The organism is Bacillus sp. UMB0893 (genome assembly GCF_002858905.1).
GTDB lineage: Bacteria > Bacillota > Bacilli > Bacillales > Bacillaceae > Bacillus_P.
Genome location: NZ_PKLB01000004.1, coordinates 1 through 115,343 on the forward strand (window position 1 = coordinate 1; position 115,343 = coordinate 115,343).

A 115,343-nucleotide genomic window follows, 5' to 3' on the forward strand; every position below is an offset into this window, starting at 1 on the left:
GTCCGCTCGACTTGCATGTATTAGGCACGCCGCCAGCGTTCGTCCTGAGCCAGGATCAAACTCTCCGAAGAAAATTTGTGACTCAATTTGTTGCTGACTTCAAAAATTTAAAACGTTTGGTACGCTTTTGGTTTTGTTTAGTTTTCAAAGAACTTTTGATGTCGTCTTCTGCTGAAGCGACCTCTTTAATATACCATCTCTACTTGGTTAATGTCAATTGTTTTTTTGAAATAATTTTCATTAACATTTTTTAATGTAGAAGGTTTGTTACTGACTTATAGAAGTATATCAGCATCTTTCTAAATAAGCAATAAGAAAAGAGCAAAAAATGATGTGACCCCCAAAAGTTAAAGTTTTATATTATGCTGCTAATTGGCTGGTGTGGATACGGTATTGAACCGGACTCATGCCTGCCAATTTCTGCTTTATACGTTTGTTATTATAATAAATAATATATTCTTCAATCTTCTTTTTTAAATCTTCAAATGAACATCGGACCTCACCGTGATACATCTCTTGTTTTAACAGGCCAAAAAAGTTCTCCATAGGCGAATTATCAATACAGTTTCCTTTTCTCGACATACTCTGAAATACCTTGTTTTCTCTCAGTGTCTTTACCCATTTTATATGTTGATAGTGCCAACCCTGATCAGAATGTATAGTTGTCCTGTATTTTGAGTCTTTTACGATTTCAAGGGCTTCCTCGAGAGGTTTTAACGCAAGTTCTAAGCTTGGGCGCATACTAATCCCATACGAAAGAATTTCACCATTAAACATATCCATGATTGGATTTAGATACAATTTAACACTATCTAAACACTTAAATTCTGTGATATCTGTTGTTAATTTTTGATGGCTTACATTTGTGTGAAAACGACGATTAATACGATTCTTCGCAATTGCTCCAACCGTTCCTTTATATGAACTATACTTGCGTGATTTTCGCCTGAACTTTTCACCTTTGAGTCCAAGTTTCTTCATAATACGTTGAACCTTTTTATGATTTACCTTTAAACCTCGGTTTCCTAATTCCAAATGGACACGACGATAACCATAATTGCCGTGGTTTTCTTCAAAAATTAATTGAATGCATGCTTCTAGTTCTTCATCAGGATTCTTCTTCTTCATCATTTTTATGTGATAGTGAAAAGTAGATTCTGGAATACCAACTATCTGTAAAACATCTTTTAATTGGAATTTTTCTTTGAGTTCGAATGATAGCGCTGCTTGTGCTTTTCGAGATAGCCTTCCGGATCCATCTGAAAAGCTCGCAACTTTTTTAAGTATTCTACCTCTAAACGAAGAAGTTCATTTTCTCTTTCCAACTTTTGTTCGTAAGTCATTTTCGTTTCTTCTGTTGGTTTGTTCTGTCTTTTCTTATTCTTATCAGACATAGGCGGCCGTCCTTTTGGTCTTTCCAGAAATTCAGCACCACCCTCCAAAAAAGCTTTTTTCCAAGAAGCGATCATAGGAGGATTTGTTAACCCGAATTGAAGAGCTGTTTCCGTTTCTGAAGAACCTGTTCTTTTCATAAAGCTTAATACATCAAGTTTGAATTGAACAGAATAAGTTTCTCTATGCTGCTTTTTTGTTAATCCCTTTGCTCCAAACTTCTCGTATATATCTATCCATCTCTGAACTTGTGAATATGACTTTATACCATGTTTCTTAGCTAAAAGCTTGTGTCCAAGTTTTCCTTCTTGATACTCTCTTACAACCATAAGTTTAAATTCATCACTATACTTAGCCATAAAATAAAAACACCCCAAAAGTCAGATTTCACTCTAACTTTTGGGGTGCAGTACCAAAATTGCTCTTATATAATTTCATCTATAAACAAGTGCCGATGATCTTTTAATGCAACAATTTCACTTGTTTCATCTACCTTAATAAGAGGTCTGGTAGGATATTGATCTTCTACAAAAACAATCTCTGCTTTACGTCCATCTGACAATCTGACATTTGTTCCGGAACTGAATTTTAATAAACCTTTCTTCAGTTCATTAAGTGCAGTCAGATCAAACTTGCCAAATTCATCTTGCATGAGCTGTTCTAAAACTTTGAATGGCGATTGCCTATTGCGATATGGACGTTCAGAAATCATTGCTTGATATGTATCAGCAAGTGCAGCGATTTTTCCAAAAGGATGCAGCTGGTCTGTCTTTACCCCAAGCGGATACCCGCTCCCATCCAAACGTTCATGATGCTGCAAAACACCCACTTTGACCGCTTCTTTAAGAGAAACGATGTTTTTCAGCATCTTATAGCTGTAAACAGGATGCTGCTTTATTTCTTTATACTCCTTATCTGTCAGTGCAATCTTTTTTGAGACAAACCCCTGATCCAGCTTCGTCATTCCACAGTCACAAAGCAGCCCCGTCATTGCAAGCTGAATCGTATCACCATGTGAAAATCCTAATCTCTTCCCTAAATATGCACTTAATAACGCAACAGATACAGAATGATGATAAAGATACTCGTCAGTTTTGGAATAATGATAGGTTTTAAAAATTTCATCTGGCTGATTTAATCCATTTTCAACTGCAGGTATTAAGAGACTTCTGATTTTTGAGATATCAACTAATGCACCGGATTGCCAATCAAGATATAGTTTTTTATAAGCTTGAACTGCTTGTAAATACATTACAGAGAAATCAGTATTTTGCCTGATTTCAGCTGCAGAATCGTTATCAGCGGATCTCGCTCTTGAAACCAGACTTGCACCAGCAGGTTTAAATGCCGTCCCATTATTAAGAAAAGGTTCTACTTCAACTTCATCTATTAGAAAAGCCCGCAATATTTGCAGCAGATCTTGATTTAAGACAGTGCTTTTACGAATTAATGGTCTGTGCGAAATGGAGTAAACCTCTTTTGAGATAATACATCCTTCGCATACCTGATTAATATGGACTCTCACATGAACCCCTCCCCATCCATATTATATACGATTTCATTTAGAAGAAAATGGTTTTTAAAAATAAAAAAGGCATAGCTGATCAGCTATGCCTTAACCTATTTATTCTTCTGTATCTTGTTCATTCAAACCGACTTCATTTACATCTTTTTCAGCAGGAGATTCTCCTTCTGTTCCTTCTTCGTTTTCCAGAAGTTCCATTTCCTCTGGTTCTAGCTCTTCTTTTTCAACAACAGCAACTGTTGCAACATGTTCTTCGTCGCCAAGCTTGATAAGTTTAACACCTTGCGTGTTCCGTCCAGTTGTAGAAATGCTGTCGATTGCCATCCGGATAAGAACTCCGCTTGCTGTAATCAGCATCAGATCCTCTTCTCCTGTTGAAGGCTTAACAGAAATAACAGTCCCATTTTTCTCGGTAACATTACATGTTTTGATTCCTTTACCGCCGCGGCTTTGAATCCGGTACTCGAAAGCAGGGGTTCTTTTCCCAAAACCATTGCGCGTAACTACTAGAACATCGACATCTTCTTCTAATATTTCCATGCCGACAACTTCATCATCCTGATCGAGGGTAATCCCTTTTACTCCAGTTGCAGTACGTCCCATTGAACGTACATCTGTTTCAGGGAATCGAATGAGCATACCGTTTTTAGTTCCAATCATAATGTGCTTCGTTCCATCTGTTAAACGCACAGAAATGAGCTCATCATTTTCACGGAGATTTACGGCAATTAAACCGCCTTTTCGGATATTGGCAAATTGAGAAAGCGGTGATCGTTTTGAAATCCCTTCTTTTGTTGTAAAGAAGAGAGACCAATTATCTGCGAATTCGGAAACAGGAATAATCGCATTCACCCATTCTCCTTTTTCAACTTCCAATAGATTTATGATTGGCAGACCTTTTGCTGTTCTTCCATACTCAGGAATTTCGTACCCTTTCGCACGGTAAACCTTACCTTTATTCGTAAAGAATAAAATCGTGTCATGAGTGGAAGTCGTTAATAGATGTTCAACGAAATCATCATCGTTCGTTCCCATTCCCTGAATGCCTCTTCCTCCGCGTCGTTGGCTGCGGTAGGTTGAAACTGGGAGACGTTTTACATAACCATTGTGCGTTAGAGTGATGACAATGTTTTCAACAGGAATAAGATCTTCGTCTTCAATCATCTCAATTCCGCCAGAAACAATTTCAGTTCGGCGTTTATCATTGAATCGTTCTTTGATCTCTTCTAATTCCTCACGAATAATCTCAAGCACTTTTTCCTCATCTGCTAATATTGCTTTAAGCTCTGCTATTAGCTGAACAAGACCTTGATACTCTTCTTCAATCTTTTCTCTTTCAAGACCCGTTAAACGCTGCAGACGCATATCTAAAATCGCTTGTGCTTGTTTTTCAGATAGGGAGAAGTTTTCCATTAAACCTTGTCTAGCGATATCTGTCGTTTGAGAACTGCGGATTAATGCAATAACCTCGTCCAGATGATCCAATGCAATTCTTAACCCTTCTAAAATATGGGCGCGAGCCTCTGCTTTGCGAAGTTCGAAGGCAGTCCGGCGGCGAATAATAACCTTTTGATGATCTAAATAGTAAACAAGAAATTGTTTGATGTTCAGCACTTGAGGCTGACCATTCACAAGGGCAAGCATATTGATTCCAAAACTTGTTTGAAGGGCAGTCTGCTTGTAAAGATTATTCAAAAGAACATTTGAATTAGCATCTTTTCGAACTTCAATTACGATGCGCATGCCAGTACGGTCTGATTCATCACGCAAATCTGTTATGCCTTCTATCTTCTTATCACGAACGAGTTCTGCAATTTTTTCAATCAATTTCGCCTTATTTACTTGGTAAGGAAGTTCTTTAACAATGATAACTTCTTTACCATTCGCTTTTTCCTCTATCTCTACTTTTGCACGAATAGTAATAGATCCGCGACCTGTTTCATATGCTTTGCGGATGCCGCTTCTGCCGATGATTTGCCCTGATGTAGGGAAATCGGGACCAGGAATGATCTCCATCAATTCAGGAATGGTTACTTCCGGGTCTTTACTGACAGCAAGGACACCATCAATGACTTCACCAAGCTGATGCGGAGGAATATTTGTTGCCATTCCAACCGCAATACCTGCAGCACCGTTTACAAGCAGATTTGGATAACGGGATGGGAGAACAACAGGTTCGCGTTCTGAACCGTCATAGTTATCTTGATAGTCGATCGTATCTTTATTAATGTCGCGAATAAGCTCCATCGCAATTTTCGACATACGCGCTTCTGTATAACGCATCGCCGCTGCTCCGTCACCATCCACAGAACCGAAATTCCCATGTCCATCAACAAGCATGTAACGGAAGTTAAAGTCTTGTGCCATCCGGACCATTGAATCATAAACAGCACTATCACCATGAGGATGATACTTACCGATTACTTCGCCGACGATACGGGCTGATTTCTTAAAAGGTTTGTCAGAAGTCATTCCCAAATCATTCATCGCATATAAAATACGGCGATGAACAGGCTTTAAGCCATCTCGAACGTCAGGTAGCGCACGTGAAACAATTACGCTCATTGCATAGTCCAAAAATGATGAACGCATTTCCTGACTAATATTAATCTCTTTTACTTGAGGAGTTTTATTTTCTTCCATGGTTGAACCTCCCTAATCTATATAGTTCCATTTAAAAAACGGGAGTTAAAGGATCTCCGGAAAACTTTTGATATTACGCATCTTGATGAAGCATAATATATCAAACTGATTATGTATGGCTTAATAGAATATAAATAATAGCCTACTCTCCATTATATCAATAAACCTATGACATTACACGTCAAATTCAGAGAAAATTCAATACATACAAAGAATCCTTGCCTATATGGGCAAGGATTCTCTAGTTTTGCGATTCTTTTAATTCTGTATAAACAACTAATCTTTCTTCATGTGTCCGCTCATCTTGATTAAATGTTCTTGTGCATGTAATTAAATTCAGCTGGTTGTGTCGTCCGCCTCAGCGCTGTTGATACGGGCCTCACCATTTTCTGCTGAATTTCCGCATCCCGCAAGAAAAATAACTGCAAGAATAATTGCCCATCATGTACTTAATCTTCCTATTTTTTCCATTCAAATAAGACAGAAAAAGGAGGGTAACCCTGCCCCCTCTCTTTATCTTGCCTAGTTATTTACTGCTTTTCTGCGAACGATCATTGCAATCGTTACTGATGCTAAGATAAATCCAAACACGCTCCTTAAGATTACACTGCTGTTCGTCTTGCTCATTCCACCCTTACCTGTTTTAGGCATTTCAGATGGCTTTTCACCCGCAAATTTTTCAGGGAATTGATCAACAATAGCACCTGAAATTGCCTGGCCAACTCCAAACGTATGGCTGTATGCAACATGGATGTTTTCATATTCTGCAATCTTTTCCAGTATAGCTGTTATATGCATTCAGCAATTGATTGATATGTTCTTTAAGGCCGGTCTCAAGGTCAGCTGCTTTTAAGCGTCCTTCAGTTGCCGTATCAAGGATTTGGTTTATGGGTATTTACACAATGACTAACGGAGAGAAAAATGATATAGATCACAAAAATTGGATTGATCAAAAAGAAAAAACATCCGTTTGGATGTTTTTGGAAGTTGTTAATAGTATGGATAATACGGATATGGGTAAGGCGGATAATAAGGGTAAGGATATCCATAACCATAGCCATAGCCATAACCAGGAGTTAATAAAGCACCTGCCGCAAGGCCTCCCAAGAAGCCAGTTGCAAACGGAAAGCCAAAACCTGGTCCTCCGAAACCAAAGCCTGGTCCCCCGAATCCAAAAGGACGTCTGAAGCCATGTTGATGATACACTTGAGGATTATTCATTTTTACGCCTCCTGCTTAGATAATTTGCCTACTTACTTTAAAAAGATATGCAGGACAACTTTAAAAGTAGTGGGCTAAATGCTAATTTCTCAGCAGAAAACATAAAGAAAAGGCAAAGCATTCCGCTTTGCCTTCTTACAAGATTATGAAAAACACAGGCAGCAGGTTATTTATTGCAGCTAGTGTTTTTCCGTATTAGATATCCAAATTCTTAACATACTGAGCATTTCCTTCAATGAAATTTCGGCGAGGTTCAACTTTGTCACCCATGAGGATGTCAAACGTTTCATCAGCTTCCATTGCATCTTCGAGTGTGACTTGAAGGAACGTTCTTGTGCTCGGATCCATCGTTGTTTCCCAAAGCTGCTCAGGGTTCATTTCCCCAAGACCTTTGTAACGCTGAATTCCTGGTTTAGGCTGAGCCGGCAATTCTGCCATCAGCTTTTCCATCTCTCTGTCGTTGTAGGCATATTCAATACGTTTGCCTTGCTGTACTTTGAATAGAGGCGGCTGTGCAATGTAGACATAGCCATTTTCAATAATTTGGCGCATATAACGATAAAAGAATGTAAGCAGGAGAGTACGAATATGCGCGCCATCAACGTCAGCATCTGTCATGATAATAATTTTATGATATCGCGCCTTTGAAATGTCGAAATCTTCCGCAATTCCAGTACCTAGAGCAGTAATGATGGTGCGGATTTCATTGTTGGATAGAATTTTATCCAATCTAGCTTTTTCAACATTAATGATTTTTCCTCTAAGCGGCAAAATCGCCTGAAAATGACGATCGCGTCCTTGTTTAGCAGATCCTCCCGCAGAGTCACCCTCAACGACGTATAATTCAGAAATAGAAGGGTCTTTAGAAGAACAGTCTGCTAGTTTACCTGGCAGATTTGAAATTTCAAGAGCACTTTTCCGGCGTGTCAATTCACGAGCTTTTTTTGCAGCAAGACGGGCTCTTGAAGCCATTAATCCTTTTTCGAGGATTTTTTTGGCAGTAGAAGGATTTTCTAATAAAAATTTCTCAAAACCTTCTGCAAAAAGATTATCTGTAACCGTTCGGGTTTCTGAATTTCCTAATTTTGTTTTCGTTTGTCCTTCAAACTGCGGATCAGGATGTTTAACAGAAATAATCGCTGTTATTCCTTCACGAACATCATCGCCCGTCAAATTGGCATCATTCTCTTTAAACGCTCCGTTTTTACGGGCATAATCATTGATTACTCTCGTAAGTGCTGTTTTAAATCCAGCTTCATGCGTTCCGCCTTCATACGTATGAATATTGTTGGCAAAAGAGTAAATATTGCTTGTATAAGAATCATTGTATTGCAGAGCAACCTCTACTGTAATGCCGTCTTTTTCAGCTTCCATGTAGACAGGTTCTTCATGGATCACCTCACGCGTGCGGTTTAAATGTTCGACATAAGATTTAATTCCGCCTTCGTAAAGATATTCATTTTTACGTTTATTTTCACGTTTATCTTCGATTGTCAGTTTAATATTGCGGTTTAAGAAAGCAAGTTCTCTCAACCGATTAGCCAGAGTATCATAATCATATTCAATTGTTTCAGTGAAAATTTCATTATCTGGACAAAAGTGAGTTGTCGTTCCTGTTAATTCCGTTTCTCCAATCACTTCCAAATCACCAGCAGGTACTCCGCGCTCGAATTTTTGGTAATGAATTTTGCCTTCACGGTAAACCGTTACCTCAAGGACGGTGGAAAGTGCGTTAACGACAGATGCACCTACACCATGAAGTCCTCCTGACACCTTGTATCCTCCGCCGCCGAATTTTCCTCCGGCATGGAGTACTGTCATGATGACTTCAACTGCAGGACGACCCATCTTTTCATGAATGCCGACTGGAATTCCGCGTCCATTGTCCTTTACTGTTATGCTGTTGTCCTCTTCAATAATGATGTTGATTTCATCACAGTAACCAGCTAACGCTTCATCAATACTGTTATCAACAATTTCCCATACGAGATGATGAAGACCTTTCGCGGCTGTTGATCCAATATACATCCCTGGACGTTTGCGGACTGCCTCTAAGCCTTCTAATACTTGTATTTGGTTTTCATCATAAGTTTGCTGTTCTATTTGTTTTTGTTCCATCGCCACTATGATCACCTACACTTTTCCTAAGGGCTTATAAAGATTTATTAAGAATGATTTTTTAATGGTTCATCCAAATCCATTTCTATGTCAAATGTAAATTTCGCCCGTTTTTTTAACGTACCAGATGCAAGCGGGGAAAAATAAATTTTATCTGTGGTTACCACAATTGACTTTGTCTCGCCATTTGCAAGCTTAACCGCATGATTTTGCTGCTTTTCTAAAAACTCAGTGACAATCTTGGATGTTTTTGAAGAATGATGATCGATAATCATGACAACTTCTTTTGAGGGAATCACAAAATTATCTCCTAAGTGAATATACAAGAAAATCACCTCTTTTCAGCGTGTCAGCATGCCTTTTGAGACCCGGTATGTTGTTGCTTCTTTTAACGTTTGATGGTCAATGCCTTCAACATTGGTTGTCGTAACAAATGTCTGCACTTTCCCTTGAATGGTATTTAATAAATGCGATTGCCTGAAATCGTCTAATTCTGACAAAACATCATCAAGAAGCAAAATTGGATATTCTCCAATTTCTTCATGAATTAATTCTATTTCTGCTAATTTCAGCGATAAAGCTGTTGTCCGCTGCTGGCCTTGAGAACCGAACGTCTGGACATCCCGATCATTTACAAAAAATAAGAGGTCATCGCGATGAGGTCCTGCAAGCGTGGCTCCCCGCTCAATTTCTCTTTCTTTTATTTTATCAAACTTCTCTTCATACGCTTCTATCATTTTCGACAAACTTGCTTCTTCTGATACATCGACAGATGCTTTATACTCGATCGTCAATGTTTCCAGTCCTCTGCTGATGCCTGCGTGAATCGGCTGAGCCCATTTTTGCAGCTTTTTTATAAACTCAATTCTTTTGATAATGACTTTGGCTGCAGACTCTGCAAGCTGAGATGTTAATACTTCAAGCATCGTTCGATCTGTCTGTCTGCGCATCTGCATTTGCTTTAAATACTGATTGCGCTGAAGCATGATTTTTTGAAATCTATTTAGATCATGAAGATAAACCGGTGAAACTTGCCCGATTTCCATATCAATAAAACGCCGTCTGATTTGAGGGCTTCCCTTTACAAGATTTAAATCCTCAGGTGCAAACATGATGACATTCATGGCGCCAACATATTGGCTCAATTTTTGCTGTTCAATATGATTGAGCTTCGCTTTTTTTCCTTTTTTCGAAACAACGAGCTGCATGGCCACAGAGCCTCTGTTCTTTTCTACTCTACCTTCTATTTTAGCATATTCCTTGTCCCAATAGATAAGATCTTTATCATTTGAAGTACGATGAGACTTTGCCATAGCCAAAACGTAAATTGCTTCCATCACATTTGTTTTGCCTTGAGCATTTTCCCCCAATATGACATTCACTTTATTTTCAAATTCGACTGTCAGCTCTTCATAATTCCGATAATTCCGCAAGGTTAATTCTTTGATAAACAAATCCGTTCACCAACTTTAATTTTGGCTGTTTTCGCATTGATTGTTGTTTTCCGTAATCAGGCTCATTCACTATAAATAACGATTGACACACTAAATACGTTGTAAAAGCAACAATGTTATAGAAAAGAGCCTTAATTTTTCACGATAAAAGAGCCGAAGTCTGGTATATCAACCGTATCATTAGCCACAAGTTTCTTCCCGCGGCGATTTTCAGGTTCTCCATTTACAAATATAGCGTATTCCTGTAAAAACCATTTGGCCATCCCGCCTGTTTGAATGACTTCAGCCAACTTTAAAAATTGACCTAGCGTAATGAATTCCGTTTGAATTTCAACTGGTTTTCTCGACACTTCAGATCGCCTTCTTCCTTAATTCACTAACAGTTAATATTACTAAACTTATTCATACTTTCACAATACATTTTTAAAGCTTTCCCATCTATGAATGTTCTTTATAAAGAAAGAGGTGTCCATTCCAGATGTACACAATGCAAGCTAAAGGTCCCGTTAATTGAAAAGAAAGCCGCCAGCTAGTGCCAGCGGCTCTTTATATTAATACGTTCTTACCGGAAGAATTAATTGCAAAATGGAATCATCTTCTGGAGTACGAATGACGAATGGTCTCATCGCACCAGTAAAGCTGATTTTTATTTCTGTTCCTTCCAATGCTTTCAATGCGTCCATCATATATTTTGCGCTAAATGAAATTTTTAATTCTTCTCCCGTTATATCCTGGGATTGAACTTCTTCAATAACCTTCCCGATTTCAGGAGTGTTCGATGACACTTCAACAATCCCGTCTGTTAACGTTGAAAATTTAACAACGTTATTTCTGCCTTCTTTTGCAAGCAATGATGCCCGGTCTATAGCTTGGAGAAATTCACGTGTTGTAAGCACGATCTCTGTTTTGCTTTCTTCTGGAATTAGTCTTGCTGTATCTGGATAATTTCCATCAAGCAATCTTGAAAAGAAGAGCAGATTTTCAGCTTTGAAAAGCACCTGGCTTTCAGTAATTACAATTTCAATCTCATCACTTGTATCTGCAAGGATTTTACTTAATTCATTTAAGCTTTTACCAGGAATGACGACATTATATGAGTTTTCGGTCTCTGTTTCGATTTTTGCTTTTCTGAGAGCAAGACGGTGGCTATCTGTTGCAATACAGATTAACTCACTGTTTTCAAGCTTCCAATTGACACCTGTCAAAATAGGACGGGTTTCTGAGGTGGATACTGAGAATACGGTTTGGCGAATCATGGCTTTCAAGAGATCTGTCGGGACTCTAAAACTATTATGTTCTTCTACTTGCGGAAGGTGAGGATATTCTTCCGCATCAAGTCCGTTAAGGTTAAATTCTGCTTTACCTGAACGAATCACTGTCATGTGATGCCCGCCAACTTCTATTTCAACAGAATCTTTAGGAAGTTTTTTAACAATTTCTCCAAAAAAACGAGCTTGAAGTACAACACTGCCAGTTTGTTTTATCTCAACAATTTCTTTGCCGTTTTCTTCCGTCGGAATAAAAGATTCGATGGAGATATCTGAATCACTGCCAGTAAGTGTGACACCTTCTTCTGTTGCGACCATTTTTATTCCTGTCAGGATTGGAATCGTTGTCCTGGAAGATACAGCTTTCATAACATCTTGTACACTTTGCACTAAACGATCTTTTTGAATAACAAATTTCATTTAGGAAAATCCTCCTTTTTTTCGTATGGGAGCATATTTTAGCGAATCGCTTAATATATATATTATTTAAAGAAAAAAATAGTAGAAGTACTAGTAGGGCCTGTGGAAATGTGTATAACTCTGTTGACGAAAGGAAACACAGCCTATCCACCTGTGGACAGACTGTGTATGAATCGTGTTTGGTTATTCACATTATCCATATTAATTTTTATAAGTGCAAGTTTTTTTAGGCTCTTTTCTAAGACTTTATTGTTTCGGCCATTCAAAATTTCGCGTCAGTCTAATAGAAAAGAACATGAAATCCAGGAAATTTTTTTAAGAGCCCTTCAGCATATTTTCAATCTCTTTCAGCTGTTTGACAAGCAGATCATCGACCTGCAGCAGCTTTGAAATTTTTTCATGGGCATGAATGACAGTTGTATGATCTCGGCCGCCAAATTCTTCGCCGATTTTAGGCAGTGAGGAATCTGTAAGTTCTCTAGAAAGATACATAGCAATTTGTCTCGGGAAAGCAACAGATTTTGTACGTTTTTTTGCTTTAAAGTCTTCTAGTTTTACACTGAAATGCTGACCGACCATCCTCTGAATATCTGCAATTGTAATCATTCTGGGCTTAGAGCTTGGAATAATGTCCTTTAGCGCCTCTGCAGCAAGATCTGCATTTATATCTTTATTTATTAAGGATGAATAAGCAACAACGCGTATGAGTGCTCCTTCAAGTTCACGAATATTCGAATCAATTTGGTTTGCGATATAAAGCATGACTTCATTAGGTATATCAAGACCCTCAGCCTTTGCCTTTTTTCTCAAAATCGCAATCCTCGTCTCCAAATCAGGTGGTGTAATATCCGTTATTAACCCCCATTCAAAACGGGAACGCAGGCGATCTTCCAAGGTTGGTATCTCTTTTGGCGGACGGTCACTTGAGATAACGATTTGCTTGCTTTCCTCGTGCAGCGTATTGAATGTATGGAAAAATTCTTCCTGTGTTTGTTCTTTTCCTGCAAGAAATTGAATATCATCTATTAGCAAAACGTCGACACTTCGATATTTATTGCGGAAGTCCTTCGCTTTATTGTCACGAATCGAATTAATGAATTCATTTGTAAATTTTTCAGATGATAAATAGACAACTTTTGCATTTGGCTTATGATCGATAACATAGTGGCCAATTGCATGCATTAAATGGGTTTTTCCTAGTCCAACTCCACCATAGATGAAGAGCGGATTATAAGCTTTGGCAGGTGCTTCAGCTACAGCAAGGGATGCTGCGTGGGCAAAGCGGTTCCCTGATCCAATGACGAACGTGTCAAATGTATACTTAGGATTCAGCATATTTTGCGGCAATTCAATTTGTTCTTCCTCTTTTGTCATTGGTTTTATAGGTGATTTTGGCATAAAATCTGCTTCATTCTGGTTTTGAGGAATAATAAATTTAATCAGCAATTCCTCGCCCGTCAGCTCATAAATTGTGTTGGCAATTAAATGCAGATATCTAGATTCAAGCCAGTCTCTTGCAAATTCATTTGGAGCTGTAATAGTTAGCGTATCTCCCTTGAGAGCATGAGCTTTTGTTGATTTCAGCCAAGTTTCAAAACTTGGTTTACTTAACTTTTTTTCTATTTCAGATAAAGCTTTGCTCCAAAGTTCATCAATATTCTCCATATTCGGCATCTCCCTCCTTCTTCAAAAAATGTGATTGTACACGTTTTGTACAATGTGCGAATGTCAATGAATAAAAATACAAAACGAACAAAATGTGCATAAATATATAGTATAGTAGAAAAACGTCTTTTCGACATAATCTCTAAATTGTGGACAAGTTTTTCAACATGATGTTTATAAACTTTCCACATGTTATCCACAGTGTGTGGATAAGTAAGACGTTAGCATTCAGATATTCAGAGTTAAAACACAAATATAATATCAAATTAAACGAAGAGGCGCAATGGTTTTTGAAAACTTATCCACATATCGGGAAGATTGTTGAAAAAAATTGTCCACACGTGTTTGTTCTGTGAAAAAACTGTCGATAACGGGTGTGGATAAAAAAATCTTGTCGAAAAATTACCCACAGATAAAAAATGCAGATCTTTTTAAATGATTTTGATCTTGAAGAACTTTTATGACAGACGGTTGACAATTCACTAGGTCACTCTCTATAATTAGTAAGACTGTCTTTAACAGCAATTCCTCAGGGAGGTGTCTATAATGAAAAGAACTTACCAACCAAATAAACGTAAACATAGTAAAGTTCACGGTTTCCGCGCTCGCATGAGCACTAAAAACGGACGTAAAGTGCTAGCTGCACGTCGTCTTAAAGGAAGAAAAGTATTATCAGCATAGGCCACTGAAAATGTCAGTGGTCTTTTTTACATGGCCCAAATCTCTTTAAGATTGGGCCATGTTTTTCCTAATTGCTGTTTAAATAGATATTGTTAAAGAAATAATGTTGGAAAAGCTCTCAGCAGGCTGAAGAATCTTTGTGCAAGGATCCGGAGTGAGGATATGAAAAAGAAAAACCGCATCAAAAAAAACGAGGACTTCCAAAAAGTATTCAAGCATGGAAAATCGATGGCAAATAGACAATTTGTAATCTACATGCTCGACCAGCCTGAAGAAAAAGAATTCCGTCTAGGATTGTCAGTCAGTAAAAAAATAGGGAATGCCGTCACAAGAAACCGGATAAAGCGTCTTATTCGACAAGTTTTTATGGAAGAAAAGGAAAACTTGAAAACAGGCATCGATTATATCGTCATTGCCAGAAACCCTGCATCGGAAATGAATTATCATGAAGTGCAGAGCAGTTTAATGCACCTTTTCAGAAAAACAAAAGTTTATAAAATGAGGCAAAAACGTGAAAACTCCCTGAAAAATACATATAAAAAGTAAGCTCTTTTCGTAAACTTTATTGTTTCACAAGTCAGTAAAAAATCTGTTTTGGGATTTTTTACAGAATTCATCTTATCAAAATAATCCCGTATCTGCTTATTTATAGAAAAGAGAACGATACGGACTTCTAAACGTGAACAATTTGAATACGTAAAACAACAAACTATGAGAAAACATCAAAAAGGTAAGAATGAATTAAGATTTCTTTTTTAAAAGATGTTAAAATAAATGATGAATATTTACGGTGAATTAAGCAGTTTTAGTTATTTTGTTAGGAGGAATACCGGTTGAAAAGGAGAATATTGTTAGTACTTGGTTTAGTCAGCATGATCATGCTTCTTGCAGGCTGTACGGAAGTGAACCAGCCGATCACTGAAGAAAGCCAGGGATTCTGGAATCAATACATTGTCTATCCTCTATCATGGCTTATCATATATTTTGCAGAATTAATGGGTAACAGCTACGGATTATCGATAATCGTCGTTACGCTGCTCATTCGTTTTGCGATCTTGCCGCTGATGATAAAGCAGATCAAAAATTCAAAAGCTATGCAGCAGCTGCAGCCAGAAATGCAAAAACTGCGTGAAAAATACAGCTCTAAAGATCAAAAAACACAGCAAAAACTTCAGCAGGAAACAATGGCTTTATTCCAAAAGAATAAAGTGAATCCTCTTGCAGGCTGTTTTCCTTTAATAGTTCAAATGCCAATCCTGATTGGTTTTTATCACGCTATTATGAGAACAGAAGCAATTGCAGATCATAATTTCCTATGGTTTGACTTAGGCGCACGTGATCCGTTGTTCCTGCTGCCGGTCATTGCAGGTATTACAACATTCATTCAACAAAAATTGACAATGGCGGGAACAGCAAATCAAAATCCGCAAATGGCTATGCTTTTATATATCATGCCAATTATGATCGTCATCTTTGCTGTTAGCTTCCCAGCTGCACTATCTTTATATTGGGTAGTCGGAAATATTTTCATGATCGTGCAGACAATGATCATCTATGGACCTGATATTAGAGCACAAGCACTTTTAAAATCGGGAGGAACGAAAAAGTGAGAGAAATAACTGCTACCGGACTTAGTGTCGAAGAAGCAGTACAATCCGCTTTAAAACAGCTGAATGCAAAAAGAGAAGAAGCTGAAATTACCATTCTTGAAGAAGGCAAAAAAGGATTTTTAGGATTATTTGGTGCAAAGCCGGCAGTGGTAAAGGCTGTAAAAATCCCTAATCCCGCCGAGGAAGCACGTTTATTCCTGATAGAAGTGATCAGGAATATGAACGTGCAAGCAGAAGTTGAAACGATCCAAGAAGGAAAAAATGTCACGTTTCAAATTGAAGGAGATAAAGTCGCATTGTTAATTGGAAAACGCGGCCAAACTCTTAATTCTCTTCAATATTTGACACAGCTCGTTGCAAATCGTCATTCCAATCAATACTTGCATATTACAGTAGATGCAGAAAACTATCGGACTCGGCGGAGAGAAACACTTGTTCAGCTCGCTCAAAAGCTTGCACATCAAGCGGTTCGCACTTCAAAAGAGGTTCCGCTAGAACCAATGCCATCATATGAAAGAAAAATCATTCATGCTGCATTGGTTAATCAGCATAGAATCTCCACGTATTCAGTAGGAGAAGAACCGAATCGTCATTTAGTTATTGCTCCTAAAAAATAGTGAAAACCGCTGACAAAAAAGTCAGCGGTTTTTTTGTATTCTCTTATCATCAATTTTGACAAATTCTAACACTTTATATAATGGATTCTAAAGAACATCGTTATAGAAACGCTGCATTTGGAAATATTGTTATTAACATGTGGATAAGTTAAAATGAAAATAAGGAAGATGGGCGGAATTTAAGGCTGTGGATAATTCGGGATTTTTTTCTTTCCAATAAGAATTAACTATGATATCTTTTAAATTTGGCTACTTATATTTATGGTGGAATTCTATATAGATGTAATTTGAAAGAAACGAGGTGAACCGTATGGAATTTGATACAATTGCAGCGATCTCGACACCGATGGGAGAGGGTGCGATTGCAATTGTCAGACTCAGCGGGGATGATGCAATCACAATTGCAAACAAACTGTATGCTGGTCCGTCTGGCAAGCAATTAATAAATGTTCCGACACATACGATCCATTACGGAAATATTGCAGATCCTGACACAGGACACATCGTAGAGGAAGTAATGGTTTCTGTTTTAAAAGGCCCTAAAACATTTACGAGGGAAGATATCGTTGAAATCAATTGCCACGGCGGTATTGTTTCTGTTAATCGTGTTCTGCAGCTTGCCTTAAATCATGGGGCGCGTCTTGCTGAGCCAGGAGAGTTTACAAAAAGAGCTTTTTTAAATGGACGGATTGATTTGTCTCAGGCTGAGGCAGTCATGGATTTAATCAGAGCAAAAACAGATCGTGCGATGAATGTTGCACTCGGTCAAATGGAAGGCAGATTGTCGAAGCTCATTCAGCGGCTTCGTCAGGAAATACTTGAGACACTGGCACATGTAGAAGTAAATATAGATTATCCGGAATATGATGACGTTGAAGAAATGACTCATAGTATGCTGGTAGAGAAAGCAACGTTTGTGAGAAATGAGATAGATAAACTGCTGCAAACGTCACAGCAGGGTAAAATCTTAAGGGAGGGCCTGTCAACGGTTATCGTAGGAAGACCTAATGTAGGAAAATCCTCGCTTCTGAATAGTTTAATCCATGAAAATAAAGCAATTGTAACTGATATCCCAGGAACTACACGAGATGTGATTGAAGAATATGTAAATGTTCGAGGCGTGCCTCTTCGTTTAGTAGATACAGCGGGTATACGCGAGACAGAGGATATCGTAGAGAAAATTGGTGTTGAGAAATCAAGACAGGTTTTGAAAAAGGCAGATCTCATTTTGCTTGTTTTAAACTATAGTGAAGAACTTTCAAAAGAAGATGAACTGCTGTTTGAAGCCATAAGAGGCATGGATGTTATTGTCATTGTAAATAAAACAGATCTGCAGCAAAAGATGGATATGTCTCGAGTAAAAGAACTGGCTAACGGTTCTCCTGTAGTGACGACATCACTATTGGAAGAACAGGGAATTGATGAGCTTGAAGAATCAATCAGTTCGCTCTTTTTTGAAGGAAGCGTTGGAGCATCTGATTTAACATATGTTTCGAATACAAGACATATTGCTTTGCTTTCACAGGCAAAACGAACGATTGAAGACGCTTTGGAAGCAATCGATATGGGAGTGCCGATCGATATCGTTCAGATTGATTTAACACGTACGTGGGAATTGCTTGGAGAGATTATTGGAGATGCTGTTCATGAAAGTCTGATTGATCAGTTATTTTCACAATTTTGTTTAGGTAAATAAGAAAAGCTAGAAATTGTGTCAATTCTGATCATATAAAATAAGGAGGGATATACCATGGGTTATCATGCAGGGGATTATGATGTAGTTGTCGTGGGTGCAGGCCATGCAGGTGTTGAGGCCGCCCTCGCTTCTGCAAGAATGGGCGCAAAAACGCTTGCGCTGACAATTAATCTTGATATGGTTGCTTTTATGCCTTGTAATCCATCAGTTGGAGGACCGGCAAAAGGTATTGTTGTCCGCGAAATCGACGCTTTAGGCGGAGAAATGGCGAAAAATATTGATAAAACACATATACAAATGAGAATGCTGAACACTGGCAAAGGGCCAGCTGTCCGTGCTTTACGTGCACAGGCAGATAAATTTACGTATCAGCATGAAATGAAGAAAACAATGGAAAATGAAAGAAATCTCACACTTCTTCAAGGAATGGTTGATCGGCTGATCGTTGAAGATGGGGAATGCCGCGGAGTCGTTACTCAGACAGGTGCGGAGTATCGTGCAAAAACAGTTGTTTTGACGACAGGCACATTCCTGAGAGGGAAAATTATATTAGGGGAATTACAGTATTCCAGCGGTCCTAATAATCAGCAGCCCTCTATTAAATTATCAGAACATCTGCAAGCAATAGGGCTTGATATGGTGCGATTTAAAACGGGAACCCCGCCGCGTGTAAACAGTCATTCAATTGACTACAGCAAAACAGAAATACAGCCTGGCGATGAAGTTCCGCGTGCTTTTTCATTCGAAACGACAAAATTTATTACAGACCAGCTTCCTTGCTGGCTGACGTATACAAGTGAGGAAACACATAAAATCATTGACGATAATCTTCATCGTTCTCCAATGTATTCAGGAATGATTAAAGGAACAGGACCGCGATATTGTCCGTCTATCGAAGATAAAGTGGTGCGTTTCAATGATAAACCGCGTCATCAAATTTTCCTTGAGCCAGAAGGACGAAACACTCAAGAGGTTTATGTGCAAGGCTTATCGACAAGTCTTCCTGAAGATATTCAGCGTAAAATCCTTGCTACGATACCTGGACTTGAAAAGGTAGAAATGATGCGTGCAGGCTACGCAATCGAATACGATGCAATTGTTCCTACACAGCTTTGGCCTACACTTGAAACGAAAAAAGTTCCAGGCCTCTTTACTGCCGGACAAATCAATGGTACCTCTGGCTATGAAGAAGCAGCAGGACAAGGATTAATGGCTGGAATTAACGCTGCAAGCAAAGCACTTGGAAAAGAAGAAGTGATTTTAAGCCGTTCTGATGCCTATATTGGCGTCTTGATTGACGATCTTGTCACAAAAGGAACAAATGAACCGTATCGTTTGTTAACATCAAGAGCAGAATATCGTCTCTTGCTGCGTCACGATAATGCTGACTTGCGTTTGACGGATGTTGGACGTAAGATTGGTCTTATCAAAGAAGAACGATACACTGCATTTTTACTTAAGAAAGAAGCAATTGAAAAAGAGAAAAAACGATTGAATTCTGTTATTATTAAACCTTCTGAAAAAACACAGGAACTCATCCGCATAGCAGGCGGAAGCGAGTTGAAAGACGGAATCCGAGCATCGGATCTGATGAAAAGACCTGAAATGAATTATGAACATATTCATGCTCTTGCACCTTCAGAAGAAATTATTTCCGAAGAAATAGCCGAGCAAGTTGAGATTCAAATTAAATATGAAGGCTATATTGAAAAATCACTTCAGCAAGTTGAAAAGCTCAAAAAAATGGAAAACAAGAAAATTCCAGAAAACATTGATTATGACGCGATTTCAGGAATCGCTTCAGAAGCACGCCAAAAATTAAAACAAGTCAGACCTATTTCAATGGCGCAGGCTTCCCGTATATCAGGGGTTAATCCAGCGGATATTTCGATCTTGCTTGTCTACATGGAGCAAGGCAAAATAGCACGTGTCTCCAACGAATAAAAGCGGGTGCGTCTAAACATAACGAATAATGCAGATCAGAAAGGTTTTGAGTATGGACATTTCTTTATTTAAATCAAAGCTTGAGGAAAAGGGGATCACTCTTTCTGCAGAACAGCTTCAGCAATTTGAAACGTATTATGAATTGTTAGTAGAGTGGAATGAGAAAATGAATTTGACTTCCATTACAGATAAAAAAGAAGTCTATCTGAAACATTTTTATGATTCCATTTCTGCTGCGTTTTATTTTGATTTTACAAAGCCATTATCTATTTGTGATGTAGGTGCAGGTGCTGGTTTTCCAAGCCTTCCCATCAAAATTTGTTTTCCGCATTTAAACATTGCAATTGTAGACTCACTTCAAAAAAGAATTACCTTTTTAGATCATCTTACGAAAACATTAAAACTTTCGAATGTGTCTCTTTACCATGACAGGGCAGAAACGTTTGGAAAGAATAAAGCATTCAGAGAATCTTATGATGTTGTTACTGCTCGAGCGGTTGCAAGGTTATCCGTATTGAGTGAGCTGTGCTTGCCGCTTGTTAAAACAGGCGGACATTTTGTAGCGATGAAGGCAGCTTCAGCTGAAGAAGAAATGGTGAAAGCTGAAAAAGCAATTAGTACTCTTGGAGGCAAGATTGAGGGGAAATCTTCTTTTTCTCTTCCTCTTGAGGAAAGTGAGCGCTCAATCATTATTATTCATAAACAAAAATCAACACCTGCTAAATATCCCCGCAAGCCAGGGACACCGAATAAACTTCCATTGGAGCAATAGAGTTAGAGAAACAGCAAATGGAAAATTGATTTCGCATGCAGGAATTTAGAGACTTGAAAGAGAATTAATATGATGGCAGTTTTTAAAGGTGGTGTAGGCTCATGAAGCATCCATTCTCTCGTTTTTTCGGTTTGGGAGAAAAAGAAGATACAGCAGAAAAAGCAGAAGTGATTGATACAGAAGAAAATGATGATTCAGTATTTGATGAAGTGAAGAAGATATCCGTTGAAGAAATCGTGCCTAATCGTTTTCAGCCGCGGACTGTTTTCATGGACGAAAAAATTGAAGAATTATCACTTACGATACGGACACACGGTATTATCCAGCCGATCGTCGTTCGTCAAGTAGATGGTAGATATGAGATTATTGCCGGAGAAAGACGTTTCAGAGCCGTTAAAAAGCTCGGCTGGGAAACCATACCTGCAATTGTAAAGGATTTTAACGATACTGAAACAGCTTCCGTTGCGTTAATTGAAAACCTTCAGCGTGAAGAGCTCTCTGCGATTGAAGAAGCTGTAGCATATGCAAAATTATTAGAACTTCATGACTTAACCCAGGAGGCGCTTGCACAGCGGCTCGGAAAAGGACAATCTACTATTGCTAATAAGCTTAGATTGTTAAAACTTCCGCAAGAAGTTCAGGATGCATTGCTCCAAAAGAAAATAACAGAGCGGCATGCCAGAGCACTCATTCCTTTAAAAAAACCAGAGCCGCAAGTTACCCTGTTGGCTGAAATCATTGAAAAGCAGCTAAACGTGAAGCAAACAGAAGATCGCGTTGTGAAAATGCTGGAAAAAACCAGCCCTAAAGCAAAACCAAAACGCAAAGCTTTCAGCAGGGATACCAGAATTGCCATGAATACAATTCGTCAATCCTTAACGATGGTTGCTGATACTGGCGTTAAAATAAATGCAGAAGAAGAAGAATTTGAAGAATATATTCAATTCACTATTAAAATACCAAAATAGCTCTCTACTAAATCAGTAGAGAGTTTTTTGTTTTGTATCTGTGATGTTTAATCCTTTACGTACAGGTACAAAAGGAATAATGATAGCGTTTTCATTTATAAATCTGCACAAACTACTTTATAAAAAAGGATCAACCACCTAACTTAGTGAAGGCTCTTTCGACTGAACATATCCCTTTTATTCCCTTTTTTTCTGGGAACTGACCAATTCACTTGTGCTTATTTGATTATGTTCGTCATTTTTACAAATTTCGAAAAAGTTCAAACCATTGGCAATGTTTCATGATAAAATAGAGAACATGATAGAGTTCATGTATATCGAAAGCAGGTGACATTGTGGGGAAAATTATTGCCATCGCTAACCAGAAAGGCGGAGTAGGAAAAACGACAACTTCCGTTAATCTTGGTGCGTGCTTAGCATACATAGGAAAACGAGTTCTTCTCGTCGATGTTGACCCACAAGGAAATGCGACTAGCGGTATTGGAATTGAAAAAGCCGATGTAGAACATTGTGTTTATGATATTTTAGTTGATGATGTAGATGTAACAGAAGTCATTAAACCAACTGCTGTCGAAAATTTGGATGCAATTCCGGCCACCATTCAGTTAGCTGGTGCCGAAATTGAACTTGTGCCAACCATTTCTAGAGAAGTCCGTTTAAAACGTGCATTAGAAAAAGTAAAGCATAATTATGATTATATGATTATTGATTGCCCGCCATCTCTTGGATTGCTGACAATCAATGCTTTAACGGCCTCAGATGCTGTATTGATTCCCGTGCAATGCGAATATTATGCACTTGAGGGTTTGAGTCAGCTATTAAATACTGTACGATTAGTTCAAAAACATTTAAATACCGATTTAATGATAGAAGGCGTGCTCTTAACGATGCTGGATGCGCGTACAAATTTAGGGATTCAAGTCATAGAAGAAGTGAAAAAATATTTCCGAGATAAAGTTTATAAAACGATTATCCCTCGCAATGTTCGTTTAAGCGAAGCACCAAGTCATGGACAGCCGATTATTATTTATGATCCACGCTCAAGAGGCGCTGACGTATATTTAGAATTGGCAAAGGAAGTGGTTGTAAATGGCTAAAGGATTAGGTAAAGGCATCAATGCTTTGTTTACGAATATGGAAGTGAGCAAGGACGAAGCGCTGCAGGAAATAAAAATAAAAGACTTGCGCCCCAATCCGTATCAGCCCCGCAAAACATTTTTGCCAGGAGCGATTGAAGAATTGAAAGAATCGATTCTTCAGCACGGTATTCTTCAGCCGATTATTGTCCGAAAGAGTATTAAAGGCTTTGAGATAGTAGTAGGAGAACGACGCTTTCGTGCGGCAAAGGAAGCTGGATTATCTACAGTTCCTGCGGTCGTCAGAGATTTGACTGAGCAGCAAATGATGGAAATTGCGTTGCTTGAGAACCTTCAGCGCGAGGATCTTTCACCAATTGAAGAGGCTTCGGCATATCAATCATTGCTCGATCAATTAAAAATGACTCAAGAAGAACTTTCAAAACGTCTTGGAAAAAGCAGACCGCATATTGCAAATCATTTGAGGCTCTTATCATTGCCTGATCCTATACAGACCCTTATTTCAGAAGGTAAATTATCGATGGGACACGGCAGAACTCTTCTTGGGCTAAAGAAAAAAGACAAGCTGAATCTTTTGGCTGAAAAAATCATGAAAGAACAGATGAACGTGCGCCAGGTAGAACTTCTTGTCCAGCAAATGAATGAAAATGTTCCACGTGAAACGAATAAGAAAAAAGGCGAGCAGGACATATTTATTAGAGAAAGAGAGTCCTATTTACGAGAATATTTTGGGACATCTGTTTCGATCAAGCAGCAAAAGAAAAAAGGTAAAATTGAAATAGAGTTTTTTTCAAAGGAAGACTTGGAAAGAATTTTAGAATTGCTTGAGGTTGAGCAATCATCCTAAAGGAGCAGAGCAATCATCTTAAGGGCCATCTTGCAGCATAGATGGTTTTCTTTTTTGTTATGAAAGAGAGGTATGGAAGAAATTGGTATTATTAGGAAGTTTGATGAATGCAGCCGGTATTATTATCGGATCTTTATTAGGATTATTATTGCGGAGAATTCCCGAATCAATGAAACAGACTGTTATGATTGGGATTGGGCTTTTTGTTATGGTGCTTGGTTTGGATATGGCACTAGAAAGTGAGCAGTTATTTATTGTTATTATTAGTCTTGTCTTCGGTGCAGTTATTGGAGAAGCCATTGATATTGAAAAGAAATTGCATCAGACAGGAGATTGGCTTGAAAAAAAACTGAGCCGAAACCAGACAGGGGATTTTGCACAAGGCTTTGTATCCGCTACCCTGATTTTTGTCATTGGTGCAATGGCGATTGTCGGTTCACTTGATAGCGGACTGAGACAGGATCATGATATTTTATATACAAAATCAATGATTGATGGTTTTACAAGCATGGTGTTATCAAGCACGCTTGGCATTGGTGTATTGCTTTCGGCTATTCCGGTTTTTTTATATGAAGGAAGCATTTCACTCTTTGCGAATGTCATCCATCAATATGTTCCGGAAGCGCTGCTTGAAGAGCTGATCTCTGAAATTACAGCTGCAGGAGGAATCTTAATCCTGGCTATTGGAATCAACATGCTTGGTATAAAAACAATCCGTGTTGCAAACCTATTACCGAGTCTTGCCGTTGTCATCCTGATCATCGTGGGAATGAAATTCGTTTAGTTGATCGTTCTATTTGCATCTTGGGCATGTGTAATCCAAGTTGTTTTTATTGCAGTTTTCTTTAACTCAGTCTGCTGATCTGCCTTGATGATGCTTTCCGCAATAATTGAAGCCATCGTCATGACCAGATGCAGCCTGGTGTTCTGTAAAACAAAGAATTCCATAAACCCGCTTACATTAACGATGCCATTGATATGAATGTCTCCTACTTCTGGAAGTACTTTGTTTACACCTGCTCCAGGCTTAATGGGACCAGTTCCTACTTGAAAGGTGCCTACACTTTTTAATCTTCCTAAACACGCATCAATGGCAATAATAAATGGATTCAAGAACATTTGTTCTATTTTGGAGATTGTTTCTTCTAAATTAACAGCGTGAACGGGATCTTTTAACGTTCCTAACACTTGAAAATGTTCAAGGTTTGCTTCTTGAAGCTTTGTCCCTACTAAAGGGCCTAAACAGTCACCAGTCGACCGGTCAGTTCCGATACAAAGAATAACAATGGGCTTCCGGACAGGAAGAAGGAGTTTAATTTCCGATGATAAATGCTCGGCAGCATGGTCATCTTCATAATAAATTCGGTCACGCTGCGGTTGGAAAAGGCCTGATTTGAAATTCATCGTTTTCACTCCTTCAATATAGTAGTAACAGTATACGGAAGAATATAGAAATCTATACATATTTAAGAGATAATAAGAGATTTTGCTAAGCACTGTAAATTACATCGAAAAGTTGCTAAAATAAAACCTATCTTTATGAATGAATACAATGATTCTTTCTAAATGGAAGGTTGATATGATATGGATTTTTTGAAGAAGCTCACAGATAAAATAACTGCTTCCTTTTTTAATGAGGATCTATGGCTGAATGTTGGACAAGGATTCTTAAAAATTATCGGCATTTTGATTTTGGCATCCCTGCTTATTCGAATTGGGAATGTTGTCATCGAAAAGATCTTTTTGCTGAGAACGAAATCGCCGCTTCGCATTTCTGAACGCAGAGAAAACACGTTAGTAAAACTGCTGGATAATGTTTTGACGTACATTGTATACTTTGTTGCCCTCTTAATGATTTTAGAAACACTAAGCTTTGACGTAAAAGCTCTGCTGGCTGGTGCGGGAATTGTCGGACTGGCCGTTGGATTTGGTGCACAGAACCTTGTGCGCGATGTTATTACTGGTTTTTTCATTATTTTTGAAGACCAATTCTCAGTTGGAGATATGATTAGAGTTGGCCAATTTGAAGGAACGGTAGAAGAAATCGGCCTTCGCACAACAAAAATCAAAAGCTGGACAGGTGAACTTAATATTTTGCCAAATGGAAATATTACGGAAGTAACGAATTTCTCCGTTAACAACAGTGTTGCTTTTGTTGATATCAGCATTGCATATGAAGGAGATATTCCAAAAGCTGAAAAGGTTATTGAAGATCTGCTGCTTGAACTGCCTGATAAATATGAAGAAATGGTTGCCCCTCCTGAATTGCTTGGGATACAAAACCTAGGCGCATCTGAAGTTATATTGCGTGTTGTGAGTGAAGTGCTTCCAATGAAGCATTTCCATATAGCCCGTATGCTAAGGAAGGAAATTAGGATGAGGCTTGACGAGCATGGCATCGAAATTCCGTTTCCTCGCATGGTGATGTATACGAGACCCGATAACAGCGGTCAGAAAAAAGAAAGGATGAGTGAGTAGTGGACAAGGAGTTTGCGATAAATGACGTTGTCGAAATGAAAAAACCTCATCCATGCGGAACGAACCGCTGGAAAATCATCAGAATGGGCATGGATATTCGAATCAAGTGCGAGGGCTGTGCACACAGTGTAATTATTCCAAGAAGAGAGTTCGCCCGGAAAATGAAAAAAAGATTAGTCAAACATGAAGAATGATATTTTAAGAGATGAAAATGCTTGAATGAGGGAGAAAACCGTGCTTTTATATGGTTTTCTTCCTTTTTTTTACGGTTAAAAAGACTTTTTGTGCTTTATTGTTCCTCTGTCTTAAGCTTGTCATTTCATGGGTTACTATCTATAATTGTTGAAGATTGGTTAGAAAAAGGATTAATCAATATTATTGTTTATATAGAGGAGTGGAAAACCATGGCTTTAACTGCAGGTATTGTTGGACTTCCGAACGTAGGAAAATCAACGCTTTTCAACGCCATTACACAAGCAGGTGCGGAATCTGCAAACTACCCATTCTGTACAATCGATCCAAACGTAGGGATCGTTGAAGTACCGGATCAACGTCTGCAGAAATTGACTGAACTTGTACAACCGAAGAAAACAGTTCCTACAGCTTTTGAATTTACGGATATTGCCGGAATTGTTAAAGGTGCAAGTAAAGGAGAAGGGCTTGGAAACAAGTTTCTTTCACATATTCGTCAAGTTGACGCAATCTGTCACGTTGTTCGCTGCTTTGCAGATGACAATATTACACACGTATCAGGGAAAGTAGATCCTATTGATGATGTCGAGACAATTAATCTTGAGTTAATTTTAGCGGATTTAGAGTCTGTAGACAAACGGATTGATCGTGTTGGAAAACTTGCAAAACAAAAAGATAAAGATGCTGTTTATGAGCACGAGGTTCTGTTAATGCTTAAAGAAGCATTCGAGAATGACAAGCCGGCGCGTTCTGTTGAGTTTACGGATGAGCAGATGAAAATTGTGAAGCATCTCCATTTGCTGACCAGCAAGCCTGTTTTATATGTTGCAAATGTATCTGAAGATGAAGTTGCAGACTCAGCAAATAATGAATATGTAAACGCTGTGCGTGAATTTGCTTCAAATGAAAAAGCAGAGGTTATTGTCATTTGTGCAAAGATCGAATCTGAAATTGCTGAACTTGATGGAGAAGAAAAACAAATGTTCCTTGAAGAACTTGGCATCGAAGAGTCAGGCCTTGATCAGCTTATTAAAGCTTCATACAATCTGCTTGGGCTTGCTACTTACTTTACTGCCGGCGTGCAGGAAGTTCGTGCCTGGACGTTCAGAAAAGGAATGAAAGCTCCTCAGTGTGCTGGTGTTATCCATAGTGATTTTGAACGCGGCTTTATTCGTGCGGAGACTGTTTCGTATGAAGATCTTCTTAGTGCAGGAACAATGGGTGCTGCACGTGAAGCGGGAAAAGTGCGTTTAGAGGGTAAAGAATACATCGTTAAAGATGGCGACGTTATTCATTTCCGTTTTAATGTTTAATCATGTTGCTTAAAGTCAATTTGTTTGCTATAATTTAAACTTGTGAGTAATTGAAATGTTTAATTGCTCCTTGCCCGTTTAGGGCCGTTTAGACCAAAAGGAGGTGTAAGAGATGAATAAATACGAAATCATGTATATCATCCGCCCAAACATTGAAGATGAGGCTAAAAAAGCTTTAGTTGAGCGTTTCACTAACGTTTTAGCTGACAATGGTGCGGAAGTTGAAGAAGTGAAAGAGTGGGGCAAACGCCGCCTGGCTTATGAAATCAATGATTTCCGTGACGGTTATTACATGCTGCTTCAAGTGGGTTCAAAACCTGAAGCTGTTCAAGAATTTGACCGCTTAGCGAAAATCAGCGAAGACATCATTCGTCATATGGTAACTAGAAAAGAAGCGTAATTCATATAGATTAGATATCTTTAAAAAAGGATGATTCTGATGATGAATCGAGTTGTTTTAGTCGGCAGACTAACAAAAGATCCAGAACTGCGATACACACCAAGTGGCTCGGCAGTTGCTACTTTTACATTAGCTGTAAACCGTTCCTTCACAAACCAGCAGGGTGAAAGAGAAGCGGATTTCATAAATTGTGTTGTATGGCGCCGTCCGGCTGAAAATGTTGCAAATTTCCTTAAAAAAGGAAGCTTGGCAGGAGTAGATGGACGTTTGCAATCACGCAGCTATGAAGACCAGACTGGCAAGCGTGTTTATGTAACCGAAGTGGTTGCAGAAAGCGTTCAGTTCCTTGAACCTAAGAGCGGCAGTGGAAACAACAGCGGCGGTGGCGGAAACAACAATTATTATGGCGGCAGTCAAGAGGGACAAGGCGAACAGCAAAATCCATTTGGCCAAAACCAAAAACAATATCAGAACCAAAATCAGAATCAGCGTAATCAAGGCCGTTCAAACTTTGATGACGATCCATTCGCAAATGATGGAAAACCAATTGATATCTCTGATGATGACTTACCATTTTAAAAAAATATAGAACGAACAATCCATAATGTAAGGAGGAAATAACTATGGCAGGCGGACGCAAAGGTGGACGTGCAAAACGTCGTAAAGTGTGCTACTTCACTGCACACGGAATCACTAACATCGACTACAAAGATGTAGATTTGCTTAAAAAATTCGTTTCTGAGCGTGGTAAGATCTTACCTCGTCGTGTAACAGGAACATGCGCTAAATATCAACGTAAATTAACGATTGCTATTAAACGCTCTCGTCAAATGGCTTTACTTCCATACGTAACTGGCGAATAATTTTAATAAAAAAAAGGCAGTGAGGTTTCCTTGCTGCTTTTTTATTTGTATAGGAATTCTTAGAAGTTCATAAAAGCTGTGAATGTACGATTGCCTAGCTTTTGGTCATCACAGTAAATAAATAGTGAACCAGGATAACGAAATGAAGTTAGCTTCGCCAAGGTCCGGTGACTATACATTTGATTGTCATTCATGGTTCATTTAAAATAAGCATGGAAGTATAGAACGAGGTGAAGCTGTGAAACGGGTAAATGTATTGACAGAAGGCGCAATTCTGCTTGCGTTATTTACTGTATTAACATTAATGACACTTTATCTGCCGCTAATCGGGGCTTTTTTAATGGTATTTTTACCTTTGCCGTTTATTCTCTATTCGGTTAGACATGGTATTAAAGCTGCTGTGACTCTTATGGCTGCTTCTATCTTAATTACATTATTAGTTGGTTCTTTGTTTGCTTTGCCATTAACTTTAACCTATGCGATCAGCGGTATTGTCATGGGCTATTTTTATAAAAAAAAGCAAACGTCGGGCGCGCTTATCGGTGGAACAATCGCTTTTCTCATCAGTTTTGTCGTCATGTATGCAGCTTCTGCAGCTTTCTTCCAAATTGACCCTATTAAAGAAGCAACAGGAAGCATGGATGAAACCATTGAAATGGCAAGGTCAATGATGGCTGCGATTGGGCAGGAAGCAAATGAAGCAGCAATTAATCAAATAGAAGAGCAAATGAAGTACATAGGCTATTTAATCCCGAGTGTGCTCGTCAGCGTTTCATTCATTTTTGCTTTACTGTCACATGCCGCAACAATTCCAGTCCTTAAAAGGCTGAAAATACAGGTAGTGCCGCTCAAGCCTTTCAGAGAGTGGAAATTGCCGACAAGCATCGTTTGGTACTATTTAATTGTCAGTTTTCTCTTATTTTTTGATCTTGAGAATGATAGCTTTCTATTTATTGCTGTTCTGAATTTGATGTTTGTTCTGCAGGTCCTTTTAGTTGTACAAGGGTTTTCCTTTATTTTCTTTTACAGCTATGTGAAGAAATATTCAAAAGCTCTACCGGTTGCGGCAATCATACTTTCTTTGATTCTGCCAATCCTGATGTATATTGTGCGAATCTTAGGTATAATTGATTTAGCTTTTAATTTGAGAGGACGCGTGAAAAAATAGCATCAATGCGCATAAAATAGACTTATACAGTGCGCAACTAAACAAAAACGCAATCTTACGGATGTTTCACTGTTGTGAGGAGCTGAAACAAAATGCCTAGTTTTTATGAAAAATCGTTTTTCCGATACCCCTTATATGCATTAATTGGCTTAACCGTGATTGCGATTATGGTTATCTTTTATTATCAATGGATGATAGGTGTTGCTGGAACATTTATTCTGGCTGTTGTATTATTCCTATTAAAACTTTCCGAAAAAAAATTAAAGATTGAGATGGAAAGTTATATTTCAACCCTCTCCTATCGTTTGAAGCGAGTTGGAGAAGAAGCTTTAATGGAAATGCCCATCGGGATTATGCTGTTCAATGAACAATATCATATTGAGTGGACAAATCCGTTCCTGACATCATGCTTCCATGAAGATACATTAGTTGGCCGATCCATGAACGACGTGGCAGAAACGCTTGTACCTCTTGTAAAGCAAGAAGTGGATACAGAAACCATTACGCTGCATGAGCGAAAGTTCAAAGTGATCATTAAGAGGGATGAGCGGCTGCTCTATTTCTTTGATGTCACTGAGCAGACAGAAATTGAGAAGCAGTATGAGGATGAGCGTACGGTGCTTGCCCTTATTTTTCTAGATAATTATGATGAAGTAACACAGGGGCTTGATGATCAGACAAAAAGCACGATTAATAGTCAAGTGACTTCTTTATTAAACAAATGGGCAACAGACTATGGGATTTATTTAAAACGAACATCTTCTGAGCGTTTTATGGCTATTTTAAATGAAAATATATTAATTAAACTCGAAAAAAGCAAGTTTTCCATTCTTGATGAAGTAAGGGAAAGTACGACCGTTCAGAATATTTCACTTACACTAAGCATCGGTATTGGTTCGGGTGTTCCCTCGCTTATAGAACTTGGAGATTTGGCGCAATCAAGTCTTGACCTTGCTTTAGGCAGGGGCGGAGATCAGGCTGCTGTTAAACAGACGAATGGAAAAGTGAAGTTTTATGGCGGCAAAACGAATCCGATGGAGAAAAGAACGAGAGTGCGGGCCAGAGTGATTTCCCATGCTTTGACTGAAATTATTTCTGAAAGCGACAAAGTGATTATTATGGGTCATAAATACCCTGATATGGACTCAATCGGTTCGGCTATTGGAATCTTGAAAGTAGCGCAGGTGAACGAAAAGGAAGGTTTTATCGTCCTTGATCAAAATGAACTGGACACAGGTGTTCAGCGGTTAATCCAAGAAGTAAGACAGCACTCTGATTTGTGGTCACGCTTTATTACAAGGGAAGAAGCCTTAGAAATCTCGACTGATGATACTGTTTTGATCGTTGTTGATACCCATAAGCCATCCCTTGTAATTGAAGAAAAGCTGCTGAATAAAGTGGATAATGTCGTCGTCATTGATCATCACCGCCGCGGGGAAGAATTTATAAAAGATCCATTGCTTGTTTATATGGAGCCGTATGCTTCTTCTACTGCTGAGCTTGTAACAGAGCTATTGGAATATCAAACAAAACGTTTGAAAATGAATATGATTGAAGCCACTTCACTGCTGGCAGGAATCATTGTCGATACGAAAAGCTTTACTCTCAGAACAGGTTCGCGTACATTTGATGCTGCCTCTTATTTGAGATCAAAAGGTGCTGACACTGTTCTCGTGCAAAAGTTCATGAGAGAAAATATTGATCATTATGTAAAACGATCAAAAATCATCCAAAATACTGATATGTACAAAGAAGGCATCGCAATAGCAAAATCAGATGCTGATTCAGAGGATTATTTTGATCAGGTTACTATTGCACAAGCAGCGGACACACTTTTGACGATGAACGGTGTTTCAGCTTCATTTGTTCTTGCAAGAAGAAATGAGCAAACCATTGGCATTAGTGCAAGGTCCCTGGGTGATATTAATGTACAGCTGATCATGGAAGCCTTAAATGGCGGAGGTCATCTTACAAATGCAGCAACACAGCTTGAGAATATTTCTCTGCAGGAAGCAGAAGAAAAATTAAAACTTGCGATTGCAGAATATATAGAAGGAGGAACTAAATCGTGAAAGTCATTTTCTTAAAGGATGTAAAGGGAAAAGGTAAAAAAGGGGAAGTAAAAAATGTAGCGGACGGTTACGCACATAACTTTTTAATCAAGCAAGGTCTGGCAATTGAAGCCAATCAATCAGCTATCAGCCAGCTGCAGGGACAAAAGAAAAAAGAAGAAAAAGAAGCAGCTGCGGAACTTTCTAAATCTCAAGAATTAAAAGAAAAACTAGAAAGCTTAACAGTAGAATTGAAGGCTAAATCAGGAGATGGCGGGCGATTGTTCGGTTCTATCACAAGCAAGCAAATAGCGGATGAGCTATTGAAATCACACGGCCATAAGGTAGATAAACGCAAAATTGAACTGCCTGATGCCATTCGTGCTTTAGGATATACGAATGTGCCGGTAAAATTGCACCCAGAGGTTACAGCGACAGTTAAGGTACACGTAACAGAACAGCAGTAATAAAATGATATGTGATGTGTGACACGCTCAGGAACTTCATTTTACAGCATCACATATCTATCACTTAAATTATCGTAAAAAAGGATGGTGATCATCATGAATGAAATCTTTGATGATCGGATTCCTCCACAAAATATTGAAGCGGAGCAAGCTGTACTTGGAGCTATCTTTCTTGAACCCGCATCTCTTATCACCGCTTCTGAAATATTAATTCCAGAAGATTTTTATCGGGCATCACATCAAAAAATTTATAATGTGATGCTGAAGCTAGCGGATAAAGGAGAACCTGTTGATTTAGTCACAGTTACTTCGGAGCTTGCAGATGCCAATATTTTAGAGGAAATCGGCGGAGTTTCATATTTGAGCGATCTGGCAAATGCTGTTCCTACTGCTGCAAATATTGAGTACTACGGAAGAATTGTTGAAGAAAAATCAATTTTGCGCAGGCTGATCAGAACGGCAACTACGATTGCTCAGGATGGCTACTCCCGCGAAGACGAAGTTGATGTTTTATTAAATGAAGCAGAAAAAAACATCATGGAAGTATCTCAGCGTAAAAATGCTGGAGCTTTCCAAAATATTAAAGATGTTCTTGTACAAACATACGATAACATTGAATTGCTTCATACACGCAAAGGCGACATTACTGGAATTGCAACAGGTTTTACCGAGCTCGACAGGATGACAGCTGGATTTCAGCGAAATGATCTCATCATCGTAGCAGCCCGTCCATCTGTAGGTAAAACAGCATTCGCTCTGAATATTGCACAAAACGTAGCAACAAAAACAGATGAAAATGTCGCGATTTTCAGCCTTGAGATGGGAGCCGACCAGCTTGTCATGAGGATGCTTTGCGCTGAAGGGAATATCAATGCCCAAAATTTGCGTACAGGCAATCTAACTCCTGAAGACTGGGGAAAGCTTACGATGGCAATGGGAAGTCTATCAGATTCAGGAATATTTATTGACGATACACCAGGAATCCGGGTCAGTGAAATACGTGCCAAGTGCCGCCGGCTTAAACAGGAAAGCGGACTAGGCATGATTTTGATTGACTATCTTCAGCTTATTCAGGGAAGCGGACGAAACAAAGATAACCGGCAGCAGGAAGTATCTGAAATCTCAAGAACGCTTAAATCATTGGCAAGGGAACTGAAGGTCCCTGTCATTGCCTTATCGCAGCTTTCGCGCGGAGTGGAGCAGCGTCAGGACAAGCGTCCAATGATGTCTGACATTCGTGAATCAGGAAGTATTGAGCAGGATGCAGATATTGTTGCTTTCCTATACCGTGATGATTATTACGATAAAGAATCCGAAAATAAAAATATCATAGAAATTATTATAGCGAAGCAGCGTAACGGTCCAGTTGGAACCGTGAGCCTTGCTTTCGTAAAGGAATACAATAAATTCGTAAACCTGGAACGGCGATTTGACGATGCAGGTGTTCCGCCAGGTGCTTAGAGCCGTCTTGCTGTTGAGACGGCTTTTTTTGATTTTTCTATTCTTTACCCCTTTAGAATGAAATGCCTAATTAGGGGAACTCTAAGTGAAGATATATTAATATCTCTTCTTTTTGCTTAATATTACGAACGAAATGAAAATGTAATCTCATTAATGTTCGTCTTTTCGTTGACTTTATGACGATACGTTGGTAAAATTAGCTTGTTTGATAGTGCGAAAAAAGAAGAGTTGTAAATAAGCGGAGGTGCACGTAATGTCTTCAGTAGTTGTTGTAGGAACACAATGGGGAGATGAAGGTAAAGGAAAGATTACCGATTTTCTTTCAGAAAATGCAGAGGTTATTGCTCGTTATCAAGGCGGGAATAACGCGGGACACACAATTAAATTTAATGGTGAAACATATAAGCTCCACTTAATTCCATCAGGTATCTTTTATAAGGATAAAACCTGTGTAATCGGCAATGGAATGGTTGTTGACCCAAAAGCTCTTATTCAGGAACTATCTTATTTGCATGATCGCGGGGTAAGTACTGATAATCTTCGCATCAGCAATCGCGCGCATGTCATTCTTCCATATCATTTAAAGCTTGATGAAGTAGAAGAAGAACGCAAAGGCGCTAATAAAATTGGCACAACCAAAAAAGGAATCGGTCCTGCTTACATGGACAAAGCAGCTCGCGTAGGAATCCGCATTGCTGATTTATTAGACCGTGAAGCTTTTGAAGAAAAATTAACAAGAAATTTAGAAGAAAAAAACCGCATGCTTGAAAAGTACTACGAAACAGAAGGATTCACGATTGAAGAAATTCTTGATGAATACTACGAGTACGGTCAGCAATTTAAAAAGTACGTTTGTGACACAGCAGTTGTTTTAAATGATGCTCTTGATGGCGGCAGACGTGTTTTATTTGAAGGTGCCCAAGGCGTTATGCTTGATATCGATCAAGGTACGTATCCATTTGTAACATCTTCAAACCCGGTAGCGGGCGGAGTGACAATCGGATCAGGAGTTGGACCTACTAAAATTAATCACGTTGTCGGAGTTTCTAAGGCTTATACAACCCGTGTTGGCGATGGACCATTCCCAACAGAGCTTGATAACGAAATTGGCCACCAAATTCGTGAAGTCGGACGCGAATATGGTACAACAACTGGCCGCGCTCGCCGCGTTGGATGGTTTGACAGCGTCGTTGTCCGCCATGCCCGCCGTGTAAGTGGTATCACAGACTTATCATTAAACTCAATCGATGTGCTGACAGGCATCGAAACATTGAAAATCTGCACAGCTTATAAATATAAAGGCGAAATCATGGAGTCCTTCCCAGCAAGCCTTAAAGTACTTGCTGAGTGTGAGCCGGTCTATGAAGAGCTTCCAGGCTGGACAGAAGACATCACAGGCGTTCGCGACCTTGGAGAGCTGCCTCAAAACGCCCGCAACTATATTGAGCGTGTATCACAGCTGACAGGCATTCCGCTATCCGTCTTCTCAGTAGGACCTGACAGAACACAAACAAATGTTGTAAGAAGCGTATATAGCTAAACAGCGGAATCGAAAGGGGGCTTGCCTCCTTTCGGTTTTTTAGATTGAAGACTCGTAAGCTGGTACATAGAGTAAAAGGTAAATCTCAACAGAAAGAAATTCAGTTGAAAAACAGAGGATATTACACTTAATACCAACCCGAGAATTGTCTTTTTCTAGCTGCCTTTGGCAATTTGAAAACATGGAAAAGCGATTATTATCAAGTATGGAAGTATCTCTGCCTGCACCGGAGTCTTTTCTATTCACCGAAAAGTGAGTTTAATTGGTGTAAATACAATTCTATCCGTGTAAATCCATGTTTTATCAGTGAAAATTTCAGTTTTATCAATGTAAACCGCGTTTTAAATTGTGTAAACTGCAGGTTTATCAGTCAAAATGACGATTTTATCAGTATTACGAATAAAATCCCTGGTTTGCTATTGTGCTGAAGTTTTATAAACCTATGATAGTACCCACAGATAGAAATAAATAATTTCTTTTATATAAAACTTTTCCTTGTTATTCTTCTACCATTGAAGTACAATAATAAAGGTTCGGTAATAAACAGCGATAAGTACTGTTTTTACATACATACACATACATAGCTCGGTATCAGTCGGTAGAGCACGATCGAATAATCTCCGAAGAATAAGCATCAGCGCACAAATGGAGCTGCAGCTTGGCTAAGCTTTCTGAGATTTGGGCGAAGGTTCCAAAAACAAAAACAACATTGTACTGCATTCTAAAACATGGCTCGGTAGCTCAGTCGGTAGAGCAAAGGACTGAAAATCCTTGTGTCGGCGGTTCGATTCCGTCCCGAGCCACTCAAAAAAGACATGACCCCTTTGGGGGTCATGTCTTTTTGCTTTGTGACTTTTGTGGCAGAGAAATTATGGGCATATTTTTACAGGAAACAGTAAATTATGACACCAATAATACAGAAATGTTACATTTTGCAAAATCACTAGGTAATTTTCTGATAATATGATAATTTAATAAGGTAGTAAAAAAATAGAATTTTGTCGAAATAGAACTATTTGCTTACATAATGATAGATAAAGTACTTAGCAGTGGTTAATTGGGAGGAAATTAAATCGTGTTTAAGCGCATAAATGGATTGATTGGAAACAACGTTCAACATACAAAAAACAAAATAATGAAAAAAGCTTTTTTTAGTTTGGCTTTTGCCGGAACACTGTCTCTTGGCTTCGGATCTGCAGCATCAGCAGAGGAATCACTTGAAACGGTTTATCACGTTTATTTAGATGGTGAAAGAGTTGGCACTGTTGATAGTCAGCAGTTAATTGATAACCTTTCAAAGAAGAAAATTGAAGAGGCTAAAAAGACATACAAAGATTATCAATTAACGGTTGAAGAGATTGAATTGATTCCTGAACAAATGTTTCGTCCTGTTTCAAACAATGAGGAGACATTAAATAAGCTGAATGCGGATCTTCAGGTTGTTGCTGAAGCAGCATCTATTAAAATTGACGACAAGACAATTGCTTCTTTTAAAAACAAAGAAGAGGCAGAAACTGCATTAAATAAATTTAAAGGCAAATATGTTTCTGAAGATGATCTAAAACATTTAGAAACTCTGAAACATACTTCAGTCCCTTTACAGCCTATTAAAGAAAATGAATCTCGTATATTAGACGTTTCCTTTACTGATAAAGTTTCAGTATCTGAAGAAAAAGTTGCGCCAGAAAAACTAATTTCTGTCGAAGATGGTTTAAAGCTTCTAGAAAAAGGTACATTGGAAGAGAAAAAGCACGAAGTCAAAGAAACAGATGTACTTGGCAAAGTAGCTTCTGAATATAAACTTACGCTGGATGATTTGCTTGCACTTAATCCAGGGATAAAAGAAGACGATGTCATTAAACCCGGTGACGAACTAAATGTAAAAGAGTATAAGCCGTTTACAAATGTTCTCGTGAAAGAAGAAGTATCTAAAAAAGAGGCGATCGCCTATGAAACTGAAGTGATTGAAGATGCTTCAATGTTCAAAGGCGACAAGAAAACAAAGCAAGAAGGAAAAGACGGCCAAAAGCTGCTGAATTATATGGTTTATAAAGAAAATGGGAATGAAGTAAAGCGTGATACAACAAAAGATGAAACGCTGACTGAACCTGTGAAAGAGATTATCGTAAAAGGCACCAAGGTTGTACCTTCTCGCGGGAATGGTTCCTTAACATGGCCAGCAGTTGACGGGTATGTTTCTAGTAAGCTTGGAACACGCTGGGGTAAAATGCATAAAGGCATCGATATTGCCCGCCCGAGTGACCGCACAATAAAAGCAGCGGATAATGGAAAAATCGTCTCTGCAGGAAATTCCGGGGCGTACGGAAATAAGATTGAAATTGACCATGGCAATGGCATGAAAACAGTCTATGCACATTTAGATTCAATCTCTGTGTCTGTAGGACAAACGGTCTCTCAAGGTCAAAAAATTGGTGTAATGGGATCAACTGGGCGCTCTACAGGTGTTCATTTGCACTTTGAAGTATACGAAAATGGCAACTTAAAAAATCCGCTTGATTATTTGAAAAAATAACCTCTAGCTTTGCTAGAGGTTTTCTTCTTTTAAGCTCGGCAGCTGCCGGGTTTTTGTCAGTTAAGCGGTCTATGAGGAAGGGAATAAGATAGGAGGAAATCGGGTTCATGCAATAATCTGAAATCTCCAAGTTTAATCTCTATCTGTTTTGCTGGGCATACATTAGGAAATACCTAATGAGAAGATTTCTATAAATTACTCGAAAAGAATGACTTGAAAAGATGATTCTGTTAAGTAGACGTGGTAAATTAAGAATACGGAAGATACACCTTACGTAAAAGGGGCGAATGGTCATGGAAAAGAAAATCCTAGTTGTGGATGATGAAAAGCCGATTGCAGACATTCTGCAATTTAACTTAAAAAAAGAGGGCTATGAAGTATTTTGTGCCTATGATGGAAATGAAGCACTTGAAATGGTTGAAGAAATTCAGCCTGATTTGATTCTTTTAGATATTATGCTCCCAAATAAAGACGGAATGGAAGTTTGCCGTGAAGTGCGGAAGAAATATGAAATACCCATTATCATGCTGACGGCAAAGGATTCTGAAATAGACAAGGTGCTTGGACTTGAGCTTGGTGCAGATGACTATGTCACTAAGCCATTCAGTACAAGAGAGCTGCTTGCACGTGTGAAAGCAAACTTAAGAAGATTGCAGGCAATTCCTGCAACAGATCAGCAATCAGATAAAAATGAAATTGAGATCGGTTCATTGACCATCCATCCTGATGCATATGTTGTGTCCAAACGCGGGGAAACCATTGAATTGACTCATCGTGAATTTGAACTGCTTCACTATTTAGCAAAACATATTGGACAAGTTATGACACGGGAGCATCTTCTTCAAACCGTTTGGGGCTATGATTATTTCGGTGACGTTCGTACAGTAGATGTTACTGTTCGCCGCTTAAGGGAAAAAATTGAGGATAATCCAAGCCATCCGACGTGGATCGTTACGCGAAGAGGTGTCGGGTATTACTTGCGAAACCCTGAACAGGAGTAGGTTTCATGAACAAAGTTGGTTTCTTTAGATCCATCCATTTCAAGTTTGTTATGGTCTATGTGCTCCTTATCATGATTGCGATGCAGATCATTGGAGTGTACTTTGTGAAACAGCTTGAACGATCTCTGCTGGAAAATTTCAATACCTCAATTACTCAAAGGATCAATTTCATAAATTACAGCATCGAACAGGAAATGACCAAAGAGCGCACAGGGGATGATTCGGCAGTTGCTGTTCCTACTTTGGAAGAGGACATTACAGCCATATTAAAAGATTTTGCGAAGGATGAAATTCAGGAAATACGGGTCATTGATAAAAATAGCCGTGTCATTGCAACATCAGATCCAAATAATAGTGATATTATCGGAAAGCGGACAACAGAAGTTCTTGTAAAACGAACGCTTGTCTTTGAAAAACCTGATGAAAAAGTATTAATTGACCGTGATACGAGCCGACGTGTGTGGGTTTCTTCAACACCAATAAAAAATATTGACCAAGATACGATTGGTGCCTTATATCTGGTTGCTTCCATGGAAGAAGTATTTTCTCAAATGCGCGTAATCAACGGGATTTTAGCGACTGGAACAGGGCTATCCTTGGCCATTACCGCCGTACTTGGTGTTTTTCTGGCGCGTACTATTACAAGGCCTATGTCTGATATGAGAAAGCAGGCAATTGAGCTATCGAAAGGAAACTTTTCCAGAAAAGTTAAAGTCTATGGTGAGGATGAAATTGGCCAGCTTGCCATTACCTTTAATAATTTGACAGATAAGCTAGAAGAGGCTCAGGCAACAACTGAAGGAGAACGAAAGAAGCTTGCTTCTGTTATTGCTCATATGACCGATGGCGTAATTGCAACAAATCGTTCAGGGGAAGTCATTTTAATTAATAATCCAGCGATGGAAATGCTTAATGTTTCACGTGAAACGGTCTATGAAGTGCCTATTACAAAGCTTTTAGGCATTGATGATGAATATACGTTTGATAGTTTAATTGAGCAGCAGGATTCCCTCATTTTAGATGCGAGTACGCTTGAAAAACCATACATTCTCCGAGTGAACTTTTCTGTTATTCAAAAAGAACACGATCGAAATAATGGCTTAATCGCTGTGATATATGACATCACTGAACAAGAAAAAATTGATCAGGAACGACGTGAGTTTGTTGCCAACGTGTCACATGAACTTAGAACTCCTTTAACAACGATGCGAAGTTACCTCGAAGCTCTTGCTGAAGGTGCATGGGAAGATAAGGAAATAGCTCCTCAGTTCTTAAATGTGACTCAAAATGAAACGGAACGAATGATTCGTCTTGTCAATGATTTGCTGCAGCTTTCAAAACTCGACAGCAAAGATTACCGTATCAATAAACAGTGGATTAATTTCACAAATTTCTTCAATCAGATTATTGATCGATTTGAGATGACAAAGGAACAGCATGTTACGTTTCTCCGAATGCTTCCAGAGGAAAAACTTTATGTGGATATTGATCCTGATAAGATTACGCAAGTCCTTGATAATATCATTTCAAATGCTCTTAAATATTCACCTGAGGGTGGTCTGATTACATTCAAAATAGAAGTGCTTGATGACGAATTGCAAATAAGTGTGAAAGATGAAGGCATGGGAATTCCTAAAGGGACAGAACATAAGATATTTGAGCGTTTTTATCGGGTGGACAAAGCGCGGACAAGGAAGCTTGGAGGAACAGGGCTTGGTCTTGCTATTGCAAAAGAGATGATCGGTGCGCATGATGGGGAAATATGGGCAAAGAGTGTTGAGGGAAAAGGAACAACAATCCTATTTACCTTGCCGTTTACCCAGGATCAAGAGGATGATTGGGATGAATCGTGAGAATTTAAAAACAATAACCTTAGCGATACTCGTCTGCTGCAGTGTGTTTTTTACGTATAACCTTTGGACATTCAAACCTAACTACGATTTTGTCCAAAGCAGCCAATACTTAGAAAACGAACCAATCAGCAATGAGAAGAAAGAGCCCTATCATGTTATCCGGCCCTATCAAATGTTCGTACAAGATCATTCAAATCATTATGGAACGTTTCAAGCGAAAGAGATCAATTCGCTTTGGGATGAGCTGAAACGATGGGATATCAATGAAGTAAAGAATGTGTCAAACAGATATAGCTCTGCAAAACTGAATGATTGGATAAACGGAAACAGCGAAACGAAGAAAATAGAGCTTGTTTTTAGTGATAAAATACCGTTTGAAATCTTTCAATCTCTTTTCCAATATAAATCTCAAAAAACCATATACTCTTCCTTTGACAGGATCGTTATGCCAATTGGAAAAGAAAATCAGCAGCAAAAAATTATGTTTGTTTCATATGAACAGCGTCTTGTTTATGAAGCAACGATAAGCGATGTAAATGCTAAGAATTTTGTTGCTTCAGTTATTGAAAAAAAGGAAAATTTGGATCCTTATGTCTCAATGAATCTTTTAGAAGATAAGGCGATGCTGCTTCCTGAAGGCAATATTCAAATGGACCAAACGAAATATATTACTGACTCAATTGATGGTGAGGATTTTAAACAGGCATTATTCAACAATCCAAGCTATGTGCGAAGAGAAATGAAGCCTACACAAAACATTTATACAGATGGAACAAGTTTATTAACCATCTATCCAAGTCAGGAAAAATTGCGCTTTGTGAACCCGACAATTGATCCAAGCATGTTTATTGAACGAGGAAAGGCAATGAAGCAAAGCATTGAATTTTTAAATAATCATGGAGGCTGGACGGATGATTATCAGTTCTATAACATGGATTCCGACAGCCAGCTTGTCTCATTTCGGTTAATGGTCAATCTTTTCCCTGTCTTTGAAGATATTACAAATACATTTGGTCCAGCCGAGATATCCATGAGGTGGGGCAATAATGAAATTGCCACGTATCTGCGTCCATTATTTGAATTGGACATACCGATTGGGCAAAATGCAGTAAAAATGGCAAATGGAAAAGAGGTAATCGCTCTACTTAAACAGGAGAAAAACCTGGAGCTGAAAGATGTGAAACGAGTCTTTCCAGCTTATGAAATGTCTGCAACAGCTGAGCCAAGGATTGTAACGCTTAAGCCTTCTTGGTATGTTGAAACAGAAAGCGGTCATTTCTCAAAATTGGAATCAAGAAATGAAACGCTTGGAGGTAACAGCGATGGATTGGAGTAAGACAAAATCCATTTTTATACTTGCTTTTCTCGTATTGAATACTTTTTTGGCCTTTCAATATTTTAACATTATTATCACAAACAGCAGGTATGATGTTATTCAAAAACCTATGATAGAAGAGCAGCTGGCAGCTGAAGGAATCACCTATGGTGAACTCCCAAAAGGAACAGAAAAAGGTGCATATATAGCTGCTGAGAGCAAGGTTTTCTCTAAGGAAGAATTAAAAGCTTTATCAGACCAGGAAATTCTTGAGTTTGACAATAAATCAAAAGGGTTAGTTGCAGAGTTTGAGGAACCAATTAGTCTTCCGGAGACAAACACAAAAAGCAAATTAAATCAGATTATCCGCGAAAACATCCTATATGGGGACGAATATGTACTTTGGAAAACAGATAAAACGAATAATACGATTGTTTATATTCAAACGCACAATGATAAAATGATTTTCCAAGATTTATCTGACCAAAAAATCGGCATGCTTATCCTTTATTTAAATGATAAAAACCAAATTGTCAGCTATGAGCAAACGATGCTTGAAAACATTGAGGATTTAGAAGAAAGACAGGATATCCTCCCGGCACTTAAAGCATTAGAAGCGCTCTACAATAAAAATGATTTAAAGCCAAACAGCAAAGTGACCGAAGTTCAGTTTGGCTATTACTCGCCCTTCCCATTATCGGGAGAGCAGATTTTGGCGCCTACTTGGCATATCGTTGTTAACGAAAAAGAAGATTATTATGTGAATGCATTAGAGGGACAAGTTATTCGTCCTAACGAAAAATTGGAGTGAGAAACGATGAGCTTGCAATTCAGTGTTCTCGCAAGCGGAAGTACGGGGAATGCCATTTATGTTCAATCAGATCAGCATTCATTGCTTATTGATGCGGGACTTAGCGGAAAACAAATGGAAGTTTTATTTCAGCTGATCGGAAAGCAGATCAATCAGTTATCCGGGATATTAGTAACGCATGAACATAGTGATCACATAAAAGGTTTAGGAGTACTTGCGAGAAAACATAAGCTGCCGGTCTATGCAAATGAGAAAACATGGCAGGCTATGGAAGGATTGATTGGGGCAATAAGCCCTGATCAGAAATTTATTTTTCAAACAGGAACTGTTCAGTCATTTGGAGGCATAGATGTTGAATCATTTGGTGTTTCACATGATGCAGCAGAGCCTATGTTTTATGCTTTTCATCATGAGGGAAAAAAACTTGCGCTTATTACAGATACGGGGTATGTAAGCGATCGGATGAAGGGTATCATCAATAATGCGGATGCCTATGTATTTGAAAGCAATCATGATGTAGACATGCTGAGAATGGGTCATTATCCATGGAGTGTAAAACGTCGTATTCTGAGTGATGTCGGACACGTTTCAAATGAAGATGCAGCGCTTGCGATGACAGATGTCATTGGAGACAACACGAAACGAATTTACCTTGCGCATTTAAGCAAAGATAACAATATGAAAGAACTTGCAAGAATGTCTGTTCAGCAAACACTTGCCAGCAAAGGATTTATGTCAGGCGAGCAATTTGAACTGTACGATACAGATCCCAAAAACCCAACTCCGCTCGTTTGTGTCTAAGGTACTAAAGATCGTTTTTTTTGGATATCCTTGAGTATAATATTGCTAAGATATACACACTATTCATACAGTGTTTGTTTGTGTGAAAGGATAGGTGAGACGATCGATGGGGTATTACGATCAAGACTATGAGGAGTACAATCGAAAACAAAAAGGAAATCGGGGCGGACGGTTTTTATCGGGTTTGACTGGTGCCATATTAGGAGGGCTTCTCGTACTATTTTCCATGCCTATTTTGGCGAATATGGACTTCCTGCCTTATGACTTTTCAATGGGGGAAGATGATGAAGACACTGATCAGGATCAGACTTCAAATGCACCTGCTAAAAACATTTCCGTTGACGTAAACACAGCTGTCACAAAGGCTGTAGACAAAGTATCAAAGGCTGTTGTTGGAGTTGTAAATATTCAGGAAGCCGGGTTTTGGAATGAAAAAGGCGAAGCGGGTACAGGATCAGGTGTCATTTACAAAAAAGAAGGCGACAATGCCTTTGTTGTCACTAACTATCACGTGATAGCCGGAGCTTCTCAAGTTGAATTAAGCTTAAGTGATGGAACCAGGATTCCTGCTGAGATTCTCGGAAGTGATGAGCTAATGGATTTAGCCGTTCTCAGAACAGAGAGCAAGCCAGTTGAGCAAGTCGCGGAATTTGCTAATTCAGACAATGTCAAACCAGGAGAACCCGTTATTGCCATTGGGAATCCCTTAGGACTGCAATTTTCAGGATCTGTCACGCAAGGCATCATTTCTGGTACAGAAAGAGCCATCCCGGTCGATTCCAATCAAGATGGCGAAGTTGATTGGAATGCAGAAGTCATGCAGACAGATGCAGCTATTAACCCTGGAAACAGCGGAGGAGCACTTGTTAATATTGACGGGAAATTAATTGGAATTAACTCAATGAAGATTGCTGAATCGGCAGTAGAAGGCATTGGACTTGCGATTCCTATCAATCTTGCCGCTCCAATTATTGATGACTTGGAAAAATACGGCGAAGTCAGACGCCCATTCCTTGGCATCGGCATGCGTTCGCTAAATGAAGTATCGAGCTATCATTGGGAGCAAACATTGAAGCTTCCAAAAGAAGTTTCTTCAGGTGTCGTTGTCATGAGTGTAAATCCTGTTTCTCCAGCAGGTCAGGCAGGGCTAAAAGAACTCGACGTCATAACTGAATTTGATGGTCAAGAAGTGAAAGACATTATTGACCTAAGAAAGCAGTTGTACAAAAAGAAGGTTGGCGAAAGTGTGGGTCTTACTTTTTACCGGGCGGGAGAAAAGAAATCAGTTAAGCTTAAACTGGGAGAAGAACAGGAGGGTTAATACTCCTGTTTTTTTCTTTTATTATATATCCACATGTGGATAAGGAGGAAAAACGATGAAGTGCTGCGAAGAACATATTGAACTTGCCATTGATATGTATGTAGATGAGCATGAAGTTGCACCAGAAATCGAAAAAATCAGAGAAATCAACAAGTTATCCACAACCTGTGAATTGTGTGAAAACCCTGCTGTATATATAGTGGGGAACTAATATTCGCACACTAAATGTGGATAAGATGTGCACAATTGTGGATAAAAAATGTTAGTAAACTGTTCTTAAAAGTGGGGATAGCTGTGAATATAACAATATGTACAATCGGAAAGCTTAAAGAAAAATATCTAAAGCAAGGAATCGATGAATTTTTAAAGCGGTTAACTCCTTATGCAAAGGTAGAAATCATTGAGCTTCCAGACGAAAAAGCACCTGAAAATTTAAGCGAATCTGAAATGGAGCAAGTCAAGCAGCGTGAAGGCGAACGGATATTATCAAAAATTTCGGATGACACTCATGTAATAGCTCTGGCGATTGAAGGGAAAATGAAATCGTCTGAGCAGCTTGCAGCTGATCTGGATCGTCTTGCTACATATGGGAAAAGCAAAGTTGCATTTGTTATTGGGGGATCACTGGGGTTGAGCAATGAGGTAATGAAGCGGGCGAATGATACGCTGTCCTTTTCAAAAATGACGTTTCCTCATCAGCTGATGCGTCTGATTTTGGTGGAGCAGGTTTACAGGGCTTTTCGGATTAATCGGGGTGAACCGTATCATAAGTAAATGAGGTTTTTTTAGAAAAATAAAAAGCCAAAAATGAAAAAGTTATGAGTATAACTTTTTCATTTTTGGTGTTTATAAGGAAGATCAACATCCGTTACATTAATATAGCCTTTCTAATTAAAAAAGCAAAGGAAAAGTAAATGTAACGAAAGCCGCCCAAAGTCCGTAAACTGGCAAATACTTAGTGACCGCATCTTGAATGGGTGAAGGTCCGGTCTTGTTTTGTAGAAAACGCATATATGAGACCATAATCCAAATAAGATTTCCCCAGATAAGTATGTTTACACCTAAAACAGCTAGTCTATTTGGTGTAATCCCATAAGAAGAAAGTCTGAACACGATGGCTGACAAAGCCACACTGTCAATGATAAGCGCAAGAGCAATTAAGGAAAAATTTATATAATCTGAAATGTTCTTTTTCTCGTCTGAGTCGCTTTCGGTAATAGAAAATATGGTAACGGCCAATACACCAAGGAGTATTCCGTTGAAGGCTATCAGGAAATTGCGGTCCAAGAATGGATTTTTTCCGACCCATATAACCGTTATAAGATAGACCAACAATGTAACCAGGACAAGAGGACTAAAAATTTTAGCTATATATGGTGTAATATTCTTAGCAAGTTTAAGATTCATTGATACCAGGTATGCAGCCACAATAGCAAGAGCGGCAGCACCAAATAAAACGATATTACTAAAATAGAATTCTTCTATATCCAAGCCAACAAAGCTAAATAACTGCATGGTCAATGCCGCTAGCACCATTCCGCTAACTGCCATGCTGGCGTAGAGAATACAAAATTCCAAATTAAATTTAATATAGGCTAATCTTGTACTGCCTTTTGAATATTCATTTCCTGTAAATGCAAGCCCTACCAATACCCATAAGAATATGGGAAGGTGTAAATAAGCAAGGATAATACTGTCTTTATAATTTAATGGTAGCATATTAAGATAAAACCCGGAAATTAGGAACAACGCTGCAAGGGAATAAATAACACTTTTTTTCGGAGTATTATTGTAAACAAAATAGGCAGCAATAAAGGGAATTATACCAAAAGCCAGGTTAATTGGAGCAATTGCTTCCTGTTCGACAAAATGGAAAATGATTCTGGTGCTTATCCCGGCCAGAATGGCTAAAATGCCCATGAATAAGAAACCTTTTTGAAGCAAGGAAGATTTTTCTGAATGTGCCGTTTCCTTGAAATGCAATCTTTCATACCAAATGCCAAGAACCTGAGAATCAGGATTTTGTTCCCATGCGTCTGAGAATGACTTTTTAAAGGCTTTGGGGTCATTTCTAAACATTCTCTCCAGCTCATGGGGATTAGAAATATTTTCAATAATTAAATTTTTAATGTCCATGAGTATACCTCCCTAATAATTGTCATATTAAGTCCTACTTTCCTCAACAATGTTTATTAATCAAACTCTCTTACCTTTGACTGTCTTCGTCACTTTTGTATTCTAAAATATCTCCAGGCTGACATTCTAATGATTTAGAAATCGCCTCTAGAGTTGATAATAGAATCGCTTTTGACTTTCCATTTTTAAATATAGAAAGAGTGTTTCAGGTTTCATGAAAAGCACCTCTCATAAGAATTGTTTATTAGATATTAACATTTTATTTATTGATAAACAATAAATTTTTATTAGTTTTTATAATATTTTTGTTGTTAATAATTAATTGAGGCCAAAATAAAAACATTCCTCTTTAAAAAGAAATGCTCTATAGGGTGTATCTCATGAGCCTCAATTGAATTACTGTTAATCACTAAAAAAAGCTAACTTTGTGTATAAAAAAAGTGAGCCGCAAAAGAGCCAAATATAAATTGAAGAACCTCATTTAGATGTGTCACGGTGAACCGTATCATAAGTAAATGAGGTTTTTGTGAAAAAAGTAACAGCACCCTCTAATTTGATGGAGAAGTGCTGTTTTGTTTTGTTATTTGAATGCCTAGATGAACAATTTGTTGCATGAATGGTTGTTTTCTTTTGCAATGAACATAATTTTTTTGTTCAATTAGGATTCTCTTATCCAAATGAATAAAACTATATACAAAAAATGGCTGAATTCCTTACATGTGCTTTTGCTTACTTTAATATTCTCCTTTAATTACAAAAAACGAGCCTCGAATTGTTCCAGCTAGTTTAGACTTCTGCCTAGCAAACTTAAACTTCCCATCTAACTCCTTTGGTACCTCCATCCCCTCAGAAAGCTTAAAACCAACGGCCCGCTTCTTAGGGTCATTAACCGTATACATGACGTTGACCCCAAGACCATCCTCATAAAAGACGTATGCAAATTTGATATTTTCCACTTGAAAACGCGACGTTTCTAAAGGTTTGGCCGCAAACTCAATATCTCGTTCTTCTTTCAAAATTCGGTTCACATAATCAAGGGTCTCCTGGCTTTCGCTAGCTGGTACGACCGTAAATTCATGCTTGTATTTGTTCATAAAGTAACGGGCTTCATTAGCACGTAAACCAGCAAGCGCTTCTACTACAGGAGAAGACTCTAAACCAATCGTAGACACATTTTTAAAATCAACGATATAGGACATTTCCATCCCTCTTTTTATTTCTTTATTTCCTAACAACAGGAATCCACATTTCACCAAATACTAAGCCGTTTCGTTGCCCCATCTCAACCGATGCATTTGGCCCGCCAACATAGGCAAAATTCTTTGCTTCTGGCAAGACTTGACCAAAGGCAATACCAGTAAGCATATTACTCAACTCTTCAGACGTCTGTGCTTCCCCTTTTACAACCAGGTATTCTCCTTTAGGAAATTGAATCACTCTGGATGCTTCTGGTAATGATGCCTCTGTCATGACGCCAGCATAATGCATCATCTTGATATTCACCGCTTCATTCACGACAAAAATGTAATCATTTGTGGCTACGGCTTTTAACATGTCGAGCCTTCCATCTTGTTTGACGGCCGACCAAAAGTCTGCCTTTTCCTTGTTTATGCCAGCATAGTCTGTGTAGTCGCTCTTAAGCTCAGTTCCGATACCTAAAACGGTAAAGCTTTCTTTTTCTTCTAGAGTATAATTTGTCATATTCAAACCATCCTTTTTTTAGAATTTATCAAATGATTTGTCTTTTCACTTGATAAGTTTATAATAATCTTTAATAGTGTCAAAAAATGATACTGTTTAGGAGGTCCAGATGAAAAAAGTTGAACGGATTAATATCATCATGCGGTATATCAACAACCGGTCCCACTTTACAATTTCTGAGATCATGCAAGAATTTAACATCTCTCGTTCGACGGCTATTAGAGATATCAGAGAAATTGAAGCCATGGGGATGCCGCTTGTCGCTGAAGTTGGAAGGGATGGGGGCTATTTTGTCATGAACAATTCTGTCCTGCCCACTGTCCGCTTTACCGATAATGAGATTAAAGCTCTCTTTATTGCCTTTATGGCCACAAGAAATCAACAACTCCCTTATCTTAAGAGTCGTCAGTCTTTAGCTGAAAAATTACTAGGTCTCATCTCAGAAAACCAGCAAGATGACCTTGTTCTTTTAAATCAAATCTTGCTTTTTGAAGGGACCAACCCAAATAATCCCGACCTGCTTGATCTGTCAGACCTCCCCCATCCTATGTTAGAAAAACTTATCCAAATCCTTCTTTTGGATCGTTATTTATTGATCACTCTCGAAGAAGTGAAGATAATAAAGTCTTACCCAATTTATCTCTTACACCTTTATCGTGAAAAAAGCCTTTGGCTGATTGAAGGCTTTGACTTGAAGGAAGAGAAGAGACAAATTTTCTCTGTCGACAATCTCACCAATGTCAAACCATACCCTACGAAAAAAAGATTAAGTAAGAAAAAGATTTTAGAAAAAATAAGTAAGCAGGAAGAAGAAATCAACCTTGTCCTTGAACTTGGTCCAAAGGCGATTGCCCAGTTCAAAAAATACCATCCTTTAAAAGTTTCAATATCCTATACGAATCCTTACCAAACTACAGCCATTCTAAAGACTTTTATCAATGTGAATAATTCAGAAGAATTGACCGAAATAATAAATTGGCTGCTTTTCCTAGGTGGGGATATCAAGGTAAGGGAAATGCCAGTAGAAGTCTTAGAAGGTTTGAAAGAGAGATTATTCCTATACTGTCCATAAGCAGTGCCAGTTAAAACCTCTAATAATTTTGAGTTTGACCAGTTGCCAGTTCCCCTATATTTTGCACACCCAGGATATATACATATATATGAATACTGAAAATACTTTGAGAGGGTAATAGCATATTTATCAGTACTATTCTTTATTGAATTTCTAATAAATTCGTTTTGGTAAACAAAGGTTAAACCTCATTTAGATTGCTTACGGTGAACCGTACCACAAGTAAATGAGATTTTTTCTATAATGTAAAAGAAACAAAGGGAAGCCCATTGTTTCTTATTTTTTCTTTTCATATATTAGGAGAAGTTTATTGTCTCTAGCCTCTTTAGAAATAGGGGCAGCTTGACCAGTTTGTGAAACTTGCGCTTTCCAATCTGTATGGTCAATCCATCCAAACCTTATTTTTTTTATCATAGGTTTTTTACTTGGATTTTCAACGTCAAACTTCTCTAAATTTACAGTTATATAATATCCTGATTTTGATTTACCAGAGTTATTATCACTGTTCTCCTGTCCGTAACTTCTATTTCCATATACATTGTTTGGGTTAGAAGATGTTTTAATTTCAACAGAGTAGTCATTATTAGGTATATAGACAACGTCCTTATCCTCTTTAATGATTTCTTTACGCCAATATTGTTGATAAATCTAATTAGCAATTATTATCATCGGAAAGCCTCCTTAGTATTCTTTAAGTAATAATATAAGAAGCACAGGGACGGTTCTTCTGCTTCCTATAATATAAGGAAGCACAGGAACCGTCCCGTTGCTTCCCAAATCTTGTTACTATTCCTTACAATATAACGTATAATTTACAATAGCAGAGCAGCACAATATACAGCATCAACGAAAGAAGTGATACAAATGAAAGCTCATCTAATCCACATGCGAGATAAGCTAAACAATATAAATAAACGCAATCGTTCTATTCGCTTGTTGAAGATCTATCAAAAATGGAGCTTTGACATGGTAGCGCTAAATAGCACTGAGGATAATGAAGATGCACAATCTATTGTAAGCAAAATAGCTCAACAGAAAACAAAAGGCAAGATTACCTTATTGAATCCGTCTCTAGATGACGAAAAATCTATGGTTTTATCAAAAAAACTAACTGATTTGTATCGTCAAATCAAAGCCATGGAAGATGAAACTGGTGTGCATGACTTCTATTTAGGATATCCCTTTCTCTCAGGTACTCTTCTAGATGGAACCTTTATTCAAGCCCCGCTTTTCTTGTACCCTATTCGATTGGAAAAAGATAATATCGCACGGCAAAGATGGGTCCTGCAAATTGAGGAAGGTGGTCCTCAGTTAAATAGGACACTCTTTTTAGCATTGAAAAAATTAAACAAATTAGGCTTCTCAGAGGAAATTTTTGAAGAGGCGGTATCCATTGCAAGCTCGATGGACTTTGTTAAAATAAAGGGTTTTCTTGAAAAACATCAGTTGAATGTTCAATTTAACGAGACCGGCTTAGGCAGGTTAACCGAATATAAGGCACAAGATATTCCCGAACTAGCCAATCTTACACTGCTGGAAAATGCGGTTATTGGTGATTTTCCACAAGGCGGCTCTTCCATCGTTCGTGATTACGATGAATTAATTACCCTTTCTGAAACTAGTTCACTTTCCTTAGTAGGAGAGATGATTCGTTCAGAAGTTGATCTTTCCATTGAAGCAGGTGTGCTAACTAATGGAATGGAGGAAATTGAAGAAGCTAGTAAAAAAGAGGACGTATTAAACCTATTACAAACAGACGGTTCTCAAGAAGAAATTATGCGAGAAGCTCTTTATCAAAAGGGATTGGTCGTTCACGGACCCCCAGGAACAGGAAAATCTCAGGTTATTGTCAATCTTATCACGGATGCGCTCCATCGGAAGAAAAAGATACTGGTTGTTTGTCAAAAGCGTGCTGCATTAGATGTTGTTTATCAACGGTTGAGCGGTTTGGGGCTTAATGACCATGTTGCTCTGGTACATGATGAAAAAGTCGATCGCAAACTACTTTATCAAAAGATTTCAACTGTATTAGAACAAAACGAAGTACAGTTTGCGGAAACTGTAGAAAAACTGATCGCAGTTACTTCCCGTTTAAATAATCAAGAAATATTACTAAATATAATTGCTAAAGCACTTTATGAAACGCAGCCGCATGGATTTAAATTATATGAACTTTATGGTTTTTCAAATCCAGTAACTGATACGAATAAAATTATTTCCTTAAACAGTGTACTAAATCGTCTAACGAGAGACTCTTTACGGGATATGACAGACGCTGTGTACAAATATGGAGAGTGGTACGAACGATTCGGACAAGAAATGTATCCATTACGTCATCGAAAGAGTTTTGCGGCATTCGATATGAAAGCGAAATTAGAAGCGATTGAAACGTTAGAAGGACTAATTCATAAAGCAAAACAAGCTGCAGATTATATTAAAGAGCTGGATATCGAAAAGATTACACCTGCTTACACATGGGAAGTGCAGCATCGGTTAGATAAAATCTATCCCGATCTAGATGAAAATCAAAAGCGTACACTCCAAGGGCTTCGAATTTTCTGGTGGACAACGATTACAGGAAAATCAATCATCGAAGAAATTATGAGCGGTGAAAAGTTTAAAGGAACGAGTTCCACAGAGTGGATAAAGATAAAACAGTCCTTGAAGATTATGCATGATTTAGGGAATTTAACGAAAGCTATGGCAGACGAAATAAGTTCCTTATCTACATTTATGCAAGAGGAACAGGTGAAAAAATTACAAGACCGTGTTGCAGAAGGAGACGTTCCATTAAAAGAATTGGATCTTTATTTAGAATATATTCATCGTGATTTCGATGATCTGAAATTAATGGATTTATTTTGGAAACTAGCACATGATGATGTGAAGATTGTGATCAATGCCCTGCAGAAAAAAGATTCTAATACAGAGAAGTCTTTGTCTGAATTTTGGGTTGATATTCTTAAGAATTCAGCATATATTCACTGGATTGATCAAATCGAGGCAAAATATCCAGATGTGCAGAAAATTTCTACAAATGAGTTTGGAAGAATACGCGAATCGTTTGCAAATCTATTAGAAGAAAAACGACAAGTAGCTGCAGAATATTTAGTACATGAGCTAACAAATAAAGTAAAGACTGTTCAACATGCTCAAGGCAAGTCGACAAAAGAGTTAAAACACCAGACAGGGAAAAAGAGAATGATCTGGCCTCTCCGCAAACTAGTTAATGACTTCGCGGATAAGGGGCTGGTTGATATTTTGCCGGTTTGGCTGTCCTCTCCAGAAATGGTGTCCTCTATTTTTCCTTTATCCGAGGGATTATTCGACGTCGTTATCTTTGATGAAGCCTCTCAGTTAACAGTGGAAAGCGGGATGCCTTCTGTTTACCGAGGTAAACAGATAGTTGTAGCCGGAGATGAAAAGCAGCTGCCCCCTTCCAATATGTTTCGAGCAGGATACGCAGATGAAGAAGATGAGGAAGAAGCGAAATTTGACACGGATGAATCTGTTAGCTTGTTAAATCTAGCGAAACGACGGTTTCCAGAAAAGATTCTACAATGGCATTACCGCTCTAAATATGAAGAGCTAATTAATTTTTCAAATCATGCTTTCTATAACGGTTATGTTCAAATTGCTCCAAACGTTACGCCATTTAAAGAACCACCTGCAATAGTCTGGAAAAAGGCAGATGGCAGATGGCTCAACCAATCAAACGAGATAGAAGCATTGGAAGTCGTTACGCAGTTAAAACATATGCTCCAAAAACAGTCTGGTAAAACATTAGGAATCATTACCTTTAACGCGAAACAGCAATCCAAAATACTAGATGTGATTGATCAAGTAGCTGCAGAAGATGAAGAATTTAGAACTCTTTATAATGAATTAATGTCTCGTGAACTAGATGAACGGTTATTTGTAAAAAATATTGAAAACGTACAAGGTGATGAACGAGATATTATTATCTTTTCCATAGGCTATGCCAAAAACGAAGAAGGCAAAGTATACAATCGGTTTGGGTCACTCAACCAAAGAGGCGGAGAAAACCGATTAAATGTTGCGGTTACACGTGCTAAAGAAGGGATTATTGTAGTTTCCAGTATTGAGCCAGAAGACTTAAATGTAGCCAACTCCACAGAACGAGGACCAAAGCTTTTAAAATCTTATTTAAAGTATGCAAAAGCCGTTTCTGAAAGAAAGATAGAAGGCATCCAAGCAGTTATTCAAGAAGTCAACGAAGCAGTAAGCACACATGCTGTACAACAAAGCCTTCATTTTGATTCTCCATTTGAAGAGCAAGTATATCAACAGCTTCGTAGTTTAGGATATCAAGTTACTACGCAAGTTGGAATGTCAGGCTATCGAATTGATATGGCCGTCGTTCATCCAAATGATCGTTCCAAATACATTCTTGGGGTTGAATGTGATGGGGCAATGTACCACAGTTCCCCCAGTGCGAGGGAACGTGACGTTTATCGTCAAAGGTATTTGGAGGCAAGAGGCTGGAAAATAGAAAGAATTTGGAGCAGGAACTGGTGGAAGAACCCATCCAATGAAATTGAGCGGATTGATCAGAAAATAAAAGAGCTTGTTCAAAAAGAAGCAAAAAAGAGTACCTTGAAGGTTTAGTAACTGTGTCCTTATTTACGTTGTATTGATTAGGCGGTAGTTTAATAGAAAAACAGGGAGTGGTTTCAAATGAACCCAATGCTGCAAATGGGTGGAAATACAGTGTTAAGTTCCCCAAAAGGATATGTGACGGTGAGCTATGATCGGTCTAATTTGATAGATATTTCTTTAACTGCATTCCTTTTAACTGATTCAGATAAAGTACAAGGGGACAGCGGGATTATTTTTTATAATCAGCCGGAGAGCCCTTCTGGTGTTGCAGCTCTGTTGCCGTCTGAGAATGCGGGGAATACGGTCGTACATAACCTTCGCTTTGATATGAGCAAAGCGCCTGCTGGGATAAGCAAAATAGCCATTACTCTCACAGAGGATAACCACACGGGGTTTTCGAATGTAAGGAATTTAAAAGCCCAGTTAGGCTCGGGTGATACGGTGATCGAGTTAACTCCCTCCAATTTTTCAAAGGAAAATGGGATTGTGGTTTTAGAGTTATATGTGAGGAATGGCCAGACAAAGGCAAAATCCATCTGGCGCGGTTTTGATTCCGGGCTTGAGGGTTTATGTAAGAATTACGGTGTGGAAGTGGAACCGGAAGAAGGAACTAAGCCATCCGAACCGAAACCGGTTCAAAAGCAGCCCTTCAAAGAACCTGAAAAGGCTCCGCCTGTTCCTGAAAATAAGATCATCCTTGAAAAGGTAAAGGGTAAGATCAATCTCGAAAAAGGGCAAAAGCCGGTGATCATTGAAAAAACACCGGAAATTACGGCTACGGTGTCCTGGAAGACTGGAACTGATTATGATATCTATGCGTTAGTCTATACGAAGGATGGCAAGCAGATCGATGTAGCGATGTTTGGGGCAGGCGGAACACCTCCGCTCAGAAGGTTTGCCAACGGAGCAGTGGAACATATGGGAGATGTCGGGAGGGATAACCGGTCAACGAAGACAGAAGTGATTAAATTAAGGTTAACTAACGATATCCTAGCAGTCGTGCCTGTCGTTTACTCTGCCCAGTCTAACGGAACGGGTTCATTCTACAGATACAAGGTGTCGATGAGCATCGATAATCATAATGGAACCTCCGTTACGATCTCCGCCAAACATGCCAATGACAACGACCGGATCTATACCTGTGTGCCGGGAATCCTTCATAACAAGCCGGATGGAGTGATCATTAGTCCGCTGGAGCTGTATAGTTTCCCGAACTCAGAGTATAGGCCTAAACTTAGGATGGGACCATCTAATATGGTAGAAGTAGTAATGGATGCAGGTCCGATAAATGATTACAAATAAAGTAGAAACATCTTAAAAAAGCGGACTTACCCAGTATACAGGTAAGTCCGCTTTTTGCTTATTCTAGATGGGAAGTTAGATAAGCCGTTATTGCCAAGGAATGTTATATTTTCAACAAATACAACGATCCTTTTACACAACCGTCCCAGCTTCAGCCAAAACTTTCTTTTCCCCACCCAACTCCGGATGCCCTTCTTGAAGCACAGAAGCACAGGAACCGTCCAGTTGCTTCCAAAAACCAAATAGGTGCTATCGATAATGAAAATAATACAGTGTTTGGAAGATTTTAAAAGCCTTACAGCTGAACTTTCGGATGAGTTCTTAGATTATTTAAAATCCGAGTTTTACAGCCTTTATGAATACCATAGTAATGGTGAATGTATAAAAGAGTTTCAGTTAGAAAACCATCAAACAATAGTGATAGTTGAAGAACCGAAGGAACTTGAAGCCTTAACTCAGAGTAAACTAGGGTTAGAATATATCGAAGAAATTACAATTGGGTCAGTTTCTTGTCTTAGAATAGGGTTTTTTCAATCAGAAGATGTACAATTATTTTACTTTCTAAAAAAGTAGTCTAAAATTAGTTCCCCCTCCAAACTTCATTAAAAGTGGTTGGTCTGACTATGAATTTAAAAGCTTCTTGAATCGAGAGATAAATGAGAAGAGAGTAATTATTCTGCCGATATGGTACGAGGTAACAATTGAAGAAGTTCGACAGTATAACCCGTATTTAGTTGACAAGTTTGCGTTAGATACGAAGAAATTTCCTATAGACGAAATTGTAGACCATATACACCAAGTTGTTATTGATTCTATGAGTGAAATTTAAATGAAGAAAACAATTTAAAACCTCATTTAGATACATCACGGTGAACCGTATCACAAGTAAATGAGGTTTTTAGCAGCCAAGGCAAAGCGTCTTGCTACTACATTGCAACAGCAGTTTTTGAATTTGATGGTGTTGCAACAATGGTACCACACCATCAGTAGACGACATTTCCAAATTGGCCAGTAGCTATGAAATAAATGCTCTCCAGTAACTATTAGGCTAATCGATCATTGACAGCCAACAGACGGTAAAGGACAAGCTGAAGATATTTTGGGGGAAAACAAGCTGATGAAATCATGGTAATTGCTATGAAAAAGGCCCTTCTGTATAAAATACAGAAGGGCTATTTTTATGGTAATCAAGAAACTAGCAACTTATCTTTACTTATCATCGTTTAATACGTGCAAGCAAAAATCTAGATCAACCTGTAGATGGTTCAGCATAAGTTTCTGTCTTTTTGACCATCCATTTCCTTTATAGCATTGGATATTTCTTCATGTTCATCAATTAGGAAGGGACATTGGAAGGAAATTAGTGATAGAGTAATACAAAGACTTCAAAATTTCGTTATTTTACCCCCATAATCCTTTTCGTATTAATCGTATTTTTATAATACGATCATACATAAAACATAAGGGGAATTATATGGAAAAACTAACCAAGGGAGCCCTTGCTATGGTATTAGCGGGATCTGTTACGTTTTCTGTCACCAACGCGTTGTTAGTCGATGAATCTTCTAAACGATTAACAAAAGATAATGCTTTAATTATATCCGGAGTCCAAAAAAAAGCGGATGTAATTGACCATGAAGAAAAAACGGTGAAAGATCAAACGCCAACATCTATTGTGAAAGACGGTCAAACGAAAATTTCTCATGATATTCCTGCTTCCCAAGATGCTTTTAAAAATAGAGACAAGAGTGATATTGCTATAGCAGACATTCAACAGGATACGGAAAAAATTAGCAAGAGTACTACAACAAATCCTGCTGTAAAAAAGGTAACTGTGACAGGTATAAAAGCACCAACGAGAACAACTGCATCCACGGCGACCGGAACTAAAACAACAAGTGTAACCACAAAGCCTGAGGCAACAACAAAACCTGCGACAAGTCCAAAAGCACCAACGAAGCCTGCGACAAGCCCAAAAGCACCAACGAGAACGACTGCACCCACGCCGACGGGAACTAATTCAACAACTGCAGCCACAACAACAGCCAACCGTGGACAACAAGTTTCTACAGCCGTACAAGAAAAGGCTGCGAGTCTTCGGGATCAAAAAGGAAACAACGGAAAGGAAATGTAATTCTTTCAAAAAGGATCACCAAAAGAAGGTGATCCTTTTTCTGTTCTAAATTATATAAAAAAAGGCCTTCCCCAAGTGGGAAAGACCTGTGCGAAGTTTCCATTAGATAGTTTCCTTAACCTCCACAATAGAGGTTTCCTGAGTTACATTACCTTTTCGTTTTAGTTTATTCCAACCAACGGTTACTCCCTTTATTGCCGAAAAGATGGATTTTATCACCACATAAGTCATAAGCTGTTTGTACAAGATACGTTGCAGAAACAATGAATGTAGTGGTTTAGGACTCTCTTTCTCCAAACCAAACGCATATAGTGAAGTAAAGAAATCCAGCAAGTAAAATAGAATAAACACAATAACTGCAATTTCAGGCTGTGTGTTAAAAAGGGCTATAATGAACAATATATCTGCAAGAGGAGATATTGTTTGATAAATATATTGGAAAAGCCACATGTTTGGAAGGGCGATATATCCTAATGAGTTATGTTTTTTATTGAATAAAGCCTCACGATGTTTCCATAAGCATTGTAACGTACCATAAACCCATCGGTAACGCTGTTTTGCCAAACTTTTAATATCTTCAGGCACTTCTGTAAAGGCATAAGCCTTTTCTTCAAATTCAATCTTTTTCCCATTGCGTAAAAGAGTAAGAGTGATATCGGTATCCTCTGCTAGTGTATCCTCTTTAAAGTATCCAACTTCTTCTACCGCCGTCTTTCTCCATGCACCGATCGCACCTGGTACAACCGTTATGCAATTGAGAGCTGCAAAGGCCCTTCTCTCTAGGTTAAAGCCTGTTACATATTCGATATGCTGCCAGTTTGTGAGGAGGTTCCCCCTATTGCCGACCTTTACATTACCCGAAACAGCAGCAACATTTTCATTATTAAAATGGTTAACAAGCAATGAGATGGCATTTTTAGCGATGAGAGTATCAGCATCAAGTGTAACCACAATTTCCCCTTTTGCTTCTTTAATGCCAAGATTAACAGCGGAAGATTTTCCTCCATTCGTTTTTTTAATTAATCTGACGAGTGGATGGTTTGCATATGTTTCTTGAACCATAACAGCAGTATGATCCTTTGATCCATCGTCGATAATCAGTATCTCGAAGGCGGGGTAATCGCTGGATAAAATAGAATTAACTGTTTTGCAAATTACTTTTTCCTCGTTATAGGCAGCAATAACGACACTGACAAAAGGTGTAAAGCTAGGGTCGATCTGGGTCTCTTTATACCTTTTTACCTGTTTTCTAGAAAGGAAAATGAAGATAGCCAGCCGCAAGATTCCTAAAAGGATAGCTGAGTAGAACAGGAAGCTTATTCCCAATTGCCAGCCTTGCATGACCTTGAATACAGCCTTGTCATAGACCGAATAAGGGCTGTTCTGATCAGCAGAGGGCATAACCTGACTTTTACTTTTTTCAATTAGATCAGCAATGGTGGTAAATGTGTAGCCGCGATTTTTAAGTTCTTTAATAATTATAGGCAGGGCTTTTACAGTGTTAGAACGGTCACCACCAGCATCGTGCAGCAAAATCACATTTCCTTCTGGCAGCTGATCCAATACCCGATTGACAATTTCATTACTAGAAAGTTTTTGCCAATCGCCAGAGTCAATCGATTTATCAACCATGGTATAACCCATTTCCTGTGCTTGCAATATAGGCACCTGTTGGCTCTTTTTACCCAGTTCCGTATCCGACACATAAGGCGGGCGGAAGAGGGTCATCGAATGGCCTGTAATTTCTTGAAATAGACGTTGATTTGCATTTAGTTCCATTCTCAAGCGAGATGGCGTAATGGACGAAATATCAGGATGGGTAAATGTATGGTTGCCTATTTCATGGCCTTCCTTATTTATCCTTTTAACCAATTCTGGATGCATCAAAGCATTCTCTCCAACAATAAAGAAGGTCCCTTTAATATGATTTTTGTCCAAAATGTCCAATATTTGTGGTGTATAGGTTGGATCTGGACCGTCATCAAAGGTAAGGACAACTTCCTTCTTTTGGGATTTTCCATACCGGGCCATCTCAAAAGGCTTTGGTAATTTATCATAGGTTTCAGTTATTACCAACCCATTTGAATCCAATTGAATCGTTCTTTCGCCTTTTTCGGATGGAGTAACTTTTAAAATCTCCCCGGCACCTGTATAGAGGCCAGATTCAGGACTTTCCACGGTTTTAAGGGCATTGGATGGATTAAGGATATCCTCTGGTTTGTTAATGTATTTCCAGATAGAAGGGTCTTCCGAACCGAGACGCCAAAGCGCTATTCCTCTTGAGCCGCTATCTATTGCCAACTTCATTTGATTATAAAATGTAGCAGCATCTAAAAACCAAACAATATGGTTTTTTCCGTTTTTCTTGTATCGTAAATAAGGGTTGCCTGTTTCCTTATTCCAATGGATTTTGAGATTGGTTCCACTGCCCAATTTCAAGATATCCCGGAACGTCATGTCAACTGCGGGCTTGCTGGAGTTTTCTTCCCAATCGTAACCGTAGCTTCCTAAACTCACAATCAATTTTTCGGAAGGAATATTGAGTTGGTTTAAACTCTCTTTCACCCAATCATTTGGAGCTACAGGTCCAGGGTTACTCATGGAGTGGTGCTGGTCATATAGCATGACAATCATTCGGTCTGTGCTTTTTGCTAAAGCTTCATAGTCAAAACTATTGTTATTCGGCGGGACATCCATTGTGACCATAAAGCCATGTTGATGAAATGCTTTATCAACTTTATCCATGAATCGAGTGAAATGATCTCTGTCATTTGGATTGATATCTTCAAAATCTATATTAATCCCGTCAAAGTCATTCATTCTCACATAAGACAGCATATTTTTAATAAAACGGTCTTCAGCACCGGGAGTAGTAAATAACCGATGCAGTATATCGCCATCCCACTTATTTTTGTTAAAATTGCTAACTAAAGGAAGAATCATAATATCATGTGCTTTTGCCTCTGTAACAATAGACCTGTCAATGCTTGTTTTAAGGGTAAGGTCAGGCGTTAGCTGCATCCACTCGGGCACTAATGTTGTAATAGAATCTATATTTTTATTGAAAGACGCTTTACTGTTTTTATCCCAATTGACATAAAAACCATAAACTTCTTGTTTGCTATCAATTTGTTTTCGGTTCAATCGCCCCATACTATTTTGTATAGGAGGGGAAGGGTTCGATTTTTGAACCTGCGAAGCAAGCTCTTCTTCATTGAAACTTGTATTAATCGGCTCAATCCCGCTCTCTACTTTGCTCTTATTGTACAATTGCAGTTCTGTGAATACTGGGTTAGTATTAAGACTTTCAATAAAAAAAGTTGAAACTAAAACAATTAATCCAGCAAAGCCTATACCCATTCTTTTAATAATGGACCAGCGTCTTTTTGAAGGATCAATGAAAACATGTTCTTGATTTCGCTCCCTTTTTTTCACACCTAAATTGTAAAACCAGTGGAAGAAAAAGTAGCAGACAAGGCCAATCAAGCCTCCAAAGGCCCCTGATACAAGGATTTTTGAAGATTGTATTTTAGTTTTGAGGTCAGAAAATAGCCAGTAATCTTCCATTTCAAGTAAATCTAGAAGGGGTAAATCACGAATATTAGGAATAAAAATAGTAATCAACGTTCCAAGGAATAAGGCGATGATATTAAGACGAAACAAAAGTGAAAAAGCAAGTAATAATGGAATTCTTAAACTATCTAAAGGTAAAAAGGCCAGAAAAAAACCAAGTGTGCTCGCAACCGCTCCTGCATTTCCAGTGACAGGTGCAAACAATGATCTGACAATCCACCTAAAAACTCGATTCACATAGATTCCTCCTCATAGGTGTAGTGTCGAAAAATGTATAACTATTTTTAATAAATTGATTTTATACAATTAAAATCTTATAAATATTAACAGTATTTATCCTAAACGTCGCATTTCCAACGGACTTTCGACAAAAAATGAATAACAACAAAATCTTAGATAGCTATTTTAAGATTTTGGGGGTAGACCGATAAATATTTTTAATTTTAAATGGTAATTAATTATGATTAGAGGTTTTTATGTAAAAGGGTGAGGTGTAAATATGAAAAGAAACGGTGCATATAAAAATGCACTATCCTTTTTCATACTATCTTCTAAAACTAAGAGGAAAAAGTAATCTATCAAAAGCGCCATTTATTGGGGGCCTTTTTATTTTTCCATCCGAATCAGAACAGGTTGGAATAAATAACAGTAGTATAATAGTGAATGAGGTGTTAATAGTATGAGTTCCTGATAATTCCTCTGAATAAAGCACAAATACCTTGTAACCAAATGGAAATATTTGTTTTTATGTGAATAAGTCGAAAATATATAAAGGTGAACAAAACCTTGTATATTTTCGACTTGATGGTAAAGTACCAGTTTATCATTCACATCTGTACTTGAACTCAGGCTCTGTCTGAATATAAAAAGCATTTCTTACTTGTGCACTCCAATTTGCAAAGGCTGATCTCCATTCAGGAGTGTTAAAGAATTGATCAACAGTTTGAGTTTCAGAATGCCAAACTATAAATAGGTTGAGTGGGGCAATTCCTCCTGCCCAAATTCCATTATTTGCGTCAGTATCTTCTTCCCTTACTAATAATAAGGGTAGACCAAATTGAAATGCCATTGAAGGTTCTACTTGTGAATAAACCGATCCTACCCAGAACGGAGTGGATGGTGGAAGGGGTCCTGCATTAACGTCAACTGTTTGAATTTTAAAACGACGAAGGTTTACTGCCAACATTCCATAGCTTGATGAAACTAACCTACGAATATCAGTTAAAATGGATTCGGGATAACTTTCGCTTAAAGGTAATGTACGCGGAAAAAGCAAAGCATTCTCAATTTCTAAAATTAGACGGTTTAGAAACCGTTGTTGGTTGTCATTTAAATGAGTTGTCGTACTTAAAAATATGGGAATACGATAAGCACGGTCAATACACTCTTGGTGTGCCGATTCTATTTTTGCTTTATCTTTACGTAAAGAGCTATGCTCATTATTACTCACTTTCTCACCCCCTTTTTTTAGTAGTATATGAAAAAGAAAAAATTGAGTTTGGACATAACAGGTAGATTTCATAATATAGGGGCTTTATAAAACAAAAATTAATAATTTTATCTAAATTTAATAAATTTATTTAATTTATCTGAAGAGGACATAAGTAATTCATCATTAGCTATCTAAAATAAGCTTTTTGAATGAAGTCAATGTTAGGGAAAATGCTATTTAGATATGAATACTTTGTGTTCAAAATTAACCATGTTATTATGTTTTGTTCGGTGAACCGTATCATAAGAAAATGAGGTTTTTATTATACCAAGCTGTATGGATGTCCTCATCCAGAATACAAAAGAAGATATGACAAGGCAGCTATTTTATTAACCAGAATTTTGGACAAATTCCCACTTAAGATGAAGATTATTTTTTTTGAGTTTTTTTATAGATGCTTTTAAAACCAAAAGACAACCGAGGTACTCCAAAAATTACTCGGTTGTCATTTGGTTTATTTATTTTTATATACCAATCGCCTCAATAACATTTCCAATGGACCATTCAGATTATTTTTTTCCAATAAAGTCGCCAAAACGACAGAAAGGGTCCAAATCCCCACTGCAATCATAGCAGCTATACCGTTACTCACATGTCCTCCTAAATCAAGTGCTACTGGTGATAGGAATAGAACGAGCATGGCCTCATTCCAAACATAGAATGTTAAAGAACGTTTCCCTAAAGCCATTAAAGAATGGCTAATGCGCCCTGGCTTTTTTAACCTTGCCCCAATTATTCCAAAAATTGTCGCATAGGCTAATCCTCCAGCGATTCCTGTTAACATATGGAGTCCGGATATTAAACCTGCTATAAAGAAACTAGGGTACCATAAGCTCCCTAAAAAGGATAAAGGTAAAGCTCCAACTAAGGAGACAGTCAATCCTATAAAGGTTATGAAATAAAGCGTTCTTAAATGTTGTTCAGGTTTTGTTAAAAACTGATATCTAGCAATCCACATTCCTACTAAAATGGAAGGAAGAACAGGAAACATAAAATGAATCATGATCGGAATTATAGGAAAAGAAATCAGGGTTAACATCGTTGTGCTTAGGTATGTGTCTGTGGCTGAAACCTCTGGAGCAAAACCATAACTTCCGATTTCTTGCATGTTGAAGCCCCATATTATAGGAGTAAAAAGACAATAGATTAAAGTGATAATCGTAAACGTTCGTATTAGTGCTTTGATCTCACGTGTTAATAGCCAGCTAACGAGAAGCCCGGCTACACCGTATGCCATTAGAATATCTTGACCGCCAATGAAGACCGCTAACATGATCCCAAATAGAATCAAATACCAAGAACGTCGTCGTATTGTTTTTAAGGCATCTCTTTCTCTTTTTCCTTTAGAGATTTGACTTTCAAATGACAGTACGAAACCATACCCTAATAATACTGCAAACATCGCTCTTGCCCGATTATCAATAAAGAACATGCCAAAAAGGTTCACGACTTGATCAAAGAAGCTTATGCTTTCCGCCCTTTGCATAATCCCAGGTTCAGAGGTGTACAAATACAGTGGGGCATGTGCGAGTGCAATGAGTAGTAGCATGGCACCTCTTGCTAGATCTAATGAAACGGCACGTTTTTTTCTTTCTGCTGTTTTATTGTTTAAGGGAACGGACATACTGATCTTCTCCTTGTTCTTTTACAAATACCCCTAGCTCGTAAATGCTTCGCTTTTTTAGTATTTTTTTCCCGAATTGCATTTCGTCTTTCATACAAAATAGTATTTACACTTGAACTGAATCGCTCATCCTCTACTTTCCATAGGCTATATTCCTGTTTATAAGGATCTTGTTCCACCCATGGGAAGCTGTGCATTAAAAAAGTATCTTTAATTCTACTTGGGCTAATATCAGATGTTTCACGTAACTATTCTCGATCTGCTTGATCCATGACGACTACTTGACGCATGTCTGCAAAAACGGCTTTTGCATGAGACCTTGTTATTTGTTTTTCTTGGTCATCCTTACTAATATAAATGCTTTCTGATGTAATTCTCATCTTTAAAGCTTCACTATAAATGGTTAAAGATAATAGAATTCCAACAATGACGCCAATAAACATAAAAATTACTGATAGCCAAAAAGGATTAATAGAAATTAAAAGCTCAAATTAATTCAAGCAGCAAAAGTTTCGTACCAAAAGTTTACTTTAAATTTAGAAAATTATATTTGCAATTTTGCTATAATGGAAACAACTATTCATTTCTTATAATGACATTTTATTTGAAAGTGGTGATATGTTTTGTTGAAGTTAGGTTTAAAATGTTCGTACTCTCCGGAACAATTGTATGACCGCTTACGATATAAGCCAGATATTATTGAACTGCATTTAAATGAGGACGATTTATTTAGAGACAAAAGAAAACAATTAGAAAATACCATTTCAATGCTTACAAACCAAGGTTGTGATGTATATTTACATCACCCTTCAAAATACAATGAAAGATATTTAGATATTTCCCACGAACGGAAAGAAGATTATTTTTTCTTTCATTTATCTACAAGGATTCTTGCCGATATTTGTTTATCACATTCTGTAAAATGTGTGATTCATCCTCATTATAAATTAACTTCCACCTCTGCTATTAATAAAGCAAATAATGATAATATGATAAAGGGAATAGAACAAATTTATCCTACGGAAAAGATGTTTTTCTATGGGAAAACTCCATTTATGGTCTTTTTACTGCCCAAAACCAGAATTGGTTCGAAGACATTGTTAGACCATTAAATTTGCCATTGGCTTATGATATTAGCCACGCCTTTATCTCCTTCAAAGGTGATAATAGATTATTGTTAGAGCAGATAGAAAAATTAGATTCATATATTCAATATTTCCACGTTGTAGATAGCAAAGGTCAGCAACATGATGGATTACAACTCGGAACTGGAAAGATTAATTGGGAACCCATTCTTCCTTTTTTAATGAACAGACCATATATCTATGAAATTAATCTTAAAGATATAACAGCTGCAGTCGAAATGTATGAAAGCCATCTTTATTTACTTCATCTATCAAAACATACATATTTTTAGGCAGTATGTATACCCCAGCTTAACTAATTTACACTATCCATCTGCTTTTCCAGTTGCGGATGACGGCCTTCATCATGCATTAATGCTAATTACATGGTGTATTTAATTAACTTATTAACTTAGATGTTTATAAGTGATATAAAAAATTAAACCTCACTTACATCCACCAAGGCGAACCTATCACAAATGACGCAAATTTTTAGTACTTGAGGTTCGGAAAAAAAGAGAAAGCCCAGCTCAATTCTGAGTTTAGAGAGCAGGGCTTTTCCAGCATTATAGTACCTAGATGCTACCTTTTTTCCTACTTTTAAAGAAATAACATTACATGCTGTTGACCAATAAGTTCAGAACTTCTCGTCCAATTCGCTGCTGGTCGCCTCTGATTCGCTGCACGCGGGCACTCTGCTCATAAATAACCTCCATTTATATTCGAGCTTCCTCACTGTTCACCGGCGAGTCCCGTGGAATTTCTTCGTATCCTTTTGGTTAAAGGTGTTCGCAGTTCGTTCCTTCCTCCATATACTGTCGGTGTTTTCCCACCCATTGATGCAGGCAGTTCGCACATTCGCTCTTCGTCTCAAAATTTTTATGTGTATCCTTGATCACTGCCAGGCCCTTTTTTTGCTCTAAGGAAGATGTAAGTATAGTGTGCCCCAAAAGTAAACCAGATTCCCGCAGCAAACAAAAAAACGGACCGAGCAGCCAGCTCTTGCTCTTTAAAGGCAGAACAGTTGTTGTATCCGGGTCAGGTAATGTTTCCATTTATGCGATCGAAAAAGCTAAGCAGTAGCAAAAAAATGATTACTAAGTGCTATAAGTCCACTTGCTTAAAGGGTGCCTTCTATGTGTGGAAAACGGTATAATAAGCTGGAAGAAGTAGACATTAAAAAGGCGCTGCATTGTGTTTTTATGGAATGTAGATAACTAAAATAACATTAATTTTTATGGTTTTTGTTTCTCATAATAAGAGAAAAAACAAAAAGACAAAAGAAGAAAAGGAGAAGCTATGACAAAGAGTAAAGAAGCAGGATGGAACTTAGATAATAGTTATGCCCGTCTGCCACAATTATTTTTTTCCAGCAACAAGCCGACTACTGTAAGCTCACCGAAGTTGATTATTCTCAATAATCGGCTGGCTGTATCCCTGGGTTTGAACGTTGAGGTGCTGCAAAGCGAAGATGGCATAGCGGTGCTTGCTGGAAACCAGATTCCTGAAGGTGCTGCGCCTCTTGCTCAAGCTTACGCGGGGCATCAATTTGGGCATTTTAACATGTTAGGGGACGGCAGAGCGGTGCTGCTGGGCGAGCAGATCCCGCCCCAAGGTGAGAGGATTGATATTCAGCTTAAGGGTTCAGGCAGAACGCCATATTCCCGAGGGGGGGATGGTCGAGCGGCACTCGGACCGATGCTGCGCGAATACATCATCAGCGAAGCCATGCATGCGCTTGGTATTCCTACCACCCGAAGTTTAGCAGTGGTGACATCTGGTGAGTCAATCATCCGCGAAACCGACCTGCCTGGTGCAATTCTGACCCGTGTGGCTGCCAGCCATCTGCGCGTCGGTACCTTTCAATACGCTGCAAAATGGGGCACTGTTGAGGACCTCCGGATCCTGGCTGACTATACACTAGAGCGTCATTTTCCAAACATTGAAGCTGATGAGAGCCGATATCTTTCGCTTCTTCAAGAAGTGATCAAACGGCAGGCTGAGCTTATTGCCAAATGGCAGCTCGTTGGCTTTATTCATGGGGTCATGAACACAGACAACATGACCATCAGCGGAGAAACCATTGATTATGGTCCTTGCGCCTTTATGGATGCCTATGACCCGGAAACGGTATTCAGTTCCATTGACATTCAAGGCCGCTATGCCTATGGCAATCAGCCGAATATTGCCGGGTGGAATCTCGCTCGATTTGCTGAAACCCTATTGCCTTTATTGCATGAAAATCAGGAGCAGGCTGTCAAACTGGCTCAGGATAAGATTTCAGATTTTCCTGAGTTGTATCACTCTAATTGGCTCGCGGGAATGAGAACAAAACTTGGGATATTTAACGAAGAGACTAATGATGAAGCTCTTATTAATGGTCTTCTCAGTATGATGAAGAAGTATCGTGCCGACTATACCAATACCTTCCGCGCATTAACTTTTGATACGCCGGATACGGTCCTGTTTGGGACTCCAGAATTCACTCAGTGGCATGAGCTCTGGCAGGCGAGACTAGGCAGACAGCAGGAATCGAAAGCCTCTTCGAATCAGTTGATGCAAAACAGCAATCCTGCACTAATCCCGCGGAACCACAGGGTAGAAGAGGCACTGGAAGCAGCAGTGGAACGAGGAGACTACGCCGTGATGGAACGGCTATTGGATGTTCTTTCAAACCCTTACGCACACTCCGCCGAACAGGCTGAATACTCCACACTGCCTGCATCAGCAACACCTTACCGAACCTATTGCGGTACATGATATGTAAGCATTAGAGAAATTGGCAACGGTTCTTTCTGTTTTTCTCAATCAAGTTGATACTTTGTTATATAATGCTGCCCTCTCTTGAGGCAGCATTATTTTCCATTAGTTACAGATTTCAGGAACAGTATTAGATGGTAAAGTGAGTCTTAAATAAAGCATCATATTATAGAAACTATAAAAATTGATAACCAAGAGAAAACTTTTAGAACTAGAATAATTGAAACAGGTGGATAAACATGGTGGGTTAGGGGCCTCTGAAAATGGTTATGTTGGGTCAAGCAACATTAAATTTGCACGCATGGTGGGATTGGATGATGTGTTTACGGTTGTCGGTCTAAAAGAGGACTCTCAAGGCAAAAATCAGTCATCTGCAAAAGCAAGTCAATGTGTTGATGATTATATAGAATTTATTTCAGAAGTGGAAAAAGATTTGCAAGATGCTCCAGATTTACTCGCTTTCTATCAATCACTCACTTCAGGGTACCGAAAAGATTGGGCTCGTTTTGTATATAGCGCTAAACAAGATGCGACAAAAGCAAAACGGCGTGATGAAATGAAAATGATTCTAGGTGAAGGTTACAAGAGCCGGGATTTATATCGCAGGGAAAAATAATGGTAGAAGCTCGAATGGTCACAACCCGGAGATAGCAAAACAATAGTGGGAGGCACTAAAAATAATTAATGCTATACTTGCTGGATATATTTGATATCTAAAAAGGAGTTAAATACCGCATGAAGTATATGAAATCACAGATGAAACAGCTGATTAAAGATAATGAAGAGCTGCAAAAGCGCTTAAAAGAGCTGATGAATGAACATAGTCTTGAGAAAAACTTTGCCCTTAAAGCTTTGTATCACGCAGAAGTTGCAGAAGGCGGAAAGTATCAGTTAGCATACCAAGCACTTGACTTGCCTAAAGGGTAGGTCATTTTATTGTTTAGAGACCAATGGATTGCTGAGAAAATAAGGCCTGCATAGAATGCGGCTGAAAGGCGAATAGCAGTAAAGAAATCCATATATAGGCAAACAAAGGCTCCAGCCGCAGCTGGAGCCTTACCTATTCCTTCTATAAAGCTTCCTTAATCACTTTCTTATAATACAGGACAGAAAGCACTCCAAAAATCGAGTACAGCCCCGTATACAAGACCATAACAATAATCATTGGACTCCAAACTTCTGCTCCGAATAGAAACCAGCCTGATTGCACGGCGAAATAACTGTGCAAGAGACCAATCACTAATGGGATCCCAAAACTGAAAAGCTGTTTGGCCTGTATGCCTTTCAGCAAGTCTCCCTGAGTAAATCCAAGTTTCCTTAGAATGGTGTAGTTCGGTTTTTCCTCTTCGCTCTCACCCATTTGCTTAAAGTATAGAATACAGCCAGATGTCACGAGAAAAGATAAACCAAGGAAGCCGACGATAAACATAACGAGTCCCATATTTTTCTTTTGGCTGCTGCTGATTTCGAGCTGAGAATCGTTTGGTGCGTTTTCATTCAGCTTCAATTTCTTAAACAGTGTGTTGGCTTCTTTTACTTCTTCTTGTTTTGCAATATCAATGCCGATATAGGTAGAAGCCGGCTGCTGAATTTCAGGGTTTATGTCTTTTTTCAGCCACTTAAAGACAGAGTCATCCACGATCGCAGCGGGAAATCCCCCATTGGTAAAATACCATGAGATCGGATAGTCTTTTTCTAATCCTAAATAGGTTTGGGGGATGGTTTTTGTTTTACCGATCAGCTCAATGTTTCCGGAATCGTTCATTGGCATGAACTTCTGGAGTAAATCGCTGTACCCCGTAAAGACAATCTCATTCTTTGATAGATCTTTTCCTTTGACCGATTTTTCACTGATGACAGGCAGAGTCATCTTATTTGGATCAAAGTTCATTTCATCCAGATTTGTATTCAGAATGTCCTTTACATTCACATCAGCCATGACAATCTCAATTTTTTCTTCTTTGAAAGCTATGTCATCAGCTCCAAGAGCTTTTTTAAACCGTTCAGCACTTTGATCATCTGTAATGGAAAAGTCAGCTGGCACTTGGTTCTGAGCTGTTTTTTCCGCAGAATAGTATGAAATGTAGCTCAAAGACAATAAGCCAATCGCAAGCGCCGACACGGTCGTAATGATCGTTAACAGCAGGGCGTTTGATTTCATCCGGAACATAATCGATGAAAGGGAAAGCACCTCGCCAACTTTTAAATATCCGTCTTTTTTCTTGCGGATCATATGAAAAATAAAGCTGACGGATCCTTTATAAAAGAGGTATGTTCCAAGAATGACAGACCCGAGTATAAAAATCATGGCACCAAAAAGAGCGGGCATGGTTTTGAAATCTCCGCCAAACAATCTTGATGAAACAAAGTAGCCTGCAGCAATCAAAATCATGCCAAGGATACCGATTGCAATCTCAAAGAAAGACATTTTTTTTACTTTCTCTTCTGCGGATGACAGAACTCTGAATAGAGCCAGAATGCTTTGTCTTTTAATAAACAGATAGTTCATCAGCATAATGAGAAGGTAAATCACGAAAAAAACGGCAAGTGTCTGCAGGAAGGCCTGCATGGAAAAATGAAGGGCTGCTACCTCGTCGACACCCGTTATCTTAAACAAAATCATCATAATTAATTTGGAGACAGAGAACCCAGTAAGAATACCGAGTATCAGTGATCCAAAGTAAAGAAGAAAGTTTTCTGCTGTTAGAATGCGGAAAATCTTATTTTTGGTCATGCCGATCAGCTGAAACAAGCCAATCTCTTTGCTTCGGCGTTTAATGAAGATGTTATTGGCATATAACAAAAAGATCGTAACGATTGCGACAAGCAGAATGGATGCTGAGCGAATCGCCGCTCCCCCTTTAATGGAGCCCTCCACTTGATCCATTGACGGGTCATATTGAAGGGTGACAAAAGCAAAATAAAGTGCCACGCTGAAAATCAGCGCAAAGATATAGAGATAGTAGTTCTTCAGATTTTTCTTCAGGTTCTGGAAGATGAGCTGATTAATGTTCATACTGCACACCGCCTAAGACGCCTTGTGTTTTGATGATATCTTTGAAGAAAGCCTGTCTTGTTTGCTCCCCTTTATTCAATTGTGTGTAGATTTGTCCGTCTTTTATGAAGATGACTCTGCTGCAGTAGCTTGCCGCTGCCGGGTCATGCGTGACCATGACAATCGTTGCTTTTCGTTTTTCATTTAGTTCAGTTAATTTATTCAGCAAATCTGCAGCGGATTTGGAATCGAGCGCACCCGTTGGTTCATCGGCGAAGATAATGCTGGGTTCATGAATGAACGCGCGGGCAGCTGACGTGCGCTGTTTCTGTCCGCCTGAGATTTCATTCGGATACTTGTCTTTTAACTCGTAAATGCCGAGTTCTTCAGCTAATGCATGGAATTTCTGGTCTGCTTCCTTTTTGGGTATTTTTGCAATGGAAAGGGGCAGCAGGATATTTTCTTTAACGGTTAATGTGTCCAGCAGATTATAATCCTGAAAAATAAATCCGAGATGATGTTTTCTGAATTCAGCAAGCTGTTTTTCTTTCATTGCAGTCATCTCTTTGTTTTCAATCTGGATGGTTCCCCCGCTTACTTTATCAATGGATGACAGGATATTGAGCAGCGTCGTTTTTCCAGAACCAGACGCACCCATAATGCTGACAAATTCACCTTTTTGAATGGTGAGATCAATTCCTTTTAATACTTCCTGTTTATTGAATTTATTTCCGTAGCTTTTATGAAGTTTTGCAGCTTCTAAAATGGCCATCGTTTCTTCCTCCTCTTATTTCGTTAATTCTATTATAAAAAGGAGAAAGGTCCTTTTCCTTTTAATGTGCGAACAAAATAGAAAAGCATGTGACATTCTTGTCACACGCTAATGACGGCTGCAAAATCATTTCTTTTTGGGAATGTTAGGGTAAAAGTTGTTTCAGTGTGAGTGATTGACTGTGCTTCAATATCGATCAGAAGCGGTATGGCTGCTTTTTTAGCCAAATACAGCCCCATTCCTGTAGCCGCATGGTCATGATGGTTTACAGTCGATGTGAAGCTTTTATCGAATATGCGGGGCAGGTCCTTTGGATCAATGCCCCGGCCGAAGTCTTTCACCTCAAGCCTCGTTTGAGCATTTTGCTGAAAGCTTTTAATGATAATGTCTGATGCCTCGCTGTATTTCACCGCATTCGTTAGTATCTGTCTAATAATAAATGCTAGCCATTTCGCATCACTAAGGACTTCTTTTTGCTCAAGTTGAATGTCAAAACCAATCCCTTTTTGAATACACCATGCTTGAAGGGTTTTAATTTCACTGAAAATCACGCTTTCCAAATCAACCGTTTCAATGTACAAATCATTTTCGATAAAAGGAATCCGTTTTTGATGCAGCTGCTGGTCAAGCAAAAGGTGAATCCGCAGCCATTCATATGTCAAATGAGTTTTCAACACATCGTCATCTATGCGTTCGATCATTAAATGCATGGCAGTAAGCGGAGTCTTCACTTCATGAATCCAAGATAGCAGTTCATCTTTTTCCTGTTCATGCAAAATTCTGTTATGCAAAGCATCTTTTTTCAGCGCCTGTGCCTGTTCGCTTAGCGCCTTTTCAACCAATTGTTCAAATGGGCTTTCCGGAGCTGGAATGCTTGATAAATCAAGGTTGTTTTCCCGTTCCTCCAGACTTCTATAAAAAGCAGTTTCTATATTGTACCGAACGGCTAAGAAGACAATAAAAGAGACCATGGAAAGAAAAACAATATACAGGACTGACTGTACGGGTATTGCTGAGTCAATGAAAGCGATAAAGAGTATAAAAAAATGGATCATTATAAAAAACAGAATCCAGCTGCGGCGCTCTTTCAAGAAACGGCAGATCATCCCGTTTCCTCTTCTGCCGCAAGATATCCCTGACCTACTTTTGTCTCGATAAAACGGCCAAGGCCAATCTCATCCAGGCGCTTCCGCAGTCGATTGACATTCACTGTTAATGTATTGTCGCTTATGAAGCGTTTATCATCCCACAGGCTGTTCATAAGTTTGTCTCTGGTGACAATTTTGTTTTTTTGTTCAATCAATAGTTTGAGAATGAACATTTCATTCTTTGTCAGTTCAACGGAGCCGGTTTCATTTGTAACCGTATTTCTCTCATAATCAACCGCAGCATTGCACCAGGTTTTCAAACTGACCTGCTCGGTATTGTAATTGTATACACGGCGGAGAATCGCTTGGATTTTAGCAATCAGCACATCAAAGTGGAAGGGTTTTTGAACAAAATCATCGGCCCCAAGCTGCATGGACATGACCATATCCGTCGGATGATCGCGCGAGGACAGAAAGATGATCGGCACATTCGAATGGGACCGGATCATCCGGCACCAATGAAAGCCGTCGTATTTCGGCAGCTGAATATCAATAATGACCAAATCGGGTTTCACAGCTGAAAATTCCTGCATGACTTTATTAAAATCTGTTATACCATAGACATCATAAGACCACTGATTTAATCTTTCCTTGATTTCATTAAACAAGGTTAAATCATCTTCAATTAAAAGAAGTTTGAACAAGAGTTTCACCACACTGTCTGCTTTCTAGTAGTTCAAGTTTATAGCAAAAAATGGTCATTTTCCAGCTGAAAAAAAGACACCCTTCACAAAGGTGTCAGAATAAAAAGGATCATTAAGCAGAAGCATTTACCTCAGCCAGAACAGTCCGTTCCCTCTTCCCATGCAGAAAATAATAAAGAACAGAACTCGCAAAAACCACAAAGCCCAAAATCACATACAGAGTACTGTAGCCTGTCACCGGAATGACAAAACCAAGCAGATAAGGTCCGAAACCTAAACCTGCATCAAGAAAGATAAAGAAAGTCGAGGTGGCAAGTCCCATACGGTGAGGAGGCGTTAATTTTACCGCAATTGCCTGTGTCGTTGATTGCATGTTTCCGAATCCAAGACCGATCAGCACTCCGGACAGCAAGAAAACGAAGCTTGTGCTTGCCGTGCTGAGAAGGAACATACCTGCTCCAAACAGGAGGAAGGCAGGATACATAATGAAATTTGCCCCTTTTTTATCCATTAAACGGCCGGTAAAAGGACGGGATGCCAATACAGCCGCGGCATAGACGATGAAAAAGAAGCTTGCTGTGCTGACAAGATGAATGTCCATCGCATAGAAATTAATAAAGGAAAGGACACTTGAATAGCAAAACGCCACTGCAAGTGTAATAAATGCGATCGGCAAAGCTCTCGGCTCAACAAAATTTGAAAGTTTGAATCCTCGTACTTCTGTTTTTTTTACTGAACCATCAAGCGGGGGAACATACAAGAAAAAAGCAATGATTAAACTAATGACACCCAATGCAACGCAGAAGGTAAAGATTGTTTGAAAACTTGCATGCTGACTCAAGTACAGCCCGATGAAAGGGCCGATGGCTGTTGCAAGAGTTGCACTCATGCTGTAGTACCCGATGCCTTCCCCTTTTCTCGAAGCTGGAATAATCTGTGCTACTATTGTTCCTGTTGCTGTACTCGCCATACCCAGTGTAATTCCATGAACAAGACGGTTAAAAAGAAGGAAGCCAAGGCCAAATTCAAAGAAATAAAAGGCTGTTGTCAGGGTAAACAGAATAAGACCCGTATACAATATTTTTTTTCGGCTGTAGGACACAATAAGCCGTCCAATGAAGAGTCGTCCAATTAATGCACCTATAATAAAAATTCCGGTTACAAGTCCCGCCTCACTCGTAGAGGCGCTGTATTCATCCACTGCAAAAACAGCAATAGTCACCATTAACAAGTAAAAAATTAATGTTAAGAAAAAATTGATGGACGACACGACAATAAAGTCTTTCGTCCATAGTTTGGATGTTGTCTGATTCACGTTTTTGCCACCTTACTCTCTAATATTGTTCCGAATATCTCCCATGATCCGGATTACCTCAAGCTGTTCTTCTTCTGAAATACCTTTTAAAATTTCCTGCTCATATTCATCGATTGTTACTCGAACAATCCCGTATAACTTTCTCCCATGGTCCGTAAGCTGCATTCTCTTTTCACGCTTATCTTTGCCGGGTATATGTTCTACATATCCCAATTCCTCTAGGCGGCTGATGGTTCTTGTAACGGTAGGCTTTTCAACACTTTGATAATCAGCAAGCTCAACAAGCGTAGCTGTTCCGTAATTCCATAAATAATGTAAAACAGACCATTGAGCTCTGTATAAATCGTGTTTGGCAAGCTCCATATTCAGTCTGTTTTCAAAAGGACGATATAACAGCAGAAGCTGCTGAAAAAATTTTTGATAGGTTTTTATAGGAAACACCTCATTAAATAAATAGTTACCCTTGATAACAGTTACTCTAGGTAACTAATATACCAGAGAAAGAAACGAATGTAAACCAGACTGTTTCATTTCCTTATTGACACAAAACGGGAATATATGTTATTTATTTAGTGGGTTAGCACTCTCAGATGCAGAGTGCTAAAAGGATATCTTGAAAGGAGAATAACAAAATGGCAAAAATGCAGTTTAAAGCAGAATCTAAGAGATTATTAGACATGATGATCAACTCAATTTATTCTCAAAAAGAAATCTTTTTGCGCGAACTGATTTCTAATGCAAGTGACGCAATTGATAAAATCTATTACAAGGCTTTAATAGATGACAGCCTGTCATTTGATCAAAACCAGTATTACATAAAAGTAAGCGCAGACAAGGAAAAGCGTACTCTGACGATTGCCGATACAGGGATCGGGATGACAAAGGAGGAGCTTGAGAACAACCTTGGAACGATTGCCCAAAGCGGCTCACTTGCTTTCAAAAGCGAAAATGAATTGAAGGACGGACACGATATTATCGGCCAGTTCGGGGTCGGCTTCTACTCTGCGTTCATGGTGGCTGATGAGATTACGGTTACAACGAAGACTATCGGCAGCAGCGAAGCGTACAGATGGCACTCTGATGGCGCAGACGGATATACGATCGAGCCTTGCGAAAAAGACGAGGTCGGTACAAAAATTGTTTTAAAAATCAAACCAAACACAGATGACGATTCCTATGATGAATTTCTTGAAGAGTACCGTCTGAAGTCAATTATTAAAAAATACTCTGACTTCATTCGCTACCCGATTAAAATGAATGCAACCGTAAACAAGAAAAAAGAAGACAGCGAAAATGAATTTGAAGAGATCGTGGAAGAGCAGACCGTAAACAGCATGGTACCGATCTGGAGAAAGAATAAAAACGAGCTGACTGAGGAAGATTACGAGAATTTCTATGCAGAAAAGCACTACGGATTTGATAAGCCTCTTAAGCACATTCACATCAGTGTAGACGGGGCTGTGCGCTACAACGCCATCCTCTATATCCCTGAGCAGATTCCGTATGACTACTACTCTAAGGAGTTTGAAAAAGGGCTTGAGCTATACTCAAATGGCGTTCTGATCATGGAAAAATGCCCGGACCTTCTTCCGGACTATTTCTCATTTGTAAAAGGTATGGTCGATTCAGAAGATCTGTCCCTCAACATTTCAAGGGAGATCCTTCAGCAGGACCGCCAGCTGCAGCTGATTGCCAAGAATATTAAAAACAAGATTAAGAGCCAGCTGCAAACCTTGCTGAAAGATGAACGCGAAAAATATGAAACATTCTACAACTCTTTCGGAAGACAGCTGAAATACGGGGTGTACAGTGATTTTGGAGCGAACAAAGAAGATCTTCAAAACCTTCTGATGTTCTATTCTTCTAAAGAGAAAAAATTGATCACGCTTGATGAGTATGTTTCAGCGATGCCTGAGGATCAAAAGTACATTTACTATGCAGCAGGCGAAAGCACAGAACGCCTTGAAAAGCTTCCGCAAAAAGAAGTTGTGGCAGATAAAGGCTACGATATTCTGTATTTTACAGATGAAGTCGATGAATTTGCCATCCGCATGCTGATGACGTTTAAGGAAAAAGAATTTAAATCGATTTCCAGCGGCGACCTGGGTATTGAAGCAAGCGACAACGAAAAGAGCACAGAGACAGAAGAGCAGGATAACAAAGAGCTGTTCGAAGAAATGAAGAAAATCCTTGCCGGAAAGGTAAAAGACGTTCGCATTTCCAAGCGTCTGAAAAGCCACCCTGTCTGTATCGCAACAGAAGGCGAAGTCACAACAGAAATGGAAAAGATTTTGAAGGCTATGCCGAACAGCCAGAACATTAAAGCCGAGAAAATCCTTGAAATCAACAGCAGCCACGATGTCTTTGCTTCACTAAAAGATGCATTTGCAAATGACAAGGAAAAACTTGCGCTTTACACAAACCTGCTGTTTAACCAGGCTCTTCTCATTGAAGGACTGACAATCGAGGATCCGGTTGAGTTTACGAACGATATTTGCAAGATTATGGTATGAAAATAAAAGCAGGCAGGGACCATGTGGTTCCTGCCTGCTTTTTTGGGATTGAAGTTTTTCATAGCACATATCAAGTTTGTGTATAGCACAGGCATTAAGGAATTAAGGCTTAGAAGCGGCGTCAATCATCGGAATGGAACCACTTTTAAAGGATCAAAGCCCAAAAAGTGGCGTCAAACGCCGTAATGGAACCAATTTTAATGGATCAAGCCTTAAAAAGCGGCGTCAATCACCGTAATGGAACCACTTTTAAATGAGCAAGGTTCAAAAAGTGGTGTCAATCACCGGAATGGAATCACTTTTAAAGGAGCAAAGTTCAAAAAGTGGAATCAATCACCGGAATGGAACCACTTTTAAAGGAGCAAGGCCCCAAAAATGGCGTCAATCCGGGGAATTTACCCTTTCTTAAGAACCGCACCTTCAAAAAAGATCATCAATCAGGTCCCAAGCTGCCGTTTCCTATTTCGGATGCATCTTAAATTTCAAAAACAGCTCATTATAATAAGCCAAATTCTTTTTGCCAAGGTTCTCATACACTTCCAGTTTTTCCGTCAGCTCAGGCGGCGGATAGAAGCGCTCGTCGTTTACCATATCTTCAGGCAAGTATTTTAAGGCTTCTTTGTTAGGTGTTGAGTAGCTGACATATTCGGTGTTTACTGCGGCCACCTCAGCATCCAGCATGAAGTTAATGAACTGATGGGCTGCTTCCACATTTTTAGCTGTTTTCGGGATAACCATGTTATCGAACCATAAGTTTGAGCCTTCCTCAGGAACGACATACTCGAGATCTTCATTTTCATACATGATCTCGGATGCAACCCCAGACCATACAAGCCCAATTGCTGCTTCCTGATTTTCCAGCAGCATCCGGCTTTCATCTCCAACCACCGCTTTGACATTTGGAGTGAGGGAATCAAGCTTTCGTTTTGCTTCCTCTAAATGATCCTTATTCGTATCGTTAAGTGAATAGCCGAGGCTGTTGAGACCCATTCCCATGACTTCTCTTGCCCCGTCAATCAGCAAGATCTCATTTCGCAGATCGGGATCCCAAAGGTCATTCCAGCTCGAGATTTTTTTTCCGTCTATCATTGTTGGATTATAGACGATGCCGACGGTTCCCCAGAAATAAGGAATGGAATATTTATTTTCAGGGTCAAATGGCAGATCCATAAACCGGTCATCAATATTTTTCAAGTTTGGAAGTTTTGAATGATCCAAAGGGATAAGTAAATCTTCCTGTCTCATTTTATCAATCATATATTCAGAAGGAACGGCAATATCATAAGTCGTTCCGCCCTGTTCAATCTTTGTCATCATCGCCTCATTGGAATCAAAGGTTTCATAGATGACTTTAATGCCTGTTTCTTTCTCAAAGCGGTCAACCAGATCGGAATTGATGTAGTCTCCCCAGTTAAAGATCGTAAGCGTGTTGCCGCTTGAGTAGCCCTGTGAAGAGTTTAATTCGGATACAGCATACAAAAGGATGCCTGACACGAGAATAATCGCGAAGAAAACGCGGACCAGCTTCTTCATTTTCTTACCCCCAATCCGCTTTGCTTATTTCGCAGTGTGATGAAGTAATACACAATTACAAGCAGGACTGTGAAAAGGAAAAGAAGAGTTGATAGAGCATTGATATTCAATGAGATTCCACGGCGTGCGAGAGAATAGATCTCAACTGACAGCGTGGTGAATCCATTGCCGGTTACGAAAAAGGTAACAGCAAAATCATCAAGCGAGAAGGTCAGTGCCATAAAGAATCCTGCAAAAATACCCGGTGTGATAAATGGCAAGGTCACTTTAGTCAGGACATTCCAGCTGCTTGCACCTAAATCTCTTGCTGCATCAAGCAAGGTAGGGCTCATCTCCATCAGTTTCGGCAGAACCATCAGGACAACGATTGGAACACTGAATGCAATATGAGATAAAAGAACCGAATAAAACCCAAGCTTGATTCCGGCCATCGTAAACAGGATTAAAAAGGAAGCACCAATAATAACGTCAGGGCTGACAATCAACACATTATTTAGTGATAATAATGTGTTTTTGGTTTGTCTGCTTTTAAACGAGTGAATGGCCAAAGCTCCCAGTACCCCAATGATTGTAGAAAAAAGGGCAGATAATAAAGCAATCACCAGTGTGTTCAAAACGATAATAAGCAGTCTGGTATCAGTAAAGAGTTCTTTGTACCAATCCAATGTAAATCCTTCGAAATTGTACATCGTTCCGCCGCTGTTGAACGAATAATACACAAGGAAAAAAATAGGCGTATAGAGAATGAGAAAAATCAAAATTAAAAAAATCCTGGATAAAGGGGATATTTTTTTATCCAACTTACATACCCCGCTTTCGATTTCCGGTTAGGAAGATAATCAGAAACATAAAAATAATCAAGAAGACAGCTATTGTCGACCCCATACCCCAGTCCTGCGTCACAAGGAAATGCTGTTCAATCGCAGTACCGAGTGTGATCACTCTGTTTCCCGCAATCAATCTTGTCAGCATGAACAGGGAAAGTGCAGGAATAAAGACCAGCTGGCAGCCAGCTTTGACGCCATCAATCGTAAGCGGAAAAATGACTCTGCGGAAGGCGGTCCAGCTGGATGCTCCCAAATCACGCGCTGCATCCAGCAAGGTTGGATTTACTTCATTCAATGAATTGAATATAGGCAAAATCATAAACGGTATAAAGATATAAACCGATACAAAAATGAAACTAAAATCGGTGAACAATAATTGCTGCGAACCAATGCCGATTGCTTCTAAAAAGCTATTAGCCACTCCATAAGTGCCGAAAATTCCTAAAAAAGCGTAGGCTTTTAACAATAAATTAATCCAGGAAGGGACGATAATCAGCAGCAGCCAGAGGTGCTTATGCTTTGTAAAAGTCAGCAAATAAGCAGTCGGGTATGAAATAAGCAGGGAAAGAGCTGTTATCAAAAAAGCATACCAAAATGAACTTAACGTCATTTTTAAGTAAACAGGAGTAAAGAAGTTTTGATAATTAGCAAACGAGAGATTTCCCTCTATATCAATAAATGAATAATAAAGAACAAGAACAATTGGTGCGATTACAAATAGAACAATCCAAAGAGCATATGGCACCATATATAAATTTCGGGTCAGTTTATTTTCCATGCTCTTCTCCATCCGTATAGGACTCTAGACGTTTGTCGAATTCTTCCTCAGTCTCCCCGAAACGCATAACGTGAATGGCTTCCGGATCGAAATAAAGGCCAATTTCATCTCCAACTGTTGCTTTTTTTGTAGAATGAACAAGCCACTCATTTCCATCCTGGTCATAGCTGCTGATTTCATAATGAACACCGCGGAATAGTTGAGAATCAACTCTCACTTGGAGCTTTCCTCGATCTTGAGAAGTAATTTCCAAATCCTCCGGCCGGATGACAATCTCAACTGGCTCGTTAGGATTTAAGCCCTGATCGACACATTTAAATTTCCTTCCTGTGAATTCCACAAGATAATCTTCAAGCATCGTCCCTTTTACAATATTTGATTCACCAATAAAATCAGCAACAAATCGGTTGATCGGCTCGTCATAAATATCTGTCGGAGTACCGCTTTGCTGAATTTTCCCTTTGTCCAAAACAAAAATTTCATCTGACATAGCGAGCGCTTCTTCTTGATCATGTGTCACGAAAATAAATGTAATTCCGAGTCTCTGCTGAAGTTCCCGCAATTCATACTGCATTTCGGTACGAAGCTTTAAATCCAATGCAGATAACGGTTCATCAAGAAGAATGACTTCCGGTTCATTCACAATCGCCCTGGCAATCGCAACCCGCTGGCGCTGACCGCCTGACATTTCCCTGATTTCACGTTTTTCATATCCATCTAGATTAACAAAGTTCAATGCTTCCTTCACTTTCAATGTTACTTCTGCATTGTTCATTTTTTTAATTCGCAGCCCGAATGCTACATTTTCAAACACATTTAAATGAGGAAAAAGTGCATAATCCTGAAAAACGGTATTTACTTGGCGTTTGTTCGCAGGAACATCGTTTATTTTTTTCCCATTAAAAAGAATTTCCCCTTCAGAAGCTTCAGTAAATCCGGCAATCAGCCGCAAAATCGTTGTCTTCCCGCATCCTGAAGGGCCAAGAAGTGTATAGAATTTGCCGCGCTCGATTTCAAAACTGACATGATTGAGGACGGCAGGATCATTGTCATATTGTTTTGTAACCTGCTTAAACTGAATAATTGTGTTTGTCATATCATTCTCCCTTTTGTGTTCCTTCTATTTTATAATCTGCAGCCAAACCTTCATTTTGGAAATAATTATACATGAAAGGCTCACTGAATACTAAGTCTGAAATCCGATTCAGATTCATATTTTTAAAGCCGCAGCGTATTCTTGATGAGGCTTTTCTCTCATTAATCAAAACGGAATTTATCTATTTTTAATTGAGTAGAAGTGAGATTTTGGGAATAGTAAGTTTGTCACATTAAAATCTAGTATAGGAAGGTGTTTTTTATGTATCAAAACAAGAAAAAATTAAAGTTAAGAAAGACAGTCATAACTCTCTTTTTGGGGCTCGTGCTTCTGTTCAGCATGCCATTAGCAGGATCAGCAGTCGGGAAAGGAGCGCATGGTGCTGATGTATCAGTTATTCAAGGAATGCTCAAATCTGTCGGCAGCTACCCTGGGAAAATCACAGGGAATTATGACAAGGTAACGGTTCAGGGAGTCAAGTATTTTCAAAAGAAACATGGACTTCCGGTTACAGGTTCTGTTGATGACAAAACGTTTCAGTCTATTCTGTATGCTTATGCCAAGGTGAAAAATCTTTCAAACGGAGGAGCAGGTCAAGGCGGAGGCCAAGGTGAAGGAGCAGGCCAAGGCGAAGGAGCAGGTCAGGGCAGAGGCCAGGGTGAAGGAGCAGGCCAAGGTGAAGGTGAGGGTGAAGGTGAAGGAGCAGGCCAAGGTGAAGGAGCAGGTGAAGGAGCAGGCCAAGGTGAAGGCGAAGAGAAAGAAGTAGAAGAGGGTCAGGAGCAAGAAAAAGGTGAAGAGAAAGAAATAGAAGAAGGCAAGGAGCAGGAAAAAGGTGAAGAGAAAGAAATAGAAGAAGGCAAGGAGCAAGAAAAAGGTGAAGAGAAGGAAATAGAAGAAGGCAAGGAGCAAGAAAAAGGTGAAGGCAAAGAATTAGAAGGCGATAAGGAAAACGGAAAAAATTAATCGTTTGTCCATACTGCTTAGAGAATGTTGAAATTTTATATTGGTTAATAAATATATCGGCGGCTTCTATCTGAGATGTACAAATCAACAACTCCGCTATAGACTCAGTAAAAAAAACGCTTTGAACATCATTTGTTCAAAGCGTTTTATGTTCAATCAGCTAGTTGCTTTCTCCTCAAACAGCCTCGCAATCTCAACAATTACATCTGTTGCTTTTAGCATGTTGTCGACTGATATGAATTCATATTTTCCATGAAAATTCTCTCCGCCGGTAAAGATATTTGGAGTAGGCAATCCCATGTAGGAAAGCTGAGAACCGTCTGTGCCGCCTCTAATTGGCTCAACGATTGGCTCGATATCCAAGTTTTTCATTGCTTCGTAAGCAATATCGACAATTTCTTTAACAGGTTCGATTTTTTCTCTCATGTTGTAGTATTGATCGTTTAATTCAAGAATAATGCGGTCGCTGCCGTATTTTTCTTTCAATTCATTTACGATGGCGACCATCGTTTGTTTTTTATGCTCAAACTTTTCCTTATCAAAATCTCTAATAATATAACTTAGCTTCGAATGTTCAACATCTCCATTGAAAGAGAGAAGATGGAAGAAGCCTTCGTAGCCTTCTGTTAATTCTGGTGCTTGGTCCGCTGGAAGCTTGCTTTGTAATTCCATCGAAATTTTGATTGAATTTACCATCTTTCCTTTGGCTGTTCCAGGATGAATGTTCGTTCCTTTTATGGTTATGCTCGCACCAGCTGCGCTGAAACTCTCATATTGCAATTCACCAAGAGGTCCGCCGTCTACTGTATAGGCGTACTTCGCACCAAATGCACCAACATCAAATTTGTGGGGGCCTCTGCCGATCTCTTCATCTGGTGTAAATGCAACGCGGAGTTTCCCATGCTTGATTTCAGGATGTTTTACCAAGTAAGCCATCGCCGTCATAATCTCAGCTATTCCAGCTTTATTATCTGCTCCTAAGAGCGTTGTGCCATCCGTTGTAATAAGTGTGTGGCCCTTATAGTTTGAGAGATTTGGAAAGTCCTTTGATGATAAGGTAACATGCTTTTCTTCATTTAAAAGAATATCCCCGCCGTCATAGTTTTCATGAAGCTGCGGTTTTACATTTTTACCGGTAAAGTCAGTTGCAGTATCAAGATGGGCCAAGAAGCCGATGGCTGGAACCTGTTTCGATGTGTTGGACGGAAGGGTGGCCATCACATAGCCAAACTCATCCATACCTGCATCCTCTAAACCAATTGTTTTCAGCTCGTCCACAAGTTTTTCTGCAAGCGTCAGCTGCCCTGATGTAGACGGACAAGTTTCATTGCTTTCATTAGATTGAGTATCGATTTTTACGTAAGAAGTAAATCTTTCTATAATTTCATTCTTCATTTTTTTATCCTCCTATTTTTTATCCGCGTAATTGCTCCAAAACTACCTGCGCTTTATATCCTTCATGAAAATCAATAATCTCTGCGTTCTCGCCTTTCATCGCTTTTACAAGTTCATTTAGCAATGAATTTTCAAGGAATGGGTTTGCTTCTATCCTTTGAACAGGCTCGCCAAGCTTTCCGCCTTCAAGCTCGGACCAGTTAAGTAAAGAGAGTGTTCCATCGGTGCCATATGCTGTAAATCGGATTTCTTCATTGCCTGCAATTTGGCTCAAACCGTCAATTAATATCGGAGTGCCGTCTTCTAGTTCCAATTGAGCAAGAATTCCCACTTCACATGCATTTGGATCTTCAGGGTATTGAACGATTTTATTCAAAACATTCACTTCACCAAATATCTTTTGAATTTGCTGGATGTAGTGCACGCCGACTTCAAGCACAAAACCGCCTTGCTCGCGGCTTGCAATCCAGTCGTTTTGCTGCCATGGGCGAGGCCATTCCGAAAAATGCATTTTTAGCACAAGCCGTCTTACCTTCCCAACATAGCCTTCTTTTATAAGACTAGCAAAGGTTTTGCTTCCAGAACTATAATTCAAAGGGAAATTCATGGCATGAATGATTCCTTTTTCTTTTGCCAGTATGTATAGACTTTCTGCTTCTTCAACCCGAGTTTGCCAATGGTTTTTCACATAGAACATGTTTGTTTTTAGTGATCACATCCGACGCAATTTTGTGATGGAACTTTGGCGGGACAGTGATATATACGAGATCAATATCAGCTTCCTCCAGCATCGTTAAATAATCAGTAAAAAAGGATACCCCATTGAGCCTTTTAGATGTTTCATATGCAATTTCTTCATTTTGATCACATATAGCTGTCACTTTTATCTCAGGATGGCTTGCGAAATTCTTAATTAACCGCTGTCCAATCGCCCCTAATCCAATAATGGCTGCTTGAATCATATCATGTCACCCCTTCAATATAAAAACTGATAATTAATTATATTAAGAAAAAGGGAAAACGCAAAGTAGATTGCCAGAAATTTAATAAATCATGCGCAATGCCTGTTTGTAACGATATAAAAGGGTTAAAGTGTATATAAGATCATTTTAAGAGAGGTAACAGGATGAACATCAGACCAGTGAGTCCCATCTTCTTCAGCAAGCCGACGATTGAATTAGCACAAGCTCTGCTCGGAATGCTTCTCGTAAAAGAAACAGATGAAGGACTAGCAGCAGGTATCATTGTTGAAACAGAAGCTTATATTGGACCAGGCGATCAAGCAGCACATAGCTTTAATAATCGGAGAACAGCAAGAACTGAAATCATGTTTGGGAAAGCCGGATATACTTATACCTATGTCATGCACACACATTGTCTCGTAAATGTCGTAAGCGGAGAGGTTAATTCTCCTGAAGCCATTCTAATAAGATCAGTAGAGCCGGTTATAGGCCAAGAACTTATGTATCAACGGCGGGGTCAGGTGAAAAAAGTGCAAGATCTGACAAATGGACCAGGCAAACTGACTAAAGCTCTTGGGATTGTAAAAGAAGATTATGGACTGCCATTATGGGAAAGCCCGCTCTTTATTTCTGAAGGCGAAGCACCTGAGATGATGTCAGCAGGACCGCGGATTGGAATTGATAACAGCGGGGATGCGAAAGAGTATCCATGGAGGTTTTGGGTGAGCGGGAATCGTTTTGTATCGGGTACGAAGAAAAATAATCTTATGTGAAAAAGCTGTCTCAGACTGAGGCAGCTTTTTTGAATTTTATTTGTTCCAGCGCTCAAGCTTATGAATATTGCGAGTAAAAAGACCGGCTAGAAATCCTGGAAAACCAAATTCCTTTATCTTTCCTTTTACTCGCTCTTTCATCTCCTCTACTGTCAGCCCAGGCATTGTAAAAGAGCCATTTTGGTAACAATGGCTGCAATACTTGGTGCTTTTTGAACCATCTGCTTCAGTACCGCCCCCATGTTCATCTTTTGATAATGGCATACCGCAGCTTTGGCAATTTTTATAAGCGGCCATTTGAATTTCACCTCTAATTTTCATCTTTTCTGCCATTATCACCTAAAATATTTAAATAGAATATAGTCATCTTATCTGGCAGTGCAGTATTTCTTAAGAAATTCTTAAACATTACACAGACGAAGTGTTAAGAATTATCTATTAGACTATAGATTATAGTCTGTGTCAGATATACTTTTGAAAGGAGCGTGAGAACATGACCAATTATAACGTTTTAGTAGTAGATGATGATAAAGAAATTCGCGATGCGATTGAAATTTATTTAAAAAATGAAAACATAACTGTGATTAAAGCAAAGGATGGTATTGACGCCCTTGAAAAACTGAATGAACACCCTGTTCATTTAATTCTTTTAGATATTATGATGCCTCGCCTTGATGGCATTTCAACGACATTTAAAATCCGTGAGAAAAAAAACATCCCAATCATTATTTTGAGTGCAAAGAGTGAAGATACAGATAAAATTCTCGGTCTGCAAGTTGGAGCAGACGATTATGTCACGAAACCGTTCAATCCGATGGAACTGATAGCCAGAGTGAAATCTCAGCTGCGCCGGTATGTAACACTTGGTACATATGAAGGAATGAAAAAAACGGTTGATCTAAACGGGCTGACACTTGATCAGACTGCAAAAGAAGTTACCGTTCATGGTGAAAATAAAAAGAGACGCGAATCGAATACAGCATTGTCGAATTGTTGATGCTGAATGCAGGCCGCGTGTTTTCCATTAACGAAATTTATGAGCGAGTATGGAATGAGCCAGGCTACAACGCAGAAAAAACAGTCGCCGTTCATATCAGGAAAATACGAGAGAAAATTGAAATTGATCCTAAAAATCCGAGGTTTTTAAAGGTGGTATGGGGAATTGGGTACAAAATGGAGAAATAAACTTAAATTTGTAATGGTCCTGATTTTGCTCACATATGGGCTAAGCGGTGTCATTGCCGGATTGTTGAACGGAGATCGATATTTAGTTAAAACTTATTTTCAATCCTATGAGTTCGAAGATCAAGTGAATCATTTTGCTAATCTGCTAAGCATGTTTGAATTAAATGACATGACAGAAGAAGAGGCAAAAAAGGCAATCACTGTTTCAGCTGATGAAATTGAGGAACACCGTTATAGATATGGGAGTTTATCTGATCAAATCATGAATATTGAAAGTCAATATGAGGGTCAGATTCAGTCAGCTAAAGATGAAGGGAACAAGACGGCTGAGAAGATTTATACGGAGGAAAGAAACGAGAAAATTGAGGATATAACGAAGAATTTCAAAGATGATGAATATGTTCGTGCAAAAATAATGAAAGAAAAAGAGTCTCAGCTTGATGAATTTTATAACCAGCTGAAATACAGCCGGTCCGAATTTGAAAGTGACAAGAAATTATTCGTTTATTATTTTAAAGACATAGAAACAGATAAAGTGTATACAAATTTAAATCTGGCTGATGGTGAAAATCCTAAAAAATATATAAATAACAAAGACATGTATTATATTAAAAATTATCCTGTATCGGGTGCTGGATATCTTACATCAACTGATGGAATCTTATTATTTTCGGAAGGAAACGAATTCGAAGCATTCCCGCAAATGAAGGAAGCAAAATTCGCAGGTCAGATTGGTCTTCCGAAGTCTGCACCTGAAGACAGCATCATTATGAATAATTACCATGAGTTTGATTTCGGTCAAAAGGTCTATTACAGCCATACGATTAGCGGGATCATTGCATTATTTACAAGCATTTTCCTATTTAGAAGAAATCATATATTTCATGAGCTTGCAGAAAGCAAATGGGCGCATGTATACAATCGCGTACCGCTTGAATTGCGAATGATCATGATCCTTTTCACCTTTATGGCAGCTTTATTCTCACTGTTTGAAAGCATTGATTACTATCCTTATCGGCATTATTATGAATTTGCCTATACATTCATTTTATTAGCAGTATCCGCATTTTTCACTTGTCTTTTCATTATTCAATCTGTTCCTTTTTTCAGCCGTATGAAGAACTCGGAAATGATTCAAACGGATTTGCGGAAATCACTCATAAACAGAAGTTTAAAAGCAATAGCAGGTGTTTTCCTTATACAAAAAATGGGGATCCAGCTTATGATCCTGTTATCAATCGTCTTTCTGTTCGGGGCAGGTGCAGCTGGAATATTAGTAGAACCAGGTCTCATTCTTATCTATTTCCCGTTCATGCTCATTATCGGAATCCCTGTATTAATGTATATCCTGAAGAAAATTACCTATTTTAACCAAATTGTGGCAAATACAAACGATATCATGCTTGGGAATCTTGAAGACGACTTGCCGGTACATGGTAAAACGGTGCTTGGCGGACTATCAGCAAATATCAATGCGCTAAAGCATGGGGTAAAAACATCTCAGCAGAAGCAGGTAAAAAGCGAACGGCTGAAGACGGAGCTTATTACAAATGTCAGCCATGATTTACGAACACCGCTGACTTCCATCATCAGCTACACAGAATTGCTTAAAAAGCATGATTTGTCAAAGGATGAAAGAGATTCTTATATTCAAATCATTGACCGCAAGTCCCAGCGGCTTAAAATTCTCATCGATGATTTATTTGAGGCTTCTAAAATGGCAAGCGGCAATATTGAGCTTGTGAAAGAAAAAGTGGATTTAACACAGCTATTGCAGCAGGCACTTGCTGAATATAATGAAGCCATCAGCAAATCGACCCTCCAATTCAGGGCAGCAAATCCTGATCATCCAGTGTATGCTGTTGTGGATGGCCAGAAAATGTGGAGAGTATTTGAAAACCTGATAGGAAATATCCTCAAATATTCAATGGAAAATACACGAGTCTACCTTTCGATGAAACAAAACGGAGAACAAGTCATCATCTCTTTTAAAAATGTATCCAAATATGAACTTAGTGAAAATACAGATGAACTATTTGAGAGGTTTAAACGGGGAGACTCTTCACGCCATACAGAAGGCTCGGGACTTGGTCTTACAATTGCAAAATCAATTGTTGATCTTCACGGCGGACGTATGGAGATTGAAGTGGACGGAGATTTATTTAAGGTAACCATTACATTGGAGGCAAATTGAGCTGCTCATGGATAGTCATAGGATTATTAGCAAAAGCGCGGGATAACTCCAAAAAGTCCACGCATTACCCTAAAATATGCAGAAGAACGATATAAACAGCCAGTTCCCTTTTCAGGAAGCTGGCTGTTTTTTATCTATTTGACATCTTCATCCGGTCTTGCCCAGACTGAAACGCTTTTGCCGTTAACAGGGAAATTGGCAAAGCCATCTTCTTCGATCGTTATGTGTTCTTCTCGTGTTCCTGTAAAATCGACCCACACTTCTCCAGCCCGGTTTTCACCGACACACATCCTTTTTTCTCCATCGTCGCCATTTGAAATGACAACCGCACAGCCGGATCGATCGAAATCTGCATGTCCGCGTCTAACCCAGCCGATTGTATTAGGATGATCGAAATAATCTTCCTGTTCACCATATGCTCTTGTCTGTCTTGCATAAAGAAGCGGGTCAATCGCTTCCTTTTTCCCATCTATGGGTTCGTCACCATCTATTCCGTAGTAATCACCATAGAAGACGCAAGGATAGCCTTGCTTTCGCAAAAGTATGAGAGCATAGGCACTCTGCTTGAACCAATCTTCAACCCATGACTCGAGTGACTCATTTGGCTGGGAGTCATGGTTATCAACGAATGTGACCGCGTGATCGGGATGTGATTCTACCAGAGTATCATTAAAAATGGTTGATAGATCAAAATCTCTGCCTTCCTTGGACGCTTTATGCAGCTTGTAGTGAAGGGAAACATCAAATAGATCAATTTTGTAATCGACATTATCTAAAAACGTCTGGCATGCTTTCAGATCTGACTTCCAAAACTCGCCGACAAAATAAAAATCTTCACCTCGATCTGCGTAAAGTTCTTCGGCAAATCTCTGCACAAAGTCATGGTTCATATGCTTGATGGCGTCAAGGCGGTAACCGTTGCACTGCAGCATGTCAGCAAGCCATTTCCCCCATGCAATCATTTCATCCTGAACTTCTTCGTTGTCATAATCAATATTGGCAAACATTAAATAATCATAATTTCCAAATTCATTATCTACATTTTGGTTCCAGTCTTTATTTTTACCGACAATCTTAAAAACTCCGATTTTATCATTTTTAGCGTCATAGTCTGTTCCATTAAAATGCTCGAAATTCCATTCGAAAGAGGAATATTTCTTTTTGCGTCCTGGAAAGGTGAATTTCGTCCATCCTTCAATTTCGATAGGATCGGATATTTCTTCTGTCCGATTATTAGGATCCACCTCAATGGCTTGGAAAACTTCCTTTTCATCAGCTCCCGCTTTATGATTCATGACCAAATCTACATATACGGCTATGCCTGAGTTGTGGCACGCTTCTATCGCAGCAATCAATTCTTTCTTCAATCCATATTTTGTACTGACGGTACCTTTTTGATTAAATTCTCCAAGATCATATAAGTCATAAACACCGTAACCGGTATCATCAGCAGATTGTCCTTTTGTGACTGGCGGAATCCAAACGGAATTAATGCCTCGTTCTTTTAGCTGGGGCGCTAATTCTTTCAGCTTGTTCCAATGTGTGCCATTTGATTTTACATGCCATTCAAAAAATTGCATCATCGTGTGATTCCGTTCCATCCTGAATTCCCCTTTTCGTCATGATCTGTTTACTATGTTTCTTTGTACCCCAATTTAAAATAAATGAAGCTGAATTTCAGCAAAATAATTTATTCGTCTAGTTTCTTTAATTCAATGAGTTGTCATTAAACTTCTGGCAGGGGCATTTTATTTTACTAGAATTTATAAACAATATAACTTAAAAATCAAACGACAAAATACAACAAAAAAAGAATAAGTCATCTAATCATAAGACTGTTTCTTTTGCCTTTAAGAAACCCGGGATATACGCTTGTGACTATTACATCAATGTTTGGAAAAATATTATAAAAATTTCCTTTAAATAGGTTTTATACATGAAATATATGGGTACATATGAATAGAAACAACAATTATAGGCATATTCTACCTCAATTACATATATGTAGATATTATGTACCATTTTACTAGTATTGTAGAAGTAACAATTGACCTCCATGGTCTTTGTTTATACAATTAATGTAAATTCATGTAAAAGGAGAGATGAAAAATGGCAGGAATTATTCGCGTTACACCAGCTGAACTTGTCGATATGTCGAAACGCTACAACAATGAAGGTGGAGAGTTAGGTCTTCTAATCGGCCGCTTAGATAGTATGATCGGTCAGCTTACGACGATGTGGGAAGGTGAAGCAAGCGAAGCTTTCAAGGATCAATACGATCAATTAAAGCCTTCTTTCGTTGACATGCAGCATTTAATTGAAGATATTTCAAGACAATTAGAGAAAACTGCACACGCTCTTCAAGAGGCGGATGCAAACATTGCAGGCCAAATCCGCGGTTAATATCATCTGACAATCTAATGAAGTGCAGAAAGGAGCGCCTATTCTCACCAGATGACGGCGCTTCTTCATTTTTGAGGTGAAAAGGAATGTATATTGAAGTGACAATCGATTTGAAGCATTACACAGGAGAAACATTTGATCTTCGTCTATCAAATTATCACTCTGTCAAAAAAGTAATAGATATTGTATGGCAGGCAAAATGCATTTCTGACCCACCTCGAGAAGGGTATTGGGTGCGTGTTCCCAATAAGCAGATTGTCCTATCCGGCAGCCATAAGCTTGTAGATTGCGGAATTACAACAGGAGATCGTTTTGAGATCCTATGAAGGAGTCATTGGCAATGTCAGAAAAAAAACCGACATATTTAGAGCAGCAGCTTGACGCTGTCATTAAAAAAGAAGATGGATATACGTTCGTTTTTCAAACAGAAAAAGTAAAACTTGATCATGCAGCAGAAACGGACTTGCTGAAAGAGATGGATGCATCCATCAAAAGAGAAATTGATTTAACTGAAGATGAATTAACGGTTCATATTCAGCCGCCTAAATCTTATTTGGGTTTTTCTAGTTTAATGAAAAAAGAAGAGCGAAGCAAGTGGAATTTCTCCTATCAGCTGGTAAAAAAGGTAAAAAATCACTCGTTATCAAGAATTCATTTGATCGTATGTCCAGAAAATCTTGTATTTGATCAAAGCTTCACACCGTACTTTCTGCATTATGGAGTAAAAGAAAGCATTCCGCCGTATGAGAGGGATCATGTGAAGCTATGGCATGAGCTGAAAGCAACTGTTGCTGCAGCCGTAGATTCAAAGTTTACATTTGAACAATATTTAAAATTCAATGAGACATTAGATATTTCACCTATGTCCAAAGAATTGCTCTCTGCGGCAACCTATGATGACCTGATAACGATGATTGAAACGAATATGAGAGAGCTGGACAAAAAGCATGCAGCTCTGGTATCCATTCCGGAAAAGAAATGGAAGCTCACACGATATGTTTCATTTGGGTTTCTCATTCTGCTCGTTCCAGCACTAGTATATACTGCATATTCCCTCTTTTCACTCCATCCTAAACAAGAGGCGTTTGTATCAAGCAGTGAGCAATATCTAGGCAACGATTACAGTGAAGTTGTCAGTACACTTTCAAGCTATAGCACTGATGAAATGCCAAACGTAGTGAAATTTCAATTGGCATCGTCTTACATAGTCAATGAATCTTTAACGGAAGAACAAAAGGAAAGCGTTCAAAACACGCTTACACTTCAATCAGATCCCCAATACCTTGAGTATTGGATTCATGTTGGAAGAGGCGAGGCAAAAGAAGCCCTCGATCTTGCCAGAAATCTTGAGGACAGAGATTTGATTATGTTTGGTCTGATTAAGTACGAAGCTCAAATTAAAGCAGATACCGAAATGAAAAGTGAAGAGAAACAAGAAGAACTTCAAAAAATAGATGCGGAAATTAAACAATATAAAGAAGAGCAAGAGGCTCAAAAGAGAGAAGAAGAACAGAAGCTAGAGGAAGAACAAAAAGCAGAAGAACAAGTTGAAGAGCAGAAAAAAGCAGAAGAACAACAAGCTGCAGAAGAGGCAAAGAAGGCACAGGAAGCAGCTGATCAAGCGAAGTCCGCAGAGCAAAAACCAGCCGAATCAGCAAATACAGGATCTAATTAATAGACAGAGGCAACAGGAGGTGAATTCATGAGTATTCTTTGGTTTTTTCACGGTGAATCCTATCAGCAATTTGATGTAAATGAAGAAGCGTTTCGTTCATTTTCCATTGGGTCAGATATTTTGCAAACCCTGACAATCCGCAATTTTCCTTTTTCTTCTGGTCCGTTGACTGTTGCAAAAGCAGAAGGCTCAGATGGTTTCATGATTAAACAGAATGAGAACGCAATCGGAAAGGTCACCCTGCAAGAACCTTTTCGGCTGGAGGACAATTCGGAGCAGCTCGTTATTTATTTAACTCTTAAACCCGAAAAAACAGAAACTTATTATATCGGTTTTCATAAAGAAATCTCATTTTCTGCAAATAGTGAAGAGACTCACATATACAAGGATAAAGGAACTGTACCGTCACTTGGTAAGGGCTCGCTTACGCTTTTAAATACAGGTAATCAATGGACAGTCTCGCCTGAGGGTGAAAAGGTCTATTTGAATGGTAAAAAGATAGAAATGCGAACCCAATTAGAAATAGGCGACATTCTCTTCTGGCCTTTTATGACCATTCGTCTTATCGAAGAAGACTTGATTCAAATTACGAGCACAGATTCCTTTCATTCGAAATTGCCGCTTACTGAAAGACCACGATCAGAAATGAGCAAGAAATATCCGATTTACCGGCGCACACCGCGGATGATTTATGAGCTCCCTAAAGAAAAAATCTCTCTGACGTTTCCAGCACAAGAAGGAGAAGACCAGTCACGCAGCCTATGGCTTATTGTATTGCCTCCCCTCGTTATGATGCTTGCTATGGGAATTGTCGCGCTTATTGCACCGCGAGGCATCTTTATTATTGTTTCAATGGTTATGTTTGTAATGACTTTAATTACCTCAACAGCTCAATACTTCAGAGAAAAAGGAAATTATAAAAAACGAAAAGAACGGAGACTGCGCGTCTATACGCAGTACCTTGAAAGCAAACGCCATGAACTTCAGGAGGTTGCTGAAAAACAGCGTCAGGTTCTGGCCTATCATTTTCCTTCTTTTGAACAAATGAAATATATGACGCAGCAAATTTCAGACCGGATTTGGGAAAGAACGCCTGAAAGCAATGATTTTTTAGAGCTTCGGATCGGAACAGGCACCGTTAAATCCAGCTATGAACTATCACTGAGTTCAAACGATATGGCGAACAGGGAAGTTGATGACCTCCTTGAACAGTCACAGCAAATGGAAAAGGTATATCGGGAAATTGATTCTGTACCAATCAGTGTAAACCTGTCACAAGGTGCAATGGGGCTGATAGGAAAAGAAGCTATTATGAAAAACGAGCTTCATCAGTTAATTGGGCAGCTGGCTTTTTCCCATAGCTATCACGATGTGCGTTTTGTGTTTATTTTCAACGAAAAAGAATACAGCAGCTGGGAATGGATGAAATGGCTGCCGCATTTTCAGCTGCCTCATGCGTTTGCAAAAGGGATGATTTATAACGAGCAAACGAGAGACCAGCTGCTTACTTCCATCTATGAAATGCTGAGGGAGCGCGATTTGGAAGAAAAGAAAGAAAACCTTCGTTTCTCGCCGCATATTGTCTTTATCATTACAAATCAGCAGCTGATTTCAGATCATGTTATTTTAGAATATCTAGAAGGCGAGTTTTCCCAATTAGGCATTTCGGTAATCTTTGCAGCTGAAGCAAAAGAGAGCCTGTCTGATAACATCCATACCCTTGTTAGATATGTAAATGATCAAGAAGGAGACATTCTCATTCAGGAGAAAAAAGCAGCATCGATTCCTTTTAAAATCGATGTTCATCATCATGAAGGAAATGAGTCGTTTGCCCGAATGCTGAGAACGCTTGATCATCAAGTTGGAATGACAAATTCCATTCCGAAAAGCGTGTCATTCTTAGAGATGGTCAATGTCAAAGAAGTGGATGAGCTCCCGATTGAGCAGAATTGGCTGACAAGGGAATCATCCAAATCTCTGGCTGTTCCTGTTGGATTGAAGGGCAAGGAGGATGTTGTGGAATTAAACCTTCATGAAAAAGCCCACGGTCCTCATGGTCTTCTGGCAGGTACGACTGGATCAGGGAAAAGTGAATTTCTTCAAACGTATATATTGTCGCTTGCCGTCCATTTTCATCCTCATGAAGTAGCATTCCTGCTGATTGATTACAAGGGCGGAGGAATGGCGCAGCCGTTTAAAAACATGCCGCATTTGCTCGGAACGATCACAAATATTGAAGGCAGCAAAAACTTTAGTGCACGTGCACTTGCTTCAATCAAAAGTGAGTTAAAACGGCGTCAGCGACTTTTTGATCAATATCAGGTGAATCACATTAACGATTACACGAATCTTTACAAGCGAAAACAAGCGGAAAATCCGCTGCCGCATCTGTTTTTGATTTCAGATGAATTTGCAGAATTGAAAAGTGAAGAGCCCGATTTTATCCGTGAGCTTGTCAGTGCTGCCCGCATCGGTAGAAGCTTAGGTGTCCATCTCATCCTCGCAACGCAAAAGCCTGGCGGAGTGATTGATGACCAAATATGGAGCAACGCAAGATTCAGGGTTGCTTTGAAGGTTCAGGATGCAAGTGACAGTAAAGAAATATTAAAAAATGCTGATGCAGCGTCCATTACCATAACGGGCCGCGGTTATTTGCAGGTAGGAAATAACGAGGTGTACGAACTGTTTCAGTCAGCATGGAGCGGGGCGCCTTATTTAGAGGAAACATCAGAGTCTGAAGATGAAGTAGCCATTGTCACAGACCTTGGTTTAATTCCTTTATCAAATGTCTCGTCTGCTCAGACGCATAAAAAAGAGACAGAATCTGAAATCGAAGTCATTGTTGACAAAATAGAAGCGCTTCAGGCTCAAATGGGGATCCGCAAGCTGAATAGCCCGTGGCTCCCGCCGCTTGAAAATAGAATTTCCAGACATCAATATGCCACACATCATCATGATGAAATTTATATTGGAGTGATTGATGAGCCTGAAAAACAAAGTCAGACTCCATATTCCTATCAGCTGATGGACGATGGCAACATCGCCATTTTCGGATCATCAGGCTATGGAAAATCGCATACAGTCATGATGCTGCTTCTAAGCATTGCATCAAGGATGAGCCCAGAGGAAGCGCACTTCTACGTCATTGATTACGGCAATGGGACACTGCTTCCGCTCAGACAATTGCCGCATACAGCTGACTATTTCCAGCTGGATCAGGAACTGAAGATTGATAAATTCATGAGAATTGTAAGAGATGAGATTTCGCGGAGAAAGCAATTGTTCCAGCATCAAGAAGTAAGCAGCATCAAGATGTACAATTCGCTTAGTTCAAACAAACTGCCGCTTCTATACATTACAATTGATAATTTTGATCTTGTAAAAGAAGAAATGCAGGAACTTGAAACACAGCTGATTCAATTTGCCCGTGATGGACAATCACTTGGCATCTATATGATTTTTACAGCGACAAGAGTTCAATCTGTTCGTCAGTCACTGATGAACAGCATGAAAACAAAGATTCTTCATTATCTCATGGATACAACAGAAACATATATGGCAATCGGAAAGGTCCCATTTGCACCTGAACCGATACCTGGAAGAGCTATTATCAAGAAGGATCAGGCATATTTCTCTCAAATCTTCCTGCCGGCCGATGGTGAGGATGACTATGAACTGCTTGATTCGGTCAAGCAAGATATCCAGATGCTGAAAGAAAAGTACAAGGGTGCCAAGAGTCCACTTCCAATTCCGATGCTTCCTGCTGAACTGACTATGATTAACTTTACGCAGTTCGCAGAGGATTCTCAGAAAACAGGAGTCATCCCGATTGGACTTGATGAAGAGCATGTACAGCCTGTTTACGTAAATCTTGTAAAAACGAAGCACTGTATTATTCTTGGTCAGACTCAAAAAGGTAAGACCAATGTACTTAAAGTGGTTTTAAATACTGCATTGCTTCAGCCAACTGAAACGATCGGGATATTTGATTCCATTGATCGCGGATTATCAAGCTATGCATCTGAAGAAAAAGTGACGTACATTGAAACGAAAGAACAGATCACGGCTTGGCTTGATATGACAGAAGAACTTCTCATAGACAGGGAACAAACGTACCTTACAGCGATCCAGCAAGGCGTTGTAAATAATCTATCCTTCTCGCCAGTTATGCTTGTCATTGACGGCTACTCAAGATTCCAGCAATCACTTGACAGCATGCTGCAGGAGCGGTTGACAAGATTTATGAAAAATTACAGTCATCTTGGATTTAACGTCATCGTTTCCGGAAATAACAATGAACTCACAAAAGGATTTGACACATTTACGAATGAAATCAAACAAATCCGCCAGGCACTCGTCCTGATGAAAAAATCAGAGCAAACGTTTTACACGCTTCCATATAGCCGAAAAGAAAGCGATATTCATCCGGGCTACGGATACTACGTGGAAAATGGCAAAGAAACGAAAATACAAATTCCTCTTTGTGTCATTGAAAGGAAGATTTACACATGACAGATCAAAGAAAACATATGATCAAAATGATAGCTGCGGTGCTGCTGATCTTAGCAGTACCAGCCCTTTTTTTCCAATTTATTGGGGACAATCCAATGGAAGTAAGAGAGAAAGCCACGCGGAATATTGCCGTAGTAAATGAAGATATCGGAGCAGAAGAAGCAGCGGCAGAGGATGCCGATAAAGAACCTGTTCAATTCGGGAAGGAAATTGCCTCCATCTTAGATGAGGATTCTCCGTATGAATGGACAGTTTTAAGCAGAAGTGCTGCCGTCAATGGGCTGAAAAGTCAGCAATACGATGCCGTCATCTATATTCCTTCTAATTTTTCAAACAACATCTTAACATATGATGAACAGCAGCCATCAAAAGCTGAATTTGAATATACGGTCCAAAATCAGCTCAACGCTGAAAACAGACAAAGAGTGCTCCGTGAACTAGAAGATGCAACAAATCGTGTGAACAAGCAAATGTCCTCCCTTTACTGGAGCTATGTCTCTCAAGACATGGAAAATGTGCGCCAGGAGTTTGACCGCATCCTTGAAAAAGAAATTGCCTTTCAAAAAGCCATGCTGGGCTTCTATAAGCCAAGCTCTAAAGACCTTGCAGGTGAGTTAACCCAGCAAAAACAAATGCTTGAACAATTACAATCAACAATGAAACAGGCAGAAGAAGATTCGCCTGAACGCAAAAACAGCGTCGAACAATTTGAGAAAAGCCTGTCAGCCTTCGTAAAATATGTTGAAGATTATCAAACCTATCAGGAAGATCAGCAGCAGCTCCTTACAAAAGCCCAGCAAGAAAGCATCACAGCGATTCAGGGTGGTACAACGGAAGTGGATCAGAAGCAGGAGGAGACACAGGCGGCTTTTGATAAACAAGGGGAACAGCTTGCGGGCAGGATGACAGATGTTCAGAAGTTGCTTGACCGCAATCAAAAGACAGCAGAGAACTTAGGCAATGTTAGGCTCAGCCAAACGGAACGTCAGGCGAGAGAGCTTGAATCCGTACACAGTGAGTATGTGGACATGTATATCCTGAGGGATTATCAGGATACTTTAAATAGTCTAGAAGCAACTATGATTCCTTTAAGGAAAAAACTTCAAAAAGAGGGGACGGACAACGGAGATGGCCCTGGTAACGGTGAAGACAATGGAAATGAAGAAACGTCAGGCGGAGATGACATTACCGAACCTGGCACTCCAAGGGAACCTGGTGAGAATGAAAATCCAGTAAATATGGATGAAGAGCGTGCTAAAATTCTTGCTATTTCTGAACAGATGAACAGCCTAATAACAAATTTAGAAACAATTCCAGATCCAAAACCAGATCAAGTCATTCAAGCTTTAACTCAATTAGACACTATGTCTGCACAGCTTGTAGCAGTAGAAGAATCCATTAAAGCTAAAGAAAGCCAGAATTCCTGGAGAGCTGAATATGAAAAATTGCTTGAACTTTACGATCAGCTTGTATCGGACAATGGAAAACTATTGGAAGAAAACCGGATTTTAAAAGTTGAAAATGGTAAACTGGCAGATAAAATAGCAGAACTTACAGAAGATTTAATAGAAATTACAAACAATATGAATTCAGGTTCACAAGCTATTATGAATCAAGAACAGAAAGTCCTTAACTCTCTAGGTGATGAGAGAAAAGAAAGGCTTGAAGAGGTATTCAGTACACCGATTGGGAACGCATCTATGAGTGATGTCCTTGCCTATCATTCGTATCTGTCACAATACGAAGCAACCGTAAATCGCATAAAAAATCCAAATAATCCCATAAGAGATGAGGTATTAAAGGATAGAATTCAAGAATCAAGAGTAAAAACGATTCTATCCATCAACGAAGAAGAACAAGGAGCATGGGACAAGCTAAATCAGGAGCTCCCGGCTACTGAAGAGGAAATGAAGGAAGTCCAGGCTTCCGCTCTTGCCTTTATGGATCAGTACAGTAAGGATCTTGAAGAGCAGCAAACGGCGATCATGGAGGATCTTGCCTCTATGGAAGAGAGCGCAAATACCGTGCTTAGCCAAGTGCAAGAGACAGATGAGACGGTTTCTAGAATGCCTCTTCAAAATTCAGACGGAACGACGCTAGTCACAAATCAGCAGAGTATTGGGCAGGAGATTGTGATGATCTCTGACTTAATGAACTCGCTTGGTGAAAGACAGGAGACGGTTGTCAGCAGTACGGATGCCCTCCAGCAAAAAGTAAATGAAGTTCAGTCAGAGGCAGATTTATTGAATGATAAATGGGCAACGAATGTAGCATCAACGCAGCTGGTAAGAGACGATGTCTTCAGCATTCTTGGCAATACGCTTGTAGACGGTCAGAACAATGGCTATGTTTATGAACATCTTGCGAATCCGCTCCAAATCAGCGGGGATGCGCCTGTTACACAAGCAAAGGCTGTACCGCCAGTCGTGATTCTGGTGATTATTCTAATCAGCAGTTTGTTAATTGGTTACTTTAGCCACTATTTCAAAGCAGCACCTTTATTAGTGAGAGGATCCATGTTTGGTCTATTAAATTTAATTGTGGGCCTCATTATTAGCTTGTTCGGTTTAAATATTTATACTCTTACGGATGAGCGCGCGATTCAATGGTCAATCTTTACGATTCTCTTGTTATTTGCAGCTTCGACAATTGTTCGTGTGGCATTCTTGCTCGGCAATTTTGCAGGGTGGCTTGCAAGTGTTGGTCTTGTGGCATTCTTCGTTAGTCCGCTGCTTGCTTTGGCAGCACCAAACTTTACTTACGAAGATCCTATGTCAAAGGTGTATATCTCGATCCAATTCGATACGAATAACTTGTTTACACAGGGAATCATTGTTCTTATCGGAATGATCGTTGTTCTGACCATCCTGCCGTTTGTCGTGAATGCTTTCAAAAACACAAACGAAAAGGCCAATCAGGAACATGCTCATGAAATGTAAAGCAGGAATATCATTTATTCTGCTGCTGCTCTTTGTGATCACAAGTGGAGTTACAGCAGATGCAGAAACAAATCTAAATGAACTGGATCCTAATATTTATGAGGAGAAAGAACGTAAGGAGAATACGAATTATCTGCATGAAAAATCACTTTATGAGAAAAGAAATGCGATTCCTGAAGAACAAAAAAATCTAACCTTTAAGAAGCCGTCAAGAGATGAACAGGATGAAATAAAAAAACAGCTCTTCACAGCTTACACTAAAGAGAAGAACACTATAAAATCTAAATCTGAGCAAATGGAGTTATTTTCAGGAAATCCAGAACAGTCATTGAGTATGGCTGAAACTGAGGATAACGCATCTGGTCAAAATTCTGGATTAACGATGACATATATCCTCGTGATTGCGATTGGTGTTATTTTGATGATTTTCCTATTAATTCCTAGAATAACGCAGGGAAAAAAATAGAATGAAAGATGAAGGCAGCCTATACATGAGCTGCCTTTTTCTAATTTTTCTTTAGAACATAAAAGACGTGCTACAATAAGCAGATGAGAATAAATAAATATATAAGTGAAACAGGCTATTGTTCGAGGCGGGAAACAGATCGACTTATTTTAGCAGGCCGCATTACCATCAATGGAATCACTTGTGAGGCCGGCGACACGGTTATGGAAGGCGACACTGTATTAATCGATGGCATAGCCATCCCGCCTAAAAGAAAGACAGTCTATATTGCACTCAATAAACCAGTCGGTATTACTTGTACAGCGGCAAGCAATGTTAAAGACAATATCATGGATTTTATGAACTTCTCAGATCGAATTTTCCCTATCGGCAGATTAGACAAAGCGTCAGAAGGACTCATTTTGCTGACGAACGATGGAGCAATCGTCAACAAAATGATGCGCTCTGAAAATGGTCATGAAAAGGAATATGTCGTAAAGGTAGATAAGCCTTTTGATGCTCATTTTATTCTTGGCATGTCTCAAGGAGTAGAAATACTTGGGGTTACCACAAAACAATGCCTGGTTGAGAAGATCAGCGACCTTGAATTTCGAATCGTTCTGACACAAGGTCTAAATCGGCAAATCCGAAGAATGTGTAAAACATTTGGATATAAGGTTGAAAGGCTTGAAAGAAAGAGGATCATGAATGTGACTGCCCTAGGCTTAGGAAGCGGAGAGTGGCGGTTTTTGACTGAAATGGAACTTGATGAGCTGTTATCAAGGCTCGGCTAACTAAAACAACGCTTGGCTTAATATGCCAAGCGTTGTTGTTTTTATGCTGAAAATCCTTCTTCATGCAAATAATTGGCCGCTTCTTTATAAGTAGTAAACGTGCCATCTAAGTTTAAACCCGCATAGACATTCCACATATCATCCTCTTGGATTAAGACGAGAGTTTGTCCATCCTCATTTGTCCACTCTTCTTCTAAAAACTCCTCTGTTTCTGCATCGTCTTCAACTGAGAGGGAGTGAATTGACTTTTTGATCAGTGTGCGCAGTTCCTCTTCAGTGAAATCACGGATGTTGACCATTCCTTTATCATTTACAGCATAACCTTTTACATATTCAGCGTAAACGAAACCATTTCCATTCGGGTGAAGGTGATAAACAACATTTTTTTTGTCGTAAATACTTTCTTCAAAGTGAAAATTAATTCGTCCCAATGATACGTTTTTTCTTTGCAATTCTGGAAAAGATTCAATAATAGACAATTTTTGTTCAAATGTAAGCATAAGTTCCTCCGATATCGATTTCATTTGGTTAGTATATCACAATGATCGCAGGACCATTTACTTGACTTGGAGTAGATAGATGATTATTAAGATTAAACAAGGCTAGAATCCGGTCTTCAATCCGTTTTAAACCTTAAAGGGGACCTAATTGTATTCCCAACTCAAAAATCGGATCCAATTGGAAGAGTGCACATAAATTTTGATTTACGCACAGAAAAATCTATCCAGCGCACAGAAATTCGCTTATCTGCACAGAAATGGTAAAATCTAAGTTTTCTTCCCTATACTAAGTTTGAAATTAGGAGGAAGATGGAAGAAAAAACACGATTAAGCGTGACTGGACTTTAATGCTCCAATTAGGACTTTATAAACAATAAAATTGTCTCTTTTCTGATAAACTAACTAAATAAAAGAAAAAAAGAGGAGCAAAAAACATGAAAGCACTTGTATTCCATGAATTTGGGGGACCGGAAGTATTAAATCCAGCAGAAATACCTAAGCCTGTTCCAGGAGCTAATGAAATACGAATCAAAATGAAAGCGGTCGGATTGAATTTTGCTGATGTGTACCGCAGAAAAGGAAATTATCATCTAGCAGGAGAGCCTCCATATATCTTAGGATATGAAGGAGCGGGTGTTGTAGATGAAGTCGGCACCGGTGTGACGGGTATTAAACCTGGAGATCGGGTTGGTTTTGCAGATGTTCCTCATGCAAATGCTGAATTTGCAGTCGCATCCACCAAAAAAGTGATTCCTCTTCCTGATGAGATTTCGTTTGAAACAGCTGCTTCAGTTTTGCTGCAAGGTCTGACTGCCCACTATCTGACAGATGACAGCTATTGGATTAAGGCTGGCGATGTTGCAGTAGTTCACGCAGCAGCAGGCGGAGTTGGCCAGCTGCTTGTGCAAATCATTCAGCTATTAGGCGGAAAAGTCATAGCACTTGCGTCTACAACTGAAAAAGCAAATATAGCAATAGAAGCCGGTGCACAATGGGCATTTGTTTACAGCGAAGATTGGAAGCAGAAAGTGTTGGATGCTACGGATGGCATAGGGGCAGATGTTGTCTATGAATCGGTGGGATCCACACTAATGGACAGCTTCGATGCAACACGCATCGGCGGAACTGTCGTTTTCTACGGCATGGCAGGAGGAGATCCTGTTCATATTGATCCCAGAATGCTGATGGATACGTCAAAAACGCTGACAGGCGGGGACTTATGGAATGTGCTTACGTCAAGAGAGCAGCGTCTCGAACGTTCTAAAAAACTGTTCCAATGGATTGCAGATGGATCTTTAAGCATGGCTGCTCCAACACGCTTTTCTTTATCAGAGGGAGCAGAAGCTCATCGATATCTTGAAAGCAGAAAAAGTACAGGTAAGATTGTTTTAATTCCATAAAAAATGGAGGATCTAGATGAGTAACGGGTTCGATTGAAAGGTGCAAACCGCTAAATAAAACGGTAAATAACATATCAATTAGCATAGGAATTGGTATGTATATAAGGGGTTACTTGTAATTACAGTTCTTATTTAACATATCAAATCGCATAGGAATTAGCAGGACTTAATACTCAACAAAGTCCAGCTAATTGAGGTACTATTTATATATTACCAGGTATTACAACACAGTAAAAAAAGGAACTCCAGCTTGATTTGGAGTTCCCTCAGTTCTTCAATTATAGACCTGATTGTTGAAGAAGATTAATTGACTAATCGACTTCTAAACATAAATGAATTTTCTATTATAGATAAAAACTCATTTATTGATAAGGAAAAATTACCTGTCATGCGAATTTATTTTTCAACCATCCTATTAATGGAGGTGAAAACAATGGCAGACATAAATCCTATTGAGTATACAGGGAAAGTTTTGGATCAAAGAAATAACCTTACAGGTCCTGACGATCCAGGTAAGCGACCCTATCCAGAAAAACCACAACATGTATCTATTCAGCAGCCAAATAGTAAAAATGTTCAATAGCCTGTTTAGTAAAACTACAGGTATTATCTAAAGTTATAATAGTGTCACATAAGTTAATTAGTGAGACGGGCTGCTATTGCCGCAGCCTTTTAATATTAACTGTTTTTTCATACACAAACCACATAGCAGCAATATAATAAAAGCTGTCTCCAACATTTGTAATAATTCTTTCGAGAAATAAGTACAGAAAATTTCTATTGCTTCTAAGCAAATCTAACAAATAATCATCCAATGTATTTTGGTCGAAGATATGCAGCAAGGCCCATCCCTGAATTTGCACATGTAATGAGAATCACTTTATATTTCACTGCTCTCTCCTTACTCTATTTAAAGATATGCTTTTTTGGCATTCTGATGCCCCAGAGAGCGTGATTCAAGACTTCTTATCTTAATACTCATAAAAACAGAAAGAACGCTGCGGACCTGCTTGAAGCTCATTCTGATGAGGTCCTTATTTTACACTTTCAAATAGATGAAATCGAAGTCCAAATGGATCTTTTAACATAACACTTGTACTGCTTAATTTCTCAGAAACTTCACAGCCGGCGTTAAGAAGCTTAGTCATAGAATTTGAAAAATCTTCAGCAGCAAATTCAAAAAAGACTCCAGCATGCTTCTTGTTTTCAATGTAAAAGAAAGTGCCGTTCATACTGAATTTTGTTTCAAATTCATTTGATGACTCAAGTGTCATTCCCAACAAATTTTTATAAAAATCTATCGCTTTTTCATAATTTTGAACAGCAAAGGCGACGTTATTGGTCATTTGGAAAGGTGTATTTTCATTTATCATCTTTGATGGACGATATGATTCAGACCCTGAGGGGAGGAGGTCAAATAAAGGCCATACCGAACAGAAATCATCACCGGGTCCAAAAGGAGCATGTGCACAATGATAAATAGATCCTTTATCGTCTTTGCGGAAGGTTGAGACTCCCGGATAGTAATATCCGTTCTTTTCATATCCAAAATCCTGTTTAAACGAAGTGCCCGCAGTCGAGATAATAGGAAACTTCCAGCCTCTTTGAGCAGCGAATGCATCCTGCACATGGGGCTCGTCTGGCGTAGAGAGAACAAATGCTGCTTTCTTTGAAATATGGTGATACACTCCGTTAAAACAGTCTGCCCACATTGTGCAGTAGGAACAGCTTTTTCCCATGTTATGAACGACAATGAGCTCATCCTTCTCTTTAAATAACTGCAGCAGAGTGACAGAATGACCATTAGAAGCTATAAACTGATAATTTTCAGCCATTTTATTAGGCACAAGTTTTCTTAAATCAGTAAGCCGCTTCTTTTTTTCCAAAAGTTCTTTTTCAAGGATTTGTATTTCATCCATTAATTCATTTTGATTCATTTTCATTCCTCCCAACCTTCTACCCATGTTAATTCGGCCGGAATGAAGCTTTTCCTCTTTCAGGGTAAAAAAATTGAAAAGAAAAGGAGTGAGAAAAGCGTGATAGTAAAAGGACTCGATCTAGATATACATACAAGATGCCGTCATTATGCTGCTCAAAGAGATATTATTGCTATTAAATTCAAGTGCTGCGATACATATTTTGCTTGTTTTGAGTGTCATGAAGAGATTGCAGATCATCCATCGCTCGTTTGGAACAAGGAAGAACGGAATACGACTGCTGTTCTTTGCGGATCATGCAGCCATCAGCTCACTATTCAAGAATATATGGACAGCAAGAATTACTGTCCAAAGTGTCATTCAGCCTTTAATCCAGGCTGTCAAAACCATTATCATCTGTACTTCGGCTCTTAAAACGTTTAGTCTGCACGCTTTTTGGGAAAAAAATATAAAAGAGGAGGAGTTTATGTTGAAAAAACTCATTAAGAAAGCGATAAAATATGCGCCTATTGTTTATCCGATTGTAAAGAAAATGTTGAACAAACGGAAAAACGGGGGACGTACTAATTATTAATATACTTGAGACCACAATAAGCAATCTGTGGTCTTTTTTAATGTTTTTCTTTTAAAAAGGCTCTTTTCATAAAGTTTGTTGCTTTTAGGAAAAATGGTTAAAACCTTTAGTGGATTGTAGCGGAAGTCACTTGACTCCTGCGGGAATAGAGGGGCATGGGAGATCCCCCAGGCATAGCCGGGGAGGCTCCCATCCCTCACAGCGGAAAGCAAGTTCCTGCAGCGGAAATCCACGGGTACAATTAATAACCAAAAACACCTGCACATTTATTGTGCAGGCATTCTCGATCTAGTTATCCTTTTTTGCGCATTGCACGCAATACAAGACTTAATAAGAAAACGAAGATTATAGCTCCAAGCAGTGCTGGGATAATGGCAATACCAGCAAGTGAAGGTCCGAAAGAGCCGAGAAGCTCTCCTCCAATCCAAGCACCGATGATACCGGCAATAATATTGCCGATAATGCCGCCTGGTACATCCTTGCCTAAAATAATACCAGCTAACCAGCCGATTAAACCGCCAACGATAAGATATAATATAAAGCCCATTTTTCATTCCGCCTTTCAGAATTGAGTAATAGTATGTGTTTCTATGATTCTTATTCCCCCGCTAATAAAAAAAGAAACCTTGAGGTAAAAAAATTATTTCGGACAAGACTTCTCTAGAATCTGATATTTGTTTCATGTAGTATGGTAACAATAAGAAAGACATAACTTTTAAAGATGGGACGGACCTATGAACACTGAATTGACATTGCAACTTAAATCTAAATACGTGAATGAAATGAAAAAGGGATATCCTTTGATTCAAAAGGAATCTGTTCTTGATGCAGCAGGATTAAAGCATGAAGGCGAATTAATCAGGCTTACGGATGAGAGGCACCGTTTTATTGGAAAGGGCTATCATGGGAAGCAAAATAAAGGAATTGGCTGGATATTATCTGCAAATGAAAATGAAGATATTAATCAGTCCTTTTTTGATAATAAAATAAAGACCGCCATACAAAGCCGAACTGAATTTTTTCAAGATGAAGGTACAACGACATTTCGAGTGTTTAATGGTGAAGGAGATGGTATTGGCGGCTTAACCATTGATTATTTCGAGGGTTTTTACTTGATCACATGGTACAGCAAAGGTATTTTCCATTTCTCCCGCTCCATTATTGAGGCTTTAAAGAAGAACGCAGATATAAAAGGGATTTATCAGAAGAAACGCTTTGATTCTCAAGGGAAATTTGTTGATGAGGATGGATTTGTTGAAGGTATTAAAGCTGAGTTTCCTTTGATTGTAAAAGAAAATGGTGTTAAATTCGCTATTTATTTAAACGATGGGGCAATGGTCGGTGTTTTTCTCGATCAGCGTGATGTCAGAAAAACGATTAGGGATCAATATTCAAATGGGAAAACCGTACTAAACTTATTTTCATATACTGGGGCCTTTTCAGTGTTCGCTGCGCTTGGCGGAGCGATTAAAACAACCAGTGTCGATCTGGCCAATCGCAGCCTCAGCAAAACGATTGAGCAATTCAGTATAAATGAGATCGACTATGAAGCACAGAATATTATTGTTGAAGATGTTTTTCACTATTTTAAATATGCCCTTAAAAAAAATCTCAAATTCGACTTGGTCATTCTTGATCCGCCAAGCTTTGCCCGATCTAAAAAATACACATTCAGCGCGGCCAAAGACTATAAGGATTTGCTTAAAGAAACCATTGCTTTAACAGAAGACAACGGAATGATTGTTGCATCAACGAACTGCAGCACTTTTTCCATGAAAAAATTTAAAAGTTTTATTGAGATTGCTTTTAAAGAAACAGGCGGTAAATATAAAATCAAAGATGAATTTTCATTGCCAAGTGATTTTAAAACATTAAAGGAATTTCCAGAAGGAAATTATTTAAAAGTAGTATTTATTGAAAAAATGTAAGAGAGGCGGTCTAATTTTAGACCGTTTTTTTGATTGTTTATTACAAGTTTCAACAGAGCTGCCGCTTCGCTGATAAGGCACTTTTAACGGGATGCTGCAGCTCATTCCTTGTTTATTGTAAAAAATATCATGTTTTTTGTAGAAGAGGGAACAAAACTAATGATAGACCAAGACTGGCTGGAAAAACCGCCAAAGTCTGATTAAAGCCTATTTGAATGAAAGGCAGCTTCAATGTGCGTTGCCTTTCATCCATTCTTCCCTTAGAAGTGAATGCATAATGACATCATATGGAATTTCATTCTGAATGATGTAATTCCTCAAGATTCCTTCCTCATTAAAGCCTAATTTTTCTAGTACTTTTCGTGAAGGCTTGTTTTCAATCATAACAACGGCTCCGATTCGAATAAATCCCATATCTTGAAATCCAAATGTGAAGATTGCCTTTAACGCCTCCTGTACGAAACCTTTTCCCCACTGCTGATTTGACACCTCGTATCCTACTTCAGCACGCTTGTACTTCTTTGATATGGAATGGAAACCGCACGTGCCAATCAATTCATCTGTATCTTTAAGAGCAATTCCCCATCTGATCATTTTATTTGATTGAAAGCCAAGCTGAAATGAATGAATCAGATTTTCCGCATCTTCTATTGTCTTGAAAGAATCCATTCCATAGAATTTTGTCACTTCTTGCTGTGAGAAATATTGAAAGATACTTTGTGCATCTTTTTGTTCAATATTTCGAAGCCTCAAACGTTCTGTTTCAATTTCTGGAAATGCAGTCATTGTGATCTCCTTTTTCTTTTTTCTCTAAAGCGATTTATTTCGACATAAATCCTGGTATTCCCTGTTTCTTTTAAATTCGATTATTTATTTTATAGAAGAAGTGCAAGTTCATCACAGTACAATTTACTTTTTATTGAAGGTAATATTCCTGTTTGCATTATTGTATACATGTAAACAAAATGGAACTTGTTGTATTCTTTTATGTATACATGCATACAAATTTGTACGCATATTGTTAAATCAATATGTTTACAAGTTTGTTCATTTTGCATACAATTTTGTGTGCAAGTAAACAAGAATGTAAGCGTTTGATTTCGGTATCATCCATAATACTCCTTATATAAAAGGATTAATTAATTCATAATATGAAAATGAAGAAAAAATATTAAATTCAAACCATAAGTCCTTGATTAAGCAAAGACAAAAGTGTGTTTTTTAATTGCATTATTGTTCCATCCTCCCCAAAGAGGTTATTAGGATGTAGCTTGTTTTAGAGAAAGGTAAATATGTCATAGATGCAATATGTCAAAGATGCTTTATTCTTAGCTGCCATTTTGCTTGATAGAGTAACCATTCTTTCTATTGTAAGAAATGAAAACTTCGTGTAACTACTTGATGATTAGAAAAATACAGTGTTTTTTGTAGAAGAGGGGAGAATGTTAAAGATCGCCAGAGGCAAGTGAAAAAAAACGACCTTCGGCTGAAAATACTATTAGAAGGAGAGGAATACTGAATTCAAGCTACCTATTATCCAGTATTCTCTAAGTCGTTAATGAATAATTACTTTATATGGAAATAAATGGTGTAATTTTCAAGTTTCCTTCCTCATTAAAACTCATTATACGCAGCGATTTTCCAGCGACTTATGTTTAATTATTAGAACTTCATCTTTTCGAATATCAACCATATCTAGAAAACGAATGCTATTGCCCCTTTTGTGTAATGCCTTTCCTCTAAATAGTAATGTGAGAAACTTCGTATCTTGCTTGCACGCAAACTGTACGATGATATTCATCTCATCGGTTTCTTTCAGCGCAACTCCCAAACGATTTTCACTTTGATTGATATCTGATATCGAATCTACGAATAAGACTTTTTCTGTTCTTAAATTGTTTTGAAGGAATCTTCCCAAAAACCTCTTCCTCCTCTTAGAAATATTGAAAGAGCCTTTTCGAATCAGCTTGTTCAATATTTTGATGCCGAAATGGCCTCGATGGATATGCAGTCATTGTGATTTTCACAATCATCTATTCTCTAAAGCGTTCGTTCGACACGAACCTTGGTTTTCACTTTAATGTATGAATGTTCATTCTATGTTAATTAGGAAAAAGGTAGAATCAGTATTTTATTGAAGTGAATCATGATGTTTACATTAAAGTATACTTGTAAACTAAATGTAATGTATTGTTTTCTTTTTGTGTACACATGTATACAAATGTGTGTGCATACTGTTGGATCAATATGTGTACAACTCGTACTCGTTGTATGCGTGTTTGTATACAAGTAAACAAATTTGTAAACGTTTGAGTTCTATTGACGAAACTATCATTCTTTTATACTCTTTAATAGAATGGATTTATATACTAATTCATTACGTGAAAGGAATGGTGTTCATGAGTAATCCTAGAATCGCAGCAATAGATGTTGGGAATGACGCAGTAAAAGCAATTTTCGGAAAATACGATTCCCAGCTATACATACCGAATGTAATCGCAAGAGATATTGAAGATCGACCTATTATTGGAATTGAAGACTTAGACAGCAAGGACCCGCTAGATGGAATCCACATCAAAGTTCACTCCCCTGCTCTGAAAGAAAACAATGCAATTTATCGAGTAGGAAATTTAGCCACAAAAAGCGACAATGCATCTGAACTTGATCCAGGCAGCAGCAAATCAGAAGAAGATCAAACATTGGTTATGCTTTTTGCTTCTATTGCACTTGATGCTGTTAAACCTGAAAATGAAAAGGTGTTCCGCAGAAACAACAAAATAATTGATGCAGCCTATACACTGGGAACAGGCCTTCCGTTACGAGAAGCAAAAGAAGGCAAAGATGTTGGATATCGTTCAAAGCTTCTTGGAAATGTACATCAGGTGGAGTTTTTAATTACACCTAAATATCAAGGTTTAAAAGTAAATATTAAATTTGATGAAGTAAAAGTCTATCCAGAGGGATTTGCTGCATATATCAATCTAGTAATGGATAAAGATTTAAATATCATTAACAAGGACTTGATTGACAAGCGCATCATCATTCAGGATATTGGTGGACTTTCAACAGATATCGCAGTTATTAAGAACCGCAACGTCGATGATGATAAAGCACAGGGTTTCAACCTTGGAGTTGTTGAATCACTTGAAGCAATCCGCGAAGAAATCCGTTCAAAACATGGAGTTGAGCTGGACAGCCGCCGTGATGTTGTTGAAATTATCACGAAGAAAACGGACCGTAATCACATTTATGTAAGAGGGAGCCGTACAAGTGTACATGATATTACAGATCGAATTTTATTAGATCTTGCTAAAAAGCAATATCGTCACCTGCGCAATGTTTGGCAGAAAAACTCTCAGACAGAAATCTGCTACTTTGTCGGAGGCGGAGCCGTTGTATTGAAAGATTACCTGAAAACACTGAATAACAATCTTGATGGTTATAACATTGACTTCTTTGAAGATGAAAATGAAAGCATCTGGATGATGGCCAATGCTTATTATAAGCTGGTTTTCGACTTTTACAGCAAGCAGCAAAAAGAGAAAAGCAGCGAAGATAAAAAAGCAGCTACTACCAAATAATAGGGTGGTTTTATGAGAAAAGGAGTTTCATCAGGCATTCAGAGGGGACAAGCGATTACGTTTCGCATTCCCTCCGATACACCTGAACACATATTAAGACAGCTGCAAAAGCTTAAAGAAACGGAAAAAAGGAATTTTTCAAGTAAAATTGCCGAATTTGTTTCACAAGGTGTAAGTGAATCTTTTGTGAAGGAAAAAGAAAGTGTCACGATTCCGATTCCTCAAAAATTAAGCAAGGCACAAAGAGATTGGCTAAAACATGAGCATTCTGAAGCACTGCTTGGCAGCATTGTGTATCAGATTCTTGCCGATCCAATCAGAGCAGCTTCTTTGCTTGCTTCATTCAACAGCAAATCACTAGATATTGATGAAGCGCTTTACTTGCAGGAAGTACCCTTTCCAAGTGAGCCGGCGGCAGAGCAAGAACCTGAACCAGACGAGGACTTTGATGAAAATGCAGGGCTTGATGATTTCGATTGGGAAAAAGCCATGCAGGAGTCAGCTTCATCTGCTGAAGAAGAAAAAGAAGAATCTGCGGATGATCTAATTGGCGGATTTCTTTCTAAAATGAATAAGTGATAAAAGGAAAGCTAACCTCTGATGTTAGCTTTTTTATATTGAGAAGAAAATGCAATACCTCAGAAGCTGGTACTAACCAATCCAAAAGAGAGCATAATCACATATGATTGGAAAAGGAGGGGATTCGGTATGTACGATCATTTAACAAGGCTGCAAAAACATTATTATCAAGGTGCTTCGAAACTGTTGGCAGAATCTTTTATAGATAATCCGTTATTTATTTACCTCTTTCCAAATGAAAAGAAAAGAGAAAGGATCCTCCTGAATATTATAGAGGTGTTGTTGAGATAGTTGATGCGATCAGTGATGTCTATATCACATCGGAAAAAATAGAGGGGATTTTTGCAGTAAGGAGGACCGGAAAACAAAGATTTTCCCTCCCTCTATATAGAGCAATATTGAAAACAATTCTTAGAAGTATAGTGTTAATTAAGGATGTACCACTATTATTAATCATAAAAAAAGCAAAAAAACTTTCTATTGTCTCACAAAGAATGGCTTTTTATGAACACCAAAAACCACATCTAGTATTAGATATGGTCGCAGTTGATAAGAAATACAGGGGCCAAAAATTCATGAGTCAAATGATCAGAGCGGCATTGGACGAAGCGGATAAAAGGAGAACATTCTGTGTTCTGGAGACGGAAACGATTGAAAATGTTAGAATTTATGAACACTTCGGCTTCCAATTATCATAGAGTATTGAGGTTGTAAAAGGGCAATTGACAGTTTATATCTTAATCTATGATCCGTTTCATCAAATCAAATATCAAGATTAAGGTGTGTCGATTGATTTTACTCTGCCTACTTGCCCGTCTTCAAGACGCACTTTTATGCCATGAGGGTGAAAACCTGATTTTGTCAGGATGTCTTTCACAACCCCGGCCGTCAGCTTTCCTGATCTTTGATCTTGCTTTAAAACAATCTGTACTGAAGAACCAGGCTTAATATGTTCACGATTTTGTCCGTTCATCAGTTAGACACCCATTCTTCTGCGCTGATTGTTCGTTTTCTTTGAAACCTGGCTCTTCATGTTTTTGGTCTGGTTGGATCCTTTTATGTTTGCATTTCCGTTTGCCTGTGCCTGTTTTTTACTTGCAAGCTTTTGTTTAATGGCTTCTTCTAGCGTCATTTTCTTTTCTGACATATTAAAAGACAACCTCCTTTGTAAAATAAGATGTACAGCCATTATAATATAATTCACAAAATAAAAATAGAACGGCTAAAGTCAATATTCCCCTATATTTTCTGGGAAATAGCTGCCTTCTTTCTCTTTTTTGGGAAAGTAGGTTTTTTCGCATGATAAAGTGTACAATAAGAATCTAATATAATGAATGACGGATGATAGAGTATAGAAAGAGGGTTCAAAAAGAAATGTCATTTTCAAAACTTGGAATTCGCAAAGAGGTAATGGAAACACTTAAGGCAAATGGAATCGGTACGCCTACACCTATTCAGGAAAAAGCGATTCCTGCCGTGCTTGAAGGCCTTGATGTCATAGCGAAAGCACAGACAGGAACGGGGAAAACACTTGCTTTTGTTCTGCCGATTTTAGAAAGGCTTGATCTTACGAAAGGAACTGTTCAAGCACTTATTGTGACGCCAACTCGAGAACTGGCTCTTCAAATTACAGCTGAGGTGAAAAAAATGACCGCCAGGCTGGAAGATGTGGGTGTCCTTGCTGTATATGGCGGACAGGATGTTGAACAACAGATAAAAAAACTTGGGCGCGGTGTTCACATTGTCATTGGAACACCTGGAAGACTTCTTGATCATATTAGAAGGGAAACCATTGATCTCTCGGAAGTGGGAATGCTTGTGCTTGATGAAGCAGATCAAATGCTGCATATCGGATTTTTGCACGAAGTAGAGGAAATCATTCGCCACACGTCAGATGCACGCCAGACGATGCTGTTTTCAGCCACCATTCCCGATCAGA

103 protein-coding genes, 1 tRNA gene, 1 rRNA gene and 3 pseudogenes (1 of these 108 running past the window's edge) are annotated in these 115,343 nt (G+C 38.8%); 63 read left to right on the forward strand and 45 right to left on the reverse strand.

From position 1 onward, the window contains the following. The 13 genes from CYJ36_RS10080 to dnaA all read right to left on the reverse strand — a co-directional run. Window positions 1–71: ribosomal RNA gene (locus tag CYJ36_RS10080) — 16S ribosomal RNA — on the reverse strand; the annotation flags it as partial. Between the two features lie 289 nt (window positions 72–360). Continuing rightward, window positions 361–1,287, reverse strand: coding sequence for an IS3 family transposase (locus CYJ36_RS10085; protein ID WP_142382699.1), 927 nt, complete (start codon window positions 1,285–1,287; stop codon window positions 361–363). Beyond that, window positions 1,188–1,751 (reverse strand): helix-turn-helix domain-containing protein, encoded by a 564-nt coding sequence (locus CYJ36_RS10090; RefSeq protein ID WP_101567157.1) that lies wholly within the window; start codon window positions 1,749–1,751, stop codon window positions 1,188–1,190. Before CYJ36_RS10090 ends, CYJ36_RS10085 begins: the two co-directional genes overlap by 100 nt. Before the next feature lie 65 nt (window positions 1,752–1,816). Next, on the reverse strand, window positions 1,817–2,917 hold the full coding sequence (locus CYJ36_RS10095) for an HD-GYP domain-containing protein (protein ID WP_101567158.1): 1,101 nt from the start codon (window positions 2,915–2,917) through the stop codon (window positions 1,817–1,819). A gap of 99 nt (window positions 2,918–3,016) precedes the next feature. Beyond that, window positions 3,017–5,560 (reverse strand): DNA gyrase subunit A, encoded by a 2,544-nt coding sequence (gyrA, locus tag CYJ36_RS10100; protein ID WP_101567159.1) that lies wholly within the window; start codon window positions 5,558–5,560, stop codon window positions 3,017–3,019. A gap of 522 nt (window positions 5,561–6,082) precedes the next feature. After that, on the reverse strand, window positions 6,083–6,358 hold the full coding sequence (locus tag CYJ36_RS10110) for a hypothetical protein (RefSeq protein WP_101567160.1): 276 nt from the start codon (window positions 6,356–6,358) through the stop codon (window positions 6,083–6,085). Between the two features lie 192 nt (window positions 6,359–6,550). Then, window positions 6,551–6,781 carry a spore coat protein gene (locus tag CYJ36_RS10115; RefSeq protein ID WP_101567161.1) on the reverse strand — a complete coding sequence of 77 codons (231 nt, stop codon included), beginning with the start codon at window positions 6,779–6,781 and terminating at the stop codon, window positions 6,551–6,553. A 195-nt stretch (window positions 6,782–6,976) separates the two neighbouring features. Then, window positions 6,977–8,899, reverse strand: coding sequence for a DNA topoisomerase (ATP-hydrolyzing) subunit B (gene gyrB, locus CYJ36_RS10120; RefSeq protein ID WP_101567162.1), 1,923 nt, complete (start codon window positions 8,897–8,899; stop codon window positions 6,977–6,979). A 47-nt stretch (window positions 8,900–8,946) separates the two neighbouring features. Beyond that, the gene (gene remB / locus CYJ36_RS10125) at window positions 8,947–9,225 is read right to left on the reverse strand and encodes an extracellular matrix regulator RemB (protein ID WP_101567163.1); all 279 of its coding nucleotides are present in this window, start codon (window positions 9,223–9,225) and stop codon (window positions 8,947–8,949) included. 15 nt (window positions 9,226–9,240) lie between these two features. Beyond that, a complete protein-coding gene (recF, locus tag CYJ36_RS10130; RefSeq protein ID WP_101567164.1) occupies window positions 9,241–10,353 on the reverse strand; it encodes a DNA replication/repair protein RecF in 1,113 nt (370 codons plus the stop codon). Between the two features lie 131 nt (window positions 10,354–10,484). After that, entirely contained in the window at window positions 10,485–10,703 is a 219-nt protein-coding gene (gene yaaA, locus CYJ36_RS10135; RefSeq protein WP_101567165.1) for a S4 domain-containing protein YaaA, read from the reverse strand. Window positions 10,704–10,904: 201 nt separating this feature from the next. Continuing rightward, window positions 10,905–12,041, reverse strand: coding sequence for a DNA polymerase III subunit beta (dnaN, locus tag CYJ36_RS10140; RefSeq protein WP_101567166.1), 1,137 nt, complete (start codon window positions 12,039–12,041; stop codon window positions 10,905–10,907). Between the two features lie 315 nt (window positions 12,042–12,356). Further along, window positions 12,357–13,706: a chromosomal replication initiator protein DnaA gene (gene dnaA / locus CYJ36_RS10145; protein ID WP_101567167.1), complete on the reverse strand. Its 1,350-nt coding sequence runs from the start codon at window positions 13,704–13,706 to the stop codon at window positions 12,357–12,359. 546 nt (window positions 13,707–14,252) lie between these two features. On the opposite strand from dnaA, the gene rpmH reads away from it, so the two are divergent. The 11 genes from rpmH to CYJ36_RS10200 all read left to right on the forward strand — a co-directional run bounded on the left by rpmH (window position 14,253) and on the right by CYJ36_RS10200 (window position 24,722). After that, entirely contained in the window at window positions 14,253–14,387 is a 135-nt protein-coding gene (gene rpmH / locus CYJ36_RS10150) for a 50S ribosomal protein L34 (protein ID WP_070878917.1), read from the forward strand. 162 nt (window positions 14,388–14,549) lie between these two features. Next, a complete protein-coding gene (gene rnpA / locus CYJ36_RS10155) occupies window positions 14,550–14,933 on the forward strand; it encodes a ribonuclease P protein component (protein WP_101567168.1) in 384 nt (127 codons plus the stop codon). Window positions 14,934–15,220: 287 nt separating this feature from the next. Continuing rightward, a complete protein-coding gene (gene spoIIIJ, locus CYJ36_RS10160) occupies window positions 15,221–15,997 on the forward strand; it encodes a YidC family membrane integrase SpoIIIJ (RefSeq protein WP_101567169.1) in 777 nt (258 codons plus the stop codon). Beyond that, a complete protein-coding gene (gene jag / locus CYJ36_RS10165; RefSeq protein WP_101567170.1) occupies window positions 15,994–16,614 on the forward strand; it encodes an RNA-binding cell elongation regulator Jag/EloR in 621 nt (206 codons plus the stop codon). The genes spoIIIJ and jag overlap by 4 nt, the downstream gene beginning before the upstream one ends. Before the next feature lie 310 nt (window positions 16,615–16,924). Further along, window positions 16,925–18,310, forward strand: a complete 1,386-nt coding sequence (gene mnmE, locus CYJ36_RS10170) for a tRNA uridine-5-carboxymethylaminomethyl(34) synthesis GTPase MnmE (RefSeq protein ID WP_101567171.1) — start codon at window positions 16,925–16,927, stop codon at window positions 18,308–18,310. 54 nt (window positions 18,311–18,364) lie between these two features. Beyond that, entirely contained in the window at window positions 18,365–20,254 is a 1,890-nt protein-coding gene (gene mnmG / locus CYJ36_RS10175; RefSeq protein ID WP_101567172.1) for a tRNA uridine-5-carboxymethylaminomethyl(34) synthesis enzyme MnmG, read from the forward strand. 52 nt (window positions 20,255–20,306) lie between these two features. Next, a complete protein-coding gene (gene rsmG, locus CYJ36_RS10180; RefSeq protein WP_101567173.1) occupies window positions 20,307–21,026 on the forward strand; it encodes a 16S rRNA (guanine(527)-N(7))-methyltransferase RsmG in 720 nt (239 codons plus the stop codon). A 101-nt stretch (window positions 21,027–21,127) separates the two neighbouring features. Next, on the forward strand, window positions 21,128–21,994 hold the full coding sequence (noc, locus tag CYJ36_RS10185; protein WP_101567174.1) for a nucleoid occlusion protein: 867 nt from the start codon (window positions 21,128–21,130) through the stop codon (window positions 21,992–21,994). Window positions 21,995–22,329: 335 nt separating this feature from the next. Further along, entirely contained in the window at window positions 22,330–23,091 is a 762-nt protein-coding gene (locus CYJ36_RS10190) for a ParA family protein (RefSeq protein ID WP_070878939.1), read from the forward strand. After that, window positions 23,084–23,938 carry a ParB/RepB/Spo0J family partition protein gene (locus CYJ36_RS10195; protein ID WP_101567175.1) on the forward strand — a complete coding sequence of 285 codons (855 nt, stop codon included), beginning with the start codon at window positions 23,084–23,086 and terminating at the stop codon, window positions 23,936–23,938. The genes CYJ36_RS10190 and CYJ36_RS10195 overlap by 8 nt, the downstream gene beginning before the upstream one ends. 82 nt (window positions 23,939–24,020) lie before the next feature. Further along, on the forward strand, window positions 24,021–24,722 hold the full coding sequence (locus CYJ36_RS10200) for a DUF554 domain-containing protein (RefSeq protein WP_101567176.1): 702 nt from the start codon (window positions 24,021–24,023) through the stop codon (window positions 24,720–24,722). On the opposite strand, the gene yyaC is transcribed toward CYJ36_RS10200, so the two are convergent. Next, window positions 24,719–25,342: a spore protease YyaC gene (yyaC, locus tag CYJ36_RS10205; RefSeq protein ID WP_101567177.1), complete on the reverse strand. Its 624-nt coding sequence runs from the start codon at window positions 25,340–25,342 to the stop codon at window positions 24,719–24,721. The genes CYJ36_RS10200 and yyaC overlap by 4 nt on opposite strands. A gap of 180 nt (window positions 25,343–25,522) precedes the next feature. Here yyaC and CYJ36_RS10210 point away from each other — a divergent pair, with 180 nt between their 5' ends. The 21 genes from CYJ36_RS10210 (at window position 25,523) to rlmH (ending at window position 46,280) form a co-directional block, all read left to right on the forward strand. After that, window positions 25,523–26,416: a mechanosensitive ion channel family protein gene (locus CYJ36_RS10210; protein ID WP_101567178.1), complete on the forward strand. Its 894-nt coding sequence runs from the start codon at window positions 25,523–25,525 to the stop codon at window positions 26,414–26,416. Continuing rightward, the gene (locus CYJ36_RS10215) at window positions 26,416–26,610 is read left to right on the forward strand and encodes a DUF951 domain-containing protein (RefSeq protein ID WP_101567179.1); all 195 of its coding nucleotides are present in this window, start codon (window positions 26,416–26,418) and stop codon (window positions 26,608–26,610) included. Before CYJ36_RS10210 ends, CYJ36_RS10215 begins: the two co-directional genes overlap by 1 nt. A gap of 210 nt (window positions 26,611–26,820) precedes the next feature. Then, entirely contained in the window at window positions 26,821–27,921 is a 1,101-nt protein-coding gene (ychF, locus tag CYJ36_RS10220) for a redox-regulated ATPase YchF (protein ID WP_101567477.1), read from the forward strand. Window positions 27,922–28,033: 112 nt separating this feature from the next. Next, window positions 28,034–28,321 carry a 30S ribosomal protein S6 gene (rpsF, locus tag CYJ36_RS10225; RefSeq protein ID WP_101567180.1) on the forward strand — a complete coding sequence of 96 codons (288 nt, stop codon included), beginning with the start codon at window positions 28,034–28,036 and terminating at the stop codon, window positions 28,319–28,321. A 39-nt stretch (window positions 28,322–28,360) separates the two neighbouring features. Then, the gene (gene ssb / locus CYJ36_RS10230) at window positions 28,361–28,900 is read left to right on the forward strand and encodes a single-stranded DNA-binding protein (protein ID WP_101567181.1); all 540 of its coding nucleotides are present in this window, start codon (window positions 28,361–28,363) and stop codon (window positions 28,898–28,900) included. A 44-nt stretch (window positions 28,901–28,944) separates the two neighbouring features. Then, window positions 28,945–29,184, forward strand: coding sequence for a 30S ribosomal protein S18 (rpsR, locus tag CYJ36_RS10235; RefSeq protein ID WP_101567182.1), 240 nt, complete (start codon window positions 28,945–28,947; stop codon window positions 29,182–29,184). Between the two features lie 238 nt (window positions 29,185–29,422). Then, entirely contained in the window at window positions 29,423–30,352 is a 930-nt protein-coding gene (locus tag CYJ36_RS10240; RefSeq protein ID WP_101567183.1) for a YybS family protein, read from the forward strand. 92 nt (window positions 30,353–30,444) lie between these two features. Next, window positions 30,445–32,424: a DHH family phosphoesterase gene (locus CYJ36_RS10245; protein WP_101567184.1), complete on the forward strand. Its 1,980-nt coding sequence runs from the start codon at window positions 30,445–30,447 to the stop codon at window positions 32,422–32,424. Then, the gene (gene rplI / locus CYJ36_RS10250; RefSeq protein WP_101567185.1) at window positions 32,421–32,870 is read left to right on the forward strand and encodes a 50S ribosomal protein L9; all 450 of its coding nucleotides are present in this window, start codon (window positions 32,421–32,423) and stop codon (window positions 32,868–32,870) included. Before CYJ36_RS10245 ends, rplI begins: the two co-directional genes overlap by 4 nt. Before the next feature lie 96 nt (window positions 32,871–32,966). Further along, window positions 32,967–34,331 carry a replicative DNA helicase gene (gene dnaB / locus CYJ36_RS10255; RefSeq protein WP_101567186.1) on the forward strand — a complete coding sequence of 455 codons (1,365 nt, stop codon included), beginning with the start codon at window positions 32,967–32,969 and terminating at the stop codon, window positions 34,329–34,331. A gap of 253 nt (window positions 34,332–34,584) precedes the next feature. After that, the gene (locus CYJ36_RS10260; RefSeq protein WP_101567187.1) at window positions 34,585–35,871 is read left to right on the forward strand and encodes an adenylosuccinate synthase; all 1,287 of its coding nucleotides are present in this window, start codon (window positions 34,585–34,587) and stop codon (window positions 35,869–35,871) included. Window positions 35,872–36,601: 730 nt separating this feature from the next. Further along, window positions 36,602–36,674: transfer RNA gene (locus tag CYJ36_RS10265), tRNA-Phe, on the forward strand. Window positions 36,675–36,946: 272 nt separating this feature from the next. Next, window positions 36,947–38,404, forward strand: a complete 1,458-nt coding sequence (locus tag CYJ36_RS10270; protein WP_101567188.1) for a peptidoglycan DD-metalloendopeptidase family protein — start codon at window positions 36,947–36,949, stop codon at window positions 38,402–38,404. Window positions 38,405–38,697: 293 nt separating this feature from the next. Continuing rightward, window positions 38,698–39,405 (forward strand): response regulator YycF, encoded by a 708-nt coding sequence (gene yycF / locus CYJ36_RS10275; RefSeq protein WP_101567189.1) that lies wholly within the window; start codon window positions 38,698–38,700, stop codon window positions 39,403–39,405. 5 nt (window positions 39,406–39,410) lie between these two features. Next, window positions 39,411–41,258 carry a cell wall metabolism sensor histidine kinase WalK gene (gene walK / locus CYJ36_RS10280; RefSeq protein WP_101567190.1) on the forward strand — a complete coding sequence of 616 codons (1,848 nt, stop codon included), beginning with the start codon at window positions 39,411–39,413 and terminating at the stop codon, window positions 41,256–41,258. Then, the gene (locus tag CYJ36_RS10285) at window positions 41,248–42,594 is read left to right on the forward strand and encodes a YycH family regulatory protein (protein ID WP_180850224.1); all 1,347 of its coding nucleotides are present in this window, start codon (window positions 41,248–41,250) and stop codon (window positions 42,592–42,594) included. Before walK ends, CYJ36_RS10285 begins: the two co-directional genes overlap by 11 nt. Continuing rightward, a complete protein-coding gene (locus CYJ36_RS10290) occupies window positions 42,581–43,384 on the forward strand; it encodes a two-component system regulatory protein YycI (RefSeq protein WP_180850226.1) in 804 nt (267 codons plus the stop codon). Before CYJ36_RS10285 ends, CYJ36_RS10290 begins: the two co-directional genes overlap by 14 nt. Before the next feature lie 6 nt (window positions 43,385–43,390). Then, window positions 43,391–44,185: an MBL fold metallo-hydrolase gene (locus tag CYJ36_RS10295; RefSeq protein ID WP_101567193.1), complete on the forward strand. Its 795-nt coding sequence runs from the start codon at window positions 43,391–43,393 to the stop codon at window positions 44,183–44,185. 106 nt (window positions 44,186–44,291) lie between these two features. Next, window positions 44,292–45,506: a S1C family serine protease gene (locus CYJ36_RS10300; protein WP_101567194.1), complete on the forward strand. Its 1,215-nt coding sequence runs from the start codon at window positions 44,292–44,294 to the stop codon at window positions 45,504–45,506. 55 nt (window positions 45,507–45,561) lie between these two features. Then, the gene (locus CYJ36_RS10305; RefSeq protein ID WP_101567195.1) at window positions 45,562–45,717 is read left to right on the forward strand and encodes a CxxH/CxxC protein; all 156 of its coding nucleotides are present in this window, start codon (window positions 45,562–45,564) and stop codon (window positions 45,715–45,717) included. An 83-nt stretch (window positions 45,718–45,800) separates the two neighbouring features. Further along, entirely contained in the window at window positions 45,801–46,280 is a 480-nt protein-coding gene (gene rlmH / locus CYJ36_RS10310; RefSeq protein WP_101567196.1) for a 23S rRNA (pseudouridine(1915)-N(3))-methyltransferase RlmH, read from the forward strand. A gap of 117 nt (window positions 46,281–46,397) precedes the next feature. On the opposite strand, the gene CYJ36_RS10315 is transcribed toward rlmH, so the two are convergent. The 4 genes and pseudogenes from CYJ36_RS10315 to CYJ36_RS10330 all read right to left on the reverse strand — a co-directional run bounded on the left by CYJ36_RS10315 (window position 46,398) and on the right by CYJ36_RS10330 (window position 49,343). Next, window positions 46,398–47,642, reverse strand: a complete 1,245-nt coding sequence (locus CYJ36_RS10315) for a DUF4153 domain-containing protein (protein ID WP_101567197.1) — start codon at window positions 47,640–47,642, stop codon at window positions 46,398–46,400. Between the two features lie 70 nt (window positions 47,643–47,712). Beyond that, a pseudogene (locus CYJ36_RS10320) lies at window positions 47,713–47,841 on the reverse strand (helix-turn-helix domain-containing protein); the annotation flags it as partial. 535 nt (window positions 47,842–48,376) lie between these two features. Next, complete coding sequence (locus CYJ36_RS10325; RefSeq protein WP_101567478.1) at window positions 48,377–48,841, reverse strand: phage tail protein; 465 nt, start codon at window positions 48,839–48,841, stop codon at window positions 48,377–48,379. A gap of 22 nt (window positions 48,842–48,863) precedes the next feature. Further along, entirely contained in the window at window positions 48,864–49,343 is a 480-nt protein-coding gene (locus CYJ36_RS10330; RefSeq protein WP_101567198.1) for a GyrI-like domain-containing protein, read from the reverse strand. Window positions 49,344–49,452: 109 nt separating this feature from the next. Here CYJ36_RS10330 and CYJ36_RS10335 point away from each other — a divergent pair, with 109 nt between their 5' ends. Then, window positions 49,453–50,415 carry a helix-turn-helix transcriptional regulator gene (locus CYJ36_RS10335; RefSeq protein WP_101567199.1) on the forward strand — a complete coding sequence of 321 codons (963 nt, stop codon included), beginning with the start codon at window positions 49,453–49,455 and terminating at the stop codon, window positions 50,413–50,415. A gap of 276 nt (window positions 50,416–50,691) precedes the next feature. On the opposite strand, the gene CYJ36_RS10340 is transcribed toward CYJ36_RS10335, so the two are convergent. Then, window positions 50,692–51,063: a ScaI family restriction endonuclease gene (locus CYJ36_RS10340; protein WP_101567200.1), complete on the reverse strand. Its 372-nt coding sequence runs from the start codon at window positions 51,061–51,063 to the stop codon at window positions 50,692–50,694. 237 nt (window positions 51,064–51,300) lie between these two features. On the opposite strand from CYJ36_RS10340, the gene CYJ36_RS10345 reads away from it, so the two are divergent. The 5 genes from CYJ36_RS10345 to CYJ36_RS10365 all read left to right on the forward strand — a co-directional run bounded on the left by CYJ36_RS10345 (window position 51,301) and on the right by CYJ36_RS10365 (window position 58,471). After that, window positions 51,301–55,044, forward strand: coding sequence for an AAA domain-containing protein (locus CYJ36_RS10345; protein WP_257962447.1), 3,744 nt, complete (start codon window positions 51,301–51,303; stop codon window positions 55,042–55,044). Window positions 55,045–55,113: 69 nt separating this feature from the next. Beyond that, window positions 55,114–56,337: a TerD family protein gene (locus tag CYJ36_RS10350; RefSeq protein WP_101567202.1), complete on the forward strand. Its 1,224-nt coding sequence runs from the start codon at window positions 55,114–55,116 to the stop codon at window positions 56,335–56,337. A 258-nt stretch (window positions 56,338–56,595) separates the two neighbouring features. Next, window positions 56,596–56,910: a hypothetical protein gene (locus CYJ36_RS10355; RefSeq protein WP_101567203.1), complete on the forward strand. Its 315-nt coding sequence runs from the start codon at window positions 56,596–56,598 to the stop codon at window positions 56,908–56,910. Window positions 56,911–56,977: 67 nt separating this feature from the next. After that, entirely contained in the window at window positions 56,978–57,166 is a 189-nt protein-coding gene (locus CYJ36_RS24060) for a hypothetical protein (RefSeq protein ID WP_219621083.1), read from the forward strand. A gap of 645 nt (window positions 57,167–57,811) precedes the next feature. Continuing rightward, complete coding sequence (locus tag CYJ36_RS10365) at window positions 57,812–58,471, forward strand: hypothetical protein (protein ID WP_101567204.1); 660 nt, start codon at window positions 57,812–57,814, stop codon at window positions 58,469–58,471. Between the two features lie 102 nt (window positions 58,472–58,573). On the opposite strand, the gene CYJ36_RS10370 is transcribed toward CYJ36_RS10365, so the two are convergent. From CYJ36_RS10370 to CYJ36_RS24640, 4 genes and pseudogenes are all read right to left on the reverse strand, one after another. After that, a complete protein-coding gene (locus CYJ36_RS10370) occupies window positions 58,574–62,281 on the reverse strand; it encodes a polysaccharide deacetylase family protein (RefSeq protein ID WP_101567205.1) in 3,708 nt (1,235 codons plus the stop codon). A 586-nt stretch (window positions 62,282–62,867) separates the two neighbouring features. Next, window positions 62,868–63,494 carry a hypothetical protein gene (locus CYJ36_RS10375; protein WP_101567206.1) on the reverse strand — a complete coding sequence of 209 codons (627 nt, stop codon included), beginning with the start codon at window positions 63,492–63,494 and terminating at the stop codon, window positions 62,868–62,870. 496 nt (window positions 63,495–63,990) lie between these two features. After that, a complete protein-coding gene (locus CYJ36_RS10380; protein ID WP_101567207.1) occupies window positions 63,991–65,160 on the reverse strand; it encodes a DUF418 domain-containing protein in 1,170 nt (389 codons plus the stop codon). Continuing rightward, window positions 65,138–65,648, reverse strand: a pseudogene (locus CYJ36_RS24640) (YqeB family protein); the annotation flags it as partial. The pseudogene CYJ36_RS24640 and the gene CYJ36_RS10380, both read right to left, overlap by 23 nt. A 138-nt stretch (window positions 65,649–65,786) precedes the next feature. On the opposite strand from CYJ36_RS24640, the gene CYJ36_RS10390 reads away from it, so the two are divergent. The 5 genes from CYJ36_RS10390 (at window position 65,787) to CYJ36_RS10410 (ending at window position 69,971) form a co-directional block, all read left to right on the forward strand. Then, window positions 65,787–66,272 carry a hypothetical protein gene (locus CYJ36_RS10390; protein ID WP_142382700.1) on the forward strand — a complete coding sequence of 162 codons (486 nt, stop codon included), beginning with the start codon at window positions 65,787–65,789 and terminating at the stop codon, window positions 66,270–66,272. 8 nt (window positions 66,273–66,280) lie between these two features. After that, window positions 66,281–66,577: a hypothetical protein gene (locus CYJ36_RS10395; RefSeq protein WP_219621084.1), complete on the forward strand. Its 297-nt coding sequence runs from the start codon at window positions 66,281–66,283 to the stop codon at window positions 66,575–66,577. Between the two features lie 1,006 nt (window positions 66,578–67,583). After that, window positions 67,584–69,044: a protein adenylyltransferase SelO gene (locus CYJ36_RS10400; RefSeq protein WP_101567210.1), complete on the forward strand. Its 1,461-nt coding sequence runs from the start codon at window positions 67,584–67,586 to the stop codon at window positions 69,042–69,044. A gap of 229 nt (window positions 69,045–69,273) precedes the next feature. Then, on the forward strand, window positions 69,274–69,660 hold the full coding sequence (locus CYJ36_RS10405) for a YdeI/OmpD-associated family protein (RefSeq protein ID WP_257962461.1): 387 nt from the start codon (window positions 69,274–69,276) through the stop codon (window positions 69,658–69,660). Window positions 69,661–69,779: 119 nt separating this feature from the next. Beyond that, a complete protein-coding gene (locus tag CYJ36_RS10410; RefSeq protein WP_101567211.1) occupies window positions 69,780–69,971 on the forward strand; it encodes a hypothetical protein in 192 nt (63 codons plus the stop codon). A gap of 142 nt (window positions 69,972–70,113) precedes the next feature. On the opposite strand, the gene CYJ36_RS10415 is transcribed toward CYJ36_RS10410, so the two are convergent. From CYJ36_RS10415 to CYJ36_RS10440, 6 genes are all read right to left on the reverse strand, one after another. Next, window positions 70,114–72,060 carry an FtsX-like permease family protein gene (locus CYJ36_RS10415; RefSeq protein ID WP_101567212.1) on the reverse strand — a complete coding sequence of 649 codons (1,947 nt, stop codon included), beginning with the start codon at window positions 72,058–72,060 and terminating at the stop codon, window positions 70,114–70,116. Further along, window positions 72,050–72,811 (reverse strand): ABC transporter ATP-binding protein, encoded by a 762-nt coding sequence (locus CYJ36_RS10420; RefSeq protein ID WP_101567213.1) that lies wholly within the window; start codon window positions 72,809–72,811, stop codon window positions 72,050–72,052. Before CYJ36_RS10420 ends, CYJ36_RS10415 begins: the two co-directional genes overlap by 11 nt. A gap of 101 nt (window positions 72,812–72,912) precedes the next feature. Beyond that, a complete protein-coding gene (locus CYJ36_RS10425) occupies window positions 72,913–73,917 on the reverse strand; it encodes a sensor histidine kinase (protein WP_101567214.1) in 1,005 nt (334 codons plus the stop codon). Next, on the reverse strand, window positions 73,914–74,603 hold the full coding sequence (locus CYJ36_RS10430) for a response regulator transcription factor (protein ID WP_101567215.1): 690 nt from the start codon (window positions 74,601–74,603) through the stop codon (window positions 73,914–73,916). The genes CYJ36_RS10425 and CYJ36_RS10430 overlap by 4 nt, the downstream gene beginning before the upstream one ends. A gap of 112 nt (window positions 74,604–74,715) precedes the next feature. Continuing rightward, a complete protein-coding gene (locus CYJ36_RS10435; RefSeq protein ID WP_101567216.1) occupies window positions 74,716–75,918 on the reverse strand; it encodes an MFS transporter in 1,203 nt (400 codons plus the stop codon). 12 nt (window positions 75,919–75,930) lie between these two features. Next, complete coding sequence (locus tag CYJ36_RS10440) at window positions 75,931–76,350, reverse strand: MarR family winged helix-turn-helix transcriptional regulator (protein ID WP_101567480.1); 420 nt, start codon at window positions 76,348–76,350, stop codon at window positions 75,931–75,933. Between the two features lie 200 nt (window positions 76,351–76,550). Between CYJ36_RS10440 and htpG the strand changes: the two genes are divergently transcribed. Further along, the gene (gene htpG / locus CYJ36_RS10445; RefSeq protein ID WP_101567217.1) at window positions 76,551–78,431 is read left to right on the forward strand and encodes a molecular chaperone HtpG; all 1,881 of its coding nucleotides are present in this window, start codon (window positions 76,551–76,553) and stop codon (window positions 78,429–78,431) included. Window positions 78,432–78,890: 459 nt separating this feature from the next. Here the strand turns inward: htpG and CYJ36_RS10450 are convergent, their stop codons facing one another. From CYJ36_RS10450 to CYJ36_RS10465, 4 genes are read right to left on the reverse strand one after another with little or no spacing between them, the layout of a single operon-like run. Continuing rightward, window positions 78,891–79,964, reverse strand: a complete 1,074-nt coding sequence (locus CYJ36_RS10450; RefSeq protein WP_101567218.1) for an ABC transporter substrate-binding protein — start codon at window positions 79,962–79,964, stop codon at window positions 78,891–78,893. Then, on the reverse strand, window positions 79,961–80,764 hold the full coding sequence (locus CYJ36_RS10455) for an ABC transporter permease (RefSeq protein ID WP_101567219.1): 804 nt from the start codon (window positions 80,762–80,764) through the stop codon (window positions 79,961–79,963). Before CYJ36_RS10455 ends, CYJ36_RS10450 begins: the two co-directional genes overlap by 4 nt. A 1-nt stretch (window position 80,765) precedes the next feature. Then, window positions 80,766–81,569, reverse strand: a complete 804-nt coding sequence (locus tag CYJ36_RS10460) for an ABC transporter permease (protein ID WP_101567220.1) — start codon at window positions 81,567–81,569, stop codon at window positions 80,766–80,768. After that, complete coding sequence (locus CYJ36_RS10465) at window positions 81,559–82,665, reverse strand: ABC transporter ATP-binding protein (RefSeq protein WP_101567221.1); 1,107 nt, start codon at window positions 82,663–82,665, stop codon at window positions 81,559–81,561. Before CYJ36_RS10465 ends, CYJ36_RS10460 begins: the two co-directional genes overlap by 11 nt. 261 nt (window positions 82,666–82,926) lie before the next feature. Here CYJ36_RS10465 and CYJ36_RS10470 point away from each other — a divergent pair, with 261 nt between their 5' ends. After that, entirely contained in the window at window positions 82,927–83,628 is a 702-nt protein-coding gene (locus tag CYJ36_RS10470) for a peptidoglycan-binding domain-containing protein (protein WP_101567222.1), read from the forward strand. Between the two features lie 156 nt (window positions 83,629–83,784). Here the strand turns inward: CYJ36_RS10470 and pepT are convergent, their stop codons facing one another. The 3 genes from pepT to CYJ36_RS24380 are packed head-to-tail and all read right to left on the reverse strand — an operon-like array spanning window position 83,785 to window position 85,985. Beyond that, window positions 83,785–85,023: a peptidase T gene (pepT, locus tag CYJ36_RS10475; protein WP_101567223.1), complete on the reverse strand. Its 1,239-nt coding sequence runs from the start codon at window positions 85,021–85,023 to the stop codon at window positions 83,785–83,787. 19 nt (window positions 85,024–85,042) lie between these two features. Then, complete coding sequence (locus CYJ36_RS10480; RefSeq protein ID WP_257962449.1) at window positions 85,043–85,711, reverse strand: Gfo/Idh/MocA family protein; 669 nt, start codon at window positions 85,709–85,711, stop codon at window positions 85,043–85,045. Continuing rightward, window positions 85,683–85,985, reverse strand: coding sequence for a Gfo/Idh/MocA family protein (locus CYJ36_RS24380; RefSeq protein ID WP_257962450.1), 303 nt, complete (start codon window positions 85,983–85,985; stop codon window positions 85,683–85,685). The genes CYJ36_RS10480 and CYJ36_RS24380 overlap by 29 nt, the downstream gene beginning before the upstream one ends. 164 nt (window positions 85,986–86,149) lie before the next feature. On the opposite strand from CYJ36_RS24380, the gene CYJ36_RS10485 reads away from it, so the two are divergent. Then, on the forward strand, window positions 86,150–86,758 hold the full coding sequence (locus CYJ36_RS10485) for a DNA-3-methyladenine glycosylase (protein ID WP_101567224.1): 609 nt from the start codon (window positions 86,150–86,152) through the stop codon (window positions 86,756–86,758). Between the two features lie 36 nt (window positions 86,759–86,794). Here CYJ36_RS10485 and CYJ36_RS10490 read toward each other — a convergent pair whose 3' ends face one another. Continuing rightward, window positions 86,795–87,091, reverse strand: a complete 297-nt coding sequence (locus tag CYJ36_RS10490; protein ID WP_257962451.1) for a zinc ribbon domain-containing protein — start codon at window positions 87,089–87,091, stop codon at window positions 86,795–86,797. 160 nt (window positions 87,092–87,251) lie between these two features. Between CYJ36_RS10490 and CYJ36_RS10495 the strand changes: the two are divergent. Further along, window positions 87,252–87,943, forward strand: a pseudogene (locus CYJ36_RS10495) (response regulator transcription factor). Further along, window positions 87,921–90,137: a sensor histidine kinase gene (locus CYJ36_RS10500; RefSeq protein ID WP_101567225.1), complete on the forward strand. Its 2,217-nt coding sequence runs from the start codon at window positions 87,921–87,923 to the stop codon at window positions 90,135–90,137. Before CYJ36_RS10495 ends, CYJ36_RS10500 begins: the two are co-directional and overlap by 23 nt. 134 nt (window positions 90,138–90,271) lie before the next feature. Here CYJ36_RS10500 and CYJ36_RS10505 read toward each other — a convergent pair whose 3' ends face one another. Further along, window positions 90,272–91,738 (reverse strand): alpha-amylase, encoded by a 1,467-nt coding sequence (locus CYJ36_RS10505; RefSeq protein WP_101567226.1) that lies wholly within the window; start codon window positions 91,736–91,738, stop codon window positions 90,272–90,274. A 508-nt stretch (window positions 91,739–92,246) separates the two neighbouring features. Here CYJ36_RS10505 and CYJ36_RS10510 point away from each other — a divergent pair. From CYJ36_RS10510 to CYJ36_RS10540, 7 genes are all read left to right on the forward strand, one after another. Further along, window positions 92,247–92,540 (forward strand): WXG100 family type VII secretion target, encoded by a 294-nt coding sequence (locus tag CYJ36_RS10510; RefSeq protein ID WP_101567227.1) that lies wholly within the window; start codon window positions 92,247–92,249, stop codon window positions 92,538–92,540. Window positions 92,541–92,626: 86 nt separating this feature from the next. Further along, window positions 92,627–92,866, forward strand: coding sequence for an EsaB/YukD family protein (locus CYJ36_RS10515; protein ID WP_101567228.1), 240 nt, complete (start codon window positions 92,627–92,629; stop codon window positions 92,864–92,866). A 14-nt stretch (window positions 92,867–92,880) separates the two neighbouring features. After that, a complete protein-coding gene (essB, locus tag CYJ36_RS10520; RefSeq protein WP_101567229.1) occupies window positions 92,881–94,215 on the forward strand; it encodes a type VII secretion protein EssB in 1,335 nt (444 codons plus the stop codon). A gap of 27 nt (window positions 94,216–94,242) precedes the next feature. After that, complete coding sequence (gene essC / locus CYJ36_RS10525) at window positions 94,243–98,727, forward strand: type VII secretion protein EssC (protein WP_101567230.1); 4,485 nt, start codon at window positions 94,243–94,245, stop codon at window positions 98,725–98,727. Further along, entirely contained in the window at window positions 98,724–101,666 is a 2,943-nt protein-coding gene (esaA, locus tag CYJ36_RS10530) for a type VII secretion protein EsaA (RefSeq protein WP_101567231.1), read from the forward strand. Before essC ends, esaA begins: the two co-directional genes overlap by 4 nt. Then, a complete protein-coding gene (gene essA, locus CYJ36_RS10535) occupies window positions 101,656–102,132 on the forward strand; it encodes a type VII secretion protein EssA (protein ID WP_180850233.1) in 477 nt (158 codons plus the stop codon). The genes esaA and essA overlap by 11 nt, the downstream gene beginning before the upstream one ends. A gap of 83 nt (window positions 102,133–102,215) precedes the next feature. Next, complete coding sequence (locus tag CYJ36_RS10540; RefSeq protein WP_101567233.1) at window positions 102,216–102,905, forward strand: pseudouridine synthase; 690 nt, start codon at window positions 102,216–102,218, stop codon at window positions 102,903–102,905. 41 nt (window positions 102,906–102,946) lie between these two features. Here the strand turns inward: CYJ36_RS10540 and CYJ36_RS10545 are convergent, their stop codons facing one another. Then, window positions 102,947–103,405, reverse strand: a complete 459-nt coding sequence (locus CYJ36_RS10545; protein ID WP_101567234.1) for a hypothetical protein — start codon at window positions 103,403–103,405, stop codon at window positions 102,947–102,949. Between the two features lie 434 nt (window positions 103,406–103,839). Between CYJ36_RS10545 and CYJ36_RS10550 the strand changes: the two genes are divergently transcribed. Together CYJ36_RS10550 and CYJ36_RS23385 are read left to right on the forward strand one after the other, a co-directional pair. Next, window positions 103,840–104,805, forward strand: coding sequence for a quinone oxidoreductase family protein (locus CYJ36_RS10550; protein WP_101567235.1), 966 nt, complete (start codon window positions 103,840–103,842; stop codon window positions 104,803–104,805). A 307-nt stretch (window positions 104,806–105,112) separates the two neighbouring features. Continuing rightward, a complete protein-coding gene (locus CYJ36_RS23385; RefSeq protein WP_142382701.1) occupies window positions 105,113–105,388 on the forward strand; it encodes a hypothetical protein in 276 nt (91 codons plus the stop codon). Between the two features lie 451 nt (window positions 105,389–105,839). Here CYJ36_RS23385 and CYJ36_RS10560 read toward each other — a convergent pair whose 3' ends face one another. Continuing rightward, entirely contained in the window at window positions 105,840–106,742 is a 903-nt protein-coding gene (locus CYJ36_RS10560) for a DUF899 family protein (protein ID WP_101567237.1), read from the reverse strand. A 99-nt stretch (window positions 106,743–106,841) separates the two neighbouring features. Between CYJ36_RS10560 and CYJ36_RS10565 the strand changes: the two genes are divergently transcribed. After that, window positions 106,842–107,156, forward strand: coding sequence for a CHY zinc finger protein (locus CYJ36_RS10565; protein WP_257962452.1), 315 nt, complete (start codon window positions 106,842–106,844; stop codon window positions 107,154–107,156). Between the two features lie 452 nt (window positions 107,157–107,608). Here CYJ36_RS10565 and CYJ36_RS10570 read toward each other — a convergent pair whose 3' ends face one another. Further along, window positions 107,609–107,863: a GlsB/YeaQ/YmgE family stress response membrane protein gene (locus tag CYJ36_RS10570; protein ID WP_101567238.1), complete on the reverse strand. Its 255-nt coding sequence runs from the start codon at window positions 107,861–107,863 to the stop codon at window positions 107,609–107,611. A 187-nt stretch (window positions 107,864–108,050) separates the two neighbouring features. On the opposite strand from CYJ36_RS10570, the gene CYJ36_RS10575 reads away from it, so the two are divergent. Next, a complete protein-coding gene (locus tag CYJ36_RS10575) occupies window positions 108,051–109,244 on the forward strand; it encodes a class I SAM-dependent rRNA methyltransferase (protein ID WP_101567239.1) in 1,194 nt (397 codons plus the stop codon). A 228-nt stretch (window positions 109,245–109,472) separates the two neighbouring features. Here the strand turns inward: CYJ36_RS10575 and CYJ36_RS10580 are convergent, their stop codons facing one another. Both CYJ36_RS10580 and CYJ36_RS10585 read right to left on the reverse strand, forming a co-directional pair. Then, window positions 109,473–110,030 (reverse strand): GNAT family N-acetyltransferase, encoded by a 558-nt coding sequence (locus tag CYJ36_RS10580; protein ID WP_101567240.1) that lies wholly within the window; start codon window positions 110,028–110,030, stop codon window positions 109,473–109,475. 838 nt (window positions 110,031–110,868) lie between these two features. Beyond that, entirely contained in the window at window positions 110,869–111,162 is a 294-nt protein-coding gene (locus CYJ36_RS10585) for a hypothetical protein (protein WP_101567241.1), read from the reverse strand. Between the two features lie 481 nt (window positions 111,163–111,643). Here CYJ36_RS10585 and CYJ36_RS10590 point away from each other — a divergent pair, with 481 nt between their 5' ends. From CYJ36_RS10590 to CYJ36_RS10600, 3 genes are all read left to right on the forward strand, one after another. Then, the gene (locus tag CYJ36_RS10590) at window positions 111,644–112,825 is read left to right on the forward strand and encodes a ParM/StbA family protein (protein WP_101567242.1); all 1,182 of its coding nucleotides are present in this window, start codon (window positions 111,644–111,646) and stop codon (window positions 112,823–112,825) included. A 12-nt stretch (window positions 112,826–112,837) separates the two neighbouring features. Beyond that, window positions 112,838–113,404 (forward strand): hypothetical protein, encoded by a 567-nt coding sequence (locus CYJ36_RS10595; protein WP_101567243.1) that lies wholly within the window; start codon window positions 112,838–112,840, stop codon window positions 113,402–113,404. A 398-nt stretch (window positions 113,405–113,802) separates the two neighbouring features. Continuing rightward, window positions 113,803–114,102, forward strand: coding sequence for a GNAT family N-acetyltransferase (locus CYJ36_RS10600; protein WP_101567244.1), 300 nt, complete (start codon window positions 113,803–113,805; stop codon window positions 114,100–114,102). Window positions 114,103–114,179: 77 nt separating this feature from the next. On the opposite strand, the gene CYJ36_RS10605 is transcribed toward CYJ36_RS10600, so the two are convergent. Both CYJ36_RS10605 and CYJ36_RS23615 read right to left on the reverse strand, forming a co-directional pair. Then, a complete protein-coding gene (locus tag CYJ36_RS10605; protein WP_101567245.1) occupies window positions 114,180–114,377 on the reverse strand; it encodes a YwbE family protein in 198 nt (65 codons plus the stop codon). A 3-nt stretch (window positions 114,378–114,380) separates the two neighbouring features. Beyond that, on the reverse strand, window positions 114,381–114,551 hold the full coding sequence (locus CYJ36_RS23615) for a hypothetical protein (protein ID WP_180850235.1): 171 nt from the start codon (window positions 114,549–114,551) through the stop codon (window positions 114,381–114,383). Window positions 114,552–114,778: 227 nt separating this feature from the next. Here CYJ36_RS23615 and CYJ36_RS10610 point away from each other — a divergent pair, with 227 nt between their 5' ends. Next, window positions 114,779–115,343 carry the 5' end (the start) of a DEAD/DEAH box helicase gene (locus tag CYJ36_RS10610; RefSeq protein ID WP_101567246.1) on the forward strand. The gene runs 728 nt beyond the window's last position, so only the first 565 of its 1,293 coding nucleotides appear in the window; it begins with the start codon at window positions 114,779–114,781; the stop codon falls past the right edge of the window.

Bases quoted from the DNA above. Each gene is read 5' to 3' on its own strand.
- CYJ36_RS10115 (WP_101567161.1), bottom strand. From the start codon at position 6,781: ATGAATAATCCTCAAGTGTATCATCAACATGGCTTCAGACGTCCTTTT.
- CYJ36_RS10195 (WP_101567175.1), top strand. From the start codon at position 23,084: ATGGCTAAAGGATTAGGTAAAGGCATCAATGCTTTGTTTACGAATATG.
- CYJ36_RS10290 (WP_180850226.1), top strand. From the start codon at position 42,581: ATGGATTGGAGTAAGACAAAATCCATTTTTATACTTGCTTTTCTCGTA.
- CYJ36_RS10285 (WP_180850224.1), top strand. From the start codon at position 41,248: ATGAATCGTGAGAATTTAAAAACAATAACCTTAGCGATACTCGTCTGC.
- CYJ36_RS10505 (WP_101567226.1), bottom strand. From the start codon at position 91,738: ATGGAACGGAATCACACGATGATGCAATTTTTTGAATGGCATGTAAAA.
- dnaB (WP_101567186.1), top strand. From the start codon at position 32,967: ATGAATGAAATCTTTGATGATCGGATTCCTCCACAAAATATTGAAGCG.
- CYJ36_RS10355 (WP_101567203.1), top strand. From the start codon at position 56,596: ATGAAAATAATACAGTGTTTGGAAGATTTTAAAAGCCTTACAGCTGAA.
- CYJ36_RS10545 (WP_101567234.1), bottom strand. From the start codon at position 103,405: ATGCTTACATTTGAACAAAAATTGTCTATTATTGAATCTTTTCCAGAA.
- CYJ36_RS10325 (WP_101567478.1), bottom strand. From the start codon at position 48,841: ATGTCCTATATCGTTGATTTTAAAAATGTGTCTACGATTGGTTTAGAG.
- yyaC (WP_101567177.1), bottom strand. From the start codon at position 25,342: ATGAATTTCAAATCAGGCCTTTTCCAACCGCAGCGTGACCGAATTTAT.
- CYJ36_RS10515 (WP_101567228.1), top strand. From the start codon at position 92,627: ATGTATATTGAAGTGACAATCGATTTGAAGCATTACACAGGAGAAACA.
- CYJ36_RS10580 (WP_101567240.1), bottom strand. From the start codon at position 110,030: ATGACTGCATTTCCAGAAATTGAAACAGAACGTTTGAGGCTTCGAAAT.
- mnmE (WP_101567171.1), top strand. From the start codon at position 16,925: ATGGAATTTGATACAATTGCAGCGATCTCGACACCGATGGGAGAGGGT.
- CYJ36_RS23615 (WP_180850235.1), bottom strand. From the start codon at position 114,551: ATGTCAGAAAAGAAAATGACGCTAGAAGAAGCCATTAAACAAAAGCTT.
- dnaA (WP_101567167.1), bottom strand. From the start codon at position 13,706: ATGGAGAATATTGATGAACTTTGGAGCAAAGCTTTATCTGAAATAGAA.
- dnaN (WP_101567166.1), bottom strand. From the start codon at position 12,041: ATGAAATTTGTTATTCAAAAAGATCGTTTAGTGCAAAGTGTACAAGAT.
- CYJ36_RS10380 (WP_101567207.1), bottom strand. From the start codon at position 65,160: ATGTCCGTTCCCTTAAACAATAAAACAGCAGAAAGAAAAAAACGTGCC.
- CYJ36_RS10350 (WP_101567202.1), top strand. From the start codon at position 55,114: ATGAACCCAATGCTGCAAATGGGTGGAAATACAGTGTTAAGTTCCCCA.
- CYJ36_RS10465 (WP_101567221.1), bottom strand. From the start codon at position 82,665: ATGACAAACACAATTATTCAGTTTAAGCAGGTTACAAAACAATATGAC.
- CYJ36_RS10245 (WP_101567184.1), top strand. From the start codon at position 30,445: ATGCCTAGTTTTTATGAAAAATCGTTTTTCCGATACCCCTTATATGCA.
- rpsR (WP_101567182.1), top strand. From the start codon at position 28,945: ATGGCAGGCGGACGCAAAGGTGGACGTGCAAAACGTCGTAAAGTGTGC.
- CYJ36_RS10330 (WP_101567198.1), bottom strand. From the start codon at position 49,343: ATGACAAATTATACTCTAGAAGAAAAAGAAAGCTTTACCGTTTTAGGT.
- CYJ36_RS10260 (WP_101567187.1), top strand. From the start codon at position 34,585: ATGTCTTCAGTAGTTGTTGTAGGAACACAATGGGGAGATGAAGGTAAA.
- CYJ36_RS10605 (WP_101567245.1), bottom strand. From the start codon at position 114,377: ATGAACGGACAAAATCGTGAACATATTAAGCCTGGTTCTTCAGTACAG.
- noc (WP_101567174.1), top strand. From the start codon at position 21,128: ATGAAGCATCCATTCTCTCGTTTTTTCGGTTTGGGAGAAAAAGAAGAT.
- CYJ36_RS10315 (WP_101567197.1), bottom strand. From the start codon at position 47,642: ATGGACATTAAAAATTTAATTATTGAAAATATTTCTAATCCCCATGAG.
- yycF (WP_101567189.1), top strand. From the start codon at position 38,698: ATGGAAAAGAAAATCCTAGTTGTGGATGATGAAAAGCCGATTGCAGAC.
- CYJ36_RS10425 (WP_101567214.1), bottom strand. From the start codon at position 73,917: ATGATCTGCCGTTTCTTGAAAGAGCGCCGCAGCTGGATTCTGTTTTTT.
- ychF (WP_101567477.1), top strand. From the start codon at position 26,821: ATGGCTTTAACTGCAGGTATTGTTGGACTTCCGAACGTAGGAAAATCA.
- pepT (WP_101567223.1), bottom strand. From the start codon at position 85,023: ATGAAGAATGAAATTATAGAAAGATTTACTTCTTACGTAAAAATCGAT.
- CYJ36_RS10410 (WP_101567211.1), top strand. From the start codon at position 69,780: ATGAAGTATATGAAATCACAGATGAAACAGCTGATTAAAGATAATGAA.
- essC (WP_101567230.1), top strand. From the start codon at position 94,243: ATGAGTATTCTTTGGTTTTTTCACGGTGAATCCTATCAGCAATTTGAT.
- essB (WP_101567229.1), top strand. From the start codon at position 92,881: ATGTCAGAAAAAAAACCGACATATTTAGAGCAGCAGCTTGACGCTGTC.
- gyrA (WP_101567159.1), bottom strand. From the start codon at position 5,560: ATGGAAGAAAATAAAACTCCTCAAGTAAAAGAGATTAATATTAGTCAG.
- esaA (WP_101567231.1), top strand. From the start codon at position 98,724: ATGACAGATCAAAGAAAACATATGATCAAAATGATAGCTGCGGTGCTG.
- CYJ36_RS10550 (WP_101567235.1), top strand. From the start codon at position 103,840: ATGAAAGCACTTGTATTCCATGAATTTGGGGGACCGGAAGTATTAAAT.
- rpsF (WP_101567180.1), top strand. From the start codon at position 28,034: ATGAATAAATACGAAATCATGTATATCATCCGCCCAAACATTGAAGAT.
- CYJ36_RS10415 (WP_101567212.1), bottom strand. From the start codon at position 72,060: ATGAACATTAATCAGCTCATCTTCCAGAACCTGAAGAAAAATCTGAAG.
- CYJ36_RS10595 (WP_101567243.1), top strand. From the start codon at position 112,838: ATGAGAAAAGGAGTTTCATCAGGCATTCAGAGGGGACAAGCGATTACG.
- CYJ36_RS10450 (WP_101567218.1), bottom strand. From the start codon at position 79,964: ATGAAGAAGCTGGTCCGCGTTTTCTTCGCGATTATTCTCGTGTCAGGC.
- CYJ36_RS10560 (WP_101567237.1), bottom strand. From the start codon at position 106,742: ATGAATCAAAATGAATTAATGGATGAAATACAAATCCTTGAAAAAGAA.
- gyrB (WP_101567162.1), bottom strand. From the start codon at position 8,899: ATGGAACAAAAACAAATAGAACAGCAAACTTATGATGAAAACCAAATA.
- CYJ36_RS10490 (WP_257962451.1), bottom strand. From the start codon at position 87,091: ATGGCAGAAAAGATGAAAATTAGAGGTGAAATTCAAATGGCCGCTTAT.
- CYJ36_RS10295 (WP_101567193.1), top strand. From the start codon at position 43,391: ATGAGCTTGCAATTCAGTGTTCTCGCAAGCGGAAGTACGGGGAATGCC.
- CYJ36_RS10590 (WP_101567242.1), top strand. From the start codon at position 111,644: ATGAGTAATCCTAGAATCGCAGCAATAGATGTTGGGAATGACGCAGTA.
- CYJ36_RS10540 (WP_101567233.1), top strand. From the start codon at position 102,216: ATGAGAATAAATAAATATATAAGTGAAACAGGCTATTGTTCGAGGCGG.
- CYJ36_RS24380 (WP_257962450.1), bottom strand. From the start codon at position 85,985: ATGATTCAAGCAGCCATTATTGGATTAGGGGCGATTGGACAGCGGTTA.
- CYJ36_RS10470 (WP_101567222.1), top strand. From the start codon at position 82,927: ATGTATCAAAACAAGAAAAAATTAAAGTTAAGAAAGACAGTCATAACT.
- mnmG (WP_101567172.1), top strand. From the start codon at position 18,365: ATGGGTTATCATGCAGGGGATTATGATGTAGTTGTCGTGGGTGCAGGC.
- CYJ36_RS10365 (WP_101567204.1), top strand. From the start codon at position 57,812: ATGGAAAAACTAACCAAGGGAGCCCTTGCTATGGTATTAGCGGGATCT.
- essA (WP_180850233.1), top strand. From the start codon at position 101,656: ATGAAATGTAAAGCAGGAATATCATTTATTCTGCTGCTGCTCTTTGTG.
- CYJ36_RS10575 (WP_101567239.1), top strand. From the start codon at position 108,051: ATGAACACTGAATTGACATTGCAACTTAAATCTAAATACGTGAATGAA.
- CYJ36_RS10485 (WP_101567224.1), top strand. From the start codon at position 86,150: ATGAACATCAGACCAGTGAGTCCCATCTTCTTCAGCAAGCCGACGATT.
- CYJ36_RS10460 (WP_101567220.1), bottom strand. From the start codon at position 81,569: ATGGAAAATAAACTGACCCGAAATTTATATATGGTGCCATATGCTCTT.
- CYJ36_RS10110 (WP_101567160.1), bottom strand. From the start codon at position 6,358: ATGCATATAACAGCTATACTGGAAAAGATTGCAGAATATGAAAACATC.
- ssb (WP_101567181.1), top strand. From the start codon at position 28,361: ATGATGAATCGAGTTGTTTTAGTCGGCAGACTAACAAAAGATCCAGAA.
- CYJ36_RS10400 (WP_101567210.1), top strand. From the start codon at position 67,584: ATGACAAAGAGTAAAGAAGCAGGATGGAACTTAGATAATAGTTATGCC.
- rnpA (WP_101567168.1), top strand. From the start codon at position 14,550: ATGAAAAAGAAAAACCGCATCAAAAAAAACGAGGACTTCCAAAAAGTA.
- CYJ36_RS10090 (WP_101567157.1), bottom strand. From the start codon at position 1,751: ATGGCTAAGTATAGTGATGAATTTAAACTTATGGTTGTAAGAGAGTAT.
- rpmH (WP_070878917.1), top strand. From the start codon at position 14,253: ATGAAAAGAACTTACCAACCAAATAAACGTAAACATAGTAAAGTTCAC.
- rsmG (WP_101567173.1), top strand. From the start codon at position 20,307: ATGGACATTTCTTTATTTAAATCAAAGCTTGAGGAAAAGGGGATCACT.
- walK (WP_101567190.1), top strand. From the start codon at position 39,411: ATGAACAAAGTTGGTTTCTTTAGATCCATCCATTTCAAGTTTGTTATG.
- CYJ36_RS10305 (WP_101567195.1), top strand. From the start codon at position 45,562: ATGAAGTGCTGCGAAGAACATATTGAACTTGCCATTGATATGTATGTA.
- CYJ36_RS10345 (WP_257962447.1), top strand. From the start codon at position 51,301: ATGCGAGATAAGCTAAACAATATAAATAAACGCAATCGTTCTATTCGC.
- CYJ36_RS10420 (WP_101567213.1), bottom strand. From the start codon at position 72,811: ATGGCCATTTTAGAAGCTGCAAAACTTCATAAAAGCTACGGAAATAAA.
- CYJ36_RS10300 (WP_101567194.1), top strand. From the start codon at position 44,292: ATGGGGTATTACGATCAAGACTATGAGGAGTACAATCGAAAACAAAAA.
- CYJ36_RS10510 (WP_101567227.1), top strand. From the start codon at position 92,247: ATGGCAGGAATTATTCGCGTTACACCAGCTGAACTTGTCGATATGTCG.
- CYJ36_RS10335 (WP_101567199.1), top strand. From the start codon at position 49,453: ATGAAAAAAGTTGAACGGATTAATATCATCATGCGGTATATCAACAAC.
- htpG (WP_101567217.1), top strand. From the start codon at position 76,551: ATGGCAAAAATGCAGTTTAAAGCAGAATCTAAGAGATTATTAGACATG.
- CYJ36_RS10210 (WP_101567178.1), top strand. From the start codon at position 25,523: ATGGATTTTTTGAAGAAGCTCACAGATAAAATAACTGCTTCCTTTTTT.
- CYJ36_RS10570 (WP_101567238.1), bottom strand. From the start codon at position 107,863: ATGGGCTTTATATTATATCTTATCGTTGGCGGTTTAATCGGCTGGTTA.